General features: G+C 63.5%; 90 protein-coding genes, 1 tRNA gene and 2 pseudogenes (1 of these 93 running past the window's edge). 39 read left to right on the forward strand and 54 right to left on the reverse strand.

From position 1 onward, the window contains the following. The 3 genes in view from ahbB to PRZ01_RS14670 are tightly spaced (at most 8 nt apart) and all read right to left on the reverse strand, a layout consistent with a single transcriptional unit that may run on beyond the window. Positions 1 to 495, reverse strand: partial view of a siroheme decarboxylase subunit beta gene (gene ahbB, locus PRZ01_RS14660; protein WP_273597545.1) — the beginning only. The gene continues 546 nt to the left of window position 1, outside the view; the window shows 495 of its 1041 coding nt (coding positions 1-495); the start codon lies at positions 493 to 495; its stop codon lies off the left edge, out of view. A gap of 8 nt (positions 496 to 503) precedes the next feature. After that, positions 504 to 1733 (reverse strand): cytochrome D1 domain-containing protein, encoded by a 1230-nt coding sequence (locus tag PRZ01_RS14665; RefSeq protein ID WP_273597546.1) that lies wholly within the window; start codon positions 1731 to 1733, stop codon positions 504 to 506. Then, complete coding sequence (locus PRZ01_RS14670) at positions 1730 to 2152, reverse strand: c-type cytochrome (RefSeq protein WP_273597547.1); 423 nt, start codon at positions 2150 to 2152, stop codon at positions 1730 to 1732. The genes PRZ01_RS14665 and PRZ01_RS14670 overlap by 4 nt, the downstream gene beginning before the upstream one ends. Before the next feature lie 120 nt (positions 2153 to 2272). Between PRZ01_RS14670 and cobA the strand changes: the two genes are divergently transcribed. Next, entirely contained in the window at positions 2273 to 3130 is an 858-nt protein-coding gene (gene cobA / locus PRZ01_RS14675; protein ID WP_273597548.1) for a uroporphyrinogen-III C-methyltransferase, read from the forward strand. Between the two features lie 79 nt (positions 3131 to 3209). Here the strand turns inward: cobA and PRZ01_RS14680 are convergent, their stop codons facing one another. The 14 genes from PRZ01_RS14680 to nosZ form a co-directional block, all read right to left on the reverse strand. Continuing rightward, the gene (locus tag PRZ01_RS14680) at positions 3210 to 3914 is read right to left on the reverse strand and encodes a Crp/Fnr family transcriptional regulator (RefSeq protein ID WP_273597549.1); all 705 of its coding nucleotides are present in this window, start codon (positions 3912 to 3914) and stop codon (positions 3210 to 3212) included. 182 nt (positions 3915 to 4096) lie between these two features. Beyond that, positions 4097 to 4804, reverse strand: coding sequence for a Crp/Fnr family transcriptional regulator (locus PRZ01_RS14685; RefSeq protein WP_273597550.1), 708 nt, complete (start codon positions 4802 to 4804; stop codon positions 4097 to 4099). A gap of 130 nt (positions 4805 to 4934) precedes the next feature. Then, entirely contained in the window at positions 4935 to 6803 is a 1869-nt protein-coding gene (locus tag PRZ01_RS14690; protein ID WP_273597551.1) for a nitric oxide reductase activation protein NorD, read from the reverse strand. Positions 6804 to 6805: 2 nt separating this feature from the next. Next, complete coding sequence (locus tag PRZ01_RS14695; RefSeq protein WP_273597552.1) at positions 6806 to 7783, reverse strand: 4Fe-4S binding protein; 978 nt, start codon at positions 7781 to 7783, stop codon at positions 6806 to 6808. Next, on the reverse strand, positions 7776 to 8612 hold the full coding sequence (locus PRZ01_RS14700) for a CbbQ/NirQ/NorQ/GpvN family protein (protein ID WP_273597631.1): 837 nt from the start codon (positions 8610 to 8612) through the stop codon (positions 7776 to 7778). Before PRZ01_RS14700 ends, PRZ01_RS14695 begins: the two co-directional genes overlap by 8 nt. Before the next feature lie 5 nt (positions 8613 to 8617). Continuing rightward, positions 8618 to 10042 carry a cbb3-type cytochrome c oxidase subunit I gene (locus tag PRZ01_RS14705; RefSeq protein ID WP_273597553.1) on the reverse strand — a complete coding sequence of 475 codons (1425 nt, stop codon included), beginning with the start codon at positions 10040 to 10042 and terminating at the stop codon, positions 8618 to 8620. Between the two features lie 12 nt (positions 10043 to 10054). After that, positions 10055 to 10480 carry a c-type cytochrome gene (locus tag PRZ01_RS14710; protein ID WP_273597554.1) on the reverse strand — a complete coding sequence of 142 codons (426 nt, stop codon included), beginning with the start codon at positions 10478 to 10480 and terminating at the stop codon, positions 10055 to 10057. Positions 10481 to 10660: 180 nt separating this feature from the next. Beyond that, a complete protein-coding gene (locus tag PRZ01_RS14715; protein ID WP_273597555.1) occupies positions 10661 to 11314 on the reverse strand; it encodes a nitrous oxide reductase accessory protein NosL in 654 nt (217 codons plus the stop codon). Positions 11315 to 11318: 4 nt separating this feature from the next. Then, on the reverse strand, positions 11319 to 11879 hold the full coding sequence (locus tag PRZ01_RS14720) for a nitrous oxide reductase accessory protein NosL (protein ID WP_273597556.1): 561 nt from the start codon (positions 11877 to 11879) through the stop codon (positions 11319 to 11321). Continuing rightward, positions 11876 to 12700 carry an ABC transporter permease gene (locus tag PRZ01_RS14725; RefSeq protein WP_273597632.1) on the reverse strand — a complete coding sequence of 275 codons (825 nt, stop codon included), beginning with the start codon at positions 12698 to 12700 and terminating at the stop codon, positions 11876 to 11878. The genes PRZ01_RS14720 and PRZ01_RS14725 overlap by 4 nt, the downstream gene beginning before the upstream one ends. After that, positions 12700 to 13647 (reverse strand): ABC transporter ATP-binding protein, encoded by a 948-nt coding sequence (locus tag PRZ01_RS14730; protein WP_273597633.1) that lies wholly within the window; start codon positions 13645 to 13647, stop codon positions 12700 to 12702. Before PRZ01_RS14730 ends, PRZ01_RS14725 begins: the two co-directional genes overlap by 1 nt. A gap of 7 nt (positions 13648 to 13654) precedes the next feature. Then, positions 13655 to 14983, reverse strand: a complete 1329-nt coding sequence (locus PRZ01_RS14735) for a nitrous oxide reductase family maturation protein NosD (protein WP_273597557.1) — start codon at positions 14981 to 14983, stop codon at positions 13655 to 13657. Next, complete coding sequence (locus PRZ01_RS14740; RefSeq protein ID WP_273597558.1) at positions 14980 to 17634, reverse strand: NosR/NirI family protein; 2655 nt, start codon at positions 17632 to 17634, stop codon at positions 14980 to 14982. Before PRZ01_RS14740 ends, PRZ01_RS14735 begins: the two co-directional genes overlap by 4 nt. Before the next feature lie 157 nt (positions 17635 to 17791). Further along, positions 17792 to 19726 carry a TAT-dependent nitrous-oxide reductase gene (gene nosZ, locus PRZ01_RS14745; protein ID WP_273597559.1) on the reverse strand — a complete coding sequence of 645 codons (1935 nt, stop codon included), beginning with the start codon at positions 19724 to 19726 and terminating at the stop codon, positions 17792 to 17794. Positions 19727 to 20000: 274 nt separating this feature from the next. Here nosZ and PRZ01_RS14750 point away from each other — a divergent pair, with 274 nt between their 5' ends. The 6 genes from PRZ01_RS14750 to PRZ01_RS14775 all read left to right on the forward strand — a co-directional run bounded on the left by PRZ01_RS14750 (position 20001) and on the right by PRZ01_RS14775 (position 26883). Beyond that, a complete protein-coding gene (locus PRZ01_RS14750) occupies positions 20001 to 20417 on the forward strand; it encodes a c-type cytochrome (protein ID WP_273597560.1) in 417 nt (138 codons plus the stop codon). Positions 20418 to 20435: 18 nt separating this feature from the next. Continuing rightward, positions 20436 to 21503, forward strand: a complete 1068-nt coding sequence (locus tag PRZ01_RS14755) for an FAD:protein FMN transferase (protein ID WP_273597561.1) — start codon at positions 20436 to 20438, stop codon at positions 21501 to 21503. A gap of 186 nt (positions 21504 to 21689) precedes the next feature. After that, a complete protein-coding gene (locus PRZ01_RS14760) occupies positions 21690 to 22457 on the forward strand; it encodes a substrate-binding periplasmic protein (RefSeq protein WP_273597562.1) in 768 nt (255 codons plus the stop codon). A gap of 151 nt (positions 22458 to 22608) precedes the next feature. Then, a complete protein-coding gene (locus PRZ01_RS14765) occupies positions 22609 to 23532 on the forward strand; it encodes an SAM hydrolase/SAM-dependent halogenase family protein (protein WP_273597563.1) in 924 nt (307 codons plus the stop codon). A gap of 16 nt (positions 23533 to 23548) precedes the next feature. Next, positions 23549 to 25969, forward strand: a complete 2421-nt coding sequence (locus tag PRZ01_RS14770) for a TonB-dependent receptor plug domain-containing protein (protein WP_273597564.1) — start codon at positions 23549 to 23551, stop codon at positions 25967 to 25969. Positions 25970 to 26097: 128 nt separating this feature from the next. Then, on the forward strand, positions 26098 to 26883 hold the full coding sequence (locus PRZ01_RS14775) for a substrate-binding periplasmic protein (RefSeq protein ID WP_273597565.1): 786 nt from the start codon (positions 26098 to 26100) through the stop codon (positions 26881 to 26883). A gap of 45 nt (positions 26884 to 26928) precedes the next feature. Here the strand turns inward: PRZ01_RS14775 and PRZ01_RS14780 are convergent, their stop codons facing one another. The 4 genes from PRZ01_RS14780 to PRZ01_RS14795 form a co-directional block, all read right to left on the reverse strand. Further along, a complete protein-coding gene (locus PRZ01_RS14780) occupies positions 26929 to 27789 on the reverse strand; it encodes a PA4780 family RIO1-like protein kinase (RefSeq protein ID WP_273597566.1) in 861 nt (286 codons plus the stop codon). A gap of 81 nt (positions 27790 to 27870) precedes the next feature. Continuing rightward, positions 27871 to 28254 carry a carboxymuconolactone decarboxylase family protein gene (locus tag PRZ01_RS14785; RefSeq protein ID WP_273597567.1) on the reverse strand — a complete coding sequence of 128 codons (384 nt, stop codon included), beginning with the start codon at positions 28252 to 28254 and terminating at the stop codon, positions 27871 to 27873. Positions 28255 to 28370: 116 nt separating this feature from the next. Continuing rightward, the gene (locus PRZ01_RS14790; protein ID WP_273597568.1) at positions 28371 to 28727 is read right to left on the reverse strand and encodes a hypothetical protein; all 357 of its coding nucleotides are present in this window, start codon (positions 28725 to 28727) and stop codon (positions 28371 to 28373) included. 223 nt (positions 28728 to 28950) lie between these two features. Next, entirely contained in the window at positions 28951 to 29283 is a 333-nt protein-coding gene (locus PRZ01_RS14795) for a cupin domain-containing protein (protein ID WP_273597569.1), read from the reverse strand. Between the two features lie 119 nt (positions 29284 to 29402). On the opposite strand from PRZ01_RS14795, the gene PRZ01_RS14800 reads away from it, so the two are divergent. After that, entirely contained in the window at positions 29403 to 29600 is a 198-nt protein-coding gene (locus PRZ01_RS14800) for an oxidoreductase-like domain-containing protein (protein ID WP_273597570.1), read from the forward strand. A 29-nt stretch (positions 29601 to 29629) separates the two neighbouring features. Here the strand turns inward: PRZ01_RS14800 and PRZ01_RS14805 are convergent, their stop codons facing one another. The 9 genes from PRZ01_RS14805 to PRZ01_RS14845 form a co-directional block, all read right to left on the reverse strand. Beyond that, positions 29630 to 30631 (reverse strand): hypothetical protein, encoded by a 1002-nt coding sequence (locus PRZ01_RS14805; RefSeq protein WP_273597571.1) that lies wholly within the window; start codon positions 30629 to 30631, stop codon positions 29630 to 29632. Positions 30632 to 30917: 286 nt separating this feature from the next. Further along, entirely contained in the window at positions 30918 to 31553 is a 636-nt protein-coding gene (locus PRZ01_RS14810; RefSeq protein WP_273597572.1) for a nitroreductase family protein, read from the reverse strand. 123 nt (positions 31554 to 31676) lie between these two features. Beyond that, complete coding sequence (locus PRZ01_RS14815; protein WP_273597573.1) at positions 31677 to 31841, reverse strand: hypothetical protein; 165 nt, start codon at positions 31839 to 31841, stop codon at positions 31677 to 31679. Between the two features lie 23 nt (positions 31842 to 31864). Further along, a complete protein-coding gene (locus PRZ01_RS14820; RefSeq protein ID WP_273597574.1) occupies positions 31865 to 32473 on the reverse strand; it encodes a glutathione S-transferase family protein in 609 nt (202 codons plus the stop codon). Positions 32474 to 32551: 78 nt separating this feature from the next. Further along, positions 32552 to 33040 (reverse strand): acyl-CoA thioesterase, encoded by a 489-nt coding sequence (locus PRZ01_RS14825; protein ID WP_273597575.1) that lies wholly within the window; start codon positions 33038 to 33040, stop codon positions 32552 to 32554. Between the two features lie 98 nt (positions 33041 to 33138). Next, complete coding sequence (locus PRZ01_RS14830) at positions 33139 to 34227, reverse strand: aldose epimerase family protein (RefSeq protein ID WP_273597576.1); 1089 nt, start codon at positions 34225 to 34227, stop codon at positions 33139 to 33141. A gap of 15 nt (positions 34228 to 34242) precedes the next feature. Beyond that, on the reverse strand, positions 34243 to 35679 hold the full coding sequence (locus PRZ01_RS14835) for an MATE family efflux transporter (RefSeq protein ID WP_273597577.1): 1437 nt from the start codon (positions 35677 to 35679) through the stop codon (positions 34243 to 34245). Positions 35680 to 35683: 4 nt separating this feature from the next. Continuing rightward, positions 35684 to 36601, reverse strand: a complete 918-nt coding sequence (locus PRZ01_RS14840) for an SMP-30/gluconolactonase/LRE family protein (RefSeq protein WP_273597578.1) — start codon at positions 36599 to 36601, stop codon at positions 35684 to 35686. After that, positions 36598 to 37377, reverse strand: a complete 780-nt coding sequence (locus tag PRZ01_RS14845) for an SDR family NAD(P)-dependent oxidoreductase (RefSeq protein ID WP_273597579.1) — start codon at positions 37375 to 37377, stop codon at positions 36598 to 36600. The genes PRZ01_RS14840 and PRZ01_RS14845 overlap by 4 nt, the downstream gene beginning before the upstream one ends. 168 nt (positions 37378 to 37545) lie before the next feature. Between PRZ01_RS14845 and PRZ01_RS14850 the strand changes: the two genes are divergently transcribed. From PRZ01_RS14850 to PRZ01_RS14920, 15 genes and pseudogenes are all read left to right on the forward strand, one after another. Further along, positions 37546 to 39288, forward strand: coding sequence for an IlvD/Edd family dehydratase (locus tag PRZ01_RS14850; protein ID WP_273597580.1), 1743 nt, complete (start codon positions 37546 to 37548; stop codon positions 39286 to 39288). A 143-nt stretch (positions 39289 to 39431) separates the two neighbouring features. Beyond that, the gene (locus PRZ01_RS14855; RefSeq protein ID WP_273597581.1) at positions 39432 to 40367 is read left to right on the forward strand and encodes a dihydrodipicolinate synthase family protein; all 936 of its coding nucleotides are present in this window, start codon (positions 39432 to 39434) and stop codon (positions 40365 to 40367) included. Positions 40368 to 40390: 23 nt separating this feature from the next. Beyond that, positions 40391 to 41830 (forward strand): aldehyde dehydrogenase family protein, encoded by a 1440-nt coding sequence (locus PRZ01_RS14860; RefSeq protein WP_273597582.1) that lies wholly within the window; start codon positions 40391 to 40393, stop codon positions 41828 to 41830. 42 nt (positions 41831 to 41872) lie between these two features. Continuing rightward, positions 41873 to 42877, forward strand: coding sequence for an arabinan endo-1,5-alpha-L-arabinosidase (locus tag PRZ01_RS14865; protein ID WP_273597583.1), 1005 nt, complete (start codon positions 41873 to 41875; stop codon positions 42875 to 42877). A 142-nt stretch (positions 42878 to 43019) separates the two neighbouring features. Beyond that, positions 43020 to 44156, forward strand: coding sequence for an ABC transporter ATP-binding protein (locus PRZ01_RS14870; protein ID WP_273597584.1), 1137 nt, complete (start codon positions 43020 to 43022; stop codon positions 44154 to 44156). After that, on the forward strand, positions 44153 to 45127 hold the full coding sequence (locus PRZ01_RS14875; protein ID WP_273597585.1) for a carbohydrate ABC transporter permease: 975 nt from the start codon (positions 44153 to 44155) through the stop codon (positions 45125 to 45127). Before PRZ01_RS14870 ends, PRZ01_RS14875 begins: the two co-directional genes overlap by 4 nt. Continuing rightward, complete coding sequence (locus PRZ01_RS14880; RefSeq protein ID WP_273597586.1) at positions 45124 to 45969, forward strand: carbohydrate ABC transporter permease; 846 nt, start codon at positions 45124 to 45126, stop codon at positions 45967 to 45969. The genes PRZ01_RS14875 and PRZ01_RS14880 overlap by 4 nt, the downstream gene beginning before the upstream one ends. Before the next feature lie 11 nt (positions 45970 to 45980). Then, a complete protein-coding gene (locus PRZ01_RS14885; protein ID WP_273597587.1) occupies positions 45981 to 47318 on the forward strand; it encodes an extracellular solute-binding protein in 1338 nt (445 codons plus the stop codon). 61 nt (positions 47319 to 47379) lie between these two features. After that, positions 47380 to 48972: an arabinosylfuranosidase ArfA gene (gene arfA, locus PRZ01_RS14890; RefSeq protein WP_273597588.1), complete on the forward strand. Its 1593-nt coding sequence runs from the start codon at positions 47380 to 47382 to the stop codon at positions 48970 to 48972. Positions 48973 to 49087: 115 nt separating this feature from the next. Further along, on the forward strand, positions 49088 to 50104 hold the full coding sequence (locus tag PRZ01_RS14895; RefSeq protein ID WP_273597589.1) for a glycoside hydrolase family 43 protein: 1017 nt from the start codon (positions 49088 to 49090) through the stop codon (positions 50102 to 50104). 137 nt (positions 50105 to 50241) lie between these two features. Further along, positions 50242 to 52140: pseudogene (locus tag PRZ01_RS14900) on the forward strand (TonB-dependent receptor); the annotation flags it as partial. A 1-nt stretch (position 52141) separates the two neighbouring features. Then, positions 52142 to 52843, forward strand: a complete 702-nt coding sequence (locus tag PRZ01_RS14905) for a TonB-dependent receptor domain-containing protein (protein WP_273597590.1) — start codon at positions 52142 to 52144, stop codon at positions 52841 to 52843. Between the two features lie 142 nt (positions 52844 to 52985). Next, positions 52986 to 54947, forward strand: a complete 1962-nt coding sequence (locus PRZ01_RS14910; protein ID WP_273597591.1) for a glycoside hydrolase family 97 protein — start codon at positions 52986 to 52988, stop codon at positions 54945 to 54947. Positions 54948 to 55086: 139 nt separating this feature from the next. Further along, positions 55087 to 55833, forward strand: a complete 747-nt coding sequence (locus PRZ01_RS14915; protein WP_273597592.1) for a FadR/GntR family transcriptional regulator — start codon at positions 55087 to 55089, stop codon at positions 55831 to 55833. Between the two features lie 28 nt (positions 55834 to 55861). Beyond that, complete coding sequence (locus PRZ01_RS14920) at positions 55862 to 56827, forward strand: LysR family transcriptional regulator (protein ID WP_273597593.1); 966 nt, start codon at positions 55862 to 55864, stop codon at positions 56825 to 56827. Positions 56828 to 56839: 12 nt separating this feature from the next. On the opposite strand, the gene PRZ01_RS14925 is transcribed toward PRZ01_RS14920, so the two are convergent. The 5 genes from PRZ01_RS14925 to PRZ01_RS14945 form a co-directional block, all read right to left on the reverse strand. Continuing rightward, positions 56840 to 57856 (reverse strand): glycoside hydrolase family 43 protein, encoded by a 1017-nt coding sequence (locus PRZ01_RS14925; RefSeq protein ID WP_273597594.1) that lies wholly within the window; start codon positions 57854 to 57856, stop codon positions 56840 to 56842. A gap of 48 nt (positions 57857 to 57904) precedes the next feature. After that, entirely contained in the window at positions 57905 to 58897 is a 993-nt protein-coding gene (gene yjfF, locus PRZ01_RS14930; RefSeq protein WP_273597595.1) for a galactofuranose ABC transporter, permease protein YjfF, read from the reverse strand. An 82-nt stretch (positions 58898 to 58979) separates the two neighbouring features. Continuing rightward, complete coding sequence (locus PRZ01_RS14935; RefSeq protein ID WP_409993858.1) at positions 58980 to 59978, reverse strand: ABC transporter permease; 999 nt, start codon at positions 59976 to 59978, stop codon at positions 58980 to 58982. A 50-nt stretch (positions 59979 to 60028) separates the two neighbouring features. After that, the gene (locus PRZ01_RS14940) at positions 60029 to 61651 is read right to left on the reverse strand and encodes a sugar ABC transporter ATP-binding protein (protein WP_273597597.1); all 1623 of its coding nucleotides are present in this window, start codon (positions 61649 to 61651) and stop codon (positions 60029 to 60031) included. 20 nt (positions 61652 to 61671) lie between these two features. After that, the gene (locus PRZ01_RS14945; protein WP_273597598.1) at positions 61672 to 62634 is read right to left on the reverse strand and encodes an ABC transporter substrate-binding protein; all 963 of its coding nucleotides are present in this window, start codon (positions 62632 to 62634) and stop codon (positions 61672 to 61674) included. Between the two features lie 433 nt (positions 62635 to 63067). Here PRZ01_RS14945 and PRZ01_RS14950 point away from each other — a divergent pair, with 433 nt between their 5' ends. After that, a complete protein-coding gene (locus PRZ01_RS14950) occupies positions 63068 to 63760 on the forward strand; it encodes a PEP-CTERM sorting domain-containing protein (protein WP_273597599.1) in 693 nt (230 codons plus the stop codon). Positions 63761 to 63854: 94 nt separating this feature from the next. On the opposite strand, the gene PRZ01_RS14955 is transcribed toward PRZ01_RS14950, so the two are convergent. The 4 genes from PRZ01_RS14955 to PRZ01_RS14970 all read right to left on the reverse strand — a co-directional run bounded on the left by PRZ01_RS14955 (position 63855) and on the right by PRZ01_RS14970 (position 70954). After that, positions 63855 to 65291, reverse strand: a complete 1437-nt coding sequence (locus tag PRZ01_RS14955) for a S53 family peptidase (protein WP_273597600.1) — start codon at positions 65289 to 65291, stop codon at positions 63855 to 63857. Positions 65292 to 65426: 135 nt separating this feature from the next. Next, positions 65427 to 67856, reverse strand: a complete 2430-nt coding sequence (locus PRZ01_RS14960) for a glycoside hydrolase family 127 protein (protein ID WP_338111475.1) — start codon at positions 67854 to 67856, stop codon at positions 65427 to 65429. 4 nt (positions 67857 to 67860) lie between these two features. Next, on the reverse strand, positions 67861 to 69420 hold the full coding sequence (locus PRZ01_RS14965; protein WP_273597601.1) for a glycoside hydrolase family 43 protein: 1560 nt from the start codon (positions 69418 to 69420) through the stop codon (positions 67861 to 67863). A gap of 1 nt (position 69421) precedes the next feature. After that, positions 69422 to 70954 carry an alpha-N-arabinofuranosidase gene (locus PRZ01_RS14970; RefSeq protein ID WP_273597635.1) on the reverse strand — a complete coding sequence of 511 codons (1533 nt, stop codon included), beginning with the start codon at positions 70952 to 70954 and terminating at the stop codon, positions 69422 to 69424. Positions 70955 to 71348: 394 nt separating this feature from the next. Between PRZ01_RS14970 and PRZ01_RS14975 the strand changes: the two genes are divergently transcribed. Beyond that, a complete protein-coding gene (locus tag PRZ01_RS14975; RefSeq protein ID WP_273597602.1) occupies positions 71349 to 71606 on the forward strand; it encodes a hypothetical protein in 258 nt (85 codons plus the stop codon). 166 nt (positions 71607 to 71772) lie between these two features. Here PRZ01_RS14975 and PRZ01_RS14980 read toward each other — a convergent pair whose 3' ends face one another. From PRZ01_RS14980 to PRZ01_RS15015, 8 genes are all read right to left on the reverse strand, one after another. After that, positions 71773 to 73350, reverse strand: a complete 1578-nt coding sequence (locus tag PRZ01_RS14980) for a methyl-accepting chemotaxis protein (RefSeq protein WP_273597603.1) — start codon at positions 73348 to 73350, stop codon at positions 71773 to 71775. 121 nt (positions 73351 to 73471) lie between these two features. Next, a complete protein-coding gene (locus PRZ01_RS14985) occupies positions 73472 to 73918 on the reverse strand; it encodes a VOC family protein (protein WP_273597604.1) in 447 nt (148 codons plus the stop codon). A gap of 30 nt (positions 73919 to 73948) precedes the next feature. Then, positions 73949 to 75211 carry a CaiB/BaiF CoA transferase family protein gene (locus PRZ01_RS14990; protein ID WP_273597605.1) on the reverse strand — a complete coding sequence of 421 codons (1263 nt, stop codon included), beginning with the start codon at positions 75209 to 75211 and terminating at the stop codon, positions 73949 to 73951. 4 nt (positions 75212 to 75215) lie between these two features. Then, positions 75216 to 75698: an LEA/WHy family protein gene (locus PRZ01_RS14995; protein ID WP_273597606.1), complete on the reverse strand. Its 483-nt coding sequence runs from the start codon at positions 75696 to 75698 to the stop codon at positions 75216 to 75218. Positions 75699 to 75715: 17 nt separating this feature from the next. Continuing rightward, positions 75716 to 76378, reverse strand: coding sequence for an alpha/beta hydrolase (locus tag PRZ01_RS15000; protein WP_273597607.1), 663 nt, complete (start codon positions 76376 to 76378; stop codon positions 75716 to 75718). 95 nt (positions 76379 to 76473) lie between these two features. Beyond that, a complete protein-coding gene (locus tag PRZ01_RS15005; protein ID WP_273597608.1) occupies positions 76474 to 77052 on the reverse strand; it encodes an NnrU family protein in 579 nt (192 codons plus the stop codon). A 207-nt stretch (positions 77053 to 77259) separates the two neighbouring features. After that, positions 77260 to 77391 (reverse strand): hypothetical protein, encoded by a 132-nt coding sequence (locus PRZ01_RS15010; RefSeq protein ID WP_273597609.1) that lies wholly within the window; start codon positions 77389 to 77391, stop codon positions 77260 to 77262. A gap of 127 nt (positions 77392 to 77518) precedes the next feature. Further along, positions 77519 to 78067: an Lrp/AsnC family transcriptional regulator gene (locus PRZ01_RS15015; RefSeq protein ID WP_273597610.1), complete on the reverse strand. Its 549-nt coding sequence runs from the start codon at positions 78065 to 78067 to the stop codon at positions 77519 to 77521. 149 nt (positions 78068 to 78216) lie between these two features. Here PRZ01_RS15015 and PRZ01_RS15020 point away from each other — a divergent pair, with 149 nt between their 5' ends. The 5 genes from PRZ01_RS15020 (at position 78217) to PRZ01_RS15040 (ending at position 82904) form a co-directional block, all read left to right on the forward strand. Next, complete coding sequence (locus PRZ01_RS15020) at positions 78217 to 79311, forward strand: saccharopine dehydrogenase family protein (RefSeq protein WP_273597611.1); 1095 nt, start codon at positions 78217 to 78219, stop codon at positions 79309 to 79311. 39 nt (positions 79312 to 79350) lie between these two features. Continuing rightward, positions 79351 to 80865 carry an L-piperidine-6-carboxylate dehydrogenase gene (gene amaB, locus PRZ01_RS15025; protein ID WP_273597612.1) on the forward strand — a complete coding sequence of 505 codons (1515 nt, stop codon included), beginning with the start codon at positions 79351 to 79353 and terminating at the stop codon, positions 80863 to 80865. 111 nt (positions 80866 to 80976) lie between these two features. Continuing rightward, positions 80977 to 81061: transfer RNA gene (locus tag PRZ01_RS15030), tRNA-Leu, on the forward strand. A 276-nt stretch (positions 81062 to 81337) separates the two neighbouring features. Beyond that, positions 81338 to 81697, forward strand: coding sequence for an HU family DNA-binding protein (locus PRZ01_RS15035; protein WP_273597613.1), 360 nt, complete (start codon positions 81338 to 81340; stop codon positions 81695 to 81697). Between the two features lie 109 nt (positions 81698 to 81806). Beyond that, on the forward strand, positions 81807 to 82904 hold the full coding sequence (locus PRZ01_RS15040; protein ID WP_273597614.1) for a LacI family DNA-binding transcriptional regulator: 1098 nt from the start codon (positions 81807 to 81809) through the stop codon (positions 82902 to 82904). A gap of 22 nt (positions 82905 to 82926) precedes the next feature. Here PRZ01_RS15040 and PRZ01_RS15045 read toward each other — a convergent pair whose 3' ends face one another. The 4 genes from PRZ01_RS15045 to PRZ01_RS15060 form a co-directional block, all read right to left on the reverse strand. Next, the gene (locus PRZ01_RS15045; RefSeq protein ID WP_273597615.1) at positions 82927 to 83706 is read right to left on the reverse strand and encodes a potassium channel family protein; all 780 of its coding nucleotides are present in this window, start codon (positions 83704 to 83706) and stop codon (positions 82927 to 82929) included. 63 nt (positions 83707 to 83769) lie between these two features. Then, complete coding sequence (locus PRZ01_RS15050; protein WP_273597616.1) at positions 83770 to 85644, reverse strand: STAS domain-containing protein; 1875 nt, start codon at positions 85642 to 85644, stop codon at positions 83770 to 83772. Positions 85645 to 85803: 159 nt separating this feature from the next. After that, on the reverse strand, positions 85804 to 86529 hold the full coding sequence (dksA, locus tag PRZ01_RS15055; RefSeq protein WP_273597617.1) for an RNA polymerase-binding protein DksA: 726 nt from the start codon (positions 86527 to 86529) through the stop codon (positions 85804 to 85806). 166 nt (positions 86530 to 86695) lie between these two features. Beyond that, entirely contained in the window at positions 86696 to 87760 is a 1065-nt protein-coding gene (locus PRZ01_RS15060) for a CobW family GTP-binding protein (RefSeq protein WP_273597618.1), read from the reverse strand. Positions 87761 to 87882: 122 nt separating this feature from the next. Between PRZ01_RS15060 and PRZ01_RS15065 the strand changes: the two genes are divergently transcribed. The 7 genes from PRZ01_RS15065 (at position 87883) to PRZ01_RS15095 (ending at position 95805) form a co-directional block, all read left to right on the forward strand. Next, positions 87883 to 88755 carry an HlyC/CorC family transporter gene (locus PRZ01_RS15065; protein ID WP_273597619.1) on the forward strand — a complete coding sequence of 291 codons (873 nt, stop codon included), beginning with the start codon at positions 87883 to 87885 and terminating at the stop codon, positions 88753 to 88755. Then, on the forward strand, positions 88755 to 90263 hold the full coding sequence (gene lnt / locus PRZ01_RS15070) for an apolipoprotein N-acyltransferase (protein WP_273597620.1): 1509 nt from the start codon (positions 88755 to 88757) through the stop codon (positions 90261 to 90263). The genes PRZ01_RS15065 and lnt overlap by 1 nt, the downstream gene beginning before the upstream one ends. Before the next feature lie 99 nt (positions 90264 to 90362). After that, positions 90363 to 91313: a glycine--tRNA ligase subunit alpha gene (glyQ, locus tag PRZ01_RS15075; protein ID WP_273597621.1), complete on the forward strand. Its 951-nt coding sequence runs from the start codon at positions 90363 to 90365 to the stop codon at positions 91311 to 91313. Between the two features lie 2 nt (positions 91314 to 91315). After that, positions 91316 to 93424, forward strand: coding sequence for a glycine--tRNA ligase subunit beta (gene glyS, locus PRZ01_RS15080; protein ID WP_273597622.1), 2109 nt, complete (start codon positions 91316 to 91318; stop codon positions 93422 to 93424). A gap of 43 nt (positions 93425 to 93467) precedes the next feature. Further along, positions 93468 to 94124 (forward strand): D-glycero-beta-D-manno-heptose 1,7-bisphosphate 7-phosphatase, encoded by a 657-nt coding sequence (gmhB, locus tag PRZ01_RS15085; protein WP_273597623.1) that lies wholly within the window; start codon positions 93468 to 93470, stop codon positions 94122 to 94124. After that, complete coding sequence (locus PRZ01_RS15090; RefSeq protein WP_273597636.1) at positions 94124 to 94900, forward strand: lysophospholipid acyltransferase family protein; 777 nt, start codon at positions 94124 to 94126, stop codon at positions 94898 to 94900. Before gmhB ends, PRZ01_RS15090 begins: the two co-directional genes overlap by 1 nt. Positions 94901 to 94929: 29 nt before the next feature. Next, positions 94930 to 95805 (forward strand): M48 family metallopeptidase, encoded by an 876-nt coding sequence (locus tag PRZ01_RS15095; RefSeq protein ID WP_273597624.1) that lies wholly within the window; start codon positions 94930 to 94932, stop codon positions 95803 to 95805. Here PRZ01_RS15095 and PRZ01_RS15100 read toward each other — a convergent pair. Next, complete coding sequence (locus PRZ01_RS15100; RefSeq protein WP_273597625.1) at positions 95792 to 96886, reverse strand: MBL fold metallo-hydrolase; 1095 nt, start codon at positions 96884 to 96886, stop codon at positions 95792 to 95794. The genes PRZ01_RS15095 and PRZ01_RS15100 overlap by 14 nt on opposite strands. 87 nt (positions 96887 to 96973) lie before the next feature. Here PRZ01_RS15100 and PRZ01_RS15105 point away from each other — a divergent pair, with 87 nt between their 5' ends. Beyond that, a complete protein-coding gene (locus PRZ01_RS15105; protein ID WP_273597626.1) occupies positions 96974 to 97396 on the forward strand; it encodes a MerR family transcriptional regulator in 423 nt (140 codons plus the stop codon). A gap of 43 nt (positions 97397 to 97439) precedes the next feature. On the opposite strand, the gene PRZ01_RS15110 is transcribed toward PRZ01_RS15105, so the two are convergent. Then, entirely contained in the window at positions 97440 to 99074 is a 1635-nt protein-coding gene (locus tag PRZ01_RS15110; protein ID WP_273597627.1) for an energy transducer TonB, read from the reverse strand. Positions 99075 to 99288: 214 nt separating this feature from the next. Between PRZ01_RS15110 and PRZ01_RS15115 the strand changes: the two genes are divergently transcribed. Further along, positions 99289 to 99990 carry a pentapeptide repeat-containing protein gene (locus tag PRZ01_RS15115; protein ID WP_273597628.1) on the forward strand — a complete coding sequence of 234 codons (702 nt, stop codon included), beginning with the start codon at positions 99289 to 99291 and terminating at the stop codon, positions 99988 to 99990. A 260-nt stretch (positions 99991 to 100250) separates the two neighbouring features. Here PRZ01_RS15115 and PRZ01_RS15120 read toward each other — a convergent pair. Continuing rightward, positions 100251 to 100764, reverse strand: a pseudogene (locus tag PRZ01_RS15120) (hypothetical protein); the annotation flags it as partial.

Raw genomic sequence — 100764 nt, forward strand, 5'->3', positions numbered from 1 at the left:
TGCCTGGCGGGCTTCGCAGTCGGGCCCGTGCGGGGTCTTGAGGTCGAAGCCCAGATTGATGCGGTAGGCCCGCTCCATGGGCAGGCGCAAGGTGGGCAGCTGACACTCGCGCTCCAGCGCGTCCAGCTCGCGGGCGAGGCAGGCGGCGTCGGGGCCGGTCAGTACGAACCAGAGGTTGAAGGCGTGCTCGCGCTCATAGTTGTGATTCACCCCGACCCGGGCGTTGACGCGCTGGGCGACTTCGTCCAGACGCTCCGCCGGCACGGCCATGGCACACAGCAGCCCGGCCCCGGCGGCGCGTGGCGCCCAGATGCCGCCGATGCGCGAGAGGCTGCCCTGGCGCTCGAGCGCTTTCAGGCGTGCCAGTACTGCAGCGCCATCGGCCAGGCCCAGCTCGGCGGCAAGCTCTTCAAAAGGCTCGGGGCTCAGCGGAAAGCGCTGCTGCCAGCGATTCAGCAATTCGGCGTCCGAGGGGTGGGCAGAGGCTTGCAACATGGCGAGGCTCAAAAGCCGCTGCGCTGTGCGCGGCTGGTGAAGAAGATGCCGCTGGGGGTGTCGGCCTTCAGCACGGCTTGCACGGCGAAGTTGGCGGTGTTGAATACCGTGACCTGATGGCTGTCGCGGGTCGATATCCAGACCGATTCGCCGCGTGGCGTGAACTCCATGTGCAGCACCGCTTTGCCGGGCTTCAGGGTCTGGATAATCTGGCGGCTCTGGGTGTCGAACACTTGCACCTGGTCGTAGTCCGGCACCGCAAAATTGACCCAGACCTGGCGCCCGTCGGGTCGCGCCATCACGAACACCGGCTGCCCGGCCACCGCGATACGGCCCACTTCCTGCCAGGTTTCGGTGTCGACCACCAGCACCTCGTGACGGCCAATTGCGGGCAGATAGGCATGGCGCCCGGCCACCGCCCAGCCGCGCAGATGGGGCATTTTGAACACCGGCAAGGGCTGCTCGCCCCGGCCATAGCCAGCGAGGATGCGCTCCACCCGAGGCTCGGCAGCCCAGAGGTCGACCTTGGCCAAGCCGTCTTCACCGAACAGGCCGGCGATGTAGTAGCGACCGTCCGGCGTGACCAGTGCGTCATAGGGCTGGTGCCCCACGTTCTTGAACTTTTGCAGCTTGGGCTGCTGGCCTGCGCTGATCCCCGTGAGATCGGCGATCCAGATTTGATCCGCGTCGAACAGCGAGAAGATGAAACGCTGGCCGGGCAGGTCAGACAAACCCACCACGCGGGAGCGTTTGCCCGGCTCGAACTCAGCGGGGATGTCGGCCAGCAGCGCCAGGGTTTCGGCGTCGAACACCTTGATGCCTCCGGGCTCATAGTTTTGCGCGGCCACCCATCGACCGTCTTGCGAAATCGCACCGCCGATGGAGTTGCCGCTTTGCTGCACGCGACCCACCACGCGCAGGCTGGGCAGATGCACCTTGCTGAGCGCACCGTCACGCCCGAAGACATAGGCGTAAGCGCCGTCGCGCGAGTACACCAACGAGGCGTGCGAGAGATCGCCCAGGCCCTGGATTTGCCCCATCAACTCGCGCCGCGAGGTGTTGACCAACTGCAGGCTGCCGGTGCTGCGCTCAATCACCAGGCCGAGATCGCCCGTGCCCTGCACAAGTGGTGCTGCCGGCGGCGCGCCGGCACAGCCGCTTAAAACCAGGGTTAGCAAGAGTGCCGGCACGGCGTACAGCCACGCGGCGAGCGGCTTTGAAAGAGGGTGGGGCGTCATGGGGTCACGTCCTTTGGGCTTGGGGCGGGCGGCTCTTGTTGCAGATAACTCGCCAACCACTCGGCTTCGGCGCGCGTGATCATGCTTTTCCAGGGCGGCATGGGCGTGCCGGGGCGGCCGTCGTAGATGGTGGAGGCGATAGCGGTATGGGGCAGCGCACGCATGGCGTCAACGCGCAGATCCGGGCCCAGGCCGCCCTTGAGCGTGAGCCCGTGGCAGGAGCCGCAGTCTTGCGACAGGATGCGGCGCAGTTGCGCCTGTCGGGCTGGGCCGGGCGGGGTGTCCTGGGCTTGCGTCAGGACGGGGGGAGTTTGCGGCGCCAGGGGCTTGTCTTGCGCGTGAGCGGCCAGCATTGCGCCGCTGAGCCCCAGGAGGCACAGTTGCAGGATGAGGCCCAAAGGCGAGGCTTGTCGAGGCATGGGGCAATGCTCATCGCTGTGGCGCCTGCTGTCCTTGAACTGCGTCAAGGACGTTGAGCAAGCGCTGTCCCCACAATTGAAGCCAGTATCCCGGCCTCGTTGCCTGCTCAGGAATCCAAGATGAAACGCCGAGAACCCGACTCCTTTTCTGAGGGCCGCCAGCCCTTGCCGGCCCGCGCCCAAGTCACCCTCGTTGGGGCCGGCCCCGGCGACCCCGAGTTGTTGACGGTCAAGGCCGCCCGTGCCCTGGCCCAAGCCGAATTGGTGCTCTACGACAACCTGGTGTCGCCCGAGGTGATGGCGCTGGTCAACCCCCGGGCCGAGCGCATTTTTGTTGGCAAGCAAAGCGGCAACCATCACCTGAGCCAAGAGGAAATCATCGCCTTGATGATCCGCTTGGTGCGCAGCGGGCGGCGGGTGTTGCGGCTCAAGGGCGGCGACCCGTTTGTGTTCGGCCGTGGCGGCGAGGAGGCGCAGGCCCTGGCGGCGGCGGGCATTGGCTTCGAGACCATTCCGGGCATCAGCGCCGCGCAGGCTGCGGCGGCTTCGACCGGGATCCCGCTGACGCATCGCGCCTATGCCGGCACGCTGATCTACACCACCGGCCATTTGCGCGCCGTCCCCGGTCACGAGGGGGCGCAGACCCAGAGCTTGCAGCTGGATTGGGCCACCCTGGCCCGCCCGCAGCAGACGGTTGTGATCTATATGGGCTTGGCTGCCCTGCCCGAAATCAGCCGCCAATTGATCGCCCATGGCCTGCCGGCGCACACGCCGGCGGCGTTGATCGAGAACGCCAGCCTGCCGCAGCAACGCTGTGTGCGAGGCTGCGTGCAAGACTTGCCTGAATTGGCCGTGATCCATGCGCTGAAGTCGCCTACATTGCTGATGATTGGCGAGGTGTGTGCCTTGCATGAAGTGTTGATGCCCGCCATGGACATGGCGTTGGCCGCCCCGTTGGCGCCCGTGCCCTGCGCCTGATCTGAACGGGTGGACGAATGAGTGAGTGCCGTCCAGCTGACTTGTTAGTTGACCGGCGCTGTGATGAAGAAGCGCCGCATCACTGTAGGGTGTAACTCGCCAACTCCCTGGGTTGCAGGATGTGGATGTCGCGGCGTGAAATCTGGATCAAGCCCTCATCCTCCAACTCTCGCAGCACGCGTGAGAAGTACTCTGGGCTCAGGTTCAGCCGGGAGGCGATGGTGGCCTTGCTGGCGGGCAGCGACACCGTGTGAGGTTGCTGGGTCAGGCGTGGCGTGGCTGTGCGGCTTTCCAGCAAAAAGTCCACCACCCGCTGCAGCCCGCTGTGCAGGCAGTAGCTCTCCACATCGCGCTGCAATTTATGAATGCGTTGCGAGGCATCGGCCAGCAAGCGCAGCGCAAAGCTGGGGTCGCGGGTGATCTGGTCGGTGATGGCGATCTTGGGGATGCGCAGCAACAAGGTGTCACCCAGGGCTTGCGCGCCGAAGGCCTGTGGCAGGTTGTCGAAAATCGAGGCCTCGCCCACGGTTTGGCCCGGCCCCAGAAGCTCCAGCACCTTCTCGCTGCCATTCGGCGCCAGGGCAAAGAGCTTTAACTGCCCGGTAATCACCACGTGAAAATGCTCGCAGGCTTCTCCCGCGCCAAACAAGGTCTGGCCGCGGCACAGGCGCAACAAGCTGCAGCCTTGGGCGGTGATGCGCGCGAGGTCTTCCTCGTTCAAGCTGCGGAACAGAGGCTGCATCGCCATATAGCGCGGCAGCTCTTGCCGGGTTGGACTGGACATGTGAAACATGCGATGAACCTCGTGATTAGGCGTGAGAAGGAAGTCGCTTCGGCCGCGATTCTGCTCAGCCTGCACCACGGGAATTTGACGTGCATCAAGATCGGCCCGGGCCTAGTTCGAGAGAACTAGGTCGCCTCGGTCGCATGAACGATGACGATTGGCGTTATGTTTCAAGAATGTTCTTAAACGGGTTGTGCGCCGGTATAAGAAGCCAGCCTGCCGGCATCGCGGATGTGGATATCTCGCTTGTCTACTTCGATCAGTTGGGCAACTTCCAGTTCATGCAGAACCCGCGAGAAATACTCTGGCGTGAGGCTCAGGCGGGAGGCAATGGTGGCTTTGCTGACCGGCAAGGAGACGGTGATGACCTCGCCGGTGGCGCAGTCTTCGGCCAGTTGGTCGCGCAGTAGGTAACCAATCACCCGTTGCACGCCGCTGTGCAGGGCGTAGGCCTGCACGTCATGGACGAGGCCGTGCAGGCGGCGCGAGATGCCGGCCAGCATGCGCAGGGCAAAGCGGCTGTCGTGGTCGATTTCAGCCAGCACCGCGCGCTTGGAAACCGACAGCAGCAGGCTGTCGGTCAAGGCCTGGGCGTTGATGATGTAGGCCCGGTCGGTGAACATCAGCGCCTCGGCAAAGCTGTCGCCCGGGCCTGCCAGTTCGATCACTTTTTCCTGCCCGGCCGGAGAGATGGCGAAGATTTTGACCTGACCGGTCACGGTCACGAAAAACTCCTCGCAGGGCTGGCCAACGCGGAACACGCTGTCGCCGCGCCCGAAGCGCAGCAGCGTGCAGCCCTCGGCGAGGCGCGTCAACTCCGCCGGATTCAGGTGGTTGAACAGCGGCAGTACGGAGAGATAGCGGGGCAGATCGAATGCGCGCAGGTCCATGGAATGCTCCTGGTTGGCGGGGCGGGCGGGATAGTAGGGGATTGTCGGAACTGCCCTGCGCACCGTAATTGATGCGGATCAAGAACGACTCGACCCTGGCGGACTGCCAGCGGATTGGGGGGGCAGCGCGCTAACGCGTCAATCGTCCGTACAGGCTTGCTAGGCGGAGCGGCAGTTCGGTGGGACGGGCGACGCGGGCCCAGCCTTGATGCCCGAAGAGGTGGGGCAGGTAGTGCTCGGCTTGGTCGTCGATGCTGAGGCAAAAGGGCTGCAGCCCGGCGCGGCGCGCTTCCCGCACAGCCTCGCGTGTGTCTTCGACGCCCCAGCGCCCCTCGTAGATGTCCAGGTCATTGGGTTTGCCATCGGTCAGCAAGAGCAACAGGCGCTGGCGCTCGGGCCGCTCCTGCAGACGGCGGGTGGCTAGGCGCAGCGCGGCACCCATGCGGGTGTAGTAGCCGGGTTTGATGGCGCCGACCCGGTCTTGCACCGGGGCAGACCAACGTTCCTCGAAGCTTTTGAGTTGGTGGATGCGCACCTGGTTGCGCCGCACGGAGCTGAACCCCAGCATGGCGAAGGGGTCGCCGCAGCCGTGCAGGGCTTCGCCGAAGACGTAGAGCGCGTCGCGGATGACGTCGATCACCCGCGACTCATTGTTGGCGTAGGCGTCGGTGGACAAGGACAGGTCGGCCAGCAGCAAGGTGGCCAGGCTGCGCTCGCCACGCTGGCGGCGGGCGTAGACGCGTGGGTCAGGGCCCGTGCCGGTGTGGGCTGTGCTCAGGTGGCGCACGAATGCGTCCAGGTCCAGCGCCTCGCCTTCGCTGCAACTGCGCTGCCACTGAGGTGCTGCGCGCAGCACCTCCAGGCGGCGGCGCACGCGGCGGGCGGTCTGGCGCAACTGGGGCGTGGGTTGAAAAGGGGCGCCGCCGGGCCGGGCCACCAGGTGCTGTACGCGGCAGTGGTCGGGCAGCAGGCATTGGCGCTTCCAGTCCCATTCGGGCAGGCTTTCTCCAGCGCCCAGCGGCAGGTCGTCGGCGCTGGCGCTGGGCAGGTCCAGATCGAACTTGATGCGGGCGGCGGCGGCGGTGCCGTCGCGGGCCAGCGTCAGCTCTTCCATGTCGTCGGCGGCCTGGGCCTGCGTGTCATCGGGGTCTTCGTCGCTGCCGCGGTCCAGGGGTACATGCTCGCTCCAGCCCTGGAGCGACTCGGTGCGCGAGGGCAGGAGCATGGGCGCGCGCTGGGACGATGATTTGGCCTGCCGGGCGCGGCGGCGCTTTTTGTCTTCTACCGTTTCGCCGGGCGTCTGCGGCCCGCTGCCCGCGCGAGCTTGGCGGGCTTGGCTGGCGCCGTGCGAGGCCGTGGGCGGTACGGCCTGCAGCCACAGCCAGACCGGGGCCAGCTGCGTACCGGGCTGCTGCAGGTTGGTGGGCAGGATGGCAGGCGCAAGGTTTGCGTCGGGTTCAAGCGTTAGCAAGGCTTGCAGCGCTTGTTCAAGCGCCAGTGCGGGGCCGTGCAGGCTGGCGGCATCGGTGCGGCGCTGGGCCAGGTGGGCGTCTCGCAGGCGTTGCCAGCGTGGCAGCAGGCCGGGGCAACGCTGCAGGGCCAGGCGGCAGGCGGCCAAGTTGTCAGCGGCCCAATGCTGGCCATCGCTGCTCGGCACAAAGGCAGCGGCCAGGGCGGCGAGCCAGAGGTAGAGGTCGCGGTTCAGAGCCGCGTCGCTGAACAGGGCGATGCGTGGCGGCAGGGCCAGGGTCTCGCTGTCCAGGCGCGGCAGGGCGGCGCGGGTGCCGCTGCCGGCCAGGCGTTGCAACCAGGTGCGCGGACCGCCGATGCGCATGTCCGCCGCAGCCACGATGCGCACCGCGTGCCCGCCGCCCGCTGCGCGGTAGAGCAGGCCCACGGCTTGCTGCACGCTGCCCAGCTCCACCACGGCGGCCACGCAGCTGCGGTCGGCCGCGCCGGTAATGAAGCGGTGCCAGCGTTCGCCAATCCACTCTTCCATGGCTATTGATCTCGACGGTTCAGTTGATGTTGCTTGAGGGTTTCGCGCAGGGCGTCCACACCCACCGTCCACGCCAGTTGCGGCGTGGGCAAGTGGGGTTGGCCGTCTTTGGATTCGGCGCATTGGTCGAGGCAGCGGCCACACTGCACACAGGAGAACATCAGCCGCTTGATCTGGCGGGGCCGCAGGCGCATGGGGCAGACGTTGTCGCAGGCATTGCCTTGGGGAGACTGTGCGGTGCTGCAACTGCGGCAGTCGCTGGCGCGCTCGCGTTTGAAGGCGATCACCATGGCGCGCGGATTGGCCATCCAGGCTAGGCTTTGGAACAAGCCCACCGCGCAGCCGAAGCGGCAGAACAGATGGCGGGCGAACAGCAGCTCCGCCGTGAAGGCGCAGCCGCCGATCAGGATGAAGCGGGCCTGGTTGGGCGTCAGGGTGCCGCTCAACAGCCCCTCCCAAATCAGCTTGGGCGGCAACAAATAAGTGAGCAGGGTGATGGACCAGAGAAAGCCAAAAACGGCGCAGCTCAGGGCAAACACCGGCCACCAGCGTGCCTGGGTGCGCTCGCCTGAGCGCAAGGTGGGCGCGGCGTCCCAGAGGCTGAACTTGCCGCAGGCCTTGTGCAGCAGGGCGTTTAGCCCCTCCACAAGCGAGAAGTGCGGGCACAGCCAGCCGCAGTAGAGCCGGCCCCAGCGCCAGGCCACGCCCATGAAGAGGGCCACCCCTGCGATGGCCGGCAGGATGCCGCGCAGGATCAGGCTCAGGGCTGCCTCGGTGGCGGTGACCTGGCCGTGGGCCAGTGCGTCGATCCCCAGGCTCCAGCGCATGCCCAGCACCCAGAGCTGGGTTTCGCTCAGGTCGAAGCGCAGCAGGTTGAAAGCCGGCGCGAGCAGAAATAGCGCAAAGAAGCTCCACTGGGTGGCGCGGCGGCGGCGCTGCAGGCGTTTGCTGTGCGCCGCCGCTGACAGCGACTCAGGCATCGCCGATCACCGCTCGCAGCACTTCGTGCAGGGCGGCGCCGGTCTCGGCCTCGTCGGTCAACGCGTCGATGATGGCGGCGCGGCAACTGGCCAGCAAGGGCAGGCCGGCCACATGCAGCCGGGCGGCCATCACCAGCAGGCGGGTGCTGGCGGTTTCTTCCAAATCCTGCTCGGTCAAGCGGCGCAGGGCCTGGGCCAGGCGCACCAACTGGGCGGCCACGGCCGGTGAGCAGCCACTCTCTGTGGCGACGATGGCTTGCTCCACGGCGGGCGCGGGGTAGTCCAGCCCCAGGGCGACAAAGCGCTGGCGGGTGCTGGGTTTGAGCCCTTTGAGCAGGTTCTGGTAGCCGGGGTTGTAGCTGATCACCAGCATGAAGCCGGGCGCCGCCTGCAAAAGCTCGCCGGTGCGCTCGATGGGCAGCACCCGCCGGTCGTCGGCCAAGGGGTGCAGCACCACGGTGGTGTCTTTGCGGGCCTCCACCACTTCGTCCAGATAGCAGATGGCGCCCTCGCGCACGGCGCGGGTCAGCGGGCCGTCGAGCCAGCGGGTGTCGCCGCCCTGGATCAGGTGGCGGCCCACCAGATCGGCGGCGCTGAGGTCGTCATGGCAGCTGACCGTGATCAGCTTGCGGCCAAGGCGGGCCGCCATGTGCTCGACCAGGCGGGTCTTGCCGCAGCCGGTCGGCCCCTTGATGAGCAGGGGCAGGCGGCTGGCGTGGGCGTGCTCGAACAGGCGGCACTCCTCGCCCTGCGGCGCGTAGTACGGGGGCGCCGCCAGGGCCTGAGATTGAGCCTGAGCTTCGTCCTGGAGTAGCCGGGCGCTGTGCATTTCCATCAGGCGGTCCGGGGCAGGGCGCCGGCTGGCAGCTCGTCTTCAGCACGGCCGGGGCCGATGAAGAAGCTACTCAGGTAGGTCAGCAAGCCGATCAGGAAACTCACGCCGCCTGCCAGGCGCACCCAGTAGAAGAAGCGCAGCTGATCTTGCGTGGCCATGAAGCCCATGGCGCCTTCGGTGGGCATGCGTTGCAGCCAGATCTGCAGGATGCCGGCGCCGGTCAGGGCCAGCACCATCACGCCCATGCCGATGGTCATGATCCAGAAGCTCCACATCTCCACGCTCTGGGCGCGGCGCGGATTGGCCTCGCGGCCCCGCAGGATGGGCATGGCATAACTGATCATCGCAATGACCACCAGCACATAGGCGCCGTAGAAGGCCAGGTGGCCGTGGGCGGCGGTGATCTGGCTACCGTGGGTGTAGTAGTTGACGGGGCTCAGCGTGTGGATGAAGCCCCACAAGCCGGCGCCCAAAAAGCCCATCACCGCGCAACCCACTGCCCACAACACGGCGGCCTGGTTGGGATGCTCGCGCTTGCGGCGCTGCACCATATTGAAGGCGAACAAGGTCATCATGAAGAAGGGCACAGGCTCCAGCGCGCTGAACACACTGCCCACCCACTGCCAATACCCCGGCAGGCCGATGAAGAAGAAGTGGTGGCCGGTGCCCAGGATGCCAGTGACCAGGGCCATGGTGATGATCAGGTAGAGCCACTTGTCGATCACCTCACGGTCGACGCCGGTGGTCTTGATCAGCACAAAGGCCAGCAGCGCACCGAGGATCAACTCCCACGTGCCTTCCACCCAGAGGTGAACCACGAACCACCAGTACATCTTGTCGCGCACCAGGTTGTCAGGGTTGACAAAGCTGAACAGGAACATCAGCGCCAAGCCCCACAAGCCCATCAGCAGCACCAGGGTGATGGCCGTCTTGCGGCCCTTGAGCACCGTCATGCTGATGTTGAACAAGAAGGCCAGGGCCACGATCACAATGCCCGCTTTGGTGGGCAGCGGCTGCTCCAGGAACTCGCGTCCCATGGTGGCGAGCAGGTTGTTGCCTGTCATCTCCGCCAAAGTGGCGTAGGGCACCAGCAGGTAGCCCAGGATGGTCAGCGCGCCCGCGCTCAGGAAGACCCAGAACAGGATCTTCGCCAGCAGCGGGCTGAAGAGCTCGGTCTCCGCCTCTTCAGGCACCAGGTAGTAGGCGCTGCCCATAAAGCCCATCAGCAACCACACAATCAGCAGATTGGTGTGCACCATGCGGGCGATGTTGAAGGGAATGGCCGGGAACATCAGATCCCCGATCAGGTACTGCAGGCCCAAAGTGATGCCGAAGACGATCTGGCCGACAAACAGCGCCAAGGCGCCGATGAAGTACAGCTTGGCAACGGCCTGCGATTTGTATTTGAGGGTGGTGGGTTTCATTGTTGCTTCTCCTCAACCTTCCACATTCGGGGGCCACTTTTCGGTATTGATACCGTTGGTCCACTTGAGAAACTCGACCAGGTCGTCAAGCTGCTGGTCGTTCAGATGGAAGTTGGGCATCTGGCGGCGGCCCGGGGCGCCCGTGGGCTGGGCCTTGATCCAGGCCTTGATGAACTCAGGGCCGCGGCGGGTGTACACATTGCCCAACTCCGGCGCGAAGTAAGCCCCTTCGCCCAGAATGGTGTGGCAGCCAATGCAGTTGTTGGCCTCCCAAATGTGCTTTCCCCGCACCACGGCGGGCGTGAGGGCGGCGGCGTTGGAGCGCTGCGGAATGCGTTGCTCGGTGTTAAAGATCAGCGCGGCAAACAGCAGCACGAAAAACAAGGTGCCGCCGTAGAAGATGTTGCGCGCCATCTGGCTGGTGAAGCCTCGGCTCATGGTGATCCTCTGGGTCGAATGGAGATGGCGCAAGACTAGGGATTGGCGCCGGCGCTGTCCTTGAACCGGAACAAGGAAAAAGGCGACGGCCACCCAACGTACGGCGGACCGTGTCGCGGACGCTGCAGTTGTTGTGGACAGTGCCGCAGCCGCTGCCTTTGCCGCCAGCGTTGTTGCGCGTCAGTGCTCGGCGTGGACCCGCCGCGACCGGGGGTCGAGGCGGCGCAGCAGCTCGGGCGCAATTTCGTCCAGGCGCAGCACCTGCCCGCCCCGTGCCTGGGCAAAGGTCTGCGCGGCAGCGGCATCGGCAAAGGCCGGCAGGTTGCCGGCCCGCATGGGGCCCAAGGCGTTGGAGCCGCTGACAAAGTAGGCCTGCTCGGCCACCAGCCAATGGCCGTCCCGGCTGTCGCGCACATAACGCACGGCCACATCGGTGGCTTTGCGCCCGGGCGCGAAGCGGGCCACGTCTTGCAGATAGATCAGCAGGGACACGGGGGAGTCGAAGTATTGCGTGGCGCCATCGCTGAAAATCAGCTGCGCCGCCCACTCGGGCGCGTGCGCCGGGACCATGCCGCAAACCGGGCAACGCGCGTCGGCGGGGACGGGGCGGGCTTGCAGCAAGCCCAGGCCCGAATGCGGGTCGTAGGGCCGGGGCGGGGCGAGCACGCAGATCTCATTCGTGATCTCGGTGTTTCCAGCGGCCCCTGGCGAGGTCGATTTCTTTGCAAAGGCAACGCGCACCAGCAGCACACCGGCCGCGCCTGAGCAGGCGACCAGCAAGCCGGTGAGGCCCAGGCGGCGCCGGTTCAGCGCAAATGCGGCGGCGGGAGGCATGTGCTTACATCCGGCCGTCGTGCAGGGCGCCGCCGCTGAGGTCCACCATGTCGGCCTTGATCTCGCTGTAGCGCAGCAGGTGGCCTCCCCAGTCCTTCATGAACGCCCGGGCCCGGTCCTCGCGCACGAAGCTGGCCACCGTGGCGCCCATCGAGCCGTGGCGCTTGCTGCCCAGCACGAAGAAGCCGTCTTTCGCCTCGAACCAATGGCCGTGCGGCTGATCCCAGTCGGCCAGCCCCATGTCTTGCACATAAACGGCGCGCAGCGGTTTGACTTGCTCGGGGCGCAGTAGCGTGTTGAACAGCTCCACCGTGTCGCAGAAGAACACCGGCTGCGCCTGCCCGACGTAGTGGATCTGCCCCTTGGGGCCGGCGTAGTCGGACAGCAGCATACCGTCCAGATCGCAGGTGGTGTGCGCGTCGATTTCGACCGGGCCGACCGGCGAGGCTTGTTCATCGCGGCCACAGGCGGCCAGCGCCAGGGTCAGCAGCGGCGCCAGCAACAAGGTGCGGCGCTGCAGGGGGTGCCGCAAGGTCCGATGCAGTGGGTGAGTCACTTCATTCATGAGCGGAATCTCCAACGGGCCAGAGCCAGCGGCACAACGATCCAGGCGCCCATCACCAGTCCCATCAGCCAGGGCTTGGCCATGGCCGGTGGCACCAGGGTGCCGAGACCGTAGAGCGTGCGCATGTCCTCCAGCGAAAAAATATTGAGGATGCGAAATACATCCGCCGGGTTTAAAAGCATGAGGTAGGCCAGCGCATCGCCGCTCAGCCAGCTGCTGCCGTCCGCGCCCGCCACCAGCAGGCCCAGCAGCAGCAGGTCGAACACCAGCACAAAGAAAAACCACAGTGCGATGGCCAGGCCCGAAGCGCGGGTGCGCTCACGTGCCAGCACCGACAGCAGCACCGCCAAGCTCAAAAAAGCCAAGCCCAGCAGCACGGCGCTCAGCACAAAGCCCAGGTAGTGGTACAGCCCGGCCCAGCCGAATTGGCGGTAAAGCAGCCCCGCCACCAGCCCGAAGCCCGCCAGCGTGGACAGCGTCAGGGCTGAGGCCAGGCCCAGGTATTTGCCCAGCAGCAATTCCAGACGTGTGATGGGCAGGGCCAGCAGCAGGTCGAGGCTGCCGCGCTCACGCTCGCCCACCACGGCGTCAAAACCCAGCAGCAGGGCAATCAGTGGGATCAGGTAGATGACCAGGCTGACCAGGCTGGCGATGATGAACTCGATCGAGCGCGGCCCGATCTGGCCCTGGGCCGAGCCGCCGAAATACGTGATGGCCAGCGAGAACAGGGTGAACACCAAGGCCACCGCCAGCACCCAGCGGTTGCGCATGCGGTCACGAAATTCCTTGGCGGCCAGGGTGAGGATTTGTTGTGCTTCCATCATGCGGCCCTCCGGCTTGCGTCGCCGAGACCGAAGAACACGTCTTCCAATGAAGGCTCCTGAATCTTGAGGTCCAGCAGGCGGCTGCCCAGTTGCGCGGCCAAGCCCAGTACGGCCATCTTGCTGGCCCGTGGGCAGGTCAGCACCAGGCTGTGTGTTGTGCCTTGCGCCGTGGTCTGTACGCCCAACCCTGGCACGCCGCTGAAGAAGGGGCTGGCGACGAGTGCATCCGCCTCGCTGGCCAGCACCAGTTCGATATGCAGCGGCGCTTGCTGTTGCTCGCGCAGGGCTTGCACCGTGCCCAGCGCCTGGATGCGGCCGGCCGACATGATGGCCAGCCGGTCCACCCGCTCTTGCAATTCAGCCAGAATGTGGGAGGTGATCAGCACCGTCACGCCCGTGTTGCGCAGCTCGTTCAAGGTGGCGTAGAAATCGCGAATGGCTTGCGGGTCGAGGCCGTTGCTGGGTTCATCCAGAAACAGCACGCGCGGGCTGCCGAGCAGCGCTTGCGCGAAACCCAGACGCTGGCGCATGCCCTTGGAATACTCGCGCAGCGGCCGCTGGCCGGCCGAGCCGAGGCCGACACGCTCCAGGGTGGGCTGGCATTGGTTCAAGGGCGCGCCTTTGAGCCGGGCGAAGAATTGCAGGGTTTCGAGCCCGCTGAGGTTGTCGTACAGCACCACGTTCTCGGGCAGGTAGCCGAGGCTGCGCCGCGTGGCGCGAAAGTCGCGGCCGCTGATGGACTTGCCGTCGATCAGGATCTCGCCACTGCTGGGCGCTACCAGCCCCAGCATCATCTTGAACAGGGTGCTTTTGCCGGCACCGTTGTGGCCGATCAGGCCGAAGATCTCGCCGCGCTGCACGCACAAGTCCACCTCCGTCACGGCATGAACCGCGCCGTACTGCTTACTGACGCCGCGCAAAGCAATCGCGGCGTTGGCGTCCATGCCGGGCTTATTGCCCCGGGAAATATTTGTCACGCCATTCACTCCATTGCTTGTGTGCCGCCTGCATGCGCGGGCGGGGGTCGATCACGCTGGGCACGCGCAGGACCGGGAATTGCTGGCCCACCAGGCGCAGGGCCTGGATGGCCGGGCTGGCCATCAGCAGCTTGAGGCTGGGGTAGCGCCAGGCGAGCCGGTCCACCATGTCGTTGGCTTCGTAGGGTACATCGCCAATGCCGTCGCCGTTGCGGTCCCAGCCGAGGTAGTTGCTCCAGTGGTTGCCGGCGCACTGACTCGGGTCGGGGGCCTTGCCGCGCTCCTTGGGCACGGCGCAGCCCCAGACCTCGTCGCGTGCACCCACATAGCGCACCTGCTCGCGGTTGCCGATGAAGTCATTGCCCTCCACCGTGTTGCGGGTGGAGCCGGCCGAGAGGTGCACGCCGATGCGGTTGCCGACAATCAGATTGCCCTTGAGCGTGGCGTACTCGACGTCGTAGATGAAGAGGCCGCGCTCGTTGCCCGCGATGATGTTGTTCTCGACCACCGAGTCTTGCAGGGTGCGCAGCATGATGCCGTGGTCGGAGTTGCCCCAGGTGCGGTTGCCGCGCACCACCTGGTCGCGTACCTCCATCAAGGCCAGGCCACCGCGGTTGTAGTAGCTGTCGTTGTCCTCCCACAGGTTGTAGTAGGAGTTCATGTAGTGGCTGCCGTAGCGGCTGTGATGCAGCTTGTTGCCCTGGAAGATGGCGTGGTGCGACACGTCGATGTAGAGCGCGTCGCGCACGAAGCCGATGTTGTTGCGCAGGATGCGCGCGCCGGTGGTGTTGTAGAGCTGGATGCCGTTGCCCCGTTGCGCGCTGTTGTAGTCGCGCTTGCCGGTGATCAGGTTGCCCTCGATGCGCACATCGTTGGCTTTTTCGATCCACAGGCCGAAGAGGTTGTAGGTGAGGTCGCAATGCTGCACCACGGCCCGGTGGGCACCCGGGTGAATGTAGATGCCGGCGTTCTGGTCTTTCAGGCTGTCACCGGAGTCGCTCACGATGAGGCCATCGATCGTCACGTCCGGGGCCGTCACGCTGAGCGTGTCGCCCTGCTGGGCGCCGCTGAGGGTGGGGCGGTTCAGACCGCGCAGGGTGATGGCCTTGCTCAGCACGAAGTTGCCTACATAACGCCCACGCGCCAGCTCCACCGTGTCGCCCGGCGCAGCAGCGTCCAGCGCCTGCTGCAGCGACTCTCCGGGGTGTACGCGCAGCGTGGTTGCCCCAGCTGCGCCGGCGGCGCCGAGCAGGGAGAGCGTTAGCAACAGCGCCAGGCCGTGCTGAAATCGATGGCGCTTCATCCCAACAGGCCGCCCATGGACTTGATGCCGATAAACAAGACGGCGCCGATCAGCAAGTTCTTGAAGCCGACGTAGCTGAGCATGTCCATCACGCTGGCGCGGCGGTAGTTGGCGCGCCACCAGGGGCCGTCTTTCACATAGCGCTTGCCGGCCAGGCGGATCAGCACCTCGTAGACGCTCCAGCCAAACCACCAGCCGATGATGGCGCTCTGAGAGAGCCGCCCGCTGCCCGCCAGCAGCCAAGCCATGCTGGCCGCAATGGCCAGGGAGAAGCCTGCGATCTGCAGCGCGCGTTGCGAGGCGAAGGCGCCGGCATTCCAGGGCCAGAGATGGTCCCAAAGCTCCAGGGCCAGCCACTTGAGGCCGCGGGCGTTGGTTTTGTGCGCGGGCATGGCCGGGTCGGTGGGCATGCGCGGGTCCGGGCCTGCGGCGACCTTGGCATTCATCGGCGGCATGGGCTCGATGGGGATGAAGTAGCCGTTTGCCCCGATCGGGGTGATCAGCAAACCGTCGCGCTCGCGGCGCTTGCGCTCCTTGGCCAGGGGCGGGCAGCCCTTTGCGTCGGTGTAGAGAATCATGCAGTCCAGGCAGTGCAGGCATTCGCGGTGGTCGATGCGGCCGGCCGCGTCAATAGCCAGGGAGCCACAGCCCACGGCGCAGGCCTTGCAGCTGTTGCAGTCCTGCTTGCGCTTGAGGCCGAACCAGCGGAAGGTGCTGGGCATGGCCAGCGCCGCGCCCAGCGGGCAGATGTACTTGCAGTACGGCCGCTCGATGAACAGCGAAGCGCCCAGAATCACGCAGACAAAGAGCCCGTAAGGCCAGGCGCGGTGGCTGATGCCCACCAGGAAGGTGGTCTTGAAGGGCTCCACCTCGGCCAGCATCTCGGCCAGGCCCATGGAGAACATGGACACGGTTAGCAGGCCGAAGAACACGCCGTACTTCACCCACTTGAGGCGGTCGTGCCACACGCGTGGCAAGTGGCCCTGCCAGCGCTTCAGGCCGATCTTGCCGGCGACTTTGTAGAGTGCTTCAGACAGCGAGCCAAACGGGCACATCCAGCCGCAGAACAAGCCGCGGCCGAACAAGAACACCGTCAGGATGATGAAGATCCAGAACAGGAAGATGAATGGATCGCTGAGAAACAGCGACCAAGTCCACTGGAACAGCAGCGAGTGGAACCAGGTCAGCACCTGGGTGATCGAGGGCTGGGCCATGGCGCCGAAGCCGACAAAGCCGATGCTCAGGGCCCAGGCGGTGTACTTGAAACCCTCGACCGGCCATTTGTTTTTGTGCGTGGCGAGGCGGGTCAGGCGCTCGCGCAGCGCGTAGACCACCGTCACGGCGATCAGCAGCACGGCGAACAGGCTGATCTCCAGCGCGCGACTTTTCCAGACCCGCACCCAGGGCGCAGCGGCTTCTTGCAAGGCAGGGCGGCCGCCTTGCAGCAGCTTGTCATCCAGCCAGACCTGGGCGTCGAAATTAACAAAGCTGCGCGTGCCCGTGGCGCGGTCCACCTTGTTGCCGAGGAAGGTCAGCTTCCATGGATAGGCCGGCGAGAAACTGGGGTTGCGGACGATGAAGATGGCCGACTCGTTGAAGTCCGGCGCACCCGCCGCCTGCAGGCTGTAGAGGTTGAGGTAGTCCAGGTCGCGGAAGGTGAAGGAGTCGCCGCCCTGCTTGAGTTGCACGCGGTCATAAATGCCGCCGCGCACAAAGCCCGAGCCCTTGAATGACTCCACGCCCGCGCTGCGCAGCACAAAGACGGCATGTTCGCCCGCCTTGAGCTTGGCTTGCAATTGCTGCCAGCCGTGCGCGCCCAGCAGGCTGGTGGCGACATCGGGGTGGTTGAGGTCACCGAACCAGAGTTCAATGAAGGGCTGGTCGCTGTGGTCCAGCCCCAGTTGCTCCGCGCGCACGCGCAGTTGCTGCACGGCGCCCAGGCGTTTGAGGTCGGCCCAGCTCAGGGGCTTGCCGTTCGTTTCGAAGCGTGCTGTCTCGCGTTGAATGGGCGGCAAGATGCCCACTTGGCGGGCCACGGCCTGCCCGGAGGTCAGCATGACCTGGTTCTGTGCGATCACCGTGACGGTGGCGCCAGAGATGGCATCGAGACCGAGCACGCCTTCATCGGGGCGCGACTGGCCAATCTCCAGGTTGTCGGACACCGACTTGCCCAGGTACTGTTTGTTGAAATTCAGCAGCGCCGACTCCGGGATGCCCAGCAGCAAGATGGGCTCGGAGTGCTTGAGCACCTTGGTGCCGACAAAGTGGCCGGTTTTGTCCAGGCCGATCAAGGTGACCACCGGCTTGCCGGAGTAGGCCGGCGTGTCGGTGATGTCGGTGGAGAGCATCACATAGCCCAGCAGCGGCTTTTTGCCCGCGGCGTCGGGGGGGCCATAGGCTTCGACATAGGGTGGTGAGCCCAGGCGATCGGAGAAGCTGCGCGCGCCGGGAAACACCTCGGTGCAGGGCAGCAGGGCGCACATGTCCTTGGCCTGCTGCAGGCCGGCGGGCAACTGCGCCTCATAGGCGCCGCCGCCCGACGCGCTGTGGGCACCGCTCGCGCCCAGACCCAGGCCGAGCAGCAGCAAAAATGCGGCCATGCAGGAGCATCGCTCCAGCAGGGCCGCCAAGGAGTGGCATCGCGAAAACATGGTCTCTTTCAACAAGGCCGGCGCCGCACTTCTGTTTGAGGTGCAGGGCGGCACCGGCGGCAGGACGGCGGGGCTCGAGACCGCCTCCTCAGGACAGGGCTGCATCGAATCCACCGCGACAGCACGATGGCAAACGACGCAACCTTTGCGCTTGCTTTTACGCTTCGACGATCATGCGCGTGCGCATCTCCAGGTGCAAGGCGTGGCAGAAGTGGGTGCAGTAGCACCAGTACACGCCGGGCTTGTCAGCCACAAAGGTCACCGAGGCCGTTTCCTGCGGGTTGACGATGAAGTTGACGTTGTATTTGGGAATGGCGAAGCCGTGGGTCAAGTCCTCGACCTTGTCCAAGTTGGTAAGGGTCAGGGTGACCACATCGCCCTTTTTGAGCTTGAACTCACGCATGCTGAACGCGGGGGCCTGCGAGGTCAAACGCACCTCGACCTTGTTGCCCTTGCGGAACACGCCCGATTCCTTGGGGTCCTTGATCGCATTGGGGAACTCGTCCAGCTGGTAGACCTGCTTGGGGCTCAGCAGTTCGCGCTTGAAGATGATGAAGTCGTGCGGCTCGCTGCGCACCGGGTGGTCGGCCAGCAGCACCATCTTGTCGCCCGAGATGTCGACGAACTGCTCGTTCTCAGGATGCAGCGGGCCAACGGGCAGGAAGCGGTCCTTGGAGAACTTGCAACCCACCGCCAGGAACTTGCCGTCGGCAGCCCGGGTTTCAGATTGGCTGGCGCTCAAGTGGCCCGGTTGGTATTGCACGTCCAGGCGGTCCACCACGTACTTGGCGCTCTTGTCGCCACCGTGGAACTTGATGGCGGCCTCGATGTTCCACTTCACGATCTGGCTGTCCAGGAACAGCGTGGTGTAGGCATTGCCGCGGCCGTCAAAGGCGGTGTGCAAGGGGCCCAGGCCCAACTCGACTTCGGCCACGATGGCCTTGTCGGGTGACTCCAGCTTGCCGTCGAAGTAATCCAGCATCTTGGCGAGCTCAATCACTGTGCCGGTGGGCGAAAGCTTGCCGGCGCAGATGAAGTATTTGGCGTCCGGGCTGGCGTTCACGCCGTGCGGGTTCTTGGGAACGGACACGTAGGCGGTCAGCGCGGTCTTGGCGTCTTTGTTGGACGCGCGGGTACCGTCCACCACGGGCACCTTGGAGTCCCCGTAGGTCTTGAACTTGCCTGCCTTGACCGCAGCCTCGATGCGGGCGATGTTGAAGAACAGGCAGGAGTCGCGTTCCGCGGACATCATGTCCTCGTACTTGACGCCCATCTCGGTGTTGTACTGGTTGGTCGCCGCCAGCTTGCCGTCGTAGGAGGTGGCGGTGAGGTCGCAGTTGCCGTCGATCAGCACTTGCCAGCGCACTTCCATGCTCTCGGCATCCACGCAGGTGAACAGCGAGTGGTAGGTGCTGCCGTCTTCACTGCCCACGGTGTTGGGCAGGGGCGTGGAGAACTCACCGCCACAGAACACGCGGGTGGTGTAGTTGATCTTCGGGTCCACTGGGTCAGCCTTGTCCGGGAAGATGCCGTGGAAGCCCTGCACATTGGGCAGCTCGGTGATCTTGTCGCAGATGAAGTAGTCCAAGCGGATACGCGCGATACGGCTGTTGATCTTGTCGTTGATCCAGGCGTAGCGGCCGTCGTAGTTGCCGTCCTTGTAGGAGGCGTGGGTGTGGTGGGTATCGGCAACGGTGTACTTCAGGCTGCCGTCGGCCTTGGTGCCCATGATTTTCTTGGACTCATTGGTCAGGCCCCAGCCCACCAGTGCGTCAGGCACAAAGCAGGGAATGCGATGGATTTCGCGGCCCGAGGGCATGCCCAGCACGCGCATATCGCCGGTGTGACCGCCGCTCCAGAGGCCGTAGTAGGTGTCCAACTCACCCGGCTTGAGGTGGGTGGCGTTGGCCACGCCGCCTTCATGGCCCGCTGGCGCGGGGCCGGAGGCGCTGGCGGGTGCTGCGGTGCCGGGCTTGTCGCTGCAGGCCACGGCCCCCAGCGTCAGGCCGGCCAGGGCCGCGCTGTTCATGAAACGGCGGCGGCCGAGTGCGGGTTGGCCGATTTCTTCGGTGTTGATTTTCTTGTCGCTCATGGGGAAAAGTCCTCGTCAGTTGGAACTTGAATGGGGCGCCTGATGCGGCGCGACATGAAACGTGAGGCGGTCGCGAACTTGGACCGAAGCGCCGGGGGGGGTTGGGTCCTTGAGTGAGGCTGGCGAATGGTTGCCCAAGGCAGATACATGGGCCTTGAACTGGTTCAAGAAAATCAAATTCAATACGGCGGGCCGCAAATATCGCGGCGCGGGCCTTTCGCAAACATCGGTGACTCCGCAGAATGGCTGCCTACGTCCCATTCAGGAGGAATTCATGCGTTCCCATATCGCCCTTGTAGTGGCATCGGCCTGCCTTGTTATGTTGGCGGCCTGCGGTCAAAAAGAATCCGCTGCGCCAAGCTCACCCACAGCATCGCCAACGGCTCCAAGTGCCCCGGTGGCTGCAGTGACACCCGCACCGACCCCGGCCGCAGAAAACATCTTGGGCAAGAGCACCTTTGGCAAGGTCTGCGCCATGTGCCATGCCGCGGGTGTGGCGGGCGCTCCCAAGCCCGGCGACAAGGCCGATTGGGGTCCGCGCATCGCCCAGGGCAAAGAAGTGCTTTACAAGCACGCGCTTGAAGGCTTCACGGGGGCCAAAGGCATGATGCCGGCGCGCGGCGGTGGCAGCACGCTCAGCGATGACGAGGTCAAGGCGGCCGTCGATCACATGGTGTCTTTGTCTCAGTAAAGTTTGACGGTGAACAGCATGCCCTTGACCCGCGCTGCACCCCTGTCCCGACGGACTTGCGCCTGGGCGATCCCGCTGCTGGCCGTGGGCTGGTCGGGGAGTCGTCCTGCACAGGCGCTGGCCTTGGCGCCAGCGGTGTCGCAATGGCGTGATTCGCGCGCGTTGCTGGGCACGCAGATCGACATGGTGGCCGAAGGCTTGCCTGCGCCTGAATTGGCACGGGCCATGGACAGCGCCTTTGCGGAGATTGCCCGACTCAGCGCCATGATGAGCCGCTATGAGCCGGGCAGTGCGCTGAGCGCGGTCAACCGCGCTGCGGGCCTTGGCGCCGTGCCTGTGCCCGCTGAATTGATGCAGGTGCTGCAAGCCGGGCAGGCGCTCAACCGCCGAAGCGACGAGCTGTTTGACATGACGGTCGGTGCCTTGAAGAGCTGGCACTTCGAGCCGGGGCAAACGGGCGGCATGCCCCGCCCGGCCCAACTCGCCCGGGAGCAGGCGCTGGTCGGCACCGACGGTTTGCACCTCGACGCGCGTGCCAGCACCGCCTACCTGCGCCGCGCCGGCATGGCGCTGGACTTGGGCGGGGTGGCCAAGCTTCCTATTCTTGCCGCAGGCTTGCGCAAGCTGCAGGCGCAGGGTGTGCAGAATGCCCTGATCAACGGCGGCGGCGATGTGTTCTACCTCGGGCGCACGCAGGGCCGGCCTTGGCGGGTGGGCTTGCGCGACCCGCGCCACCCCAGCCAGGTCTTGGGCGTGCTGGCGCTAGAAGGCCAGGGCTTGTTGGCGGCCAGTGGCGACTATGAGCGTTGCTTCATTCAAGACGGGGTGCGTCAGCACCACATCCTGGACCCGCGCAATGGCCGCCCCAGCCAGGGGCCCTGCGGGGTAAGCTTGCTGGCCCGCGACGTCGATGCCGTCAATGGGATGGGCGCGGTGTTCATGATTGGCGGCAAGCTGGCCGGTGAACGGGCGCTGGCAAAAAATCAGGGATCGCGGCAAAAGGGCGATGTCGAGTTTCTTGTTGTCGAGCGCGACCAAACCCTTTGGGCCTCGCCCGGCATGCGCCAGTCGCTGCGTAAGGGCTGAGTTCGCCGAGCCTTTTTTGACCCACATCCACCCGACCGTGACGTACAGTTCGCCAGGTTGCTAATTGGCAAATTACACGGACTTGTTGAGCCCCGGCGTTTCAAGAATCCCTGAAACGCCGGGCGGGTGGATGAAAAAGGACATGCAAATTCAATTCGGTGCTCCGACGGCCCTGGCCGTTCCATGATGGGCCGGCGTCTTCTGGCCTTGCTGGTGGGTTTGATGCTGGTCGGCGCGGCACGGGCGGACGAGATCGTGCTCGCCTCGCCCGAGTATTGGTGCCCCTTCAGTTGCAAGGCCGGCTCTGCGCAAGAGGGCTTTGCGGTGGACATCATTCGCGCCATCTTCACGGCCGAAGGCCACCGCGTGCGCCTGGTCAATGAGAACTACAGCCGGGCGCTGCTGGATGTGCGCGCCGGCATCTACACCGCCACGCCGTCTACCTTCCACGAAGAAGCGCCGGACTTTGTGTTTCCAGATGTACCCGTCACACGCAACCGTTTTTGCGTCTACGCGAAGGTGGGCAGCGCCTGGAGCTATACCGGCACGGCATCGCTAACGGCAAATCGCATCGGCATCATCAAGGACTACGCCTACGGGCCGGCTTGGGATCAATTGATGAAGCAAGAGCCCAAGCGGTTTGACCTGCACGCAGGAGACGATCTCAGCGAGCGCATGATCCGGCGCTTGATGCTGGACCGCATCGACGCCTTCGTCGAGGAAGAAAACCTCATCAGCTACACGCTGAAGCAGCACCCCAAATTGGCGGCGCGAGTGGCCGGTTGCGACGCGCCGACCTATGCCTATATGGCCATTTCACCCAAACTGGCCAAGGCACAGGGGTATGCACAGATTTTTTCAACCGGCATGCTCAAGCTGCGCAAATCGGGGCGCCTTGCCGAAATCCTGGCCCGTTATGGCGTGCCGGAGTGGTCCTGGCCCAGCCACCCGTGAACGCATGGGCTTGAGTTGCGGTAGGGGTGCCACAGTTCATGTCAGGGTTTGTACTGACTCTGCGACGTGAGCCGGTCTCGGCGGGTCTGCGCATGCGGGTTCTCGGGTGTAATCCAGCATTTGCCGCAAAAGCTAGTTGGAGCTATTGAAAATGAACATGAAGCCATTTGGACAAGGCGGCCGTGCGCTGTTGCTGGGCGCGACGCTGGCGCTGACGATGGGTTGGGCGCAGGCACGCACGCCCTTGGTGTTGATGACTGATTTCGGCCAGGCCGATGGGGCGGTGTCGGCGATGCGCGGCGTGGCCTTCGGGGTGGACGAGGGCTTGAATGTGTCCGACCTGAGCCATCAGATCCCTGATTTCGACATCTGGACGGGCGCTTACCGGCTGTACCAAACCGCCAATTACTGGCCCAAGGGCTCGGTGTTCGTGACCGTGGTGGACCCCGGCGTGGGCACGCTGCGCAAGTCGGTGGTGCTGAAGACCAAGACGGGGCACTACTACGTCGGCCCCAACAACGGGCTCTATACCCTGGTGGGCGAGCGTGATGGCGTCGAAGCCCTGCGCGAGATCGATGAAAACGTCAACCGCCTGCCCGGCTCCGCCGAGAGCTACACCTTCCATGGGCGCGACGTTTACGCCTACACCGGCGCCCGGCTGGCTTCGGGGCAGATCAGCTTTGAGCAAGTCGGCCCCGCGCTGGACGTTGCCAGTCTGGTCAAGCTGGACTACCAAAAGCCCCAGCGCCAGGGCGACACCTTGGCGGGCAACATCCCCGTGCTGGATGTCAATTTCGGCAACGTCTGGAGCAATATTCCGAAGTCCATGCTCGATGGGTTGAACCTCAAGCCCGGTGAAAAGCTGCGCGTGCGCTTCTACCAAGGCAAGCGCCTGGTGGCGCAGGTGGTGGCGCCGTTCGAAAACTCGTTCGGCGGCGTGGCGCCGGGCAAGCCGATGGTTTATGTGAACAGCTTGCTGAACTTGTCGGTGGCTATCAACCAGGGCAATTTCGCCAAGTTGCACAAGATCCAGTCGGGTGCGGATTGGCACCTCGACGTCAGCAAAGCACATTGAAACCCGGAGCCCTCTCATGACATTGAAGCATCACAAAAAAAGCACCGTGGCGCAGGCCGCCTGGGTTTTGAGCGCTCTGCTGGCCGGCCAGGCCTGGGCCGCAGACGCTGAATCGACAGCCAAGATCGACCCCGTCACCATCGTGGGTTCGCGCGCCAAAGTACGCACCGTGATCGACAGCGATGTGCCGGTTGACGTGTTCAGCCGCCAGGACATTGAACGCGCGATGGCCAGCGGCGATCTGGGCGAAGCCCTGCAAGCCCTGTCGCCCGCCATCAACATGCCCAAGGTTTCCGCCAGCGGTACGTCCGACACCGTGCGGGCCATCCAGTTGCGCGGCTTGGCGCCCGATCAGGCGCTGGTGCTGGTGAATGGCAAGCGGCGCCACACCAATGCCGTGCTGGATCAGGAGGGCCTCTTCCCTGGCACCGTGGCGGTGGACCTCAACACCATCCCGCCCAGCGCCATTGAGCGCATTGAAGTGCTGCGCGACGGCGCCGGCGCGCTGTACGGCAGCGACGCCGTGGCGGGCGTGGTCAATATCGTGCTGAAAAAGCGTGCGGAGGGCGGCTCGGCTTATGTCTCTTTTGGCGGCTATCACACGGCGTTCTCGCCCACCGGCAAGACACTCAACGACGGCCAGAACCTGCAGATGGGCGCGGACGCGGGCTTTGCCTTCGGGCAGGGCGGCAGCGTGCATGTGGGCTTTGACCTGCAGCACAAGAACGGCAGCAACCGCGCCGGCCCGGCCGGTGATTTTTCGTGGAACAGCACGCCTGCAGACACGGCCCGGGTGGGCCAGGTGCTCTACAAGTCCGGCGACCCGGATTTGCGCAACACCCAGCTCTTCTACGACGCCAGCCTGCCGGTTGGCGGCGGCCTGGAGGCCTACTCCTTTGCCACTTACAACCACCGCGAGGCCGAGGGCGCAGCCTTCTTCCGCTGGCCCGGTGACCCGGGCAATGTGCCGGCCGTCTATCCTCAGGGTTTTCGGCCAGAGACCACCAACAAGATCAACGACGGCGCCCTTGTTGTCGGCCTGCGCGGTGATGTGCAGGACTGGCACATGGACGCCAGCCTGCGGCACGGCGAAAACCGTTTCGAATACGGCCTGAAGAACAGCATCAACGCCTCGCTCGGGGCGACCAGCCCTACCCGTTTTCATCTGGCCAACTTCATCTCCAGCCAGACGGGCCTGAATGTCGACCTGCGACGCAGCTTCGACAACGCGCCCTTGCCGTGGAATCTGGCCCTGGGCGCCGAGGTCTTGCATGACCATTATGAAACCCAGCCCGGTGATCCCGCCTCGTATGCTGCCGGCGCGTTGGGTGGCGCCCCAGGCTCACAGGGTGATCCAGGTTTGCAGCCCCAGAATGCGGTGAACCTGGGCCGTACCGCCAAGTCGATCTATGTGGACGTGGACAGCGACATCACTGACCGCCTGCTGCTGGGCGCCGCGCTGCGCTATGCCGACTACGCGGGCTCCGGCAACCAGACCACGGGCAAGCTCTCCGGGCGTTACAAACTCAGCGAAAACTTCCTGGTGCGCTCGGCGCTGTCCAACAGTTTCCGCGCTCCGGCGCTGGCGCAAATCGGCTTCCGCAACAGCACGCTGGACTTCAACGCCGACCAGACGGGCTTGGTCAACGCCGCGCTGCTGCCGGCAACCGATGCGCTGGCCAAGCAGTTTGGCGCGCAGCCGCTCAAGCCTGAAACTTCGACCAACTTCTCACTGGGTTTTGCCGCGCAACTGGCCAAAAGCACCAGCCTGACGGTGGATGCCTACCAAATCCGCATCAAAGACCGCATCAGCCGCAGCAGTGATTTGAACGGCAGCGCCGTGGCCGCCTACCTGTCCTCCATCGGGCGCAGCGACATCGAGTCGGTGGCCTTTTTGACCAACGCCCTGGACACCACCACCACGGGCGTGGACGTGGTGGTGAGCCACGCCACCACCTTGCAGGGCGGCGCGCTCAATCTCTCGGCCGCGCTCAACCTCAACCAGAACCATCTGGACGCGGTGCGCAACAGCAGCACGGCCTTGAGTGCCATTGACCCAAGCCTGAGCCTGTTCAGCGACAAGACCTTGTTCGACCTGATGCATCAGTCGCCCAAGAACAAGCTGATTCTCACGGCTGATTGGAGCGGCGGCGCCTGGAGCTTGATGGCACGCGCCACCCGTTACGGCGAGTTCAGCGTGATGTCGTATGCCGGGCCAGAGGTGAAATACCACGCCGATTGGGGGGTGGATCTGGAGGCGCAACTCAAGTTGACGCAGCGCCTGAGTTGGTCGGTGGGTGGCAACAATGTGTTCAATCGCTACCCCGATCAAAGCGGTCCGAACGACAACCTTGCCGGCAGCCTGCCCTACAACTACGTGGCGCCCATCGGCATCAACGGTGCGTATTTCTACACACGGCTGAGTTTGGCGTTCTAAGCTCGGCCCGGCAGCGCGGCACGGGCGTTGAGCGACGCCTGTGCCTGTGCCTGTATTTGTGCGCGTGCGGTGTGGGTCTTTGGCGCTTGGACGTGCAAGGCGGTCGCATCATGATGGATACTTGCCGCATGACCTTACGAGGCTTGAAATTCGCGCTCCAGTTGGCCGCCCGGTTTGTCTTGTTGGCGGTTTTCTTGGGGGGGGCCGCTCCCTTGTTCGCCGCGCCTCCGGCAAGTCAGGAGGTGGCGGTCGCCCCGGCGCGCGTGCCAAGCGCTGCTGTGCTTCGCGTTGTCAGCAACGCCACAGGCGACCGCCTTCGTTCAATCGGGGTTCAAGCCGTCATCGAAACCCTTGCCCGGCATCAGGGCATGACGGCACGGCTGACAGTTGAGCCGGGCGAACGGGCCGTGCTCAGTTTCAAGGCAGGGCGCTACGACGCCGATGCCTTGCGGGTGGCGAGATTCTCAGAGGTCTACCCGGAGGCGGTCCGTGTAGACCCGCATTTGTCCACCATCTGGTATTTTGCGGTTACGCGCAGTGAGGATGTCGTGCCAACCTCCTGGCATGACTTGGCCCAATACCGTATTGCCTACGTTCGCGGCATCAAGGCGATCGACCTCGAAACAACGCATGTTCAGCACCGTGAAACTCCCTCCACGCGGGAGGCTTGCTTGGCCATGGTGGCTTTGGGGCGTGTGGACGTCTGCATCTTGAATGCGCCGCACGGCTACGCACCCCCCGCCGAAGTGTCAGGCACGCGCCTGTACGCCCACCCGTTTGAGCACCTCAATCTGTACCTGTGGCTGGCGCCAGGGCTTCGTGATCTTGCCGCCCGGTTTTCCAGTGACTTGAAGGACATGGCGCGCAGCGGTGAGTTGCAGCGCTTGATGGGACCGAACCGAAGCGAGCAGTGACACCCGCTTCGACCTCGCACGGGTTATTGCAGCTGTGTGGCCAAATTATCGCGACGCGGCGCCGCCTTGCTGCATGCGCAGTTGCCGTGCCGCCTCTTCGTCGCGGGCGTCCTTGATTTCACGCATCACACCGCCCAGGTCGACCGGGCCGCTGCGGTGCTTGAATTGGCCGGTGAGCGGCGTGTCAGGGCTGAGTGCGCCTTTCTCGAACAAGGCCCAAATCTCCGCGCCGAACTCGGTGTGCAGCAAATCGGGTGCAAAGCGACCGAAGAAGGCGCGCAGGTTCCCCACGTCGCGCAACAGCATGCGCTTGGCGTGGTTGTTGCCGGCGGCGTCAACGGCCTGCGGCAGATCGATGATCACCGGGCCGTCGGCCGCGAGCAGGATATTGAACTCCGACAAGTCCCCGTGCACGACGCCCGCGCACAGCATGCGCACGACCTCCCGCACCAGCGTCAGGTGATGGCGGTGGGCCTCGTCAACGGTGAAGGCGGAGTCGTTCAGCCGAGGCGCCGCATCGCCGTTGGCATCGCAGACCAACTCCATCAAGAGCACGCCGTCCATGAAGTTCAGCGGCTTGGGGACACGCACGCCGGCCGCGGCCAGGCGGTACAAGGCGTCCACCTCGGCGCTTTGCCAGGCCGCCTCCTGCGCCTGCCGGCCAAACTTGCTGCCCTTGGCCATGGCTCGCGCCTGCCGGGTGTTTTTGGTTTTGCGGTTTTCGGTGTAATCCACCGCCTGCCTGAAGCTGCGCTGGGTGGCCTCTTTGTAGACTTTTGCACAGCGGGTTTCATCGCCGCAACGCACCACATAGACCAAGGCCTCCTTGCCGCTCATGAGCTGGCGAACGACCGTGTCAATGAGGCCTTCTTCGATCAAATTTTGGAGTCTGGGAGGTGCTTTCATCGGGCGCGGTGCTCGCAACGGGGGGCTTGCGTCAAGGGACAGGAATCGCACATCGTAGTGGGTGTGCGTGAAGCGCTTGAGTTAGGCCTCGCGAGCTTGTGTCTGCACGACCTCCGCTGCACTGCGAAAGGCCTCAACAGCCATGGGCACGCCGCAGTAGATGGTGGCGTGCAGCAAGACTTCTTGAATTTCCTGAACCGTGGCACCGTTGTTCAGCGCGCCGCGCACATGGCCTTTGAGTTCGTGCTGGCGGCCCAGCGCCGTCAACATGGCCACCGTGACCAGGCTGCGGGTCTTCAGATCAAGACCGGGGCGCAGCCAAGTTTCGCCCCAGGCATTGCGGGTGATGTGCTGTTGCAGGGGGGCGGTGAAGTCGGTCACTCCGGCAAAGGCCGCCTCCACGAAGTCTTCACCCATCACCTGCTTGCGCATGGCCAAGCCTTTGTCGAATTGCTCGTCACTCATGGATTTCTCCAAAAAGTTGAGAGCATAAAGTGACGGGGCCGCGCCGGTGTGGCTGCCCCGCATCGATCGACGGGGCTGAGCTAGATTCGCCAGGAGCTGCGCCCCCGGCAAAGTACTTACTTGGTCTCTGTGGATTCAGCGGGCTTGGCCGGCTTGGCGGACGGGCGGCCTGCAGCGGTCGGGTAGGCGCCCATCACGCGCACCGGGTCAGTCTTGTCGAGGTAGGCCGCGTATTGGGACTCGGTGCAAGCCAGCTTGCGCCCAGCCTTTTGCTCACCACGATAGTCGCCTTTGTAATAGACAAAATGGAACTCGTTGTCTTGCTTGGGCGCGGCACCCAGCTTGACGCTGCTGGCGGCTGCGCATTCATTGCGCAAGGCCTGCACTTCAGCATCGGCGGAAGGGGCGGCGGCCTGCGCCACACTGACGAGACCTGTAGACACCAGAAGTGCAGCAAACAGCTTGTTGTTCATGGGGGACCTTTGCGGAAGCTTTAAAAAATCAATACGTCAACAGCCCAAAGCTTAATACCGGGCGTGTCGTTGCGCTACCCGCGATTGCAGGGGCTGAAGAAGCCCGCATGTCGTGAAATCTTGATGATCAGCCAGGGTTTTTACCCGTTACTTGAGCGGCGTGATCTGCAAATCAAGCGCAAGAAACAATGCGCAAGGCGCGCTTTCTGTTCAAGGCCCGTGCTCAGACTTTGTGCAGCACCAAGGTCAGCAGCGCGGATGAATCTTCTAGCGCGCGCAAGGCGTGCGGCACCTGTGCATCCAGGTGCAGCAAATCCCCGGGTTTGAGCGCCCGGGTGCCCTGCGGTGTGCTGAGTTCGAGATGACCCTCGACGCACAGCAGCGTCATCTCGCCGGGCGCCTGGTGCTCCCGCATGGTTTTGCCGGCCAGCAGGACGATGCGAATCACCTCCAACTGCTGCGCTTTCAGCAAGGCATGCGTCGGGGTATTTTTCAGCGCCGCGCCCAGTGGCAAGACGGGCGTGGGGCACCCGGAAGCAAGGTGTTGTTGAGCCATGGCTTTACTCCATCTGTTGCGATGTCGACTTGCCCCTGGAATTTAGCGCGCCTGGCGCCTTTTGGGGGGATTCGGGCGCGCGCCCGGCGCCGGAGCGTTTTGCCGGAAAATGGGTGCCCATGACTTCAGCGCCTTCTTTGTCTGAGCCCGATCCCGCTTCTGATCCCATGCCGCAGCCGCCGGTTCAGCCCGATCTCGATGCCTGCTGTGGCAACGGCTGCGAGCCCTGCATTTTTGATCTTCATGATCTGGCCATGGACGCGTACCGGCAGGCGCTTCGGGCGTGGAAAGCCCGGCAGGCCCAAGCCTTGCCCTGAGTCATGCCGGCGCGGTACGCGGGCCCGGCTCAAAGCCCGCCGAGGCAGCCTTTTTGACCCGAAGAGTTGGCGTAGCCCGTGCCTGCGGTGTAAGCCGCGTTGGACCATTCGCCCTGCACCTTCCACTGCGTGCCGTTGGTGAAGGTGAGCAAAGGCGCGCCCCAAGTCCAGGCGCATTTGTCGCCGTTCTCAGAGCCCGACGAGTCGTACCACCCCGGGCTGCCGGTGGCCGTGCTGGTGGAGGGGTCGGTGCGGGCCTCGGACAATTCGTGGCCGGTCACATTGGCCAGTGCCGCCAGGCCTTGCGAGTGCAGGCCGGAGGTGTCAGCCGGGTCGCAGCCGGCATCACCGTCCAGGTTCCAAAAAAATGCGAACTGCAATCGCGTGGCGTTGCCAGGGCAGGTGCCTGAGGCATGCCATGCGCAATAGCCCGCGCTGCCCCGCTTGAGATCGGTGTACACCGCGTAGTAGCCGTTGCCGGAGGAATCGGGGTTGTTGCTGATCACCTTGCAGACCTCGCTCAGGATGGCCGAGGTATTGCCGCCCCCTGAAGCCACGCTGGTGTCAACGAGGTGCCCCAAATGGGTGGTGGAGCGGCCTATCGCGCCGTTGCTGCCGGTGTACTCGGTGACTGTGCCGGAATAGTTGCTGTTGCTATAGCCTTGGTACCACGCGTCCAGGCCGGTCATTTTGTCGCCGGCGTAGGTGGCCCAACTGCTGCCCCAGAAGATGTTCATGGTGACCGCGGTGGGCATGATCCTGCCACCGTGAAAGGTCATATTGGGCGAGCGGGCGGCTCGCAAGGGTGATGCCGTCGAGTTGTTGCTGGAGCCGCTTGCACCTTTTTCCAGCTCACGCTGGATCTTGAAGGCCTCATGAACTTCGCGGGACCAGAAATGGCCCTTGGCGACCGGCGCATTGGCCGTGCTGTTGGTGTCTGTGGCGGGCTGGGCCGTCTCTGGCCCGGCCGCCTGGGCGGTGCTGGCAAACAGGGAAAACATCGCCGTGGCGATCAGTGTCTTGCGCATCATGACTTGCTCCTGAGTAAGGGAAGTTCGAATGCGTCGGTGCCGAAGTTGGCAGACACCTGTAGCGCTTGTTGCAGCACCCTGGTGGCAATTTTCAAGCCGAACCGGCCCGACGTGACCCAACGTTATGTAAGCGAAGGCAAGGGCGCCTTGAACAGGTGAGCTCCACCCCGTTCAAGGCGGCAAGTCAGATTGCCAGACTTCTTTGCGCCGCGCAATCAGGATCGGCGCGGAGGGTGCCGCAAAGCCCCCTCCGCCGGGTTCACGATGTCAGGTCAGTTCAACCCGGTCACTTCACTTCGGTGACGAATTGGTCGAGCGGGCGGCGCACCTTTTGCAGCTTGGCCAGCCAATCGCCTTCTTCTTGGCGATAACCCAGCGGCAGCAGGGTCACGCTGCGCAAGCCGCGCGCGCGCAGGCCCAGGATGGCGTCTAGCTTGTCGGGATCGAACCCTTCCATGGGCGTGCTGTCCACGCCTTCGGCGGCGGCGGCGATCATCGCGGCGCCGAAGCCGATGTAAGCCTGGCGGGCCGCATGCTGGTAGTTGGTTTCTGCATCGCGCTGCGGGTACATGTTCAACAGCATGTTGCGGTAGTTCTCCCAGCCTTCGTTGCGGAAGCCTCGCACCTCGTTGGTGTAGTCGAACATGTGGTTGATGCGCTCAGTCGTGTAGTTGTCCCACGCGGCAAACACCAGCAAATGCGAGCCTTCGGTGATCTGGGCTTGGTTCCAGGCGATTGTCTGAATCTGGGCGCGCACTTCCGGGTTGGTGACCACCACGATCTCGAACGGCTGCAAGCCGCTGGACGTTGGTGCGAGCCGGGCCGCTTCGATGATTCGGTCTACCTTGTCCTGGGCCACGACCTTGCTCGGGTCCATCTTTTTGGTGGCATAGCGCCACTCCAGCATCTTGATGACGTCCATTGAGTTTTTGTCCCTGTCGGTGGAAGTTGAAAGTGCGCAAATTATGCGACCCGGCCCTAAAGGCGGACCTCAGCAGGAAAGTGCTGCTTGTGCTATGCGCTGCGACCCGCGTAAGGCACTTGTTCAGGGGCGGATATAGGCGTAGCCGGCCGCTTGCTTTTTGATCAACTCGCCCACCGGTGAATCGGATTTCAGCAAGCCAATGCCAGGGCCAAACACGACGATCTCCACCGCCACCGCCACCGCCACCGCCACCTCCTGCAGCATCTGCAGGGCCCCCAGGCCCATCGACAGCCGCGTTTGGCGCCTCGTTATCCCTTGGCGTACCAGCCCTTGACACCCGCGTGGTCGCGCACGGCCTCGTACACCCCGATGAGGTTGGGGCAATGGCTGAAGATGCTGGCTGGGATGTGATCGACATTGCCGCCGATGAACCAGCGCACCGCCATGTGCAGCTTCAGGTCGACCACCTGTAGCGTATCGCCGCCAAAAAAGGGTTTGTGGCTGATGTTTTTCTCGGCGGCGGCGGCCCAGCCGGGCAGGTAGTTCGCCACCAGATGCTCGCGCACCCGGCGCTTTTCTTGTTCTTCCATGCGAATGGTCGGGCCGACGACGCCGCGCAGGTCTTCCACGTGCTGCATCATGCCCTCATGGCGTGCGGCCTCGAAATCGTCGCTGGGGTGCAGCCCGTGGCGGCGGCCAATCAACACCAAAATAGCATTGGCGTGCGCGATCGGGGCGCGCCCGGGCAGCTCCAGCACGGGCAGGCTGCCATAGGGCATTTGCGACTTCAGCGCGGGCCAATCTGCCATTTTGATGCGCGCATCTTCAAAGTCGACGCCCGTCAGGTGCAAGGCCAGGCGGCACTCTTCGCCCCGGCTGACCGGCGCGTCGAAATAGGTGAGTTTGGGTTTGCTCATGATGTTCAGGCCCAGTTTGGGTTCAATCGCCAAGGAAAGTTCTGCGCCGGGTTATTCGGCAGAACTGAAAGCGGGACTTTAAACAGAAATCTGTTTTTGTTCCTGGGCCATGCGCTGGTCCAGTTCCTGGCGCAGCTGACGCCGCATTTGAGCGGCTTGAAAGCGGCGTTTGTCGTCGGGCGTGAAAGGGCGCAGCGGCGGCACGGCCACCGGCTGGTGCGCATCGTCCACGGCCACCATCGTGAAGTAGCAGCTGTTGACGTGGCGCGTTTCCTGGGTGCGAATGTTCTCGGCAATCACGCGGATGCCAATCTCCATGGAGGAGGTGCCGGTGTAGTTCACGCTGGCCAGAAAGGTCACCAATTCGCCCACATGGATGGGTTGGCGGAAGGTCACCCGGTCCACCGACAAGGTCACCGCATAGCGGGCCGCATAACGGCTTGCGCAAGCGTAGGCCACCTGGTCGAGCAGCTTGAGGATGTTGCCCCCGTGCACATTGCCAGCGAAGTTGGCGGTATCGGGCGTCATCAATACCGTCATGCTCATTTGATGTGCGGGGTGGTCCATTGGGGGTTCCTTGGGGGCGGCCTGCGGCGCGGTGTTGGGGGAAAAGGGGTAGAAATTTTTTGGGAGCAGGGCGAGAGGATACGCAATCGACAAGACCTTCACACACCCGGGAATTTGTGCACCGTGCTGCTGCGAAAAATCTCGCCCGGGCGCAGGACGGTGCTGGGCCAATCGGGGTGGCCCGGGTGGTTGGGCGAATCGGGGCTGTGCTGGGTCTCCAGGCAGAGGCCGTCGCCTTGGCGGTAGTAGGCGCCGCCGCTGCCGAGCAGGGTGGCGTCGAGAAAGTTGCCGGAATAAAACTGCAGGGCCGGCTCAGTGGTGTGAATTTCCATGATTCGACCCGATTGCGGGTCGGCCAGCGTGGCGGCAAGATGCAGGCCGCCATCGCTTGGGGAGTCCAGCAGCCAGTTGTGGTCGTAGCCTCGTGCTGGTGCGAATTGCGGGTGGGCTTGGCGAATGCGGTCTTCAATGACGGTGCTGGCCCGAAAGTCGAAGGGCGTGCCCTCCACGGGCGCAATGCCGCTGGGGATCAAGCCGGCGCCGACCTCGGTGTAGCGTTGGGCGGCAATGGTCAGTCGATGTTGAAGGGCACTGCCGTGGCCGGCCAGGTTGAAATAGTCGTGGTGGGTGAGGTTGACGATGGTGGGCTTGTTGCAGCGGGCCTCGTAGTCGATTTGCCAGTACGCCGCAGCACCCAGGGTGTAGCGCAGCTTGACCTGCATTTCGCCGGGAAACCCACCTTCGCCGTCAGCGCTGGTGTAGCTCAGCTCGATCGCCACATTGCCGCTTGATTCAAGCGGCTGCGGCGTGATGTCCCAGTAGCGAGTGCCGAAGCTTTGGGCGCCTCCATGCAGACAGTTTTCTCCATCATTGATCGGCAGCGAGAAGGATTGACCGCCCAGCATGAACTGCCCTTTGGCGATGCGATTGGCATAGCGGCCGACGATGGTGCCGAAGTGCGGATTGCGCTCCAGATAGTCCGTCAGCTTGTCAAAGCCCAGCACCACATTGGCGCTGCGCCCCTGGGGGTCCGGCACATGCAGGCCGGTGACGATGCCGCCGTAGTTGATGGCGCTCAAGCGCAGGCCCCGGCCGTTGTCCAGGGTGTACTCATGCACGACGCGGCCGTCGGGCATCAGGCCGAATTCACGGCGGTGGATCGACGGGGCAGCAGTGGGCAATGGCATGGTGGGCGTTGACTTTCAGGCAAAGGTTCGTGAGATGACCGGCAGCGATTGCGCCGAAGGTGAGGCCTGGCTTTGGGCTCGGGCGCGGTGTGCCAGGCTCATCCAGCGCCGGCTGCGCCAGCGTTGCAACATCAGCAGGCCGCGCAGCCATTCATCCACGATGAAGGCGCACCAGACACCCACCAGGCCCAGGCCGAAATGGGTACCCAGCAACCAGGCGCCAAAAGCCATAACGCCCCATTGCGAGAGCATGCCGACCCCGGCCGGGTAGCGGGCATCGCCGCAGGCTCGCAGCGCGTTGATCATGATGAGATTGAAGCTGCGGCCGGGCTCCAGCAGCAAGCCCAACATGACCAATGTGGCGCCGACCCGCTGAATTTCGGCGTCAGCCGTCAAGAGCGCCAGCAAGCGCGGCCCGAGCAGGGCGGCGAGGGCGGCGATCACCATCGTCCAGACCAGCCCCGTGCGCATATGCCGCAGGCACACCGCATAGGCTTGCTCCAGCCGGCCCGCGCCGACCAGGCGACCCACCAGGATTTCATTGGCCAGCCCCATGGCCACGCCCCCCAGCATCACCACATTGGCCAGTTGCATCACATAAGTCTGGGTGGCCAGCTGAGACTCTCCCATGCGGGCGCTGAGCGCCGTGATCAGCATGAAGGCGCCGAACCAGCTGACGTTCTCCAACACCGCCGGCACGCCGTAATGCAGCAGCCGGCGCAGATCGGGCAGCGGCACCCGCAAGAGATCGGTGTGCCGCCAGCGCAGGCCATACAAAGACCGCGACAGCCACCACAGGGCCCCACACGCCATCAGGCGGCTGAATGCGGTGGACAGCGCCACACCTGTGACGCCAAGCGCCGGCAAGCCGAACAGGCCGAAGATCAGCACCGCATTGCCGCCAACATTGAGCAGGTTCTGGCCCAACATCACCCACATCACGGCCCGCGTGTGGCCGTGGGCGCGCAGGCTGGCGCTGAGCGCGTAGTTCATCGCCTCCAGGAACAGTGTGCCCCCCATCCACTGCAGAAAGGGCAGGGCATAACGTGTTTGTTCAGGTGACAGCTGCACCCAGCGCAGCAAGGTGGGCGCGACAGGAATCAACAGCAGGCTGAAGGCCATGCCGATGCACAAATTGGTGCTAACCGCCGCCCGCGCCAGCCGCCGGGCGCCCTCGGCATCGCCCAGGCCCAGGTGATGGGTGATGACAATGGAGGCGCCAATCGCCAGCACGTTGAAAGCCATCATCAGCATGAACACAATCTGCCAGGCGCTGCCCAGGCCGGCCACCGCCTGGTCCGACAGGCGGCTCACCATCAGCGTATCGGCCACGCCGGTGCTCAGGTGCAGCAGTTGTTCGGCAAAGATCGGCCAGGCGAGTGCCAGCAAACCCGGCACGGCGTGCGCGGCCGGCTTATTCGCCTGCGCAGATTTTGAGGGCGACTGGGTCACAGGATCACGAGATTGGGGTGCTGATAAATCGATGTTCGGCATGCCCATGCACGCCCAAGAGGCTTGCCCCTGGCAATTCGAACACCGCACCGGCGGCGGCTTGAACAGCCAGCTCGGCTGGGCGCAGCTGCTTGCGCGCCGAGGTGACAAACAGGCGGTTGCGCGCCGCGCCGCCAAAGCTGGGGCAGGTGACTTGGCTGGCGGGCACCGGCAGGCGCAGGGTCTCGCGGCCTTGCGGGTCCAGCCGTATCACGCAGCTGGCACCCCACAGCGCCACCCACAGATGGCCGGCAGCGTCCATCGCCGCGCCATCGGGTTCACCGTCGTCCGCGGCCAGCGCGGCAAAGCGCCGGGGTGCGCCGAGGCGGCCGTCCGGGGCGTAGTCCATCGCCCAAATCTGGCGGGTGGGGGAGTCGGTGAAATACATCGTCAGCCCGTCGGGGCTGAACTGGATGCAGTTGGCTACCGTGGCGGGCGGCAGCGGCAGGTGTTCAATGTCTAGCGCCGCATTCACACGGTAGAAGCCTCCCGCCGGCCGGCCTTGCGGGTTGAACATCCCAAAGACGAAACGCCCCTGCGGATCGCAGCGACCATCGTTGATGCGCAGCCCTTCAGGCGCGTCTGCTGGCCAAGGCACGGGCGACATGGGCCCCAGCGTGCCGCTGTTCAAGTCGAACAAGGCCAGGCCGCGGCTCAGGCCCAGCAGCAGCAGACCAGGCGCTTCACACAGGGCAAAGCTGCCCAGCTTGTCGGGCAATGACCAGCACTGCACCGTGCCGTCGGCGGCGCGCCAGCGCGTGAGCAGGCCCGCGTCGATGTCGGTCCAGAACAAGGCCTGCTCGCGCTCGCACCACAACAGGCACTCGCCCAACTGTGCGTCCGCTGGCACCCGCACCAGGGCTGGCGTGGGCCCAGGTGTCACGCCCATCCTCCGTCCACCACAAAGTCTTGCGCGGTGCACATGGCGCTGTCATCCGCCGCCAGGAACAAGGCCATGCGGGCGATATCTTCTGACATCAACGGGTGGTTGATGCACTGGCCCTTGGCAATCTCGCGCTTGGTTTCTTCGGTCACCCACAGGCGCAGTTGCTTGTCGGTCATGACCCAGCCCGGCACCAGCGTATTCACGCGGATTTTGTCGGGCCCCAGGTCACGCGCCAGGCAGCGGGTGAGCCCCTGCACCGCGGCCTTGGAGGCGGTGTAGGCCGGCATGCCGCCCTGCTTGAGCATCCAGCTGATGGAGCCGAAGTTGATGATGCTGCCACCGCCTGCCGCCCGCATATCCGGCAGCAAGGCTTGCGCAGCAAAGAACTGGTGCTTCAGGTTCACCGCCAGGCCGCCGTCCCAGAATTCCGGCGTGATGTCTTCCAGGCCCAGGCGCTTGTCATTGGCCGCATTGTTCAGCAACACCGTCATCGGCCCCACGCGGCTGCGCAGGGCGGCAATGGCGGCGCGCAAGGCCTCGATATCGGTCAGGTCCGCCGCCATGAAGGCTGGGGCATGCCGGGCGCCGGCCAACTGCAAGGCCAGGGCTTCGCCCGCCTCGGCATTCAAGTCAATGAAGGCGACGCGTGCGCCCTGGGCGGCAAATTGCTCGACCAGGCAAGCACCAATGCCGGTGGCGCCACCGGTGATCAAGACAGCGCGATCTTGCAGGCTGGGATAGCGGGCAAAAACGCCAGTAGCGGAAGAACTCATGCGGGGCTCCGGAGGGGTGAATCAAAGGGGAAAAAGGGATGTCAGTAGTCCTGAAAATCAATTGTAGTAAGACTTTTTGTGTCTTTGAAGCCTTGTTATTGGGGTTTTCACCGATCAAAGAAGCTAAATAGTAATATTTAATTCGGTTTACGTTAAGAAGAGAGTCCCATGTCGAAATCCCCAGTCAAGCTTCGGTCGGCCGAATGGTTTGGTACCGCAGATAAGAACGGCTTCATGTACCGCAGCTGGATGAAGAACCAGGGCATCCCGGATCACGAGTTCCAGGGCAAGCCCATCATTGGCATCTGCAATACGTGGTCTGAGCTGACCCCCTGCAACGCGCACTTCCGCAAAGTGGCCGAGCACGTCAAGCGCGGCATTCTGGAGGCTGGCGGCTTTCCCGTCGAGTTTCCGGTCTTTTCTAACGGTGAGTCCAATCTGCGTCCCACCGCCATGCTGACGCGTAACCTCGCCAGCATGGACGTGGAGGAGTCGATCCGCGGCAATCCCATCGACGGCGTGGTGCTGCTGGTCGGCTGCGACAAGACAACGCCGGCTCTGCTGATGGGCGCGGCCAGCTGCGACGTGCCCGCCATCGTCGTCACCGGTGGCCCCATGCTCAACGGCAAGTACATGGGCAAAGACATGGGCTCCGGCACGGCGGTGTGGCAGTTGTCTGAACAGGTCAAGGCCGGTACCTTGAAGTTGCATGACTTCTTGGCCGCCGAGGCGGGCCACTCGCGCTCAGCAGGCACTTGCAACACCATGGGCACCGCTTCGACCATGGCCTGCATGGCCGAGGCGCTGGGCACCGGCCTGCCGCACAACGCCGCCATTCCAGCCGTTGATGCAAGGCGTTATGTGCTGGCGCATATGTCTGGCTCGCGCATTGTCGAGATGGTCAACGAGGGGCTGACGCTCTCCAAAATCTTGACCCGCGAGGCGTTCGAGAACGCCATCCGTGTCAACGCGGCCATCGGCGGCTCCACCAATGCGGTGATCCACCTGAAGGCGATTGCCGGCCGCATCGGCGTGGACCTGCAACTCGACGACTGGACACGCCTGGGCGCAGGCACCCCGACCCTGGTGGACCTGCTGCCCTCGGGCCGCTTCTTGATGGAAGAGTTCTACTACGCCGGGGGGCTGCCCGCTGTGCTGCGCCGTTTGGGGGAGGCCGGCCTGCTGCCGCACCCGCAAGCGCTGACGGTGAATGGCAACACGCTGTGGGACAACGTCAAAGACGCGCCCATCTACAACGACGAAGTGATCCGCCCGCTGGACAAGCCCCTGGTGGCCGACGGCGGCATCCGCGTGCTGCGGGGCAATTTGGCGCCGCGCGGTGCGGTGCTCAAGCCCTCCGCTGCCAGCGCCCATCTGCTCAAGCACCGCGGCCCGGCGGTGGTGTTTGAGAACCTCGAAGACTACAAGGCCCGTATCGTCGACCCTGAGTTGGCGATCACCGCTGACTCAGTGATGGTCATGAAGAACTGCGGTCCGCAGGGCTACCCCGGCATGGCCGAGGTGGGCAATATGGGCCTACCGCCCAAGCTGCTCGCCCAGGGCGTGACGGACATGGTGCGCATCTCCGATGCCCGCATGAGCGGCACCGCCTACGGCACCGTGGTGCTGCACGTCGCGCCCGAGGCCAAGGCCGGCGGCCCGCTGGCGGTGGTGCAAGAAGGCGACTGGATCTCGCTTGACTGCGCCAACAACAGCCTGCATCTTGAAATCTCTGACGAAGAACTGGCCGCGCGCCTGGCTGTGTGGCAATCGCAGCAGCGCGAGGACCCCGCTGATGCAACCGGTTATAGGCACCTCTATGTGAAGAATGTGCTGCAGGCCGACGAGGGCTGCGACTTCGGCTTTCTTGTGGGCTGCCGTGGCTCTGCCGTGCCGCGCCATTCGCACTGACCGCACCGGCTTGCCGCAAGCGCTGTCCTATTCAATAAATCGACTCTGACCCCATTAAAAATACCGCGCCATTCGCACTGACCGCACCGGCTTGCCGCAAGCGCTGTCCTATTCAATAAATCGACTCTGACCCCATTAAAAATATGAGCCGCCCCAATTCCCGAAATCCACGTTACAAAGGTGTTTTTCCTGTTGTGCCCACCACGTTTGACGCGGCGGGCGGCCTGGATCTGGAGAGCCAGAAGCGCTGTGTGGATTTCATGATCGACGCGGGCTCGACCGGGCTGTGCATCCTGGCGAATTTCTCTGAGCAGTTCGTGCTGTCGGACAGCGAGCGTGACACCCTCACGCGAACCATTCTTGAGCATGTGCGCGGCCGCGTGCCGGTGATTGTCACCACCACGCACTACAGCACCCAAATCACCATCGCCCGCAGCCGTCAAGCGCAAGAGTTAGGTGCCGCTATGGTGATGGTGATGCCGCCCTATCACGGTGCCACTTTTCGCGTGGCTGAATCGCAGATCTACGAGTTCTATGCACACCTGTCCGAGGCCATCAGCATCCCCGTGATGATTCAGGACGCACCGGTCAGTGGCACGCCGCTTTCCGTGCCCTTTTTGGCCAAGATGGCCACCGAACTTGAGCAGATCAAGTACTTCAAGATCGAAACACCCGGCGCGGCCGCCAAGCTGCGCGAGTTGATCCGCGTGGGCGGTGACGCGATCGAAGGGCCGTGGGACGGCGAAGAAGCCATCACCTTGCTGGCGGACCTGGATGCGGGCGCCACCGGCGCCATGACCGGCGGCGGCTTTCCGGACGGCATCCGCAAGATCGTTGACGCCTATGCGGCCGGCGACCGTGAAGCCGCCGTGGCCGAGTACGGCCGCTGGCTGCCGCTGATCAATTTTGAAAACCGCCAGGGCGGCATCCTCACCGCCAAGGCGTTGATGTTGGCCGGAGGCGTCATCCAGTGCGATGCGCCACGCCACCCCTTCCCTGAAATGCACCCCGCAACCCGTGCAGGGCTGCTGGACGCCGCCCGGCGCCTGGACCCGCTGGTCCTGCGCTGGACCCGTTGAATAAAGAGAGCGACCCGCACATCATGCAAGCCTTTCAAAACTACATCGCCGGTGAATGGGTTGACGGCGTGGGCACACGCCCTAACATCAATCCTTCCGACATTGGCGACGTGATCGGGCATTACGCCCAGGCCGACGTGGCCCAGACCGAGCAGGCCATTGCCGCCGCGCATGCGGCTTTGCCGGCTTGGGCCAGCAGCACACCGCAGCAGCGCTTTGACGTGCTTGACGGCATTGGTAACGAGTTACTGGCACGGCGTGAAGAAATCGGCCGCCTGCTTTCCCGCGAAGAAGGCAAGACCTTGCCCGAGGGCATGGGCGAGACCCACCGGGCGGCGATGATCTTCAAGTTCTTCGCGGCCGAGGCCTTGCGCGGCGCGGGTGAATCGCTCCCCTCGGTGCGCCCGGGGGTTGCCGTCGAGATGTCGCGTTCGCCCATGGGCGTGGTCGGCTTGATTGCCCCGTGGAACTTCCCCATCGCCATCCCCGCCTGGAAGATCGCGCCAGCCCTGGCCTTCGGCAACACCGTGGTGTTCAAGCCCGCCGAGTTGGTGCCGGGTTGCGCTTGGGTCCTGGCTGACATCATCAGCCGCAGCGCCTTGCCCAAGGGGGCTTTCAATCTGGTGATGGGCCCCGGCTCGCAGGTGGGCGCCACGCTGGTGGAGTCGCCCCGGGTCAATGCCATCAGCTTCACTGGCTCAGTTGCCACCGGGCGGCGCCTCATCAGCAGCTGCGCCGCGCGTCAGGCCAAGGTGCAGGCCGAAATGGGCGGCAAAAACCCCTTGCTGGTGCTGGACGACGCCGATCTGGATGTGGCCGTCAATGCTGCTGTGCAAAGCGGCTATTTCTCGACCGGCCAGCGCTGTACGGCGTCCAGCCGCATCATCGTCGGGGCAGGCATTCATGATGCCTTTGTGGACGCGGTTGTGAAAAAGCTCGCGGGCTTGAAGGTGGACCACGCCTTGAAGGCGGGCACCGACATCGGCCCGGTGGTGGATGCGCGCCAGCTGGAACAAAACCTTCACTACGTGGGCCTGGCTGTGCGTGAAGGCGGTGAGTTGGTGTACGGCGGCACAGCGGTGGAGCGTGAAACACCGGGCTTCTACATGCTGCCCGCACTGATCACCGGTACCACCAACCAGATGACCATCAGCCGCGAGGAGGTGTTCGGCCCCGTCTGCAATGTCATCAAGGTGGGCAGTTATGAGGAAGGCCTGGCCGTTGCCAACGACACCGAGTTTGGCCTGTCTTCTGGCATCTGCACCCGCTCGCTCAAGCACGCCACCCACTTCAAGCAGCACGCCCAGGCCGGCATGGTGATGGTCAACCTGCCCACCGCAGGCGTGGACTACCACGTGCCCTTCGGCGGCACCAAGGGTAGTAGCTACGGTCCCCGCGAGCAGGGCAGCTATGCGCGTGAGTTCTACACCACCGTCAAAACGGCCTACTGCTTCGCCGGTTGAATGGCGCGCTGACGACTCAAGCACTTTTGCCCAAGCACCTCCATGTTGCGCAGACTGATCATCACCTTCGCCATCGCTGCCGGGCTGTGCATTGCGCAGCGCGAGGCCGTGGCGCAGATGGCGGCAGCACCAGCACCAGCACCAGCACCAGCACCAGCACCAGCAGCGGAACACGTCGAAGCCGAGCTGCAAGGGGACTTCCGTGCGCACGACCCCAGCTTGTTCATGCTGCCGGCGGGCGACTGGTTTGTCTTCGCCACCGGCCCGGGTGTGCAGCGCCTGCGTTCGCACGATGGGCGGCGTTGGGAGCGTCTGGCGCCGGTGTTCACGGCGCAGACGCGGCCGGCCTGGTGGGGGCAAGCTGTGCCGGCGCACCGCGAGGGCATGGATGTCTGGGCGCCCAAATTGTTTCTGCAGGGCGGGCGCTATCGCTTGCTGTACTCGATTTCGACCTTTGGAAAAAACACTTCCGCCATCGGCATGGCCAGCGCTGAGTCGCCCGATGCGGCACTTTGGCGTGATGACGGGCTGGTGCTGCAAAGCGGCCCGGGCGATGCCTTCAATGCGATCGATCCCGATGGTTTTGTGGACGCCGATGGCCGGGTCTGGCTGACCTTCGGTTCGTTCTGGGAGGGCATCCGCATGACCGAGCTGGACGCGCAAACGCTCAAGCCCAAGGGTGCGGCCCACTTTGTTGCCCGCAATGCCGGCGGCATCGAGGCGCCCACGCTGACCCGGCGCGGCGACTGGTACTACCTGTGGGTGTCCTGGGGCCTGTGCTGCCGCGGCGTGGCCAGCACTTACAACATTCGCGTGGGCCGTTCGCGCAGCCCGGGCGGGCCTTTTGTGGATCGTGGCGGGCGGGCCATGCTGGACGGTGGCGGCACCTTGATCGAGGCGGGGGGCGACCGCTGGAAGGGGCCGGGGCACCAGGACGTGTTCGGCAATTTATTGGTGCGCCATGCCTATGACGCGCAAGACAGCGGCCATCCGTATTTGCGGGTGAACGAATTGAAGTGGAGCGAGGACGGGTGGCCCGGGCTTTGAGCCCCTTCACCCAAAGTATTGCACCCAAGATTTGAGGTTTTGAATTTCGCAAAATAAGAAGCCCAGCGCAGATGGGAGGCCGGCCATGGTGCCTATGAGCCTGCTCGTTATGCAGCGGTAAACAACAGATGCTGGAGACAAAGTGGTTGCGTTGAAACTGGATCAGGTGAGCAAGCGTTACGGCACCGTGCAGGTGATGGACAAGCTGTCCCTGGACGTTGAAGAAGGCGAATTCATCGTCTTTCTTGGCCCGTCGGGCTGCGGCAAAACGAGCTTGCTGCGGATGATCGCCGGGCTGGAAGAAGTCAGCGGCGGGCGCATCTTGATCGGTGGCAAAGACGTGACTGCGGCCGCGCCGGGCCAACGCAACTTGGCAATGGTGTTTCAACATTACGCGCTGTATCCACACATGACGGTGCGTGCGAATCTGGCGTTCGGGCTGAACAATATCGGCATTCCACCGGACGTCATTGCTGCGCGCATCGATGAAGCCGCCCGCATGTTGGAGCTGGCACCCCTGCTTGACCGCAAGCCGGGTCAGCTCTCTGGCGGGCAGCGCCAACGCGTGGCCATCGGCCGCGCGGTGGTGAAGGAGCCGGGCATCTTTTTGTTTGACGAGCCGCTGTCCAATCTGGACGCCGCGCTGCGGGGCCGCACCCGTGTCGAGTTGGCGCAGTTGCACCGCCGCTTGGGTGCCACCATGGTGTTTGTCACCCACGATCAGTTGGAAGCCATGACGCTGGCCACCCGCATCGTGGTGATGAATGCCGGGGTGATTGAGCAAGTGGCGCCGCCCGCTGAGATCTACCACCGGCCCGCCAGCCGCTTTGTGGCCGGCTTTGTCGGCACGCCCGGCATGAATTTCATCCCCGTGCGTTTGCAGCCCAGTACGCAGCCTAACGTGCAAATTCAACTGCCCGGCGGCACCTCGCTGGGCACCTGGGTGCCGAACAAAACTCTCCCCATGGGCCTGGACTTCAGCCTGGGCGTGCGCCCCGAGAATCTGCTTTTGGTGGACAAACCCGCCGTGGGGCAGGGCTTGCAAGGGCGTGTTGAGCTGGTTGAATTTTTGGGCGAGCGCAGCCTGGCCCATCTGCGGCTGGCGGACGAGTCCACGCTGATCGCTACGGTGCCTGCCGGCGCGCCGGCGCCTGCCGCTGGCATGGTTGTACATCTGCAGATCGAACTGGCGCATGCCCATCTGTTTGACGCCGCCGGGCGGGCCCACCATGCGGTTCGGCCTGACCGGCAGCAACAGGTCCCGGAGTTGGTTGCGTGAGCAGCACCTTTGAATATGAGGCCGGCATCGGCAGCCGAACCTACGGCCGCCCTGCTGCCCGCTCGCGCCGCGCGCGCAGGCAGCAGGGCTATGTGGGCCTGCGCGCCTCACGCGCCAGCCATGGCTTGTTCGTACTGCCGTTTGTGCTGATTTATATGGCTCTGGTCTTGTGGCCTCTGGCCCGGGGCGTGGCCATCAGCTTCCACGACCACGACCTGCTGTCGGACGACAGTTTCTACGTCGGGATTCAAAATTATGTGGAGCTGTGGTCCGACGAGGTGTTCCATCAAGTGATGTGGAATACGGTCAAGTTCGTGGCCTTGAGTACGCCGATCTTCGTGTTCATTTCGTTGGCGCTGGCGTTGGCCTTGAACCGCCCGGGGCGACTGAGCGCGGGCCTGCGCGCCACCTTCTTCTGTGCGTCGGTGTTCTCGGTCACCATTGTCACTCTGGTCTGGAAGTTGGCCTTGATGCCTGAGCGCGGGCTGGTGCCGCAAGCGGTGGCGGCGCTGGGCTTGCCGGAGTTGGCCTTTCTCACCAGCGATGTGCTGGCGCTGCCAACGGTGGTGCTGGTGACCGTGTGGTGGATCATCGGCTTGCCCATGATTTTGTTTTTGTCGGCGCTTCAGCAAATCCCGGCAGACATCTATGAAGCGGCGGCGCTGGACAACACCAGCCGCTGGCGTAGCCTGACGCGCATCACGTTGCCCAGTTTGTCGCGCACCGTCGTGCTGGTGGCGGTGATCGAGATGATTCGCGAGTTTCAGGTGTTTCCGCAAATCATGTTGATGACGAATGGCGGCCCCAACAATTCGACCCGCCCCATCGTGCAGTTCATCTACGAGCAGGCCTTCATGCAGCTGTCCCTGGGTTACGCCACGGCGGCCTCGCAAGTCTTGTTTGCGGTGATGTTGATCGGCGTGTCGCTGCAGCTGTGGCTGGAGCGTGACGGCAAGGGAGCGGCCCGATGAGCACATCAACCCCCTTGCTGCGCCGTGGCGCGTTTGATCGCCTCGTGCTGGCCGCGCTGGTGCTGCTGGCCCTGGTCTGGATGCTGCCCCTGCTGTGGGTGCTGGGCCTGTCTTTCAAACCTAACGAGTTTCTTGCCGGGCACACCGACGTGATCTTCTCCGGGCCTTTCACCCTGGAGAATTACCTCGACATCCTACATACCTCGGCGGTGTTCCGCTGGCTGGGCAACAGCGCGTGGGTGGCTTTGTGCCAGACCGTGGGCGTGCTGGTGCTGAGTTCGCTGGCGGGTTACGGCTTTGCGCGCACTGAGTTTCCGGGGCGCAAGATCATTTTCGCCATGGTGATGTTTGGTCTGGCCGTGCCGGCGCAGACCACCTTCATTCCGCTGCACCGCCTGTTTTCTTATTGGAACTTGCAAAACACCTATGCGGGTCTGATCCTGCCCGGCCTGGCGGCGCCCTTTGGTGTTTATCTGATGACGCAGTATTTCAAGGCCATTCCGCCTGATCTGGAGGAGGCTGCGATGTTGGACAACGCGTCGCGGCTCAAGATTTTTTTCCGCGTGGTCCTGCCCCTGACCGTGCCGGCGCAGGTGACCTTGGCGATCTTCACTTTTTTGGGCAGCTGGAACGACTACCTCTGGCCGCTGGTGATCGCCACCAAGCCCGAGATGTACACCTTGACGCGCGGCCTGGCCTCCACGCAAACCAATTTTGCGCAGTCTGAAGGGCTGGGGTTCTTGATGGCACAAGCTGTGTTTGCCGGCTTGCCCATTCTGACGCTTTATCTGTTCTTCCAAAAGTATCTGGTCACGGCGGTGGCCGGGAATGGGCGGCATTGAGCCTCAGCACCATGCGAGCAAATTTCAAGTTATTGCTGATTCTGTTGGGCCTGCTCGGCGCGGGCTTGGCCGGTGCTGCGCGAGCCGCGCCGACCGAAATCACGCTGATGCGCTTCTTCGGCAGCTGTGAGTCCAAGTACGGGCAGCTGACCGACCCCGCGCAGGCTGTGGGGGAGTGCGGGATCATCACCGCCCTGGTCAACCAGTTCAACGCCAGCCATAAAGATGAGATCGTCGTGCGCACCCAGATTTCTGAATGGGGCCCGTACTACGACCAACTCACCGCACGCCTGGTGGCCAAAGACGCGCCCACGATTGCCGTGATGCACGAGTCCGCTCTGGGCGACTATGTGCGGCGCGGCCTGGTGCTGCCACTGGACGAGGGCTTCAGGGAGTGGGGCGTTGACACGGCCGACTTCACTGACCACGCCCGCCGCGGCGTCATGTTCAAGGGCGAAAGCTATGCCTTGCCCTTCGACACCTGGGCTTGGCTGTGGCACATCAACACGAATTTGATGAAACAGGCGGGCCTCTTGGGGGCGGATGGCCAGCCGCTGTTGCCGCATTCACCGCAAGAGTTGCTGGCCCAGGCACGCCAGTTCCGCAAGGCGACCGGCAAGCCCTATTTCGCGTGGGCCGTGGCGAATGAAACGGCGGCAAACAACCGCACCTTCCTGACCCTGGTGGCGCAGCAGAATGGGCCGTTGTTCAGCGAAGACGGCAAGACCATCAACATGCATCTGCCGCAGGCGAGTGAGGCGCTGTCCCTGATGCAGCAGCTGTACCAAGAGGGGCTGGTCAAGCCCAATCAAGATTACGCCTCGGCCAACCAGGCTTTCTTGAACGGTGAAGCGGGCGTGATCGTCGTGGGTACCTGGACGATCGACACCTTTTTGCGTGAATCCAAACAGCCACAGTCCGCTTTGTATAACGGTTATGCAGTGCGGCCGTTCCCGCAGTTGTATGCCCGCAAGGCGGTGTTTGCAGACGGCCACTCCTGGGCCATGTTCAAGGCCGGCAGCCCGGACGAAAAGACACGCCAGGCAGGTTTGATCTTCTTGAAGTTCTTGTGGGACCACAGCGCCGCCTGGTCACGTACCGGCCATCTGCCGGTGAGCCAGAAGGTGGCGGCCAGTGCGGAGTTTCGTGCGCTGCCTTTCCGCACCGGCCTGAGCGAGATCACCCAGACCGGCGTGGCCATGCCGGGCAATGTGCCCACGCAGCGCGCCATCGAGTTGTTGATGGGCGAGGACGTGGCCAATCTTCTGATCTCGGGCAAGCCCCTGGCCGAGGTTCAAAGCAGTGTGGAAAAGCGCGTCAATACCGCGCTCAAGAAGGCGCGGCGCTGACGTTCAGCTTTGAAGTTCAGCCATCAAGCGCAGCCCTTTGTCAGTCATTTTGGAAGTCATGATGTTTGAAGCGACCCTGACCGTTGATCGTGAATTTGAAATCGCGCCGCTGGACCGGCGCATGTTCGGGATTTTTGTCGAGCACATGGGGCGCTGCGTCTACACCGGCATCTACGAGCCCGGCCACCCGACAGCCGATGCCCAGGGCTTTCGAGGCGATGTGGCGGCGCTAACGCGTGAACTCGGCGCCACCCTGGTGCGCTACCCCGGCGGCAATTTCATGTCGGGCTACAACTGGGAAGATGGCGTCGGCCCGCGTGAGGACCGCCCTGTGCGCCTGGACCTGGCCTGGTACTCCACCGAAACCAATCAGGTCGGCACCAACGAGTTCATGGCCTGGTGCAAAGACGTGGGCATGGAGCCCATGATGGGCGTCAACCTCGGCACGCGCGGCCCGGATGAAGCGCGCCATTTCCTGGAGTACTGCAACCATCCGGGCGGTACGGCCTTGTCGGAGCTGCGCAAGTCGCACGGGGCCGAACAGCCGCATGCGGCCAAGCTCTGGTGCCTGGGCAATGAGATGGACGGCCCCTGGCAGATCTGCCGCAAGACGCCCGAAGAGTACGGCCGCATGGCACTCGAAGCCGGCAAGCTGATGAAGATGGTGGACCCAACGATCGAGCTGGCCGCCTGCGGCTCATCCGCGCACGACATGCCGACCTACGGCATCTGGGAGGACCGCGTGCTGGAGCATTGCTTCGACGTGGTGGACTACATCTCCCTGCACACCTACTTTTCCAAGTACAAGAGCGCGGCGGCGATGAATGCAGGCTCACAAGACCCGGCGGACCTGATGAGCACGCCGGAGTTCTTCTCGCAGATCGACACCACCGGCCATTTCATCGACGAGATCGTGGCGGTGGCCGACGCGGTGGCGGCACGCCGGCATTCCAAGAAACGCATCATGTTGAGCTTCGACGAATGGAATGTCTGGTATCGCGCTCGCCATGCTGAACACCTCAAGCCGACCGGATGGCCGCAGGCACCGCGCCTGCTTGAAGAGCTCTACAACACCGAAGATGCCTTGCTGATTGGCGGCGTGCTGACAACGCTGATGAACCACGCCGATCGGGTCAAGGTGGCCTGCATGGCGCAGTTGGTCAATGTGATTGGCCCCATCATGACCGAGCCCGGCGGCCCGGCGTGGCGGCAAACCATTTTCCACCCCTTCGCGCAGGCGGCCCGTTGGGCGCGCGGCACCGTGCTGCAGCCGGTGCTGCGCTCGCCCGGCTACACCCATGCCAGCCACGGCGAGCTGCCCTATCTGTGCGCCAGCGTGGTGGACGACGCCGAAAGCGGCACGACGGCCCTGTTTTTGCTGAACCGCAACCTGACGGACAGCATGGCCCTGACGGTGAATCTGCGCGGGCTCGGCGCCTCGCGTGAGTTGGTCGAGGCCAGCCAGCTGCACCACCCCGATCTGCAAGCCTGCAACACCCAGAGCGACCCCGACCAGGTTGCCCCCAGCCCATTGGCGAAGAACGCGATTGAAATTGAAGGAGAGAGCATGCGCATCACCTTGAAACCGGCGTCCTGGAACGTGATCGTGACCCGATCAAACGACCGACCAGGGCAGAGGTCCAGCGCCGCATGAACTGAGCCCCGGGGCAAATCCGCCCCGTCCGTGCCGCTGAAGTGAAGACCTGTTTGTTCAGGTCTGAGCCGCAGCATTGTCCGAAATTTGTAAACCCATTCGCATGAACGAACCCATGAACACGCAAGTTGCTGCCCCTGCCGCTGGTTCCGCCGCCTGGTGCAATCCGGTGGTGCCGCAGCGCGCTGATCCGCATCTGTCCCTGCATGATGGACGTTATTGCTTCACCGCCTCGGTGCCCGAGTTCGACGCCATCGAGCTGCGTGTGTCCGCCGATCTGGCTGGCTTGGCGGAAGCCCCCGCCCATCGCATCTGGACCCGCCACGCACAAGGCCCCATGAGCTGCCATGTGTGGGCGCCGGAGCTGCACCGGGTGGATGGGCGCTGGATCGTCTACTTTGCCGCGAGCGAGGTGGGCGACATCTGGAAGCTGCGCATGTATGTGCTCGAAAACAGCCATGCCGATCCCTTGCAAGGGGAGTGGGTCGAGCGCGGCCAGATCGCCACGCCGATGGACACGTTTGCGCTGGACGCCACTCGCTTCGAGCATGGGGGCCGTGCCTACCTGTGCTGGGCGCAGAAGGACCCGGCCATCGCCGGCAACACCAATCTCTACCTGGCCGAGTTGGCCAATGCCTGGACGCTGAAGGGCGCGCCGGTGCGCATCAGCCAGCCTGAGCTGCCTTGGGAGTGCATCGGCTTTCTGGTCAACGAGGGGCCGGCCATGCTGCGTCGGCATGGCCGCGTCATCGTCAGCTACTCCGCCAGTGCCACCGACGCCAACTACTGCATGGGCCTGCTGTGGGCCGATGAACACGCTGATCTGCTCGACCCCGCTGTTTGGCACAAATCGCCGACGCCGGTGTTCGTCAGTGGAAATGGCCAGTTTGGCCCCGGCCATAACAGCTTCACGACCACGCCTGATGGGCAAACCGATTTGCTGGTGTACCACGCCCGCAATTACCGCGAGATTGACGGCGACCCGCTGTTTGACCCGAACCGCCATACGCGGATTCAAGCCTTTGCCTGGACGGCAGAGGGATTGCCTGATTTCGGCGCCCCCGTGGCCGATGGCGCCTGCACGGCGCAGAGCCCCGGGGCCGCTGCCCGATTGAAAGAACCCGCTCTTTGAAGTTCCGGCCCGCTGGACGGCGCATCCAGCCACGGCCTCACACCTGGCGCAGAACTAAACATACACCGGAGATGACAGACATGAAAAAAGTGAGTCGACCTTTGCCGATTGTGACGTCGCAGCGCCCGCAGCGCCGCATGGCCGCAGGCCTGCCTGCTGGCGCCGTGGCGCTCGCGGCCGCCGCCCTCTTCTCCAGCGCCCAGACTTGGGCGCAGCAGGCGGCTCCTGCCCCTGCGCCCGCTGCTGCTGGCGCCGCCACGCTGGACACCGTGGTGGTCACCGGCGCTCGCCTGGCGGCTGAGAGTGCGCAGAACATCAAGATGAACTCCGACCAGGTGGTGGACTCCATCGTGGCCGAAGACATTGGCAAGTTCCCCGACAAGAACGTGGCGGAAATTCTTGGCCGCGTCACCGGTGTGCAGATCCAGCGTGGCAATGGCGAGGCTGGCAGTGTCATCGTGCGCGGCCTGGGTGGCATCGTGACCTTGCTGAATGGCCGTGAGTTTTTCACCGACTCGGGCCGCAGCCTGTATCTGGCGGACGTGCCTGCCACCATGCTCAAGCGCCTGGACGTGTTCAAGACCCAAGGGGCTGATCTGCCCGAAGGCGGCACGGCCGGCGTGATCGACGTGCGTACCAACCGCCCCTTTGACTTCAAGGACGCGCAGTTGGTCATCAATGGCCGCATGGAAAATCGCGACAAGGCCAAGGCCAACAACCCTGACCTGAGCGGCATGGCCTCCAACCGCTGGAAGACCAATCTGGGCGAAGTGGGCGCCTTGGTCGGCCTGTCTTATCAGCGTGGCGTGTATCACGACGAACGCGCCTGGGTGGGTGACCCGGCGACTGAAAACTACAACGGCCAGAGCATCGTGGGTTCCTGCTGCATGGGCCGAGTGCTCGACCTGGGCGACCGCAAGCGCATTGCCAGTAACGCCGCGTTGCAGTGGAAGCCGAACGCCGACATGGAGTTCTTCGCCGAGGCCTTCTACACCACCATCGATCACCGCTATCAGCAGTCATTTTTGGTGGCGGGCCTGCCCTGGGATCAGGCGGGCACGGTGGTCACCACCAAGCCAGGTACGAGCAATCTGGACACGATCTACAACACCAGCTACAACGGCTGGGGTTTCACGTCCACCCAGGCCAAGCATGACGAGGCGACCAACGGCCAATACGCCATCGGCGGCCATTGGGACGTGAATGACCGCCTGCGCCTGAGCACCGAGCTTGCGCACACCAACAGCCATATTGACTGGGTCAACCGCATTCTCGACACCGGCTACAACCCGACCAACACAATTGGCAAGGTGCAAGACGGCGGCGGCTTCATCGACTATCCCACCATGGACCTCACCAATGCGTCCAATTTCCACATCAACGGGGGCGTGGACGTTCGGGGTTATCGTCAGGGCGACTCAAACGACTGGCGAGCCGACGCGGTGTATGACATGGGCACCGGCAACTTCTTCCAGGAGTTGAGCACCGGCGTTCGCGTGGCCGACCGCCATGCCACGGCGACCAACACCAGCATGCCCTGGACGACGTCCTTCGCTGCTGTCGGCCAGACGCTGTCGAACTACCCCGGTATTTACTCGGTGTCGCCCGCCACTTGGGGCAACTTCGGTGTCAAGCAGTACGCCTATGCCGACCGTGATTGGTTGCTGAACAACGGCGACGCCTTCCGCAAGATGCTCACCGGCAGCACGGCGCTGACCCCGTACGACCCGCTGACCCTGTTCGACGATGTCGAGAAGACGAGCGCGATTTACGGCAAGGCCAAGTTCGGTTTCCACCTGTTCGGCCTGCCCATCAGCGGGGTGGCAGGTGTGCGCGTGGTCCGAACCGAGCAAACTTTGAAGGGCAACTCCAGCACCGACGGCGTGGTGTCGGCAGTGAATCTGGACACCGCACGCACCGATGTGCTGCCCAGCCTGGCACTGCGGGCGGAGTTCACGCCCAAGTTGATCGGCCGCCTGATCGCGGGCCAGGCCATCGAGCGTCCGGCCTTTGGCGACTACAACCCCGGGCCTGATCTTGAACTCGCCCGGCGGTGGCGTCACCTACGGCAGCGGCTCGGCCGGCAATCCGAATCTCAAGCCCACCGAGTCGACCAATCTGGATGTGGCCCTGGAGTGGTATTTTGCTCGCACGGGTTCGGTGACGGGTACGGTCTTCCAGCACAATTTCAAGAACCGCGAAATCTGGCAGACGCAGACCGAAACGCATGGGGCTTACCAATACTTGGTGAATCGGCCTTACAACCTGAACAAGGCTGACTTGCATGGATTCGAGCTGAGCTATCGTCAGTTCTATGACTTCCTGCCCGGCTTCCTTGGCGGCTTTGGTCTGGAGGCGAACTTCACCTACATGACCGGCAACCAGACCAGCCCGACCGGTGTGACCACGGCCTTCTTGGGCCAGTCTGAAACGGCCTACAACCTGGTCGGCCTGTACGAGCGCAACGACATTTATGGCCGCCTGGCCTACAACTGGCGTTCGAGCTTCTTGGCCGAGTCGCCCTACCGCTCGACCGGACGCGATCTGTACGTGGCACCGCTGGCCACGCTGGACGGATCGCTGGGTTACAACGTCAACAAGAACATGACGGTGTCGATGGACGTGACCAACCTGTTGAACCAGGCTTACCACGACTACTTCGATAAGAACCCGTCCTTGATCCGCGACGTGCGCTACTACGACCGCACGGTGGGTGTGTCGCTGCGTTGGAAGATGTAAGCAAGCCGTCGAACCTGAGGGTTTGACTTTTGGGGCGTGGTGTTCCGCTGGGAACCCATGCCCCCTTTGATTTTTCGTTCGCCGCGTGCTGCTTGGGCACCTGCGGCGACGCACTGCTCGAAGCCCGACTCAAGGCCGCGCCATGTCAAATCTCATTCGAATCCTGTGGGCCCTGGCCGCCAGCTTTGCGCTGGGGCCCGCCTGGGCTGCCGCGCCCACCACCCTGCGCAGCCCTGATCGCCATCTGCAGGTGCAGGTGTGGGTCTCTCCTGAGGGGGAGATTCGCTACACGGTGCAGCGCGATGGCCGCATGGTGTTGCTGGACTCGCGCCTGGGCCTGCAGCTGGAAGGGGCCGATCTGAGCACAGACATGCGGTTGACTGGCGCCACGGCCCCGCAGCGCCAGTTGACGCAATACCGCATGGCCACGGGCAAGCAGTCTCGCATCCGTGCCGAGGCGATGCAGCAGGTGTTGCACTTCATCAACGCGCAGCATCAGCATTTGGACTTGTGGCTGCGCGTGGCCAATGACGGTGTGGCTTTTCGTTATGGGGTGCCCCCTTTGGTGAGTGGGCAGCCAAACCGCTTCGTGGCGGAGCTGAGCAGCTTTCACTTTGATGCGCAGGCGAGGGCCTGGCTGCAACCCATGTCGGTGGCCAAGACGGGGTGGATGCGCACCAACCCCTCTTACGAAGAACATTACGCGATGGACACGGCGGTGGGCAGCCCTTCGCCCTCGGCTGCGGGCTGGGTGTTTCCGGCCTTGTTCAAGTCAGGGGACGACTGGGTGGCGCTGACTGAAGCCGACATGGACGGCAGCTTTCATGCTTCGCGTCTGCAGCCGCAGTCGCCAGGGGGCGAGTACCGCCTGGGTTTGCCGATGGCGAGCGAGGTGTTCACCGACGGGCGTCTGCTGGCGCAAAGCCCGCCGGGCCAGGCCTTGCGCACGCCGTGGCGGGTGATTGCCGTGGGCAGTTTGCCGACCCTGGTGGCCTCGACCCTGGGAACAGATCTGGCGGCGCCGGCCATCGCGTTTGATGCCTCCCGCGTTCAGCCCGGCCATGCCAGCTGGAGCTGGGCTTTGTTAAAGGATGAGGCCACTGTTTTTGAGGTGCAAAAGCGCTTCATCGACCACGCCGCCGACATGCACTGGAACTACACCTTGGTCGACGCCGACTGGGACCGCAAGATCGGCGATGCGCGCATCCAAGCCTTGGTGGACTACGGCGCGTCGAAAGGCGTGGGCCTGCTGCTTTGGTACAACTCGTCCGGCGCCTGGAACGATACCGAGTACTCACCCAAAGGCCAGTTGCTGACGCGCACGCAGCGGCGACATGAATTTGCGCGTTTGAATGCGATGGGCGTCAAGGGTGTGAAGATTGATTTCTTCCCCGGTGACGGGCAATCGGCCATTCAGTACTACGTCGACATTTTGAATGATGCGGCCGAGTTCGGCCTGTTGGTCAACTTCCACGGGGCCACGCTGCCACGCGGCTGGCAGCGCACCTACCCGAACTTGATGAGCATGGAGGCGGTGAAGGGGCTGGAGTACACCACCTTCACCCAGGCCGACCAAGACGCGGTGCCGCGTCACGTGGCCATGTTGCCCTTCACCCGCAATTTGTTTGACCCCATGGACTTCACGCCGCTGGTGCTGGCGGATATTCCGGGCATTCGCCGCGCAACGCTCAATGGCTTTGAGTTGGCGGAGAGTGTATTGATGCTGTCCGGCATCCAGCACTTTGCCGAAACGCCGGAGGGCATGGCCACGGCGCCGGGCTTTGCCAAGCAGTTTTTGCAGACGCTGCCGCGCCAGTGGGATGAGGTGCGTTTATTGGCTGGTGAGCCTGGGCGTTATGTGGCGCTGGCGCGGCGTGCTGGAAGCCGCTGGTTTGTGGCCGGCCTGAATGCGGAAGACACCGAGATCATCCTGACGCTGGATCTGGACTTTCTGAAAAAGATGCGCGGCAAGATGATCACCGATGAGCCGAGTCGCGGGCCACGTGCGCTTCAGCAATCGGTGTTGAAGGCCAGCGGCAAGTCAGTGCTCAGGTTGGTGAGCCATGGCGGATTTGTTGCGGTGTTTGAGCCGGTGCGGCCGTGAGCGGGTGGGTGTGTTACGGGGGTGCGGTGCGTTGAGTCCTGCCCCATGCAAAAATGGCGTTCGCCGTAATGAATGCCGTAATGAATGCTGTAACTACCGCCAGAACGAATCCAGAACGAATTCGGAACCAGAGACTGTCATGAAATCCCGCGCTGACCATTCCACCTACAAGCTCAAGCCGGAAGGCAAAAGCATGCATGGCCGCATCGTTCGCGAATTAGGGCAAAGCATCGTCTCAGGGGCGCTCATGCCCGGCGACCGCTTGCCCGCCGAGGCCGTGCTGCTCGAAAAATATGAAGTCAGCCGGCCGGTGCTGCGTGAAGCGGTGCGTGTGCTGGTGGCCAAGGGCTTGGTGGTGTCCAAGCAGCGTGCCGGCGCCATCGTGCGGCCGCGCAATGAGTGGCATCTGTTGGACCCGGACGTGCTGTACTGGTTGATTCAAGCCAAGCCGCAACGGGAGTTTGTTCAGACGCTGATGGAGGTTCGCCGAATTTTCGAACCGGCCGCAGCCGCCTTGGCCGCTAAGGCCGCCAGCGAAGAGCAGTTGCGCAGCATTGCTACCGCCTACGCGGGCATGGAGGCCGCGGCCACCACCGAGGAATTGCTGGAGCCCGACCTCGCCTTTCACCGGCGCATTGCCGAGGCCACAGGCAACGACTTGCTGGCGTATATCGGCAATATGCTTTCGCTCGCCCTGCGTGAATCCATCGTGCTGAGCAGCCAGTTGCCTGACACCCATGCGCTCTCGCTGCCGCGACACAAGGCCATTTTGACGGCCCTGCGTAATCGCGATCCGTTGGGTGCACGCCAGGCCACGCTGGTGCAGTTGGAAGAGACGGGCGATGATTTGTCCACCATTTTGTCCAGCGCCGTGCAGCTCGCCTGAGCTGGCGCCCGGCCGACGAAATTCCTGAATGGACAACAGCAGCCCGAATCCCAACTGGTTTTTGCGCGCGCGGCTCAAAACCCGCCAATTGCTTTTGCTGGTAGCGCTGGACGAGGCGCGCAGCATCCACCGTGCAGCCGAACAGTTATGCATGACGCAGCCTGCCGCGTCCAAGCAACTCAAAGACCTGGAGGACATGCTGGAGGTGCGCTTGTTTGAGCGACTGCCTCGCGGCATGGAGCCCACGGTGTATGGCGAAACCATGATCCGCCACGCCCGCATGGCTTTGACCAGCCTGTCGTTGGCGCACGAAGACATCGTGGCGCTCAAGGCCGGGCTGACCGGCCAGGTCGAGATCGGCACCATCATGGCACCGGCCATGAGCCTTCTGCCGCGCGCCATTGCCCGCGTCAAGCAAGAAGCGCCGCTGCTGCGCATTGGCGTGCAGATGGAAACCAGCAAGGTGCTGCTCGACATGCTGCAGCGCGGCAGCCTGGATTTCATGATCGGGCGCATGCCTGAGGACGAAGGTTCGGCGGGGCTGAATTACGAGGAGTTGACGGACGAGCCAGCCTGCGCGGTGGCCCGCATCGACCACCCCTTGATGAGCGCCGGCCACTTGCAACTGAGCGACCTGGCTCAGCAAGCCTGGATATTGCCGCCGCCAGGTAGCGTGCTGCGCCACCGCTGGGATTTGATGTTCCGCCGCGCTGGCCTGGAGCCGCCGGTGAACGTGGTCGACACCACCGCCTTGCTGCTCATCATGGCCTTGCTGCATCAAAGCGACGCCATTCATGTGATGCCCGTTGAGGTTGCGCGTTATTACGCATCGATGCGGGTGCTGAGCATTTTGCCCATCGAGCTGCCTTGCAAGATGGACGCCTTTGGCATCATCACCCGGCAAGATCATTTGCTCTCGCCCGCAGCCGAACATTTGCTGCGGGTGCTGAGGGTGGAGGCAGGCTTCATGTACGCCGCGCCCCTGGTGCCCTGAACGTGCGCTCGCTCAACGCGCGCCGGCCTTGCAGGCGGGCGTGGGGTTGGCTGTGGGGCCGGCCTTTGTTTTGGGGATGAAGGGGATGCTGCCATCGGCCTGGTAACTGAACTCCTCGACGGCGACTGAGCGGCGAAACTCGGCGCCGCCCGGCAAATCTGCCGTGTGATAGAAGATGTAGCTCTTGCCGTTGAAGTCGGCGATGGCTTGGTGAATGGTCTTGACGTTGCGGTTCACGTCCATGATGACGTTGCGCTTGGTCCAGGGGCCGGTGGCCGTGGGGCCGGTGGCGTAGATGGTTTCTTCCGGAAAGCCCTGTGAGTACGAGAGGTAGTAGGTGCCCTTGTGCTTGTGCAGGTAAGAGGCCTCGGTGAAGGGCTCGATCGGCACGACATGGATGTCACCGTCGATCTCGATCATGTTCGGCTTGAGCTTCACGTATTTCAGCACCGTGTTGCCCCAGTACAGATAGGCTTGGCCGTTGTCGTCGATGAAGATGGCGGGGTCGATATCGTCCCAAAAAATGTCGGTCTGCTTGGTCATGTCGTTGGTGATCAAGGCCGAGCCGCGTGCGTCGACAAAGGGGCCGGTCGGGCTGTCTGACACCGCAACGCCGATGGACAGGCCGGGAACGGTGGCGTGGTCCACGGTGGCGTAGAAGTAGTACTTGGGCTTGCCATTGACGTCGCGGCGGGTGATGTCGGCCGCCCAGGCGCGCCCTTTGGCCCAGGCAAAGCTCAGGGCTTTGACGGGCGAGCCGTGGTCGACCCAGTTCACCATGTCGCAGGTGGACCAGAGATGCCATTCGTTCATCACGTAGTCGGTGTCGGTCGGGCTGGCCTCGTCCACGCCGGTATAGAGGTACACGCGCCCCTCATCCACCAGGGTGGCGGGGTCGGCGGTGAACAGCTGGGGAAACAGCGGGTTGGGGTTGGCTTGCGCGGGCGTGCCCACAAGCAGGCTCAGCCCGAGGCCCAGGCCGACCGCGGCAGCCACGAGTGAAGCGGAGGTGCAGAGAGTTTTTGACATGGTGTATTTTGAAAAATCAGAGGGGGGCTGTTGATCCAGGTCGCCCGATCAGGCCGCCGCCGCCGTGGTGCTGCGACTCAGCAGGCGCTGCACGACGCAGAAGACGAACAACAACCCGCCGATGAAGATCTTGGTCCACCAGGAACTGAGCGAGCCGTCAAAGGCGATCAAGGTTTGAATCAAGCCCAGCGTCAACACGCCCGACAAGGCGCCCGCCACATAGCCATATCCGCCACTTAGCATGGTGCCGCCGATCACCACGGCGGCAATGGCGTCAAGCTCGGTGCCTTGCGCATGCAGGCCGTATCCGCTGAGCATGTAGAAGGAAAACAGCAGGCCGGCCAGCGCTGCGCAAACGCCGCTGAAGGCGTAGATCAAAACTTTGGTACGGCCTACAGGCAGGCCCATCATCAGTGCAGATTGCTCGTTACCCCCGATCGCGTAGACGGCACGGCCAAAGGCGGTCCAGTGCGCGAGCCAGACGCCCGCAACCAGCACCAGCACGGCGATGACGGCGCCCGGCGACACAAAGCCGCCGAAGACGCTCAGCTGGGTTTGCGAGAGGGCGACAAACATTGGCTCGTCAATCGTGATGGAGTTGATGCTGATGAGATAGCACAGGCCGCGAGCCAGGAACATGCCGGCCAGGGTGACGATGAAGGGCTGCAGCTTGAAGAAGTGAATCAGCGCCCCTTGCGCCGCGCCGAACAGCGCGCCCATGAGCAGCACCGCCACCATGACGGCTTGGGGCGGCCAATGGGCCGTTTGCAGCAGCCAGGCCGCCACCATGGTGCTGAGCGCCAAGACGGAGCCGACAGAAAGGTCGATGCCGCCCGACAGGATCACCAGGCTCATGCCGACCGCGATCACCAACAAGAAGGCGTTGTCGATCAGCAGGTTCAGCATCACCTGCACCGAGGCGAAGCCGGCATAACTTGCTGCACCAGTGGCAAACAACAGCAGCATCAAAGCCAGGGCGACCCAGGCGGTGAAGGCCGGTGCGGTGGAGAGGCGGTGCAAAGATTTCAAAAGGGTCGGCATACAGAGTCGGGTCCGCAAGGGGCGGAGGAGGCGGAGATCAAGGGCGCAGGCGCCGCACGTTTTTGCGCCGTGTGGCGTGGCTTCATCGTGAACCCAGGCGCCGCCAGAGTTGCTTGAACTCCGCCGATTGCGACAGGCAGACCACAAAGACCACGCTGGCTTTGACCACCATGTTCACCTCCGGCGGCACGCCCAGCGCGTAGATGGTGTACGTGAGGGTCTGGATGATCAAGGCGCCGATGAAGCTGCCGGCCAGGCTGAACTTGCCGCCCGCCAGCGAGCCGCCGCCCAGCGTGACTGCGAGAATGGCGTCCAGCTCTAGCAGCAGCCCAGCGTTGTTGGCGTCGGCGCTCTTGATGTTGGACGCAATCAACAGGCCCGCCAACCCGGCGCAGGCGCTGCAGAACACATAGACGAAGAAGATCAGCGCGGCGGTGCGGATGCCCGCCAGGCGTGAGGCCACGGGGTTGATGCCCACGGCCTGGATGAACAAGCCCAAGGCGGTCTTGCGCATCAGCCAGGCGGTTAGCGAGAACATGGCGGTGACGACGAACAAGGCCACCGGCAAGCCCAGCAGATAGCCGCCACCGAGGTAGAAAAACGGCGGGTCGTAGACGGTGATGATCTGCCCGTCGGTCAACAACTGCGCCAGGCCGCGCCCGGCCACCATCAGGATCAAGGTGGCGATGATGGGTTGCAGGCCCAAGCCCGCCACCAAGGCGCCGTTCCAGGTGCCGCACAGCAGCGCGGCTCCCATGCCCGCGGCCAACGCCAGTGCTAACGACGCATGGGAGCTGACCAGCAAGGCAGCCAGTGTGCCGGAGATGGCCACGACCGCGCCCACCGACACGTCGATGCCGCGGGTGGCGATCACCAGTGTCATGCCCAGGGCGGCCAGCATCAGTGGTGCGGCGCGGTTGAGGATGTCGATGACGCTGCCGTAGAGGTGGCTGTCTTTGATCTCCAGCCGAAAAAAGCCCGGGATAAAGCACAGGTCAATCAGCAGAAGAAGGGCCAGCGCCGCCAGGGGCCGCAGCAAGGGATGGCCCATGAGGCCTTGGGAAAATCGTGTGGACAGCATGGGCGTGCCGGCAGCGGGCGAGCTTGGCGAGGTGGGAAGGGCGGCGTGCATCAGGCGCTGGCTCCGGCAATCACTTCCAGCAGGCGGCGCTCGTCCAACTCGCCACGGCCGAACTCACCGCCAGCCTTGCGGTCACGCAAGACCATCAGGCGGTCGCTGCAGTGCAAGACCTCGGGCAACTCGGAGGAGATGAACAAGATTGCCATGCCCTGGCCTTCGCTGGTGTGGCTCAGTGCGGTGACGTAGTCCATGATTTCTTCTTTGGCGCGCACGTCGATGCCGCGCGTCGGTTCGTCAAGGATCAGCAGCTGCGGGTCGGTGGCGAGCCAGCGTGCCAGCAGGGCTTTTTGTTGATTGCCCCCGGACAGCAGGCCGATGGGGGTGTCGATATCGGGTGTCTTGATGCCCAGCCGCTGGACAAAGTCTTCGGCCAACGCACGCTGGCGTTGCATGGGCAGGGCGCGGGCCATGCCGCTGCGGGCTTGCAGGGCCAGGATGATGTTTTCGCGCACCGAGAGCGCCAGTACCGCGCCTTCGTGCTTGCGGTCTTCCGAGCAAAAACCGATGCCTGCGGCAATCGCATCGCGAGGCGATTTGAAGGACTGCACGGTGCCCTTGACGGCGATGCTGCCGCTGTCCGCCACGTCGGCACCAAACAGCAGGCGAGCAGTTTCGGTGCGGCCCGAGCCCAGCAGGCCGCAAAGGCCTAACACCTCACCGCGACGGATGCTGAGATCGATGCCCTGCAGTGCCGCGGCGCGGCCCAGGCCTTGGGCCTGGAGAAAGGGGGCGGCTTGTGGCCGGCCGGCGTGGTGAGGGGGGGTGATTGCCAAGGGGCTGGCGGTTGTTTCCGCGGCGGTTGCCGTTGCAGCCCGTCCGGTGGTGACGTGATCGGGCGCGCCAACCATTTTGTTGACCAGCGCGAGGCGGTTCAGCTCGGCGCAGGGATATTCACCCTCGGTTTCGCCGTTGCGCATCACCGTGATGCGGTCGGAGATGGCGTAGGTCTGCTCCAAAAAGTGGGTGACGAACAAAATGGCCATGCCCTGCCCACGCAGTTGGCGCAGGACGCGGAACAGCAGTTGCACGGCAGCCTCGTCGAGGCTCGACGTGGGTTCATCAAGAATCAGCACTTTGGCGGAAATGTTCAGTGCCCGCGCAATCGCCACCATCTGCTGAATGGACAGCGAGTAGCTGGACAGCGGCGCCTTGACGTCGATGTGGATGTCCATATCGGCCAGCAGGCGTCGCGCCTGGGCCTGCATGCGAGCCCAGGCGATGGGGCCGAATTTGCCCAGCAACCCGGCGCTGTGGCGGGGGTAGCGGCCGATGAAAATGTTCTCCGCCACCGACAGATTGGGGCAGAGGTTGACCTCCTGATACACCGTGCTGATGCCCAGGTGCTGTGCATCCTCGGTGGAGTGGGGCGAAATCGCCTGGCCGTCCAGCATCATGTGTCCGGCGTCGGGTGTGTACAAGCCTGTCAGCACCTTGATCAGGGTGGACTTGCCGGCGCCGTTCTGCCCCATCAAGGTGTGCACCTCGCCAGGAAATAGCCGCAAGCTCACGTTGCTGAGCGCCTTGACGCCGGGAAAGCTCTTGTGGATGCCGCTTAGGGCCAGCACCGGCGTGTTCGTCTGGGGTTGGCCGGGGTGGGCCTGACTGGGTGTCATGGTGGGGCGCCGGGCAGGGGTCAGTAGCGGCGGTTTGGCAGTTCTTTGGCGGCCACTTCCGCAGGGAAAACCCCTTCGGTCGTGGTGATGCGCCGGGCCACGGGCTTGCCGGCCACCACATCGCGCGCCAGTTGCATCAGTTGCGGGCCCAGCAGGGGGTTGCATTCGACGGTGACGTTCAGCTTGCCGGCCACCATGGCCTCGAAGGCGCCTTTCACCCCGTCGATGGAGATGATGATGATGTCCTTGCCCGGCTTCAACCCAGCCTCTTCGATCGCCTGGATGGCGCCGATGGCCATGTCGTCGTTGTGCGCGTAGAGCACGTCGATTTTTTTGTCCTTCGCTTTCAGGAAGGCCTCCATCACCTCCTTGCCCTTGGCCCGCGTGAAGTCGCCCGACTGCGAGCGGCTCAGCTTGAGCTTGGGGTTGCTGGCGATGATTTCTTCAAAGCCTTTCTTGCGGTCGATGGCCGGTGCTGAGCCCACGGTGCCCTGCAACTCGACGATGTTCAATTCAGCGTTGGGGGCTTTCTTGGCGAAGTCGAGCAACCAGCGGCCGGCCTTGCGGCCCTCTTCGACAAAGTCCGAGCCGATGAAGGTCACGTACAGCGAAGGGTCGCTGACGCTGACCGCGCGGTCGGTCAGGATGACCGGAATCTTCGCCGCCCGGGCTTCGCGCAGCACCGTGTCCCAGCCCGACTCCACGACCGGCGAGAAAGCGATGACGTCAACCTTCTGCGCGATGAAGCTGCGCAAGGCCTTGACCTGGTTTTCCTGCTTTTGCTGGGCGTCTGCAAACTTCAGCGTGATGCCATCTTTCTTGGCGGCGTCTTTGATGGAGGCGGTGTTCGCGGTGCGCCATTCACTCTCCGCCCCCACTTGCGAGAACCCCATCACCAACGGCTGGGCAGCGCCCGCCCACATGGGGTTGAACAATCCAGCCACCAAGGTGGCGGTGAGTACGGCGCGGCGATTCAGTGTCATGGCGGCAGGGTCTCCAACGGGTTGTGTCGGCTGGCTTGGCGTTCAACAAGGTCGATCAAGACCTCGGTACAAACGCAGCGAGACGCAAGATCGTAGGAGAAGCGCCCATGCAGGGCAAATCACATTTCGCGGCGCAGCCATACCGCTTTCAGCATTGGGGATAACCTTGAATGTCTGCGGCGTGACAACGTTGTGATCAATTCTTGACGGCACTGTGATGACCCTGTGATGACGCGATGACGGCTCGGTGTCACTAATTTGCGCTTCATGAGCCGTATGGCATTGTCGAGAAAATTTACAAAATTTCTCCTATGCTGAGCGCCTTGGCCGAACGCGCCGCGACGAGCCTTGTAGGCCTTGAAGATTCCTCATTCGGGTGTGGAAGTTGCTTGGTTGTTCGTTGTTCTTTCCATCCTGTGCGGAGACATTTCCCATGACGTTCAAAACACTGTTTGCCATCGCCGCCATTGCGGTGACCCCCATGAGCCATGCGGCCTATGTCACCATCGACGAGGCCGGCATGGACGCGGTGTATTCGCAGGCAAGCTTTGGCAGCATGTCTGTGGACATCCGCATCGGCGCGATCACCACCCTGACGATGCCGAGCCTGCTCAATATCGACACCGATGCCAAAGTGAACACCTTATTCAGCCAGCACGTCGGGGCCAGCAATGTGGTGGACTTCTACTATGTTGACACCGTGGACTCGTGTGGCGGCTTCAACACCAGCATCATTGGTTGTGGTGAGGTGGGCGGCAATAACTTTGTGGTCGAATCGATCTGGGCCGCCAACACCACGGTGCCTACGGGCGGCAACATCAGCTACGGTGTGCAGCTGCTCTCGCACGAGTTGGGCCATAACCTGGGCCTGGGCCACCGCAGTGGCAACGACCTGATGAACTCCTTTATCAATGGCTTCATGGACCTGAATGCGAGCGAGGTCAGTACCATCTTGTCCAGCCCGTTGGTGCAGACGGACAGCACCGGCCAGCGGTTCATCCAAATCGATCCGGTGCTGGTGCAAGCGACGGTCACAGTGGTACCTGAGCCCGGCACCTTCGCCCTGTTGTCGCTGGGCCTGTTGGCCACCGTATGGGTGTCTCGCCGGGCCCAGAACGAGCGTTGATCGCTCAGACCGCCAAGGTACTCAGGACGCTCTGAGATGAAAAAGGCCCCGCTGAGCGGGGCCTTGTCATTGGGTCAGCCGGGCGGCCAATGGGTCAATCGTTGTCACCGTCGTCGTCGTCATCACCGTCGCCGCCGTGGCGGCGGGTCAGGGCGTTCACCAAACCAGCGCTGGGCGTGCCCCAGCCGGTAGCCAGGTCCCAACCCGTGCCGGCGGTGTAGCCGGTGACGCCGTCAAAACTGTTGTCGCCCACAGTCACGTCATGCGTGACGTTCGCGAGGGCGCCGCGCTGGCCCAGTTTGTAGAGCTTTTTGTTGAGAAAGCCCAGGGGCTTGTGCCGGACTTGGTTGGCCACAGCGGTTATGCCGGCCCATTGCGGCGCGCTGGCGCTGGTGCCACCGAAAATGTAGAAGCCGTTGCTGCTCCCCAAAAAACCCAGCCGCACGATGACGCCGCCAAAGACGCCCGCGTTGTAGGCCACGTCAGGGTAGCCACGGTGCCCCTTGAGTTGCGAGCGTATGGCGCGCGGCAGGGCGTCTTCCTGGTAGTCGGGCAGGCGGAAGGCCGCGCTGATGCCGCCACCCCCGGCACCATAGCCGTCGTTCCACACCACTTCGCCCTGGTAGCTGCCATTGGGGTCGGCATTTGTGGTGCTGCCGAAGAAGAGGTTGGTACCGCCCACCGAGGTCACATTGGGCGAGGAGGCCGGGTACTCGGCCACCGGTTTGGGCTGGGTGACGCCGTTGATGTCGTAGCTGGATGCGCCAGAATCACCGGCGGACACCAGCACTGAAATCTTGCGGTCGATGGCCCGGCGGTAGCTGGCCTCGTTGTCGGCCAGGCTCTTGCGGCCGGCACTGTCTTGCAGTAGCGCCAATTCGGACTCGCCAAAGCTTTCGGAGATGATGTGCCCCAACTTGTTGTTGATGGCGTAGTTTTGCGCGGCCAGGATGTCGGCATCATTGTTGGAGGCTGCCACCACCACCACGATCTTGGCGCCCGGTGCGATGGCATGAGCCCATTGCACATCGAGGCTGGTTTCTTCAGCCCAACCCAGTTGGTTCGAGTCGCTGTAGTTGAAGGGCAGTGTGCCCGGCATGGTGATTTGTTGCAGCGACGGTGGTGGAGGCAGGCCGAATGCGGCGTCGAAGGCGTCCAGGTCGGCCTGCAAGGTGGGGCTACCGTAGGCATCGATGATGACGATGGTTTGGCCTGAGCCGTCATAGCCTGCATTGATCAACTGATCCATGCCGTAGGCCTTGCGGATGGCACTGGGGCCGTAGCAGGGTAGTCGGGTGCCGGTGAAAGAACGCAGCTCACAACCAAACACGGCGTTGGCCGTGGGGGTGGCCAGCACATCGGCGGCATCTGAGCGGACGGAGTGTGGTTTGAGTTGCCCACCGTAGGCACCCGAGCAGGCCAGGGCGAGGGCGGTGAGGCAGCCGATCAACGGCGCAACACCTGAACGAGCCGGCTTTGCTGTGGGCAAGCCTTGGTGCTCGTGGCCATTCTGCTGAGAAAGATCGTGCATGAATGAACTCCTGGATGAGGAGGTCGCAATGTAGCAGTGGGGCCCTTGCGGGGACGATCAGGGAAAACGAGTCCTCGATATAGGGGGTGCTTATTCTTGAAAAATCCGGCGCTTTGAACACGGTGCGATGGGGCGTTACTTCAGCAGACGCAAACCATACAGGCCACCCGCGATGGAGTCAGGCTCGGCGACGAATTTGACCTGCAGTTTGCCCTGCGAGTTTTCGACCAGCTCAGGCGGAATTTCGTAGTCGAGCGCATAGATCTCGTCGCCGGCGGGTGCTTTCAACTCAATGGTGCTGAGCCATTGCCCGTTGATGAAGAGCTTGAAGCGGCGGCCTGCGTCAAGCGTTGAAAAGCTCAGGCGCAGGGCTTTTGCTTGCCGAGTGGGGTCGCTCAGCTCATAACTGAACCAGCCCCTGGCATGACGCCAGCGTGCGCTTTTATTGATGCCAGACTCAACGCCCTCGCCTTTGAAGAAATGGTCGGACTCGGGCTGTTGCTCGCCCGGCGCCACTTGGTCGATGGTTTGGGCATCCAGGGCCAGGCGGTCATGCTCGGCGCGTGCCGTGGCCGCTTGCAGCGCGGGCAATTCGGCGGGCGTGGAGTGGGCCCAGTAAATCATGTAGCGCGAGTCATGCAGGCGGAAGAAGGGGATCAGCCGTAGCTTCACCGCGTTCTTGCCCCGGATCAGACCCGGCGCCGTGAAGGTCAGCGGTTCGCCAGCCACCGGCTTGAAGTACTTGATGAAATGGCGTGTATCGCTGACAAACAGCGGGGCCGCCTCCTGCGGGTAGACAGGGCCTTGCGCAATGTGGCCCATGCGCGAGTCGTCGGCCAGCACCTTGAGATGCTCGCCCACAAACCCTTCGGTCTTGGCTGCCAACACAATGGGGCCGTGTAGCACCGCATAGGTGTTGGCCATGCCGGGCATTTGCTCCAGTTGGGTGCGCATCGGCAGCTCAATGTCCACCTGGTCGCCGGCGGCCCAGTTGCGCCGTATTTCGACATAGTCCCCGGGCCGGGTCTTGACGGCAAAGGCGCGCCCATTGATCTTGATCCGCAACTGGCCCGGTGCCACCCAGGCGGGGTAGCGGATCCGCAGGCCGAAGTGGTTTTGCGCCTCCTGCAGGGTGATGCGGCTGCGTCCTTCATCGGGGAAACGGGTGCTTTGGGTGAGGTGCAGATGGCGTTCGCGCCAATGCAGGGTCGATGCAATGAAGAGGTTGACGGAGACGCTGTCTTCGTCATGCGTGTAGATGAACTCCCCGTACTTGGCCTGGCTCTCCAGCCCCGAACCCACGCAGCACCACATGCCCTGGTCCACCTGTGAGTAAACCCGGTAATGATTGGGCCGCATCGGCGTGAAGTAAGCAAAGCCCCCAGTGCCGGGGCGCTGCGAGGCGAGGATGTGGTTGTAGAGCGCGCGCTCGTAGTAGTCGCCATACTGCGCTTGCCTGGCCCCGGTGCTCTCACTGAGAAACAGCAGCTGGGTCAGCTTGAGCATGTTGTAGGTGTTGCAGGTCTCGGGGCCTTCCACTTCGTCCAGCATCGGTTGAAAATTGCCGGCGTCATGGAAGTGCTCGCGCACGCTGTTGCCGCCAATCGCCACCGTGCGGTGGTCGTGCACCGTTTGCCAGAAAAAGCGCGCCGCCCGCAGCCAATCGGCATCGCCGCTGAGGTCGGCCACGCGTTTGAAGCCGATCACTTTGGGGATTTGGGTGTTGGCGTGCAGGCCGGTCAACTCATCGCGCTGCTCAATCAGGGGTTGCAGCAGCGCGTGGTGCGAGAACTTCTGCGCCAACTGCAGGTATTGCGCGTCGCCGGTGATTTGGGCCACATCGGTCAGCACTTCGTTCATGCCGCCGTGTTCACTGCGCAGCATGTCCTGCCACTGGGCGTCGCTCAAATTGCGGGTGAGCCGCAGCGCCCAATCGCTCAAGGCGACGAGCATCCGGCGGGCCTCGTCGTTGCCGGTCAGCAACCAGGCGTCGCGCAGGCCGGCAAAGGTTTTGTGCAGGTTGTACCAAGGGACCCAGCGGCCGTTGACGGAGAAGTTGTCGACCTTGAGTTGGCCCTTGGCTACCTCTGCCCAGGCAGCGTCGCCATCAGGGATGCCGCCCAGATAGCCGTTGCCATGGGCGATTTGGGCCCGTCGAAGTTCGGCCACGAAATAGTTCAGGCGCTGCCGCACTTCTGCGTCGCCGGTGGCCCCCACCATCAAGGCCAACGCGGAGAGGTAGTGGCCTCCCATATGGCCGTCCAGGCCGGTCGACTCCCAGTTTCCATAACTGGGAGATTTGACGGGTAAGCCCGCCTCACGCAAAAAGGGTGCGGCCAGGCGGTCGGGGTCCAGCGCGAGGAGGTAGTGGAGATCGGTAGTCTGGGCGTCGAAAAACGGGCCGGGGCTCAAGCGCACATCCGCCGCCGGGAACAACTGCGCCGGCGGCTTGATGTCGGCCGTCGTGGCCATGGTCGGGCTCAGGCAGGCGCCCAGCAGCAGCACGAGCCAGCGCCGTTTCAGCGAGGCCTTGGCCGCCGCCCGTGCATTGCGGGTTGCCGTCACCAGATCAGTTTCCCGTTCGGGCTGCCCAAATCGACACCCCGCCAAGGGACTGCGCCGAGAAGGTGATGGCAAAGGCGCTGGCATTGGTATTCCATTGGCGTGACAACACGCCGTTGAAGCTGCTGCCATCGCTGAGCGTGATGTTGATCTTGTTGCTGCCTTTGTGCGTCCAGGTGCCGGTGTTGGCGCCGCTGACGCTGCCGTCCGCTGCCAAGGTGATCGCGGCAGAGGTTTTCAGCGTGGTACTGATGTCTTTGCCGTGGTTGATCATCTTGTAGGTACCCGGCACCTCGCTGCTGACCACCGCTGTGGCTTGGGCAGGCGTGCTCAGGCTCAGCGGCGCGTAGCGGAAGGGCGCCACCACCAGCCAGCCGTCTTCGTTGAGGAACATCTCGTGGACGCGATTCTCAAAGTACTCGGCCTGACCCGGGAAGCGGGTGTGGAAGATCAAAAAATACTGGCCGGTGCTGGCGTCGCGATAGGCCGAGTTATGGCCCGCTGACACGTAGCCCAGGGCGGTGCCGCTTTCCCCCGTGGTCAGCGCAAATTGGTGGTTACCGAACAGTTTTTGCCCGTAGGGTGCAATGCTGGGGTCGCCGGCTTCCAGCGCGGCGCTGGCGACCACTTTGCTCATGTCGTTGCCGGCGCCGTCAAGGTAGGGGCCGTCGGGGTTCAAGGAGCGGGCGGTGCGCAGGTTGTAGCCTCCGGTTGATGACAGGCCGCCGAATGAGACGAACAGGTAGTAGTACTGGGTCTCGGGGCTGTAGATGACGTAGGAGCCCTCGATGCGCGCGTGGTTGCCGCCCATCAGGTGTTTGCCATAACCCTGTCCCGCCACGGGCATGCCAGTATTTTCATCCATTGCCAAGATGAAGATGCCGCCGGAGTAGGAGCCGTAAATCATCCACAGCTTGCCGCTGGCGTCGTGGAAGACCGCCGGGTCGACCGTGTTGGGGTGTTTGGTGGCGTCGTAGACAGTGCCGTCAGGGCTGGTCAGGCCCCACATGCCCGACTCCAAAAAGATCTGCTTGTTGACGAAGGGGCCGGTGACGGTGTCTGCCACCGCCACGCCCAGGGCCGAGCGCGGCGAGTCGCCTTTGCAAGAGTTGTAATAGAAGTAGTACTTGCCGTCGGCCAGTTGGGCCATGTCAGGCGCCCAAAGGTCGGTCACCGTGGTCCAGGCAAAGGTGTCGGCCAGCACGGTGGTGACTTTGTTGAACAGCGGGTTGTTGTCGTCCACACCGTTGGCGATCAGGCTCCAGTTCATCAGATCGCTGGATTTGGCGGCGGCCAGATGAGAGCCAAAGATGTAGAAATCGCTGTTGACGCGGATGACTGACGGGTCATGCACCGAGATGTTGGCGAAGCTCAGCGGCGTTTGGGTGGGCACGGGTGCCGGTGTGGGGGCGGGTGTTGGCGCAGGCGTTGGCGTTGGCGCGTTGGCGCTGCCGCCACCGCCGCCGCCGCAACCGGGCAGCCCCAGGGTGGCAGAGGCCGCTGCGCTGGCCAGGATGAATTGGCGGCGTGATGCCATTGCGTAGGGCTTGATCATCTGCTCGCTCATCTCAACGCTCCACCGCAACGACGACCACGGCCTTGGCCGGAATTGACAAGGTGAGCGGGCCAGTCGCGCCGGATGTTTTGGCGTCGAAAGCGCGAGGCTGCACCTGCTGCGGTGCTTGGAAGGTGTTGCGTGCGTCCATGGCATCAGCGGTCAGCACCTGGCCATGCGCAGCCGTGGCGGTCTCGCCCTTCACCCGAACGGCCACGTTCAGCGGTACATGCGGGTTGCTGTTGACCAGGGCCAGGTAGAGCTTGCCGTCTTTGCTGCGCGCGGCTGACGCGCTCAGGCCCGGGATGCTGGTGCCGCCTAGGCTGTAGGCGGGGTTGTTGGCGATGCTCAGCGGCAGCGAGGTGGCGTCCTGAAAGGGCACATACATCGCATAGGCGTGGTAGGTGGGCGTGAGCAGCATCTTGTCTTTGTCTGTCAGGATCATGGCCTGCAGCACGTTGACCATCTGCGCGATATTGCTCATGCGAACCCGGTCGGCATGGGCATGGAAGATGTTGAAGTTGAGCGCCGCCACCACCGCATCACGCAAGGTGTTCTGTTGGTACAAAAATCCCGGGTTCGTGCCCGGCTCCACGTCGTACCAGGTGCCCCATTCGTCAACGGCAAAACCGATCTTCTTCTGGGGGTCGTTCTTGTCCAGCACCGCGACGTTTTGCGCAATGAAGGGCTCCATCTTCAGCGTCTGCGCGAGGGTGTTGATCCATTGGTCTTCGGCAAACCCGGTGGCTGCGCCCTTGGTCTCCCATTTGCCGGTCGGCAGCGTGTAGTAGTGGAAGCTGATGGCGTCGATATTGCTCTTGATGTCGTGGCTAAGCACCTCGGTCCAGCGTGTGTCGGCGTCATTGCCGCCACTGGCGAGGAACTTGGGGCGTCGTGAATCCGGGGCCTTCAAAAACGTCACCGCGGTTTTGTAGAGGTCCGCGTAGTGTTCGGGTGTCATGCTGCCGCCGCAGCCCCAGGCCTCGTTGCCCACCGCAAAATAGCTCAGCTTGAAGGGCTCGGCATGGCCGTTGGCGCGGCGCGCCTGGGCCAGGGTGGATTTGCCGTCTGCCGTCATGTACTCCAGCCATTCGGCCATTTCCTGGGTGCTGCCGGTGCCCAGGTTGCCGTTCACATAGGCGTCGGCACCGAGCAATTCGACCAAGTCGAAAAACTCATGCGTGCCGACGGCATTGCTTTCTTCCACGCCGCCCCAGTTGGTGTTGACCTTGACCGGGCGTTTGGCGCGCGGGCCGATGCCGTCGCGCCAGTGGTATTCGTCCGCAAAGCAGCCGCCCGGCCAGCGGATGAGCGGCACGTGCAGGGCCTTGAGGGCGCCCAGCACATCGTTGCGCCAACCGTGGGTGTTGGGCGTTTTGGCCTTAGGGCCCACCCACATGCCTTCGTAAATGCCGGTGCCAAGGTGCTCGGCAAACTGGCCGTAGATGTGCTTGTTGATGAGCGGCCCGGCCTGGGCGGCATCGATGGTCAGTTCAACGTCGGCGGCCAGCGCCAAGGGGCTTGCCCCGGCGATGGACAAAGCCATGCCCAACACATATTTATTGATCACGCAGCAGTCTCCAACTTTTGTTTTCTCGGCCTGCGGGCAGGTGCCGCAGGCCGCTGTCAGGGGCGTTGCGGCAGCGCCGTCAGATTGAGGCGCCCCGACTCGCGAAAGACCATGGTAGGACGGGGCTAAGCGCTGAACAAATCAATGTTTTGTGGAGAGCAATATTCGTTTGGATATATGAATTCAAGGTAAACCCTGGCGGCCCACAGAGTGGGTGCCGGCCTTGGGGGTCGAACAATTCGCTTGAAAATTTGTGCAAACCGGTGTCAACCGCTGTCCGAGGCCCCTCGTTGTAGTGACAAGCCGGCAATTGCCAGGCCCGCTTGAGAGGTCCGAAGCCCTATGGATCCAACTTAAAGGCTTGCTCATCATGACAAAGATCACTTCGTTCATCGCCGCCGCGCTGCTCTCTTCCGTGGCCGTTGCTTCTTTCGCTCAGACCCCGGCTGCTTCCGCCGCTCCTGCAGCACCCGCCGCCGTCAAGGCACCGGCCGCTGCCAAGGCGCCTGCTGCAGCTGAGGCACCTGCCGCCGCCGCTTCCGGTGCCCACAAGCACCACAAGCACCACAAGCATCACAATGCTGCTGGCATGGCCGCTCCAGCTGCCGCTGCTTCTGCAGCCAAGTAAGCGCCAGCGCGAACGCGCCGCCTGAGTCACCCTCAGGCGCACGCAACAAAGCCCCGGGGACGCGAGTCCGCCGGGGCTTTGCTTATTTTTTGCTGCCGTTTGGAGTTGCAGTTTGGGGTGCGAGTGCTTGTTCAGTGAGGATCGTCGTTAGATCGTCAACATGCCCTCAACGCGTATCCAGCTTGAAGATGCCGATCACTTCTTCTAGGCGTCGGGCCTGCTCCCGCAGGGACTGCGCCGCGGCGGCGGACTCTTCCACCAGCGCGGCGTTTTGCTGCGTCATCTGGTCGAGTTGGGTGACGGCGCCGTTGACTTGGGAGATGCCGTCGCGCTGCTCGCTGGCAGCGGAGGCAATTTCGCCAATCATGTCGGTGACGCGCCGGACGCTGGTGACAATCTCACCCATCGCCGTGCCGGTTTGTTCCACCAAGTGTGCGCCCGAGTCGACGCGTTCCACCGAGGCGTTGATCAGGGTTTTGATCTCCTTGGCGGCCTCGGCGCTGCGTTGTGCCAGGCTGCGCACCTCTGAGGCCACTACCGCGAATCCGCGCCCCTGCTCACCAGCGCGGGCGGCTTCAACCGCTGCGTTCAGGGCCAGGATGTTGGTCTGGAAGGCAATGCCGTCAATCACGCCGATGATGTCGCTGATCTTGCGTGAGCTGTGGGTGATCTCCGCCATATTGGCCACCACCTGCGTGACCACGGCGCCGCCGCGTGTAGCCGCTTCGGCGGCGGAGGCTGCTAACTGATTGGCCTGACGTGCTGTATCAGCGGATTGCGCGACGGTGGCGGTCAGCTCTTCCATGGAACTGGCGGTCTGTTGCAGATTCGAGGCGGTTTGCTCGGTGCGGGCACTGAGGTCTTCGTTGCCGGTTGCGATTTCAGCAGACGCCGTGGACACCGAGTTGATGCCGCTGCGCACCTCTCCCACCACACTGCGCAGTTGCCGGGCCATTTTGTCCAGGCTGCCTAGCAGGTGAGAAAACTCGTCGCCGCCCTGCACCGTGATGTGGGCGCCCAGATCGCCATCGGCGATGCGGTCTGCGGCTTGAATGGCTTGCGCGAGGGGCTTCTGGATCGAGTGGATCAGCGAGCGGGCGCCTAAGGTGAGCAAGACCAATAGCACCGCCACCGCCGTGCCGGAAATTTTCAGTCCGTTGATGCGCTGGGCGGCCAATTCCTGCATAGCCGACTGTTTGTGCTGCTCTTGCAGTTTGGCGAAATCACCCAGCGATTGCAGATAGGTTTCCACTGCAGGGTTGAAGCGCTGCTGGAGCTCTTGCTGCGAGGCGGTGAGATCTCCGTCGGCCTTCAGCTTGCGCACTTTGGACAAGGACTCCAACACCACTTTGCGTTCATCGGCTACCCGGTTCATCAAGCGCTTGTCGGCGTCGTCCAGGGGCATGGCTTCGATGCTTTTCTGCACCTTGTTGATTTCGCCGATGGTGGCTGGAATTTCTTCTTTGAACGCCACATCCACCGCAGGGTCGCTGCTGATAGCCACCGCCCGGACGCGGGCGATATTGACCGTGGTCAAGGATGCCCAGCGCTGAGCGGCATTGGTCTTGGCGTCCAACTCCGCGGTGAGTTGGTCGGTATGTTCCTGAATGCGCAGACTGCGCACGCTGGAGAAGGCCACCAGAGCGACCAAGGTCAGGACGATGGCGCCAACCGCCAGCCAAAGCCGGCCCGCCACGCTGAGTTGTCGGCCTGTGCCTTGGGCGGGGATCGAATGATTTTGCATGGCTGGGATGTCTCTGGCCGAATACGGCTTGTTATCTCCCTAGCGTATCGCGGCATGGGCCCCGTCGACCCCATCGCTTGCCCTAATTCAGCGCATCGACGGAATGCCGAGTTTGGCGCATTTACCAGCTGCCGGTGTTGGGCATGGACGCCCAGGGCTCCGCAGGCGCGAGCGCCGGGCCGTCTTGCAGCAGTTCGATGGAGATGTTGTCAGGTGAGCGCACAAAGGCCATGCGCCCGTCACGCGGGGGGCGCAAGACCGCGACGCCATGATCGGCCAGGCGCTGGCAGGCAGCGTAGATGTCAGGCACGGCAAAGGCCAGGTGGCCAAAGTTGCGCCCGCCGGTGTAGGTTTCGCTCTTGCCTTCGGCATCAGGCCAGTTGTAGGTCAACTCGACCTGGGGTTGGTAAGGCCCCGCCGCGTCACCGACCGCAGCCAGATAGACCAGGGTGAAGCGGCCGGCCGCGTGTTCAGTGCGCCGTACTTCGGTCAAGCCGAGGGCATCGCGGTAGAACGCCATGGAGGCATCGAGATCGGTCACGCGGACCATGGTGTGCAGGTATTTCATGGAGGAGAGCTTCCTTTGGGTATGGCGGGTCTAGGCAAGGTCAGGCGCCGGGCTTTCGTTTTTCTCGACGCCCAAAACGCCTTGTGCGCAGAGTTCTTGTATCTCGGTGTCGCTGTAGCCCAAGCCGTGCATCAGGCTCAGCGTGTGTTCGCCCAGCCGTGGTGGGTCGTGGCGCAAGCCCAGGCGGTGTCCGTCCAGGCTCAGCGGTAGCAAGGGGACCCGGGTGTTGCGGCCATCCGGCAGGGTCATGGGCGCCAATCCGCCGGTAGCCAGAAGATGGGGGTCGTCCATCAGTTGGTCCGGGCGAGTGATGGGGGCGAAGGGCAGGCCCTGGGTTTCGAACAGGGCGGTGATCTCGGTGCCCTGGCGATCTTTCAGGCGGCGGCGCAGTTCGGGCAGCAGCCATTCGCGGGCCAGCACACGTAACTGGTTATTGCTCAGGTGCGGGTCGGCCCGCAAATCTTCGAAGCCAAAGGCTTGGCAGAAGACGCTCCATTGGGTGTCGCTGACCACGGCCAGAAAAATCTGTGCGTCTTTGCCGTCTGGCCCCACTGCGGTGAACACGTCGTAAATGCCCCAGGGAGAGATGCGCTCGGGCATGGGGGCGGCCGGTTTGCCGGTGACGGCAAACTGCATCATGTGTTGTGCGACGAGGAAGATATTGTTTTCAAACAAGGCGGACTGCACCTGTTGCCCGCGCCCGGTTTGGTGGCGTTGCTGCAAGGCGGCCAACACGCCGATGGCGCCGAACATGCCGCCCATGATGTCGTTGACGCTGGTGCCTGCACGCAGGGGGTCGCCCGGACGCCCCGTCATATAGGCCAGCCCGCCCATCATCTGCACCACTTCATCAAGTGCTGTACGGTGCTCATAGGGGCCGGGTAAAAAGCCCTTGTGTGACACATAGATCAAACGCGGGTTCAGTGCAGATAGGGCGTCAAAGCTCAAGCCGAGGCGGTCCATGCTGCCGCTCTTGAAGTTTTCGCTGAACACATCGGCGGAGGTCAGCAACTTGAGCGTAATTTCCAAACCACGCGGGTGCTTGATGTCGAGCGCCAGGCTCTTCTTGTTGCGATTGAACAGCGGGTAGAACCCGGCGCCGGCGCCGAGAAGCTGGCGGGTGTTGTCGCCCGTCAGTGGCTCGATCTTGATCACTTCGGCGCCGAGGTCGCCCAGCACCATGCCGCAGGTGGGGCCCATCACCATGTGGGTGAATTCAATGACGCGCAGGCCGGCCAGCGGCAAGGGTTGAGCCGGGGCGGGGGCGCTTGTGGAGCGGGGTGCAGAGTTCATCGATTTACTTGGGCAGCTTCAACAGGCCTTTGCTTGAAAACCGCACAGTGCCGAACAGCCCCCCGGCCAGCTTGCCGGTGAGCATGTAAGGCAGCTCGCCCTGTTCGGCCACGTCATTGAAGCTCATGGCTTGGCGCACAGCGGCGAAGGCTGAGATGGTCAAGGGCAGGTTGAGCAGGGTTTCGCCGTAGCGGGGCACTTCGCCTTTTTGGTTGCTCACGCCGCTGGCGAAGCTCTTGCCGTTCAGCTCCAGGTCGATGGCGGCGCCGTCGAATTCGATGGGCAAGTCATTGGGGTTTTGCACGCGCAGTTTCACCAGCAGGCGCAACTCCAGCCCCTCGCCGGCCATGGGCTCCACGCCCACCACGTTGACCCGCAGGGGATCGCGTGAGTTCAAGGTGGCGCAGCCGCTGAGCCACAGCAGTGCGGCAGGTGCCAGCGTGTGGCCAAGCAGGCGGCGGCGGGTGAGATGGTGGGCCGTGTTCATAGGGGCATCCTTTGCGATCAAGCCAGTACGCGCAGCAGCCAGTCGTTGAGCGCTTGCACTTCTTCCATGCACAGCGAATGCTCGATCGGGTACTCGTGCCATTCAACCGTATGCCCCAGGCGCGTGAGCAGCTCGCGCGAGGACTGGCCCCGATTGATGCTTACGACGGGGTCGCGCGAGCCATGGGCCATGAAAATCGGTGTTTCAAGATTGGCGCCATGGCGTTCGGCGGCGGTGCTGTCAGGCAGCGGCAAATAGCCCGACAGACCCGCCAGGCCTGCCAGCCGCTGCGGGTAGCGCAAACCTGCTAGCAGGGTCATGGCGCAGCCTTGCGAAAACCCCGCCAGCACAATGCGCTCGGGCGGCACGCCGCGCGCAATCTCCTGGTCCAGCAACTGATGGAGTTGGCTGACCGATAGCCGCAGGCCGCTCTCATCCTCACGGCGTTGCAGATCGGTGCCGAGGATGTCGTACCAGGCCCGCATGCGGTAGCCGTTGTTGATGGTGACGGCACGCTCCGGCGCACGAGGCATCACGCAGCGCACGGGCCCGACCGTGTCGAGATCGAGAGCGTCGAACATCTGGATGAAGTCGGCGCCGTCCGCCCCCAGGCCGTGCAACACGATCAGCGTGGCACGGGGGGGCGTGGCGGGATTGAGTTCGATGGTGACGAGGGACATGGTGGGCTGCGTTGATTCGACGAAGCAATATCGTAGCCGCCCGGCGCACCCTGATGCGACACTGGCGCGCCTGCTCCCGAGGCGCGAGGCGCTGCTTAACCCAAGGGGCGCACGCCAATCAGGCTTTGGTGGCCCCAAAACGCGAAGGCTGTCCACGCGATGGCGCCCAGCACCACGGTGATGAGTGTGGCCGTTATGTTGGAAGCCAAGGCCGCGGGAGGATGGCGCCGGTCGCGCTGGCGTGCTGCGCGAAAGGCCAGCACGGCCCAAATCAAAAAGCTGCCAAACAGCAGCAGATCCGCCAGCGTGTGGTTGGCCAGCAGGTGGGCAAATGCCCACACTTTGACGCCCAACATCATGGGGTGGCGCAGCCGCGCCTTGATGGCGTTGGCCGGCACATAGGCGGCGGCCAGAAGGACAAAGCCGATCAAGGTCAGCAGGGCCGCCAGATGGCTCATGCCGGGCAGGGTGGCCCACAGCACCACGGGGGTCTGCCGCGCCAGGCCGAAGCCCTGCACGATGAGCACAAAGCCGAGCACGGAGAGCACGGTGTAGCCCAACTTCCAGGCCATGGGGCCGCGGCGTGCGATCTGGGCACTGCGCCAATCGTCAGCAACGATGCGCACGGAATGCACGCCCAGAAAAAGGGCAAGGCCAGCGATCAAGACGAGCATAGGTTCACCTGGGAAGAAACGGGGCGGTCGGCAAAGGGGCGACGTGCATGTCGCCCCTTTGCCCTTGTAGCCGATTTATCGGACAAATCGGCGACGCGACGCATTTCTCCTGGCGCAGGAAAACCCCAGGCGGACAGCTGCTGGCGACGGGCTGCGACGCTGACCACGGCGGGCATCAAGCCCGTGAGATTCAGCCGATCAAATCGGTCAGGTCGGGACAACCCAGGACAAGCTCCACAGCAAGGCGGGGTAGAGCAAGCCCCAGGTGGCGGCCAGCAAGCCCACCGCCTTCAGGCTGGTGACGGCACTTTCACGTGGGCGGGAGAGGCTGATCTTCATGGCGGACTCCTGGCAGAGAAAGACGAGAGGACGGTCGGTGATGCACGCAAGCTCGGGCGTTTGCGGCGGCCTGGCGGGCTTCAAGAACCAAGCAAGCCGCATGCCAGCGCGGCCTAAAAACGGCGACCTAAGCACTTCGGTCCACTCTTAACGCCAGCACCACCGAACTGGTTGTCTTGATCACCCCCTCGATTTCCCCAATCTCGTCCAACAAGGTGTCCAGCCGCATGGTGGACTCAGCCCGCAGCAGCGCCATGTAATCGAACTCACCGCTCACGGAGGCGAGCTGCCGCAACTCCGGCAACAAGCTCAGGCGTTTGACCACATCGCGTCCGGCTTTGGGCTGCACGGTGATGCCCACATAGGCTTGTATGCCCCGGTCTGCGGAGTCCACGCCCAGCCGCACCGTGTAGCCCACGATGACACCGCTGGCTTCCAGCCGGGCCAATCGCGCCACCACCGTGGTGCGCGCCACGCCCAATTTGCGGGCGAGCTGCGCCGTGCTGGCGCGCGCATCGGCTTGCAGCAGGGCGATCAATTGGCGGTCGGGCAAGGCCTTGGCGCCAGAGGGCTCGGCGGCGCTGCGTGTGTCTATCTGCGTGTTTGCCTGCGAGGCGCTGCGGCCTTTGCCTGGCGTTTCTGCCCGAGTTGCGGGAGGACGGGGTGGTCGACTCATCGGAAACCCTTGGTTGAATCGTTACGACGAACTTTATCGACATTCCGTCGAAACAATCTAATTATTCGACGAAACGGTGCTTTCTTTCGTCCGGTCTTCTCCCTAGACTGAGCGCGAATTCAGGCGTTTCAGCTTCGAAAGGACATCCCATGAAAGTCGCTCTGCTCGGCGCCGGACACATCGGCCAAACCATTGCCCGCCTGCTGCACGGTAGCGGCGATTACCGCGTGACGGTGATCGATAAAAGCGCGGCTGCCTTGGCGCGCCTGCAGGCCGAGGGCATTGCCACCTTGGCGGTGGACACCGCCGACGCCTGCGCCTTGGCGGCGGCCTTGAAGGGCCAGGACACCGTGGTGAACGCGCTGCCCTACCACCTGGCCATCACGGCTGCGCATCTCGCGCTGGAGGCGGGCTGCCACTACTTCGATTTGACCGAAGACGTGGCCGCCACCAAAGAAATCAAACGCATCGCCGAGGGCGCCCGGACCGCCTTCATGCCGCAATGTGGCCTGGCGCCGGGCTTTATCGGCATCGTGGCGCACCACCTGGCCCAGGGCTTCGACTCGTTGCAGGACGTGAAGATGCGGGTCGGCGCCTTGCCGGCCTTTCCCACCAATGCGTTGAAGTACAACCTGACCTGGAGCGTGGACGGCCTCATCAATGAATACTGCCATCCCTGTGAATCGATTCACGACGGCGCCCTGATCGCCGCGCTGCCGCTCGAGGGCTTAGAGCATTTTTCGCTCGACGGCACCGAGTATGAAGCCTTCAACACCTCCGGCGGTTTGGGGACCTTGTGCGAGACGCTGCAGGGGCGGGTGCGCAATCTGGACTACAAAACGGTGCGCTATCCGGGGCACCGTGATTTGATGATGATGTTGCTCGATGACCTGCAGTTGAAGAACGACCAGGAAACGCTCAAGAACATCATGCGCAAGAGCATGCCCGCCACCATGCAAGACGTGGTGCTGGTGTTTGTGACAGTGTCTGGTATGCGCGCTGGCAGCCTGGTGCAAGAGGTATTTGCGAGGAAAATCTTTGCCGAGCGCGAGGGGCCCGCGCCGCTTTCAGCCATTCAAATCACCACGGCGGCAGGCATTTGTGCGGCGGTGGATTTGTTCCGCGAAGGCAAGCTGCCGAGCTCGGGCTTTATTCGTCAAGAGCAGGTGAAGTTGCCGGAATTTTTGGCCAACCGTTTCGGCAAGGCCTACCAGCAATCGCGGCAGGTTGAATCCATTGGGTGATGCCCCGCAAGCACTGCGCAAACAAACGAAAATTCCGCCATGAATGAAATCAAAACACTTCTGAATTCTCTGGGCCTGCCTGACGCGGCCTTCAACGGTGGCGCCTTGGTCGTTCGCTCGCCGATTGATGGTGCCGTGCTCGGCAGCGTGCATACCGCCAGCGCAGGTGATATGCGTGAAGCCGTTGCGCGGGCTCATGGCGCGTTTCAGACCTGGCGGACGGTGCCGGCGCCGCGCCGCGGGGAACTGGTGCGTTTGTTCGGTGAAGAATTGCGCACACACAAATCGGCCTTGGCGCGCTTGGTGTCGCTCGAGGCCGGCAAGGTGACGAGCGAGGGTGAGGGTGAGGTGCAGGAGATGATCGACATCTGCGACTTTGCCGTCGGCCTGTCGCGTCAGTTGCACGGACTCACCATCGCCTCGGAGCGCCCCGGCCACCGCATGATGGAGCAGTGGCTGCCACTGGGTGTTGTGGGCATCATCTCGGCGTTCAATTTTCCCGTGGCCGTGTGGGCCTGGAATGCCGCGCTGGCGCTGGTGTGCGGTAACAGTTGTGTGTGGAAGCCTTCCGAAAAAACGCCGCTCACCGCGCTGGCGACGCAAGCCCTGTTTGACAAGGCCCGGGTTCACTTCGATGCAGCGGGTGGCGGTGCGCCGGCACATCTTTCTCAAGTGCTGCAAGGCGGCGCCGCAGTGGGCGAGGCCCTGGTCGACGCTGAACAGGTGGCCCTGGTGTCCGCCACCGGATCAACGCGGATGGGTCGAGCGGTGGGGCCCAAGGTGGCTGCGCGTTTTGGCCGCTGTCTTTTGGAGTTAGGTGGCAATAACGCCATCATCGTCAGCCCTTCGGCCGATCTGGAACTGGCCGTGCGTGGCATCTTGTTTGGCGCCTACGGGACGGCAGGGCAGCGCTGCACCAGCACGCGCCGGGTCATCATCCACGAAAGCATTCATGACGAACTGGTAGCGCGCCTGGACACGGCGCGGGCCAGCTTGCGCATCGGCAATCCGCTCGTGGCGGGCCATTTGATCGGTCCTTTGATCGATGCGGCCGCTTTTGACGCCATGCAGCAGGCCCTGGCCCATGCACGCGCGCAGGGTGGCGAGGTGAGCGGTGGAGCCCGTGTGCTGACCGATGTGCACCCAGAGGCCTGGTACGTGCAGCCGGCTCTGGTGCGAATGCCGGCGCAAACGGCCGTGGTCAGGCAGGAGACGTTTGCGCCCATTCTCTACACGCTCAAATACCTTCAGCTTGACGAGGCCATTGCCTTGCAGAACGATGTGCCGCAAGGCTTGTCTTCCGCCATCTTCACCAATGACTTGCGCGAGGCTGAGCAGTTCATGTCGGCGCGTGGCTCCGATTGCGGCATTGCCAACGTGAACATTGGTACCTCGGGTGCGGAGATCGGCGGCGCCTTTGGCGGCGAGAAAGAAACCGGTGGCGGCCGTGAGTCCGGTTCAGACGCATGGCGTGCTTATATGCGCCGCACGACCAACACCATCAACTACTCCCGGGAATTGCCTTTGGCGCAGGGCGTGAAGTTCGATCTTTGAGAATACTTGCCTGTCATTTAAAAACCGTGCTATAGTTCGGCCTCTTCGCTGATGACGACAAGTCAGAAGCTGGAAAAGCAAAAAGCAAGCCTTAAAAAGCGAGCGAGCAAAGCCCAGGTGGCGGAATTGGTAGACGCACTAGTTTCAGGTACTAGCGGGTAACTCCGTGGAGGTTCGAGTCCTCTCCTGGGCACCAAACAAGAAAAGCCAGCACGCAAGTGCTGGCTTTTTGCGTTTTCGGGGTTGGCACTTTGTGTTCTGCAGGGTCAGGCCTTGCCCGCATCGATTTTGAGCGTTATAGGGGAAAACTGCCCCTATGATTGCCACGCGCTGGGAGGCAAAATAACTAATTGCGACCCTGAAGTGATGATTCATGGCGCATCGACGCAGGCTTTCCATCGTGGTTCTCGTCGATTCAGTGAAAATAGCGCCGCCCGAGCTGGTCGGGCATCAATTGAGATGAGATCCTGGAATGAATAAAACCGAACTGATTGAACATCTGGCCGCCAAGCATGCGATGACCAAGGCTGAAGCCGGTCGCGTTCTGGAAACCCTGTTGGACGTCGTGGTCACCACCGTGAAAAAGGGTGGCGCCGTGTCGATCCCGGGCTTCGGCTCGTTCAAGCAGCACGCCCGCGCAGCCCGCACCGGCGTGAACCCCAGCACTGGCGACAAGATCAAGATCGCCGCAGCCAAGCTGCCCAAGTTCACACCGGGCGCCGGCTTCAAGGCAGCGGTTGATCCAAAGGCTGCTGCCCGCAAGGCCGCCAAGGCTGCTGAAGCCAAGCCCAAGGCGGCGGCCAAGCCGGCTGCCAAGAAGGCCAAGAAGTAATCAAGCACTCAGGCTGACAGCCGATTGCAAGGCCGGACGCTCGAAGGGGCGCCCGGCTTTTTTGTGGGCGGCTGATTTCTCTTGTATAGGCTGTGGCACCATGCCGGCCATGGTCATCAAGAACACTGCAGTGAGTAGCCGAGCGGGCGCAGCGCCCACCATCGTCGACGTGGCGGAACAGGCCGGCGTATCTATCAAGACCGTTTCCCGCGTGCTCAATCACGAGCCTGGCGTGCAGGAAAAAACCCGTGAGCGGGTGCTCAAGGTGGTGGCTGATCTCAAGTACCGTCCCAAGCTATCGGCGCGCAGCCTGGCGGGTGCACGTTCGTTCTTGATCGGCCTTTTGTATTACGACCCTAGCGCGGCCTTTGTGGCCGGGGTGCAAAAGGGGGCCGCCTTGCGCTGCCGTGAGGCAGGCTATCACCTGGTGGTGGAGTCCTTGCATAACGATGCCCTGGATATTGATCAGCAAGTGGAGCGCATGGTGTCAGCCTTGCGTCCGGACGGCATGATCCTGACACCGCCCTTGTGCGACAACGCCAAGGTCATCAAGGCCCTGTCGGATGCCCAGACGCCTTGCGTATTGATGTCGCCCCGCGTAGTGAGCCCAGACGAGCGCAGTGTGCGAATCGACGACGTGCATGCTGCCGAGGAGGTGACCAATTTGCTGATCAGCCTGGGCCATCAGCGCATTGCTTTTGTGCAAGGCCCTGCGGATCAAGCCGCTTCGGGTTTGCGTTATGAAGGCTTCGAGCGCGCCATGCTGGCGCATGGCTTGTCGGTTGAGGCGGAGTTGGTGCAGGCGGGTGATTTCACCTTTCCGTCCGGCGTGGCTGCTGCCCACCAGCTGTTGAGCCGGCGGGTCAAGCCCACGGCCGTGTTTGCCGCCAATGATGATATGGCCCTGGGTGTGCTTGCGGCGGCGCAGCGCCTGGGCTTGTCGGTGCCGACCGATCTTTCGATTGCGGGCTTCGACGATTCACCTGCCGCCAATCTGGTGTGGCCACCCCTGACCACGGTGTGCCAACCGATGGAAGCGATGGCACGCACGGCAGTGGAGATGCTCATCCTGCCGAATCGGGTGGATAACGAAACCTCGGATTCAGCGCCTCAGCAGCGCGTGCTGCCCTATCAGCTGCAGGTGCGCAATTCCACCTGCGCACCGCGTGGCCACGCGGCGCCGGCGATCAAGAGCAAGAAGGCCTGACACAAGAAAGGCGGGTCGTGGCTCACTTGTGGCGCAATTCGTCTTTCAGGGCCGCCACTTCTTCGTGCAAGCCGCGGAGTTGGGCGTGCATGTCGCGCAGGATGTCCCGCTCCATGCGGCGCTCCGAGGATTCGACCCAGAACGAGGCAATCGCTGCAGTCACCAATGACAGCACGGCATAGCCCAGGAGCACGACAAACACAGCAAAGATCTTGGCCGCCGGTGTGGTGGGCACGATGTCGCCATAACCCACTGTTGCAGCGGTGGTGAACGCCAGCCACAGGCCATCGCCCAGGCTGTGAACGCGGGGCTCCAGCGCCCAGAATCCGACGCCGCAAAAACCCAGCACCAGCAAGGCGAGGCTCAATAGATAACCCAATCCCCCCCGGGTGACCCAACTCTTGATGGCCCACACCATGCGCAGCAAGGTGAGCAGCGCGACAAACAGGCGTGCTGCCAAGGCTTGGTTGGACAAGGCGCTGGGCGGCAACAGTGCAGCCACCAGCAGACCCACGACCAGCAGCACGTCCAGGGCATTGCTGCGCAGGTATTGCCGGGGGTGGCTGACGTGGCGGGCGACCCGCCACAAAGACAGCGCCGTCACGCCGGCCGCCACCAGGTAAATGGCCAGGGCCAGTGGCGTGGGCAGGTTCTCTAGCAACTCGATGTAGAACGCCGGGATGGTGGCAAACAAGACCATCAGCACGGGCCAGCGCCAGTACCTCTCCGCACGAGCCGCGGTGGCATTGAGGGGCGATGGGCGAGCGAGGCCCCAACTGCGGGTGGAGATGCGATGAGGCATGGGGTTAGTATCGGGCCGGCGGGGCGGTACAGGTGCGACGACCTGTAAATCGGCGTTTGGACTTCAGGTCTGCCGAATTTTGATGCGCGCGTGTTCGTTGATACCCATGGCGGCAAAGAACAGGGCCACCAGGCGGTGCGCATCGACAAAGGTCACCTGGCGGTTTTCACCTTGCCGGCTGAGTACCCAATTGAGCAGGTCGCCGGCGGCCATGAAGTCCAGCCGGATCAGTGTGGCGCAACTCACGTGGACCAGGGTGGCGGCGCCCAACTCGGCGCTCAGGGTCCGCAGCAGCTCTGAAATGTCGCCGCTGAGCTGCCCGCTGAGTGCCAACTCGGCCGGGTGCACCATGGCGCCCAACTCGCTGATCTGAGACTCCATGAAACTGCTGCTGGGCTCGATGCTGGTGATGCTGGTGCTGGGCCCTTGGGTAGAGAGGCTGCCCTGGCTGATGCGAACCCGGCAGGTGCTGCGCTCCCATGATGGGGGGGAGACTTCATAGGTCACGCAGTAGTCGATGGCGGCTTCGTCAAACTGGTCGGGTCGGTTGACCAAGCGCAAGGCGTCCAGGCGCAGGCGCCACAGTACCGGGTTGACCTCGGGGACGGACACTGGCGTCAAGTCAGCCAGTAGGCGGAGCCAATGGTCGCCGCCGATCCAGCGCATGTCCAGCGCTTGCCCGGCCCATTCGCGAAACAGGGCCTGCAGGCTTTCGGCCGCGTCGGTGTCGAGCCGCTCCAGGGCCGTCCAGTCCATGACCCAGGGCATGGGCATCAGCTGCGAGCGGGTCTTCAGCAGCTGCACGCTTTCCAGCGTCAAGTGGGTGGGTGCGGCCCAGCTGACGCTGCTGGGTTTGGCCATGGGCACGCGCACCTTGCGCTGTGCTTCGGAAACCAGCTTGGGCAGGGAGAACCACTGTGGCGCGGAACGGCCGAACACTTCGGCAAATTCCAAGGCCAGGGCTTCAAACTTGGCCTGACGGCCGGTGGCCCGGTACAGGTCAAACAAGACCAGCCAGGTGTCGCTGTGCAAGGTGCGCGCGCCACCGGGCCGAATCAAGGTGCTGAGCGCATGCTCACTCGTGTCGTAGTCGGCATTGGCGAAGGCGATCACGGCTTCATCCAACTCGGCGTCATGCGCCAGTTCCAGGGCTTGCAGCGGCGCCTGGCTTTGGGTTTCCTGCGCTTCGTCCAACACGAAGGTCAAGGGAGGGAGGTCTGGCAAATCCGCGAGATTGGGCAGATTGGGCAAGACGCCCGTTCCGGCGCCGGAGAGGGGCGGCATGCCCGTGCCCATCACCACGGCGGCCGGTGGTGGAGCGGTTTCCATGCGTTCGACCTCATCGGCGGAGGCAAATTCACTCACCCGGCCCGAATGCGATGTGGCATGCGATGTGTTTGAAGGCGCTGCGTTGGTGGAGGCCGTTGCGCGCGCTACGCCGGGGGCGTTCTGCGGCAGATCCGCAGGGACGGTCGGCGCAAAATGGACCGGCCGCGTGCTGGTTTCAAAAAACGCTTGCGGGACGGTGGGGGCATTCGCCTGGCTGGGCGATGTATTTTGGTTCTGGGTGGCGGCAAAGTTCTCGCCCACCATTTGCTGCTCGATCTGGTCGATTTTGGCTTTCACGCCCAGGTCGATTTTGGAGTTGAGCTCGCTATTGCGCTCAATGTCATCCATCCGGGAGGACGCGGAGCCCAGGGCGGCCAGCTGTTCGGCGGTCAGCCCTTCTCGGCGGATGCGCCTCAGCATGTCGAGTTCGCGCTTGCGCACGAAGTCGTTGCGGCGTTTGCGGTCGACCATGGCGCGCAATTCGGCCTTGGCCTGATCGCCCTCGGGGTCGTCTTGGCGCGAGTTGATTTCGGCCCAGTCGGTCGTGGGGTTGGCCACGAAGCGCGCCACCTTGCGGAAGAAGCTCTCGCCGTCTTTCGGTTCTGTCATGCGCGTAAGACCCGGTCTTTCAGAGATTCTGCGTGTGGCTGCGGCTCAAACCCGCACCCGCCGGTCAGGCAGATGCGGTCCGTTCAATAGATCGGCAATCAAGCTGGCAAGCTGATGGCCGTGCCTGTCAGTTTGCCCATCCAGTGAGGGTTGAATCCCTCAATCACCGAACATTTTCTGTTTCATCTCACGACGTTGCTGCGCTTCGAGCGACAGCGAGGCCGTGGGGCGGGCAATCAGGCGCCCCAGACCGATGGGTTCACCGGTCTCGTCGCAATAGCCGTACTCGCCATTGTCGAGGCGGGCCAGAGATTGGATGATCTTCTTCAGCAGTTTGCGTTCACGGTCGCGGGTGCGCAATTCCAGGGCGTGTTCTTCCTCAATGGTGGCGCGATCGGCAGGATCGGGCACGATGGAGGTGTCTTCGCGCAGATGCTCGGTGGTTTCGCCCGCATTGGACAGCACGCCGTCTTTCAGGGCGGTCAGCTTGGTGCGGAAAAACTCGATCTGCTTGGCGCCCATGTACTCGGACTCGGGCATGGCCAGCACTTCAGCATCGGTCAGTTCGGCGCCCGACTTGGATTTCCAGGCATTGGCGAGCTTGGGGTCGGACTTGGCGGCGGTTCGGGGGCTTTCGATCACGGGTGAGTTCATTTGTCGCGTTGGCGGCTTGGGTGGAGCGAATCGGTCTGCAAAGCGGCTTGTGCCGCTGAGCGTGGGGCTGGGGTCCAACAGAGCAACCGTGCTGGCGTCCGCGGCATCGGCATCGGCCTCTGACTTGGACGAGGGTTTGGGTGTTGCGGTCTTGGCAGGCTTGGCGGCAACGCGTGTGGCGGCCTCCGCTTGCGGGGCGGCCGTCGGTTTGGGGGCCTGGATCTTGCTCACGTTTCTCTCCTCGCACTGGCAGTCGTCAACACGGCTCTGACAGGCTAGATATCAATCGGGACCAGCTTATCTTGCTCTCAACTTGTGCATTTTGAGCGCCGCGGATTGTAGCCACGTCGCGGCGCTGCAAAAAAAGCAAAATTTGTAATGAATTTCGCTAACTTGATCAGACCAGGCAGCCCTCCATGCCCTGCAGCAGGATTTCCTTGGGCAAATCGATGCCGATGAAAACCATTTTGCTCGCCTTTTTCTCGCCTGGCATCCATTTCGGGCCTAGGTCGGAGCCCATCAACTGGTGCACGCCCTGGAAGATCACTTTCTTGTCGGAGCCCTTCATGTACAGGACCCCTTTGTAGCGCAGCATCTTGGGGCCGTAGACCTGCACGATGGCGCCCAGGAAGTCTTCCAGCTTGGCCGGGTTGAAGGCTTTTTCCGAGCGGAAGACGAAGGACTTCACATCGTCATCGTGCACGTGGTGGTGCGGGTGGTTGCAGTGTTCGCCGTGCTCATGATCGTGGTCATGGTGCGCGTGGTCGTGGCCGTGATCGTGCGCGTCGTCCGCCTTCAGGAAGTCGGGGTCGATCTCCAGCTTGGCGTTCAGGTTGAAGCCGCGCAGGTCGAAGATCTGGCTCAGCGGTGCTTCGCCAAAGTGTGCCTTGTGCACCGGCGCCCGCGGGTTCATGTGCTTGATGCGGTGGGTCAGGGCGTCTACCGCGGCGGCGTCCACCAGGTCGCTCTTGCTGATGAAGATCTGGTCGGCGAAGCCGATTTGGCGACGCGCTTCCTGGCGGGTGTTCAACTGCTCTTCGGCGTGCTTGGCGTCGACCAGCGTCAAGATCGAGTCGAGCAGATAGCTCTCGGCGATCTCGTCGTCCATGAAAAAGGTCTGGGCCACGGGGCCGGGGTCGGCCAGGCCGGTGGTTTCGATGATGACGCGGTCGAACTGCAACTCGCCCTTGCGGCGCTTGGCGGCCAAATCAGACAAGGTGGTGCGCAAATCTTCGCGGATGGTGCAGCAGACGCAGCCGTTGTTCATCTGGATGATCTGCTCTTTGGCGTCGGTCACCAGAATGTCGGTGTCGATGTTTTCTTCGCCGAATTCGTTTTCGATCACAGCGATCTTCTGACCGTGGGCTTCAGACAACACACGTTTAAGAAGTGTGGTTTTTCCGGAACCCAGAAAACCGGTCAATATGGTGGCGGGGATCAGGCCCTTGCTCGTGTTTGTCATGGTGGCGCGCTCGCTCAAAAAATGTGGCAGGCCCAGATATGGGGGCGACGCACTGTGTTGCAAGTGGGCTGCCATGTCAATCGGTTATTCTGTAAGCATTCCAACTACGGCACGCAGCCCCTGTGTCTGAACCTCCAAGTCGGTCCTCCCAGAGAGCAGGGCCCAAAAACAATTCCGAGTCCCGTGGCGTCATTGAGCGCTTGCTGGAGTTTCTCCACCCGGGCCCGGATTCTCTGCATGAGTTGCTAGGCACCCTGGCAGACGCCGAAAAGCGCGAGCTGATCGAGCCCGAGTCGCGCCAGATGCTCGAAGGCGTCCTGCGCATGGCGGAGCTCAGTGCTGGCGATGTGCTGGTGGCCGCGCCGCACATGGATCTGCTGGACATCGCAGCCCCCTACGACGAGTTACTGGGGGTAGTGATCGATACCGGCCACTCCCGGTTCCCGGTGTTCGAGGGGCAGCGGGACAACATCATCGGCATTCTGCTCGCCAAAGATCTGTTGAAGATTCAGCGTGCGCCTGAGCTGAACCTGCGCGCCTTGCTGCGCCCGACCCTGTTCGTCCCTGAAAGCAAGGGGTTGAACGAGTTGCTGCGCGACTTCCGCTCCAACCGCAGCCATCTGGCCATCGTGATCGATGAATTCGGCAACACCGCAGGCTTGATCACCATTGAGGACGTGCTGGAAGAAATCGTCGGCGAGATCGAAGACGAGTTTGACGACAAGGTTGGCGAATCTGGCATCTACACCCTGGCCGATGGCAGCCAGCGCGTGGAGGGCGACGCTGAAATCGCCGCCGTGAACGCCGCGTTTTCCGTCAAGCTGCCGTTGGATGACTTCGACACCATCGGCGGGCTCCTCGCCCATGAGCATGGCCGTGTGCCGCGGCGCGGTGAAGCCGTGGCGCTGCACGGCCTGCTGTTCACGGTCATGCTGACGCGTGGGGGGTCGGTGCGCTGGTTCAAGGTCACCCGCTTGCCAGACGCCAGGGCTTGATGCGCGCACGGCACGCCGGGTTTTTGTGGGCGCTGCTGGCCGCTTTGGCGCTGGGCGGCGTCCATACAGCGGCCTTTGCGCCCACCTATGCCTGGTGGGCGCAATTACTGGCGTTGGCGGGTTTGGCGCGCCTGAGTTGGCACGCATCGCCGCGTCGGGCTGCCGCCCTGGGCGTGGCCTTTTCACTAGGCTGGCTGTGCTGCGGTCTGTGGTGGCTGCACATCAGCATGCATCAGTTCGGCCATATACCGGCGCCGCTGTCGGCCTTGGCGGTGTTGCTGCTGGCGCTGTTTCTCTCCTGCTATTACGCCGCCGCATTGGCCGTGATGGCCCGCCTGAGCCCGGGGCTTGGCGTGGCCTGGCGCATGGCCTTGTGGGCCGCAGCCTGGGGCTTGGCTGAAACGGGGCGGGCCACCGGATTTGGCGGCTTTCCCTGGATTGCCAGTGGCTACGCGCATACCGCAGGGCCGCTGGCCGCCTGGGCCCCTTGGATTGGTGTCTACGGCATCAGCGCCTTGGCAGCGGCAGCGGCCTGTGCCTTGGCGGCGGGTTTGCAGCAGCCGTTGAAGGGGCGGGCCTGGACGGCGGCGGTGCTGACGACGAGTTTTATCGGCGTAGCGGCCTACGGCCTGCCTCGCAATTTCACCCAAAGTACGGGCCCATTGCGCGCCAGTCTGCTGCAGCCCAATGTGCCGCAAGACCAGAAGTTCGACCGTGAGTTGATCGATGCCAACCTGGACCGCCTGGCCGTGCAAATCGAATCAGCCCGGGGCCAGGTGGTGATCACGCCAGAATCGGTGGCGCCTGTGCCGGTGGCCTACCTGGACGCCGACTATGTGCAGCGTTTGCAGCAGGCGTCGACCCAGCGGCCCTTGCTGCTGGGTACATTTCTGGGTGACGATGAGCGGGGCTATACCAATTCGTTGATCGCCTTTGGCACCGTCAAGCCTTACGATTATGGCAAGCGGCATCTGCTGCCCTTTGGTGAATTCATTCCTACGGGATTCCATTGGTTCGTGAAGCTGATGGGCATCCCGATGGACGACCAGTTGCGCGGCCCGCACCAACGCGCCTTCGAGGTGGCCGGCCAACGCCTGCGTCCTTTGATCTGCTATGAAGACTTGTTTGGCGAAGATTTTGTCGACAGCGTGGTGGGCCCCGACGCGGCCACCGTGCTGGTCAACGTCAGCAATCTGGCGTGGTTTGGTGATGTGATGGTGCAAGACCAGCATTTGCAGTTCTCGCAGATGCGGGCGCTGGAATTCCAGCGGCCTTTCATTCGCGCCACCAACACCGGCGCAACGGCCGCGCTTGATCACCGGGGGCAGGTCACTGCCCGCCTGACGCCCAGCCTCAGCGGTGTGCTGGAGGTGTCGGTCGAAGGGCGCGTGGGCAGCACGCCCTATGCCCGCTGGTTGCAGGCCTTTGGGCTGACGCCCTTGTGGGTCGTGCTGGGCGGCGTGCTGCTGCTTGCAATGGGGCGCCGCCGGCAAGAGATTCCCAAGTAGGGCAGGCCTCGTAGAATCCGTCACAGTCGGGCTGCGCTGTGCGAATGGCGTGCCCATCTCTCTTTTTGCTTTTTTATCGGCCCTGCGCCGCGACAAAACATGCTGAGCTTCCAGCAAATCATTCTGACACTGCAGGACTATTGGTCTCGCCAAGGGTGCGCGCTGTTGCAACCCTACGATATGGAAGTCGGCGCCGGCACCAGCCATACCGCCACCTTTTTGCGCGCCTTGGGCCCCGAGCCTTGGAAGGCCGCCTACGTGCAGCCCAGCCGCCGCCCCAAAGACGGCCGCTACGGCGAAAACCCCAACCGTTTGCAGCATTACTACCAGTACCAAGTCGTGCTCAAGCCAGCGCCGGCGAATATCCTGGAGCTGTACCTGGGTTCGCTAGAAGCCCTGGGTTTTGATCTGAAGAAGAACGATGTTCGCTTCGTTGAGGACGATTGGGAAAACCCGACCCTGGGTTGCTGGGGACTGGGCTGGGAGGTCTGGCTCAATGGCATGGAGGTGACGCAGTTCACCTACTTCCAGCAGGTGGGCGGCATTGACTGCAAACCCATCACGGGCGAGATCACCTACGGCCTGGAGCGCTTGGCCATGTACCTGCAAGGCGTGGAGTCGGTCTACGACCTGGTCTATGTGGAAGGCAAAGACGGCGCTCCCGATATCAAGTATGGCGATGTGTTCCATCAAAACGAGGTTGAGCAGTCGACCTACAACTTCGAGCACAGTGACGTCGAGTTTCTACTGACCGCCTTTGCTGCGCATGAAAAGCAGAGCAAGCACCTGATGGAGCAGGCCTTGGCGCTGCCCGCTTACGAGCAATTGCTCAAGGCCGGCCACAGCTTCAACTTGCTGGACGCACGGGGCGCGATCAGCGTGACCGAGCGGGCCGCGTACATTGGGCGTATCCGTAACCTGGCCCGCGCCGTGGCGCAGAGCTACCTGGAAAGCCGCGCCCGTCTGGGCTTCCCGATGGCTCCCAAGGCCTGGGGCGAAGAGGTGCTGGCGCAGATCGAGAAGAACGAAAAAAAGACGAAGGCAGCCTGACCATGAGTGCCATTTCCAAGAACCTCCTGATTGAATTGTTTGTCGAAGAGCTGCCGCCGAAGGCGCTCAAGAAGTTGGGCGATGCCTTCGCCCAGGTTCTGGTCGAGAGCCTCAAGGCGCAAGGCTTGGCCAGCGCCGCATCGGTAGCCACCAGCTACGCATCGCCGCGCCGCCTGGGTTTGCATCTGACCGACGTGGCAGCCAAGGCCGCCGACCGTGCCCTGCTGCAAAAATTGATGCCCGTGACCGTGGCCCTGGACAAAGAGGGTCAGGCCACCCCCGCCTTGTTGAAGAAGCTTGTAGCCATGGGCTTTGACGCTTCGGCCGTGGCGCAACTCAAGCGCGCCCCCGATGGCAAGGCCGAGGCCCTGTTCTTGGACACCGTGGTGGCCGGTGCCACGTTGGCCGAAGGCGTGCAAAAGGCGCTCGACGAGAGCCTGGCCAAGCTGCCCATCCCCAAGGTCATGACCTACCAGCTGGCCGATGGTTGGAGCGATGTGAAATTTGTGCGCCCCGCCCATGGCTTGCTGGCCTTGCATGGCAGCGAGTTGCTGCCGATTCAGGCCCTGGGGTTGACGGCCGGGCGTGAAACACGCGGCCATCGTTTTGAAGCCCAGGTGGCGTGCATCACCGTCGAGAGCGCTGACAGCTACGCCGCGCAACTGCGCGAACAGGGTGCAGTGATCGCCGGTTTTGCCGAGCGGCGCGCTGACATCGTGCGCCAGCTTGACGCTGCTGCCGCCAAGCTGGGCCTCAAGCCGATTGAGGACGAAGCCTTGCTGGATGAAGTGACGGCCCTGGTCGAGCGGCCCAATGTGCTGAGCTGCCAGTTCGAGCCCGAGTTTCTGGCGGTACCGCAGGAATGCCTGATTCTCACGATGAAGGCCAACCAGAAGTACTTCCCGCTGCTGGACAGTGCCGGCAAACTAACGCATCACTTCCTGGTGGTCAGCAACGTCAGTCCGGCCGACGCCTCGGCCGTGACTGGCGGCAATGAGCGCGTGGTGCGGCCCCGTTTATCCGACGCCAAATTCTTCTTTGACCAAGACCGCAAGAAGTCCTTGGCGGACCGGGTCGCGGGCTTGGCCAAGGTGGTGTACCACGGCAAGCTGGGCACGCAGGGCGACCGGGTGGAGCGGGTTCGCGCCATCGCCAAGGCCATTGCGGCCCTGCTGGGCGGCGCTGAATTGGCGGCTGAGGCCGACCAGGCTGCGCTGCTTGCCAAGGCCGATTTGTTGACCGATATGGTGGGCGAGTTTCCCGAGTTGCAGGGCATCATGGGCGGCTACTATGCCCGCCATGACGGCCTGAGCGAAGCGGTGGCCCTGGCCGTTGAAGACCATTACAAGCCGCGTTTTGCGGGCGATGCGCTGCCGCGCAATGAGGTCGGCTTGGTTGTCGCCATGGCCGACAAGCTGGAAACCCTGGTGGGCATGTTCGGCATCGGCCAACTGCCCACGGGCGACAAAGACCCCTTTGCACTGCGTCGCCACGCCCTGGGCCTGGTGCGCATGCTGAGCGAGCGCGCTGGCACCTTGAGCTTGGACGCCTTGATCGCGGCGGCGGTGCCGGCTTTCGGTGCATTGATTCAGAACCCCAGCGTGGCGCTGAGCGAGTTCATCTTCGACCGGTTGTCTGGTGCGCTGCGTGAGCAAGGCTTCAGCGCCCAAGAGGTGGACGCCGTGCTGGCCTTGCGGCCCCAGCGCTTGGGTGATGTGGCCCAGCGCCTGACGGCGGTGCGTGCTTTTGCTGCATTGCCCGAGGCTGCTTCGCTGGCCGCGGCCAACAAGCGCATCGGCAACATCCTGAAGAAGAGCGAAGAGCCGGTGCACGCCACGATTGACGAGGCCTTGCTGCAAGAGCCGGCCGAGCAACATCTGGCCACCGCTTTGAAGAATGTGCAGCCGATGGCTGACGCGCTGTTTGCACGCGGCGAGTTTGCTGCGTCGCTGCGTGAACTGGCCTCGCTGAAGGGCCCGGTTGACGCCTTCTTTGACGGCGTGATGGTCAACGCCGAAGATGCAGCCTTGCGCGCCAATCGGCTCGGCCTGCTGAAGAGCCTGCACGAGGCCATGAATCGGGTGGCCGATCTGGCGAGATTGGCGTCTTGATGCGCTTGCATTTGGCGTTCATAACGAAAGAATTGAGCTGACCATGCCCGTTCGTTCTGATCACAACACCAATCACCCTATGAAGCTGGTCATCATGGGACGTGACGGGACGATCAACCAATACCGTGAAGACCACGTCAAGGCCATTGAAGAGTTGCAGCCCTTGCCGGGTGCGCTTGAGGCCGTGGCGCGGCTCAACCATGCGGGTTGGCACACGGTGATGGCGACCAATCAGCCGGGCATCGGGCGGGGCTTGCTGGACATGGCGTCGCTCAACGCCATTCACATCCGGCTCAATCAGATGCTGGCGGAAAAAGGCGGGCGGCTCGCTGCCGCCTTCTTCTGCCCGCACACGCCTGAAGAAGAATGCGCCTGCCGCAAGCCGCTGCCGGGCCTGGTTCACCAGATCGGCGAACGCTTTGGCGTGGACCTGTCCACCGTCCACATGGTTGGGGCGAGCCTGGGTGATTTGCAGACGGCGCAGGCGGCGGGCTGTATTCCGCATCTGGTGCGCAGCGAGCGTCTGGGCACGCGGGATGAGGCCACCTTCGCGGCCATCGCGGCGCAGGTACCTGGTACCCGTATCCACGACAGTCTCAGCGCTTTTGCTGAAAGCCTGATCCAACAAGATCGCCGCATCAAAGCCGATGCGCGCGGTGAAACCCAAGTCATCGACAGCGGCCCCGGAGAGTTGAATTGATTGCCACCTTGATTGCTGCACTGCGCTCGTTTTTGTTTGTCCTGTTCCTCATCGTGACCGTCATTCCGTGGGCCTTGGCGGTGTTGTTGATTTCGGTGTTTGCGCGCGGCAACACGGTGTATTGGGCGTGCGCAGCATGGTTGCGCGTGGCGATCTACGGGGCGCGTTATATCTGCGGCATACGTTGGCGCATTCAGGGCATGGAGAACCTGCCCACGCAGGCGGACAGCCGCTCGGCGGTGATTTTGTTGTCCAAGCACCAAAGCACCTGGGAGACTTTTGCCTACCCCTCGCTGATGTCTCACCCCTTGGCCTATGTGTTCAAACGTGAGTTGCTGTATGTGCCCTTTTTCGGCTGGGCCATGGCGCGCATGGACATGATCCATATCGACCGCAGCAAGCGGGCGCAAGCCTGGAGTCGCGTGGCCGAACAAGGCAAGCGCCTCGCGGCCATGGGCCATTGGGTCATCATGTTCCCGGAAGGCACCCGTATCGCACGCGGTGAAAAGGGCGAGTACAAAACTGGCGGTACCCGCCTGGCTGTGGAAACCGGCGTGCCGGTGGTGCCGATCGCTGCGGCGGCCGCACGCTGCTGGCCGCGCAAGAGCTTTTTGCTGCGCCCTGGGGTGGTGGATATTTCCATCGGCCAACAGATTCCCTCCGTGGGGCGGCAGCCGGCCGAATTGATGAATGAAGTGGAGGCCTGGATCGAGGCCGAGATGCGCCGCATCGACCCCGACGTGTACGCGCCGAAGCGGGCCGCCTCCGCCACCTGAATTGCCTGAATCGAGATCATCCGGCCACCATGCGCAAGCGCCTCGCTCACCTTCTGCAAGAGGCCCAGCTGAGCTTGTTTGGCCCGGAGACGGTGCTCACGCCGCCGCGGGATTCTCAAATGCCGCCCAAACTGACGCCCAAGCAGTTGCCGCCAGTCCTGGCCCCTGAGACGCCGCACACCGTTGCGCCCAAAACGCAGCGCGAGATGTGCCTGGGCGAGCATCGTGTGGTGTATGAGTTGAAGCGGGCGCGGCGCCGCAGCATCGGTTTTGTGGTGGGGGCTGACGGCTTGCGCGTGAGCGCGCCGCGTTGGGTGCCGCAAGCCGATATCGAGCGCGCCCTGCTGTTGAAATCAGACTGGATCTTGCGCAAACTCGTTGAGCAACGTGAGCGTGCCCGCCGCGTGCAAGAGGCGCGTATCGAGTGGCGGGACGGCGCCAGCCTGTCGTATCTGGGGCGGGCCCTGCAGCTGCGCCTGGACGCCAGCCAATCGGGCGCGCGCTTCGATGAAGCGCAAGGCATTTTGACCGTCGGTTTGCCGCCGGCGGCTACGCAGGAGCAGGTGCGCGATGTCGTTCAGGCCTGGTTGCAGCGCCGGGCACGGGCTTGGTTCGAGCCCCGCTGCCAGCACTTTGCTGCCGCTTTGGGCGTGCAGATGAAGTCGCTGCGCTTGAGCTCGGCGCAGACGCGCTGGGGCAGTGCCAGCGCAGACGGTTCGATTCGCCTGAACTGGCGCCTGATTCACTTCACCCCGGCCATCATCGACTACGTGGTGGCGCACGAGTTGGCGCATTTGCGCGAGATGAATCACAGCGCCCGGTTTTGGGCGGTGGTGCGCTCCGTGGTGCCTGATTTTGAGCAGGCGCGCGGTCAGCTGCGGCAAGAATCCATCATTGCGGAATGAGCCGGCTGAAGCGGTAGATGCCGTCAGCCCCTTGCGTGCGCGTGAGCGCACCGCGCAACCACAGCGCATGCAGATGGGCCACGGACTCGCCCATCGCAAACGTGGTTTGGTGCAGGTCGAGCTTGCGCTTGAAGAGCAAGTCCAGCAACTCAGCGGCGTGGCAGGGCTTGGCGGCACAGGCTTGTGCAACCTCGGCCAAGCGCTCGTCATGGTGGGCCAGCAACTGGTCCACGCGCGCGTGCAGGCCGGTGAATGGTTTGCCGTGGGCCGGCAACACCAGGGTGTCGGCAGGCAAGTTCAGCATCTCGCGGATCGACTGCAGATACAGGCTCAGCGGGTCGGCTTCCGGCTCGACATCCACCACGCTCACATTGGTGGAAATGCGCGGCAGCACCATATCGCCCGAGATCAGCAGGCGAAGCGCCGGGCAGTGCAAGCTCATGTGCTCAGGCGCATGGCCGTAGCCCACGATGCAGGTCCAGTCGTGTCCGCCGATTTTCAGCGTCATGCCGTGCATCAGGCGCCGGTAGCGCGTGGGCACGCTGGGCACCATGCTGGGGTAGTAGCTGGCGCGGGCGCGAATTTTTTCGAGTGACTCTTCGTCCGTCAAACCGTGGCTGGCAAAGAAGTCTGCCGCCGCGTGCCCGCCCATGCCCACCGTTGAGCCGCTGGCCAGGCGCGCGAGGTTGAAGTCGGTGGCGCTGATCCACAAGCGGCAGTCGCGACCGTCGGTGCTCCATCGTTCGGTCAACCATGCCGCCAGGCCGATGTGGTCGGGGTGGAAGTGGGTGACGATCACCCGCAGCACGGGCAAGCCGTCCAGCTGGGTGGCAAACACCTGCTCCCACAAGGCTTGAGTGGCTGCATTGGCCACGCCGCAGTCCACGATGGTCCAGCCTTGCACCGCGCCGTCGGGCCCATCGATCTCGTCGCGCAACAGCCAGAGGTTGATGTGATCGAGCGCAAAAGGCAGGCCCATGCGCACCCAACGCACGCCGGGTGCAATGTCGAGCGTGCCGCCCGGGGTGGGCAGGGCGTCGCCCAGGGGGTAGTGCAATTCAGATTCGCGTGAGTTGGCCATGTTTACCCTTGATGCCTGTCAGTCGGTGGGGCAGTTAAACTGCCCTTTACGTTAACGTCAACGTTCGCCAGTTTAGCCACCCGCCCCATGACTTCCAGCGCTTCAACTTCTGTCGCCGAGGCACAAGGCCGTTTGTTCACCATCACCGAACTGGCGGCGGAGTTCGACATCACGCCGCGCGCCATCCGTTTCTACGAAGACATGGGCCTGCTGGAGCCCACCCGGGCCGGGCGTAACCGCATCTACACGCACCGCGACCGCACGCGCCTCAAGCTGACCCTGCGCGGCAAGCGCCTGGGCCTGTCGCTGCAAGAGATCAAGCAGTTGGTCGACATGTACGACTCGGACACCGACACCGCCTCGCAGTTGAAAGCCTTTTTGGCGGTGCTACAGCAGCACCGCCGCCAGTTGCAGCAGCAGCTTGACGACATCGCCATCACCCTGGCGGAGATCGCTCAACACGAAGAGCGCTGCGAAAGCCTGCTGGCTGACGCGCAGGCAGGGCGTTAGGCTCGCGGCGCAACAACTGGCCCGCCAGTCCGGCCAGCGGGCTTCAATACAGCCGAATGGCCATGTCGAAGCTCCAGGTCCGGCGGATTTCTATCACATCGAACTCACGCGCCAATGCCGGTTGAAACGGCGGGTAGGGCGCTTGGCTTTGCACAACCTGGCGGATGGCGGCGTCGATCTCAGGCACGCCGCTGGAGACTGCAAAGTTGACTGACTCGACTGAGCCATCGCTTCGTATCGCCACGGTCACCATGGGCCGGGTGTGCGGCTTCCTGACCGCCTCACGCACGGTCTCGAAGGTCATGTTCAGTTGAATCTTGCGCGCCCAGGCTTCGGCATACAGCACCAGCTCGGCATCGGGGTCGGTGCGGCCCCACAGTCGGCCCCGCCGCGCCAAGCTGGTGGTGGGCGGCAGCTTGTTTGAAAGCGCGGGGGTTTCGCGGGCCGCGAGCGCGGCCGCGTCACGCTTGGCGGCCTCTTCATCCAGCTGCCGGCCCATCGCCCGGCGGGAGGCCTCGCGCCGGGCCTCCTGGGCTGCCGCCTCTTGCTGTGCTGCTGTTGCGGCGGCGGCCGTTGCCGTTGCAGTTGCAGTTGCAGTTGCAGTTGCAGTTGCAGTTGCCGCAGCTTGGCGGGCGGCTTCGGCCCGCGCCGCGTCCGCCCGTGCGGCCTCTGCTCGAGCGGCCTCCGCCCGCACGGCCTCAGCACGAGCCGCTTCCGCCCGCTGCGCCTCCTGCCGGGCCGCAGCTTGGCGGTTGGCCTCCAGTCGTTCGGCTTCGGCGCGTGCCGCTTGCTGGCGGGCGGTGGCTTGGCGCGCCGCCTCCAAGCGCTCGGCCTCGATACGGGCAGCTTCAATACGCGCAGTCTCGGCCTTCGCCTGATCGGCCTTTGCCAGTTCGGCCCGCACCATTTCGGCCTTTGCCAGCTCCTGGCGTGTCTTCTCCTGCTGTGACGCTTGTTGCTGAAGGGCTTCTTGACGGGCGGCCTCCTTGCGGGCCGCTTCGACTTGTTCCGCCAGTTTCTGGGCCGCTTCCTGCGCCCGCGTTTCCTCGGCGGCAGGGTTTGGCCGCTCAGGCGTCGATGCACTGGGCGCCGCGGCGAGTGGCGGCAAGGGCGTTGGCAAGGGCGGCACCACCGGCGGCGGGGGCAGCCGCAGCTTGGCAGTCTCTGCGCGATCCAGCGCGATCACGCGGGGCGCAGGATTTGTTTCGAGGGCGGCGATGGGGTGCGCGAGGGGTTCGACGGGAGGTGCCACTGCCGCCGCCACTGCTGGCGCTGCGAGCTGGGGCGTGATTGGGCCAGCCGCCGGTGGGGCTGCTGGGGCCACGGTCATCGCGCCGGGTTCGGGGGGCGGTGGCGGTGGGGTGTTCACCTCAGGTGGTTCGCCCAGTTGTTCTGTGGCTTGAATAGGCGCGGTTTGCAGGGCCGGCGGAGGGGGAGGGGCCTGCAGCGCCACCCGCAAGTCGGGTACCTGGGCGCGCCGGTCTTGCCAGGGAAAGTCAAGGCCGGGGAGCCCCGACTTGGCCGCGCCGAAGCCCAGGCTCAGCAGCAGCGCGTGAACGAGCAGCGAGGTCAGCAGCGCCATGCTGGCACCGCGGCGCTCGTTGGGCGGGGCCGCGCGCCACCGCAGCAGGGCCGTGGTGGGCAGCGTTCCTCCCGCGTTGTCGCCGGCTGAGTTCAAGTACACGGCTCCGCAAGCCTGGGCCTCGAGCCGGAGCACACACCGTGCCCAAGTCGCCCGCCATGGCCATGCCGCAACACCCCGGAGACATCCTTCACTCGCATTCGATCAATTCTCCCATAGACACTGCCCGGCGCAGGGGGCTCGGCGACCCTGGCAGAATCCTTGACCCACCTCGCTTGCACCCCTGCCTTCCTGATTCTTCACCGCCCGCATGACAGCTTCTGCCTCCTCCCCTCAACTCATCTCCGATCAAAGCCTGCAGCGCGGCGATCTGCAGGCTTTGCTCGCCGGGCCGGTGCCGGCTTTGCACTTTGAGCGTTGTGATTTTGAGGGGGCGGACCTGAGCCGGTTGAACTTGCGTGGGCTGCAGTTTTCAGCCTGCCGTTTTGTGGAGACCGTGTTCGAGAAATGCAGCCTGGTGGACACGCGCTGGGTGTCTTGCAAGGCGGGCCAGGCCAATTTCCATTTGGCGGATTTGACGGACGCGCAGTTCAGTCATTGCGACCTGAACAACACCCGGTGGGCGCGCAGCCGTCTGGCCTCCACTCAGTTCAGCGAGGTCAAACTCACGGGCGCAGATTTTGGCGGCGCCCACACCTTGGGGCTGAGTTTTCATGACTCGCTGATGGTGGGTGCAGATTTGCGGGGCATCTCTTTTCGCAAGCAAAAAGTCCAGCGCCTGGACTTGTCTGAGGCTGATTTGGGCGGCTGCGATTTTCGTGATGCGGTGTTCGAGGGCGGCAGCCTGCGCGACGCTAACTTGAAGAATGCACAGTTCAATGGCGCGGACCTGCGCTCGGTTGATCTGAGTGGTTTGAAGATCGCCAATCTGGCGCAGTTCTTCAAAGGCGCCACGATCTCTTTCGAGCAGGCGGCCGCCTTGGTCAGCGGTTTGGGCGTGCGCGTGATGTGAGCGCTTTGCGCGTGCGATATGCGCAGCATGCGCAAGGGCGAGGGCGAGGGCGAGGGCGAGGGCAGAGGTATGCGGTGCCCACAAGAATAGGAAGAGAAGTTTATGGCGGCAAAAGCACAAGTCCAAACAGACGGCATTGGGTCTACTTGGGCGTGTGTCACCTGGGCGGGCCTTGTGCCGGTGACAGCCCCGAACGGCATGAAGGGACGGGGACAAATTGCCTTGGGTTCACTCCTTGCATGGCCGTGTGGTGTGCCATTTCAACGACCGGTTCGGCGGTCTAGAACGGCCAGAATCTGCAATGAGTACGATTCAACCTCCTCAATCAACCCGAGCCCCCGCCGCAGCTTCCGCTGTAGTGCAAGTGCAGGCAGAGTGTCCTGCCAACAGATGAACATTCGGTAGTAGGCGCGCAGATCGGCACGTTGAGCGCAATAGGCCGTGGCGATCTGCGTGGCTTGCACATCGGTTAGCGCGCCCCGCGTCTGCATGGCTGCGGCGAAGGGTTCAATCTTGCTTTGAGTGTCCTGGCGCCATTCGCGCAGGACCTCGATCATGCGGAAAAGGCTGACTGCTGTAGGCTGCGTATTCAATTCGGCCTCGGCGATGTCAGTGGCTGTGCCGAGGCCCAGTAAATCGTGAGAGCCCAAGCGGGAGCCTGTCAGAAATTTTGTGTGTGAGGCATAGCATGTCGACAAGGAGCATGAATGCCAAGCAAGACAAAACCCACCGCTACGGCGGACCAGGCGGCGCAGCCGCAATTCCAGATCCCCG

This window comes from Roseateles koreensis, assembly GCF_028595305.1.
GTDB classification, from domain to species: domain Bacteria; phylum Pseudomonadota; class Gammaproteobacteria; order Burkholderiales; family Burkholderiaceae_C; genus Paucibacter_A; species Paucibacter_A koreensis.

Excerpts from the sequence above, each read along its gene's own strand:
- PRZ01_RS14665 (WP_273597546.1), bottom strand. The coding sequence starts at position 1,733 with ATGACGCCCCACCCTCTTTCAAAGCCGCTCGCCGCGTGGCTGTACGCC.
- PRZ01_RS14670 (WP_273597547.1), bottom strand. The coding sequence starts at position 2,152 with ATGCCTCGACAAGCCTCGCCTTTGGGCCTCATCCTGCAACTGTGCCTC.
- cobA (WP_273597548.1), top strand. The coding sequence starts at position 2,273 with ATGAAACGCCGAGAACCCGACTCCTTTTCTGAGGGCCGCCAGCCCTTG.
- PRZ01_RS14680 (WP_273597549.1), bottom strand. The coding sequence starts at position 3,914 with ATGTCCAGTCCAACCCGGCAAGAGCTGCCGCGCTATATGGCGATGCAG.
- PRZ01_RS14685 (WP_273597550.1), bottom strand. The coding sequence starts at position 4,804 with ATGGACCTGCGCGCATTCGATCTGCCCCGCTATCTCTCCGTACTGCCG.
- PRZ01_RS14690 (WP_273597551.1), bottom strand. The coding sequence starts at position 6,803 with ATGGAAGAGTGGATTGGCGAACGCTGGCACCGCTTCATTACCGGCGCG.
- PRZ01_RS14695 (WP_273597552.1), bottom strand. The coding sequence starts at position 7,783 with ATGCCTGAGTCGCTGTCAGCGGCGGCGCACAGCAAACGCCTGCAGCGC.
- PRZ01_RS14700 (WP_273597631.1), bottom strand. The coding sequence starts at position 8,612 with ATGCACAGCGCCCGGCTACTCCAGGACGAAGCTCAGGCTCAATCTCAG.
- PRZ01_RS14705 (WP_273597553.1), bottom strand. The coding sequence starts at position 10,042 with ATGAAACCCACCACCCTCAAATACAAATCGCAGGCCGTTGCCAAGCTG.
- PRZ01_RS14710 (WP_273597554.1), bottom strand. The coding sequence starts at position 10,480 with ATGAGCCGAGGCTTCACCAGCCAGATGGCGCGCAACATCTTCTACGGC.
- PRZ01_RS14715 (WP_273597555.1), bottom strand. The coding sequence starts at position 11,314 with ATGCCTCCCGCCGCCGCATTTGCGCTGAACCGGCGCCGCCTGGGCCTC.
- PRZ01_RS14720 (WP_273597556.1), bottom strand. The coding sequence starts at position 11,879 with ATGAATGAAGTGACTCACCCACTGCATCGGACCTTGCGGCACCCCCTG.
- PRZ01_RS14725 (WP_273597632.1), bottom strand. The coding sequence starts at position 12,700 with ATGGAAGCACAACAAATCCTCACCCTGGCCGCCAAGGAATTTCGTGAC.
- PRZ01_RS14730 (WP_273597633.1), bottom strand. The coding sequence starts at position 13,647 with ATGGACGCCAACGCCGCGATTGCTTTGCGCGGCGTCAGTAAGCAGTAC.
- PRZ01_RS14735 (WP_273597557.1), bottom strand. The coding sequence starts at position 14,983 with ATGAAGCGCCATCGATTTCAGCACGGCCTGGCGCTGTTGCTAACGCTC.
- PRZ01_RS14740 (WP_273597558.1), bottom strand. The coding sequence starts at position 17,634 with ATGTTTTCGCGATGCCACTCCTTGGCGGCCCTGCTGGAGCGATGCTCC.
- nosZ (WP_273597559.1), bottom strand. The coding sequence starts at position 19,726 with ATGAGCGACAAGAAAATCAACACCGAAGAAATCGGCCAACCCGCACTC.
- PRZ01_RS14750 (WP_273597560.1), top strand. The coding sequence starts at position 20,001 with ATGCGTTCCCATATCGCCCTTGTAGTGGCATCGGCCTGCCTTGTTATG.
- PRZ01_RS14755 (WP_273597561.1), top strand. The coding sequence starts at position 20,436 with ATGCCCTTGACCCGCGCTGCACCCCTGTCCCGACGGACTTGCGCCTGG.
- PRZ01_RS14760 (WP_273597562.1), top strand. The coding sequence starts at position 21,690 with ATGGGCCGGCGTCTTCTGGCCTTGCTGGTGGGTTTGATGCTGGTCGGC.
- PRZ01_RS14765 (WP_273597563.1), top strand. The coding sequence starts at position 22,609 with ATGAACATGAAGCCATTTGGACAAGGCGGCCGTGCGCTGTTGCTGGGC.
- PRZ01_RS14770 (WP_273597564.1), top strand. The coding sequence starts at position 23,549 with ATGACATTGAAGCATCACAAAAAAAGCACCGTGGCGCAGGCCGCCTGG.
- PRZ01_RS14775 (WP_273597565.1), top strand. The coding sequence starts at position 26,098 with ATGACCTTACGAGGCTTGAAATTCGCGCTCCAGTTGGCCGCCCGGTTT.
- PRZ01_RS14780 (WP_273597566.1), bottom strand. The coding sequence starts at position 27,789 with ATGAAAGCACCTCCCAGACTCCAAAATTTGATCGAAGAAGGCCTCATT.
- PRZ01_RS14785 (WP_273597567.1), bottom strand. The coding sequence starts at position 28,254 with ATGAGTGACGAGCAATTCGACAAAGGCTTGGCCATGCGCAAGCAGGTG.
- PRZ01_RS14790 (WP_273597568.1), bottom strand. The coding sequence starts at position 28,727 with ATGAACAACAAGCTGTTTGCTGCACTTCTGGTGTCTACAGGTCTCGTC.
- PRZ01_RS14795 (WP_273597569.1), bottom strand. The coding sequence starts at position 29,283 with ATGGCTCAACAACACCTTGCTTCCGGGTGCCCCACGCCCGTCTTGCCA.
- PRZ01_RS14800 (WP_273597570.1), top strand. The coding sequence starts at position 29,403 with ATGACTTCAGCGCCTTCTTTGTCTGAGCCCGATCCCGCTTCTGATCCC.
- PRZ01_RS14805 (WP_273597571.1), bottom strand. The coding sequence starts at position 30,631 with ATGATGCGCAAGACACTGATCGCCACGGCGATGTTTTCCCTGTTTGCC.
- PRZ01_RS14810 (WP_273597572.1), bottom strand. The coding sequence starts at position 31,553 with ATGGACGTCATCAAGATGCTGGAGTGGCGCTATGCCACCAAAAAGATG.
- PRZ01_RS14815 (WP_273597573.1), bottom strand. The coding sequence starts at position 31,841 with ATGGGCCTGGGGGCCCTGCAGATGCTGCAGGAGGTGGCGGTGGCGGTG.
- PRZ01_RS14820 (WP_273597574.1), bottom strand. The coding sequence starts at position 32,473 with ATGAGCAAACCCAAACTCACCTATTTCGACGCGCCGGTCAGCCGGGGC.
- PRZ01_RS14825 (WP_273597575.1), bottom strand. The coding sequence starts at position 33,040 with ATGGACCACCCCGCACATCAAATGAGCATGACGGTATTGATGACGCCC.
- PRZ01_RS14830 (WP_273597576.1), bottom strand. The coding sequence starts at position 34,227 with ATGCCATTGCCCACTGCTGCCCCGTCGATCCACCGCCGTGAATTCGGC.
- PRZ01_RS14845 (WP_273597579.1), bottom strand. The coding sequence starts at position 37,377 with ATGAGTTCTTCCGCTACTGGCGTTTTTGCCCGCTATCCCAGCCTGCAA.
- PRZ01_RS14850 (WP_273597580.1), top strand. The coding sequence starts at position 37,546 with ATGTCGAAATCCCCAGTCAAGCTTCGGTCGGCCGAATGGTTTGGTACC.
- PRZ01_RS14855 (WP_273597581.1), top strand. The coding sequence starts at position 39,432 with ATGAGCCGCCCCAATTCCCGAAATCCACGTTACAAAGGTGTTTTTCCT.
- PRZ01_RS14860 (WP_273597582.1), top strand. The coding sequence starts at position 40,391 with ATGCAAGCCTTTCAAAACTACATCGCCGGTGAATGGGTTGACGGCGTG.
- PRZ01_RS14865 (WP_273597583.1), top strand. The coding sequence starts at position 41,873 with ATGTTGCGCAGACTGATCATCACCTTCGCCATCGCTGCCGGGCTGTGC.
- PRZ01_RS14880 (WP_273597586.1), top strand. The coding sequence starts at position 45,124 with ATGAGCACATCAACCCCCTTGCTGCGCCGTGGCGCGTTTGATCGCCTC.
- PRZ01_RS14885 (WP_273597587.1), top strand. The coding sequence starts at position 45,981 with ATGCGAGCAAATTTCAAGTTATTGCTGATTCTGTTGGGCCTGCTCGGC.
- arfA (WP_273597588.1), top strand. The coding sequence starts at position 47,380 with ATGTTTGAAGCGACCCTGACCGTTGATCGTGAATTTGAAATCGCGCCG.
- PRZ01_RS14895 (WP_273597589.1), top strand. The coding sequence starts at position 49,088 with ATGAACACGCAAGTTGCTGCCCCTGCCGCTGGTTCCGCCGCCTGGTGC.
- PRZ01_RS14910 (WP_273597591.1), top strand. The coding sequence starts at position 52,986 with ATGTCAAATCTCATTCGAATCCTGTGGGCCCTGGCCGCCAGCTTTGCG.
- PRZ01_RS14915 (WP_273597592.1), top strand. The coding sequence starts at position 55,087 with ATGAAATCCCGCGCTGACCATTCCACCTACAAGCTCAAGCCGGAAGGC.
- PRZ01_RS14920 (WP_273597593.1), top strand. The coding sequence starts at position 55,862 with ATGGACAACAGCAGCCCGAATCCCAACTGGTTTTTGCGCGCGCGGCTC.
- PRZ01_RS14925 (WP_273597594.1), bottom strand. The coding sequence starts at position 57,856 with ATGTCAAAAACTCTCTGCACCTCCGCTTCACTCGTGGCTGCCGCGGTC.
- yjfF (WP_273597595.1), bottom strand. The coding sequence starts at position 58,897 with ATGCCGACCCTTTTGAAATCTTTGCACCGCCTCTCCACCGCACCGGCC.
- PRZ01_RS14935 (WP_409993858.1), bottom strand. The coding sequence starts at position 59,978 with ATGCTGTCCACACGATTTTCCCAAGGCCTCATGGGCCATCCCTTGCTG.
- PRZ01_RS14940 (WP_273597597.1), bottom strand. The coding sequence starts at position 61,651 with ATGACACCCAGTCAGGCCCACCCCGGCCAACCCCAGACGAACACGCCG.
- PRZ01_RS14945 (WP_273597598.1), bottom strand. The coding sequence starts at position 62,634 with ATGACACTGAATCGCCGCGCCGTACTCACCGCCACCTTGGTGGCTGGA.
- PRZ01_RS14950 (WP_273597599.1), top strand. The coding sequence starts at position 63,068 with ATGACGTTCAAAACACTGTTTGCCATCGCCGCCATTGCGGTGACCCCC.
- PRZ01_RS14955 (WP_273597600.1), bottom strand. The coding sequence starts at position 65,291 with ATGCACGATCTTTCTCAGCAGAATGGCCACGAGCACCAAGGCTTGCCC.
- PRZ01_RS14965 (WP_273597601.1), bottom strand. The coding sequence starts at position 69,420 with ATGAGCGAGCAGATGATCAAGCCCTACGCAATGGCATCACGCCGCCAA.
- PRZ01_RS14970 (WP_273597635.1), bottom strand. The coding sequence starts at position 70,954 with ATGGCTTTGTCCATCGCCGGGGCAAGCCCCTTGGCGCTGGCCGCCGAC.
- PRZ01_RS14975 (WP_273597602.1), top strand. The coding sequence starts at position 71,349 with ATGACAAAGATCACTTCGTTCATCGCCGCCGCGCTGCTCTCTTCCGTG.
- PRZ01_RS14980 (WP_273597603.1), bottom strand. The coding sequence starts at position 73,350 with ATGCAAAATCATTCGATCCCCGCCCAAGGCACAGGCCGACAACTCAGC.
- PRZ01_RS14985 (WP_273597604.1), bottom strand. The coding sequence starts at position 73,918 with ATGAAATACCTGCACACCATGGTCCGCGTGACCGATCTCGATGCCTCC.
- PRZ01_RS14990 (WP_273597605.1), bottom strand. The coding sequence starts at position 75,211 with ATGAACTCTGCACCCCGCTCCACAAGCGCCCCCGCCCCGGCTCAACCC.
- PRZ01_RS14995 (WP_273597606.1), bottom strand. The coding sequence starts at position 75,698 with ATGAACACGGCCCACCATCTCACCCGCCGCCGCCTGCTTGGCCACACG.
- PRZ01_RS15000 (WP_273597607.1), bottom strand. The coding sequence starts at position 76,378 with ATGTCCCTCGTCACCATCGAACTCAATCCCGCCACGCCCCCCCGTGCC.
- PRZ01_RS15005 (WP_273597608.1), bottom strand. The coding sequence starts at position 77,052 with ATGCTCGTCTTGATCGCTGGCCTTGCCCTTTTTCTGGGCGTGCATTCC.
- PRZ01_RS15010 (WP_273597609.1), bottom strand. The coding sequence starts at position 77,391 with ATGAAGATCAGCCTCTCCCGCCCACGTGAAAGTGCCGTCACCAGCCTG.
- PRZ01_RS15015 (WP_273597610.1), bottom strand. The coding sequence starts at position 78,067 with ATGAGTCGACCACCCCGTCCTCCCGCAACTCGGGCAGAAACGCCAGGC.
- PRZ01_RS15020 (WP_273597611.1), top strand. The coding sequence starts at position 78,217 with ATGAAAGTCGCTCTGCTCGGCGCCGGACACATCGGCCAAACCATTGCC.
- amaB (WP_273597612.1), top strand. The coding sequence starts at position 79,351 with ATGAATGAAATCAAAACACTTCTGAATTCTCTGGGCCTGCCTGACGCG.
- PRZ01_RS15035 (WP_273597613.1), top strand. The coding sequence starts at position 81,338 with ATGAATAAAACCGAACTGATTGAACATCTGGCCGCCAAGCATGCGATG.
- PRZ01_RS15040 (WP_273597614.1), top strand. The coding sequence starts at position 81,807 with ATGGTCATCAAGAACACTGCAGTGAGTAGCCGAGCGGGCGCAGCGCCC.
- PRZ01_RS15045 (WP_273597615.1), bottom strand. The coding sequence starts at position 83,706 with ATGCCTCATCGCATCTCCACCCGCAGTTGGGGCCTCGCTCGCCCATCG.
- PRZ01_RS15050 (WP_273597616.1), bottom strand. The coding sequence starts at position 85,644 with ATGACAGAACCGAAAGACGGCGAGAGCTTCTTCCGCAAGGTGGCGCGC.
- PRZ01_RS15060 (WP_273597618.1), bottom strand. The coding sequence starts at position 87,760 with ATGACAAACACGAGCAAGGGCCTGATCCCCGCCACCATATTGACCGGT.
- lnt (WP_273597620.1), top strand. The coding sequence starts at position 88,755 with ATGCGCGCACGGCACGCCGGGTTTTTGTGGGCGCTGCTGGCCGCTTTG.
- glyQ (WP_273597621.1), top strand. The coding sequence starts at position 90,363 with ATGCTGAGCTTCCAGCAAATCATTCTGACACTGCAGGACTATTGGTCT.
- glyS (WP_273597622.1), top strand. The coding sequence starts at position 91,316 with ATGAGTGCCATTTCCAAGAACCTCCTGATTGAATTGTTTGTCGAAGAG.
- gmhB (WP_273597623.1), top strand. The coding sequence starts at position 93,468 with ATGCCCGTTCGTTCTGATCACAACACCAATCACCCTATGAAGCTGGTC.
- PRZ01_RS15095 (WP_273597624.1), top strand. The coding sequence starts at position 94,930 with ATGCGCAAGCGCCTCGCTCACCTTCTGCAAGAGGCCCAGCTGAGCTTG.
- PRZ01_RS15100 (WP_273597625.1), bottom strand. The coding sequence starts at position 96,886 with ATGGCCAACTCACGCGAATCTGAATTGCACTACCCCCTGGGCGACGCC.
- PRZ01_RS15105 (WP_273597626.1), top strand. The coding sequence starts at position 96,974 with ATGACTTCCAGCGCTTCAACTTCTGTCGCCGAGGCACAAGGCCGTTTG.
- PRZ01_RS15115 (WP_273597628.1), top strand. The coding sequence starts at position 99,289 with ATGACAGCTTCTGCCTCCTCCCCTCAACTCATCTCCGATCAAAGCCTG.